109 protein-coding genes, 3 pseudogenes and 1 riboswitch (2 of these 113 cut by a window edge) are annotated in these 115,343 nt (G+C 43.9%); of the genes and pseudogenes, 24 read left to right on the top strand and 88 right to left on the bottom strand.

The window, feature by feature from the left end; all coding sequences use genetic code 11:
* From MKX36_RS13595 to MKX36_RS13610, 4 genes are all read right to left on the bottom strand, one after another.
* On the bottom strand, window positions 1–293 hold the 5' end (the start) of the coding sequence (locus MKX36_RS13595; RefSeq protein WP_180986866.1) for an HAD family hydrolase. Its footprint begins 502 nt before the window's first position; 293 of the gene's 795 nt are visible here — the first part of the coding sequence; it begins with the start codon at window positions 291–293; its stop codon lies off the left edge, out of view.
* Between the two features lie 156 nt (window positions 294–449).
* A complete protein-coding gene (locus MKX36_RS13600; RefSeq protein ID WP_013371492.1) occupies window positions 450–959 on the bottom strand; it encodes a hypothetical protein in 510 nt (169 codons plus the stop codon).
* Between the two features lie 117 nt (window positions 960–1,076).
* Complete coding sequence (locus MKX36_RS13605; protein WP_016821948.1) at window positions 1,077–1,283, bottom strand: DUF896 domain-containing protein; 207 nt, start codon at window positions 1,281–1,283, stop codon at window positions 1,077–1,079.
* A gap of 108 nt (window positions 1,284–1,391) precedes the next feature.
* On the bottom strand, window positions 1,392–1,760 hold the full coding sequence (locus tag MKX36_RS13610) for a LysM peptidoglycan-binding domain-containing protein (protein WP_025365044.1): 369 nt from the start codon (window positions 1,758–1,760) through the stop codon (window positions 1,392–1,394).
* Between the two features lie 189 nt (window positions 1,761–1,949).
* Between MKX36_RS13610 and lexA the strand changes: the two genes are divergently transcribed.
* The 3 genes from lexA to MKX36_RS13625 all read left to right on the top strand — a co-directional run bounded on the left by lexA (window position 1,950) and on the right by MKX36_RS13625 (window position 3,344).
* Window positions 1,950–2,576 (top strand): transcriptional repressor LexA, encoded by a 627-nt coding sequence (lexA, locus tag MKX36_RS13615; RefSeq protein ID WP_013310545.1) that lies wholly within the window; start codon window positions 1,950–1,952, stop codon window positions 2,574–2,576.
* Between the two features lie 421 nt (window positions 2,577–2,997).
* The gene (locus MKX36_RS13620) at window positions 2,998–3,162 is read left to right on the top strand and encodes a hypothetical protein (protein WP_016821950.1); all 165 of its coding nucleotides are present in this window, start codon (window positions 2,998–3,000) and stop codon (window positions 3,160–3,162) included.
* A 41-nt stretch (window positions 3,163–3,203) separates the two neighbouring features.
* The gene (locus MKX36_RS13625; RefSeq protein ID WP_162835279.1) at window positions 3,204–3,344 is read left to right on the top strand and encodes a hypothetical protein; all 141 of its coding nucleotides are present in this window, start codon (window positions 3,204–3,206) and stop codon (window positions 3,342–3,344) included.
* Window positions 3,345–3,530: 186 nt separating this feature from the next.
* On the opposite strand, the gene MKX36_RS13630 is transcribed toward MKX36_RS13625, so the two are convergent.
* The 3 genes from MKX36_RS13630 to MKX36_RS13640 all read right to left on the bottom strand — a co-directional run bounded on the left by MKX36_RS13630 (window position 3,531) and on the right by MKX36_RS13640 (window position 5,605).
* Entirely contained in the window at window positions 3,531–4,031 is a 501-nt protein-coding gene (locus MKX36_RS13630; protein ID WP_025365045.1) for a hypothetical protein, read from the bottom strand.
* A 456-nt stretch (window positions 4,032–4,487) separates the two neighbouring features.
* Window positions 4,488–4,970, bottom strand: a complete 483-nt coding sequence (locus MKX36_RS13635) for a hypothetical protein (RefSeq protein WP_228552592.1) — start codon at window positions 4,968–4,970, stop codon at window positions 4,488–4,490.
* Between the two features lie 161 nt (window positions 4,971–5,131).
* Window positions 5,132–5,605: a MarR family winged helix-turn-helix transcriptional regulator gene (locus MKX36_RS13640; protein ID WP_016821954.1), complete on the bottom strand. Its 474-nt coding sequence runs from the start codon at window positions 5,603–5,605 to the stop codon at window positions 5,132–5,134.
* A 155-nt stretch (window positions 5,606–5,760) separates the two neighbouring features.
* Here MKX36_RS13640 and MKX36_RS13645 point away from each other — a divergent pair, with 155 nt between their 5' ends.
* Entirely contained in the window at window positions 5,761–6,639 is an 879-nt protein-coding gene (locus MKX36_RS13645) for an SDR family NAD(P)-dependent oxidoreductase (protein WP_019687432.1), read from the top strand.
* Window positions 6,640–7,029: 390 nt separating this feature from the next.
* On the opposite strand, the gene MKX36_RS13650 is transcribed toward MKX36_RS13645, so the two are convergent.
* From MKX36_RS13650 to MKX36_RS13665, 4 genes are all read right to left on the bottom strand, one after another.
* Window positions 7,030–7,410: a hypothetical protein gene (locus tag MKX36_RS13650; protein ID WP_025365046.1), complete on the bottom strand. Its 381-nt coding sequence runs from the start codon at window positions 7,408–7,410 to the stop codon at window positions 7,030–7,032.
* 280 nt (window positions 7,411–7,690) lie between these two features.
* Window positions 7,691–9,103 carry a transcriptional regulator gene (locus MKX36_RS13655; protein WP_340864884.1) on the bottom strand — a complete coding sequence of 471 codons (1,413 nt, stop codon included), beginning with the start codon at window positions 9,101–9,103 and terminating at the stop codon, window positions 7,691–7,693.
* A 316-nt stretch (window positions 9,104–9,419) separates the two neighbouring features.
* Window positions 9,420–9,521, bottom strand: a complete 102-nt coding sequence (locus MKX36_RS13660) for a sporulation protein YjcZ (protein ID WP_107733503.1) — start codon at window positions 9,519–9,521, stop codon at window positions 9,420–9,422.
* 192 nt (window positions 9,522–9,713) lie between these two features.
* Window positions 9,714–10,595, bottom strand: a complete 882-nt coding sequence (locus tag MKX36_RS13665; protein ID WP_039276079.1) for a glycosyltransferase family 2 protein — start codon at window positions 10,593–10,595, stop codon at window positions 9,714–9,716.
* Between the two features lie 415 nt (window positions 10,596–11,010).
* Between MKX36_RS13665 and MKX36_RS13670 the strand changes: the two genes are divergently transcribed.
* The gene (locus MKX36_RS13670) at window positions 11,011–12,477 is read left to right on the top strand and encodes an FAD-binding protein (RefSeq protein ID WP_340864885.1); all 1,467 of its coding nucleotides are present in this window, start codon (window positions 11,011–11,013) and stop codon (window positions 12,475–12,477) included.
* A 193-nt stretch (window positions 12,478–12,670) separates the two neighbouring features.
* Here the strand turns inward: MKX36_RS13670 and MKX36_RS13675 are convergent, their stop codons facing one another.
* Window positions 12,671–12,778, bottom strand: a complete 108-nt coding sequence (locus MKX36_RS13675; protein WP_016821960.1) for a hypothetical protein — start codon at window positions 12,776–12,778, stop codon at window positions 12,671–12,673.
* A gap of 614 nt (window positions 12,779–13,392) precedes the next feature.
* The gene (locus MKX36_RS13680) at window positions 13,393–13,488 is read right to left on the bottom strand and encodes a hypothetical protein (protein WP_016821962.1); all 96 of its coding nucleotides are present in this window, start codon (window positions 13,486–13,488) and stop codon (window positions 13,393–13,395) included.
* A 222-nt stretch (window positions 13,489–13,710) separates the two neighbouring features.
* Window positions 13,711–13,811, top strand: a riboswitch (guanidine-I (ykkC/yxkD leader).
* A gap of 88 nt (window positions 13,812–13,899) precedes the next feature.
* On the opposite strand from MKX36_RS13680, the gene MKX36_RS13685 reads away from it, so the two are divergent.
* The 3 genes from MKX36_RS13685 (at window position 13,900) to MKX36_RS13695 (ending at window position 15,964) form a co-directional block, all read left to right on the top strand.
* Entirely contained in the window at window positions 13,900–14,238 is a 339-nt protein-coding gene (locus MKX36_RS13685) for a DMT family transporter (RefSeq protein ID WP_290403105.1), read from the top strand.
* A complete protein-coding gene (locus MKX36_RS13690) occupies window positions 14,235–14,549 on the top strand; it encodes a DMT family transporter (RefSeq protein WP_031461602.1) in 315 nt (104 codons plus the stop codon). The genes MKX36_RS13685 and MKX36_RS13690 overlap by 4 nt, the downstream gene beginning before the upstream one ends.
* A 1,094-nt stretch (window positions 14,550–15,643) precedes the next feature.
* Entirely contained in the window at window positions 15,644–15,964 is a 321-nt protein-coding gene (locus MKX36_RS13695; protein ID WP_340864886.1) for a hypothetical protein, read from the top strand.
* A gap of 138 nt (window positions 15,965–16,102) precedes the next feature.
* Here MKX36_RS13695 and MKX36_RS13700 read toward each other — a convergent pair whose 3' ends face one another.
* The 3 genes from MKX36_RS13700 to MKX36_RS13710 all read right to left on the bottom strand — a co-directional run bounded on the left by MKX36_RS13700 (window position 16,103) and on the right by MKX36_RS13710 (window position 20,365).
* Window positions 16,103–17,518 (bottom strand): helix-turn-helix domain-containing protein, encoded by a 1,416-nt coding sequence (locus MKX36_RS13700; protein WP_174820957.1) that lies wholly within the window; start codon window positions 17,516–17,518, stop codon window positions 16,103–16,105.
* 342 nt (window positions 17,519–17,860) lie between these two features.
* Complete coding sequence (locus MKX36_RS13705) at window positions 17,861–18,406, bottom strand: GNAT family N-acetyltransferase (RefSeq protein ID WP_340864887.1); 546 nt, start codon at window positions 18,404–18,406, stop codon at window positions 17,861–17,863.
* Between the two features lie 711 nt (window positions 18,407–19,117).
* Window positions 19,118–20,365 carry a Kelch repeat-containing protein gene (locus MKX36_RS13710; RefSeq protein WP_340864888.1) on the bottom strand — a complete coding sequence of 416 codons (1,248 nt, stop codon included), beginning with the start codon at window positions 20,363–20,365 and terminating at the stop codon, window positions 19,118–19,120.
* Window positions 20,366–20,658: 293 nt separating this feature from the next.
* Between MKX36_RS13710 and MKX36_RS13715 the strand changes: the two are divergent.
* A pseudogene (locus MKX36_RS13715) lies at window positions 20,659–20,898 on the top strand (ran-binding protein 10); the annotation flags it as partial.
* Between the two features lie 22 nt (window positions 20,899–20,920).
* Here the strand turns inward: MKX36_RS13715 and MKX36_RS13720 are convergent.
* The 3 genes from MKX36_RS13720 to MKX36_RS13730 form a co-directional block, all read right to left on the bottom strand.
* A complete protein-coding gene (locus tag MKX36_RS13720) occupies window positions 20,921–21,154 on the bottom strand; it encodes a hypothetical protein (RefSeq protein ID WP_290410019.1) in 234 nt (77 codons plus the stop codon).
* A gap of 93 nt (window positions 21,155–21,247) precedes the next feature.
* Window positions 21,248–21,370, bottom strand: a complete 123-nt coding sequence (locus MKX36_RS13725; protein WP_258196262.1) for a hypothetical protein — start codon at window positions 21,368–21,370, stop codon at window positions 21,248–21,250.
* Window positions 21,371–21,477: 107 nt separating this feature from the next.
* Complete coding sequence (locus tag MKX36_RS13730; protein WP_340864889.1) at window positions 21,478–22,893, bottom strand: helix-turn-helix domain-containing protein; 1,416 nt, start codon at window positions 22,891–22,893, stop codon at window positions 21,478–21,480.
* Between the two features lie 244 nt (window positions 22,894–23,137).
* Here MKX36_RS13730 and MKX36_RS13735 point away from each other — a divergent pair, with 244 nt between their 5' ends.
* Window positions 23,138–23,590 (top strand): hypothetical protein, encoded by a 453-nt coding sequence (locus tag MKX36_RS13735; protein ID WP_107733496.1) that lies wholly within the window; start codon window positions 23,138–23,140, stop codon window positions 23,588–23,590.
* A 122-nt stretch (window positions 23,591–23,712) separates the two neighbouring features.
* Here MKX36_RS13735 and MKX36_RS13740 read toward each other — a convergent pair whose 3' ends face one another.
* A complete protein-coding gene (locus MKX36_RS13740; protein WP_107733495.1) occupies window positions 23,713–24,153 on the bottom strand; it encodes a NucA/NucB deoxyribonuclease domain-containing protein in 441 nt (146 codons plus the stop codon).
* Window positions 24,154–24,340: 187 nt separating this feature from the next.
* Between MKX36_RS13740 and MKX36_RS13745 the strand changes: the two genes are divergently transcribed.
* Entirely contained in the window at window positions 24,341–25,261 is a 921-nt protein-coding gene (locus MKX36_RS13745; protein ID WP_290410020.1) for a discoidin domain-containing protein, read from the top strand.
* A gap of 22 nt (window positions 25,262–25,283) precedes the next feature.
* Here MKX36_RS13745 and MKX36_RS13750 read toward each other — a convergent pair whose 3' ends face one another.
* From MKX36_RS13750 to MKX36_RS13785, 8 genes and pseudogenes are all read right to left on the bottom strand, one after another.
* Window positions 25,284–25,517, bottom strand: a complete 234-nt coding sequence (locus tag MKX36_RS13750) for a hypothetical protein (protein ID WP_290410021.1) — start codon at window positions 25,515–25,517, stop codon at window positions 25,284–25,286.
* 671 nt (window positions 25,518–26,188) lie between these two features.
* Window positions 26,189–26,908, bottom strand: coding sequence for an acetylglutamate semialdehyde dehydrogenase (locus MKX36_RS13755; RefSeq protein WP_340864890.1), 720 nt, complete (start codon window positions 26,906–26,908; stop codon window positions 26,189–26,191).
* 260 nt (window positions 26,909–27,168) lie between these two features.
* Entirely contained in the window at window positions 27,169–28,245 is a 1,077-nt protein-coding gene (locus tag MKX36_RS13760) for a hypothetical protein (protein ID WP_340864891.1), read from the bottom strand.
* The gene (locus MKX36_RS13765) at window positions 28,223–28,363 is read right to left on the bottom strand and encodes a hypothetical protein (protein WP_340864892.1); all 141 of its coding nucleotides are present in this window, start codon (window positions 28,361–28,363) and stop codon (window positions 28,223–28,225) included. The genes MKX36_RS13760 and MKX36_RS13765 overlap by 23 nt, the downstream gene beginning before the upstream one ends.
* Before the next feature lie 183 nt (window positions 28,364–28,546).
* The gene (locus MKX36_RS13770; RefSeq protein ID WP_290410024.1) at window positions 28,547–29,101 is read right to left on the bottom strand and encodes a phage holin, LLH family; all 555 of its coding nucleotides are present in this window, start codon (window positions 29,099–29,101) and stop codon (window positions 28,547–28,549) included.
* 2 nt (window positions 29,102–29,103) lie between these two features.
* Window positions 29,104–30,053, bottom strand: a pseudogene (locus MKX36_RS13775) (GH25 family lysozyme).
* Between the two features lie 49 nt (window positions 30,054–30,102).
* Window positions 30,103–30,411: a phage holin family protein gene (locus tag MKX36_RS25415; RefSeq protein WP_445671821.1), complete on the bottom strand. Its 309-nt coding sequence runs from the start codon at window positions 30,409–30,411 to the stop codon at window positions 30,103–30,105.
* A 97-nt stretch (window positions 30,412–30,508) separates the two neighbouring features.
* Window positions 30,509–30,682, bottom strand: a complete 174-nt coding sequence (locus MKX36_RS13785; RefSeq protein ID WP_019687447.1) for a hypothetical protein — start codon at window positions 30,680–30,682, stop codon at window positions 30,509–30,511.
* Between the two features lie 331 nt (window positions 30,683–31,013).
* Here MKX36_RS13785 and abc-f point away from each other — a divergent pair, with 331 nt between their 5' ends.
* Window positions 31,014–32,501 carry a ribosomal protection-like ABC-F family protein gene (abc-f, locus tag MKX36_RS13790; RefSeq protein ID WP_340864893.1) on the top strand — a complete coding sequence of 496 codons (1,488 nt, stop codon included), beginning with the start codon at window positions 31,014–31,016 and terminating at the stop codon, window positions 32,499–32,501.
* Between the two features lie 300 nt (window positions 32,502–32,801).
* Here the strand turns inward: abc-f and MKX36_RS13795 are convergent, their stop codons facing one another.
* Window positions 32,802–33,482, bottom strand: coding sequence for an SDR family NAD(P)-dependent oxidoreductase (locus tag MKX36_RS13795; RefSeq protein ID WP_340864894.1), 681 nt, complete (start codon window positions 33,480–33,482; stop codon window positions 32,802–32,804).
* Window positions 33,483–33,626: 144 nt separating this feature from the next.
* Between MKX36_RS13795 and MKX36_RS13800 the strand changes: the two genes are divergently transcribed.
* Window positions 33,627–34,199 (top strand): TetR/AcrR family transcriptional regulator, encoded by a 573-nt coding sequence (locus tag MKX36_RS13800; RefSeq protein ID WP_228552609.1) that lies wholly within the window; start codon window positions 33,627–33,629, stop codon window positions 34,197–34,199.
* 347 nt (window positions 34,200–34,546) lie between these two features.
* On the opposite strand, the gene MKX36_RS13805 is transcribed toward MKX36_RS13800, so the two are convergent.
* The 3 genes from MKX36_RS13805 to MKX36_RS13815 all read right to left on the bottom strand — a co-directional run bounded on the left by MKX36_RS13805 (window position 34,547) and on the right by MKX36_RS13815 (window position 38,593).
* Window positions 34,547–36,214: an AraC family transcriptional regulator gene (locus MKX36_RS13805; protein ID WP_340864895.1), complete on the bottom strand. Its 1,668-nt coding sequence runs from the start codon at window positions 36,212–36,214 to the stop codon at window positions 34,547–34,549.
* 160 nt (window positions 36,215–36,374) lie between these two features.
* Window positions 36,375–37,337, bottom strand: coding sequence for an ABC transporter substrate-binding protein (locus MKX36_RS13810; RefSeq protein WP_340864896.1), 963 nt, complete (start codon window positions 37,335–37,337; stop codon window positions 36,375–36,377).
* Between the two features lie 338 nt (window positions 37,338–37,675).
* Window positions 37,676–38,593: a hypothetical protein gene (locus MKX36_RS13815; protein ID WP_340864897.1), complete on the bottom strand. Its 918-nt coding sequence runs from the start codon at window positions 38,591–38,593 to the stop codon at window positions 37,676–37,678.
* A 361-nt stretch (window positions 38,594–38,954) separates the two neighbouring features.
* Between MKX36_RS13815 and MKX36_RS13820 the strand changes: the two genes are divergently transcribed.
* On the top strand, window positions 38,955–40,163 hold the full coding sequence (locus MKX36_RS13820; RefSeq protein ID WP_340864774.1) for an IS110 family transposase: 1,209 nt from the start codon (window positions 38,955–38,957) through the stop codon (window positions 40,161–40,163).
* Between the two features lie 208 nt (window positions 40,164–40,371).
* Here the strand turns inward: MKX36_RS13820 and MKX36_RS13825 are convergent.
* Window positions 40,372–40,738: pseudogene (locus MKX36_RS13825) on the bottom strand (hypothetical protein); the annotation flags it as partial.
* Window positions 40,739–40,882: 144 nt separating this feature from the next.
* Between MKX36_RS13825 and MKX36_RS13830 the strand changes: the two are divergent.
* Window positions 40,883–41,209 (top strand): hypothetical protein, encoded by a 327-nt coding sequence (locus tag MKX36_RS13830; RefSeq protein ID WP_340864898.1) that lies wholly within the window; start codon window positions 40,883–40,885, stop codon window positions 41,207–41,209.
* A gap of 354 nt (window positions 41,210–41,563) precedes the next feature.
* On the opposite strand, the gene MKX36_RS13835 is transcribed toward MKX36_RS13830, so the two are convergent.
* Window positions 41,564–41,842 (bottom strand): hypothetical protein, encoded by a 279-nt coding sequence (locus tag MKX36_RS13835; RefSeq protein ID WP_340864899.1) that lies wholly within the window; start codon window positions 41,840–41,842, stop codon window positions 41,564–41,566.
* A gap of 268 nt (window positions 41,843–42,110) precedes the next feature.
* On the opposite strand from MKX36_RS13835, the gene MKX36_RS13840 reads away from it, so the two are divergent.
* Both MKX36_RS13840 and MKX36_RS13845 read left to right on the top strand, forming a co-directional pair.
* Entirely contained in the window at window positions 42,111–42,545 is a 435-nt protein-coding gene (locus tag MKX36_RS13840; protein ID WP_340864900.1) for a hypothetical protein, read from the top strand.
* 117 nt (window positions 42,546–42,662) lie between these two features.
* Entirely contained in the window at window positions 42,663–42,884 is a 222-nt protein-coding gene (locus MKX36_RS13845; protein ID WP_107733481.1) for a DUF6199 family natural product biosynthesis protein, read from the top strand.
* 238 nt (window positions 42,885–43,122) lie between these two features.
* Here the strand turns inward: MKX36_RS13845 and glnA are convergent, their stop codons facing one another.
* From glnA to MKX36_RS13925, 16 genes are all read right to left on the bottom strand, one after another.
* On the bottom strand, window positions 43,123–44,451 hold the full coding sequence (gene glnA / locus MKX36_RS13850) for a type I glutamate--ammonia ligase (RefSeq protein WP_016822091.1): 1,329 nt from the start codon (window positions 44,449–44,451) through the stop codon (window positions 43,123–43,125).
* Window positions 44,452–44,567: 116 nt separating this feature from the next.
* Window positions 44,568–44,981, bottom strand: coding sequence for a MerR family transcriptional regulator (locus tag MKX36_RS13855; RefSeq protein ID WP_007430683.1), 414 nt, complete (start codon window positions 44,979–44,981; stop codon window positions 44,568–44,570).
* An 83-nt stretch (window positions 44,982–45,064) separates the two neighbouring features.
* Window positions 45,065–46,318 (bottom strand): methionine gamma-lyase family protein, encoded by a 1,254-nt coding sequence (locus tag MKX36_RS13860; protein WP_031461616.1) that lies wholly within the window; start codon window positions 46,316–46,318, stop codon window positions 45,065–45,067.
* Between the two features lie 111 nt (window positions 46,319–46,429).
* Window positions 46,430–47,716, bottom strand: a complete 1,287-nt coding sequence (hflX, locus tag MKX36_RS13865) for a GTPase HflX (RefSeq protein WP_107733479.1) — start codon at window positions 47,714–47,716, stop codon at window positions 46,430–46,432.
* A gap of 112 nt (window positions 47,717–47,828) precedes the next feature.
* Window positions 47,829–48,812, bottom strand: a complete 984-nt coding sequence (locus tag MKX36_RS13870) for an AAA family ATPase (RefSeq protein WP_016822094.1) — start codon at window positions 48,810–48,812, stop codon at window positions 47,829–47,831.
* A 114-nt stretch (window positions 48,813–48,926) separates the two neighbouring features.
* Window positions 48,927–49,622, bottom strand: a complete 696-nt coding sequence (locus tag MKX36_RS13875; protein ID WP_090890257.1) for a YdcF family protein — start codon at window positions 49,620–49,622, stop codon at window positions 48,927–48,929.
* Entirely contained in the window at window positions 49,619–50,176 is a 558-nt protein-coding gene (locus MKX36_RS13880) for a DUF402 domain-containing protein (RefSeq protein WP_013371544.1), read from the bottom strand. The genes MKX36_RS13875 and MKX36_RS13880 overlap by 4 nt, the downstream gene beginning before the upstream one ends.
* 165 nt (window positions 50,177–50,341) lie before the next feature.
* Window positions 50,342–53,002, bottom strand: a complete 2,661-nt coding sequence (locus MKX36_RS13885; protein ID WP_340864901.1) for a PBP1A family penicillin-binding protein — start codon at window positions 53,000–53,002, stop codon at window positions 50,342–50,344.
* 190 nt (window positions 53,003–53,192) lie between these two features.
* On the bottom strand, window positions 53,193–53,435 hold the full coding sequence (gene hfq / locus MKX36_RS13890) for an RNA chaperone Hfq (protein ID WP_013371546.1): 243 nt from the start codon (window positions 53,433–53,435) through the stop codon (window positions 53,193–53,195).
* 20 nt (window positions 53,436–53,455) lie between these two features.
* Complete coding sequence (miaA, locus tag MKX36_RS13895; RefSeq protein WP_016822097.1) at window positions 53,456–54,436, bottom strand: tRNA (adenosine(37)-N6)-dimethylallyltransferase MiaA; 981 nt, start codon at window positions 54,434–54,436, stop codon at window positions 53,456–53,458.
* Window positions 54,420–55,271, bottom strand: a complete 852-nt coding sequence (locus MKX36_RS13900; RefSeq protein WP_340864902.1) for a class I SAM-dependent methyltransferase — start codon at window positions 55,269–55,271, stop codon at window positions 54,420–54,422. The genes miaA and MKX36_RS13900 overlap by 17 nt, the downstream gene beginning before the upstream one ends.
* 12 nt (window positions 55,272–55,283) lie before the next feature.
* Entirely contained in the window at window positions 55,284–57,452 is a 2,169-nt protein-coding gene (gene mutL / locus MKX36_RS13905; protein ID WP_340864903.1) for a DNA mismatch repair endonuclease MutL, read from the bottom strand.
* Between the two features lie 70 nt (window positions 57,453–57,522).
* Window positions 57,523–60,342: a DNA mismatch repair protein MutS gene (mutS, locus tag MKX36_RS13910; RefSeq protein ID WP_340864904.1), complete on the bottom strand. Its 2,820-nt coding sequence runs from the start codon at window positions 60,340–60,342 to the stop codon at window positions 57,523–57,525.
* A gap of 109 nt (window positions 60,343–60,451) precedes the next feature.
* Window positions 60,452–61,687, bottom strand: coding sequence for a putative amidoligase domain-containing protein (locus MKX36_RS13915; RefSeq protein ID WP_340864905.1), 1,236 nt, complete (start codon window positions 61,685–61,687; stop codon window positions 60,452–60,454).
* A gap of 125 nt (window positions 61,688–61,812) precedes the next feature.
* Entirely contained in the window at window positions 61,813–62,370 is a 558-nt protein-coding gene (locus tag MKX36_RS13920) for an outer spore coat protein CotE (RefSeq protein ID WP_013371552.1), read from the bottom strand.
* A gap of 126 nt (window positions 62,371–62,496) precedes the next feature.
* Window positions 62,497–63,393 (bottom strand): LysR family transcriptional regulator, encoded by an 897-nt coding sequence (locus MKX36_RS13925; protein ID WP_025365075.1) that lies wholly within the window; start codon window positions 63,391–63,393, stop codon window positions 62,497–62,499.
* Between the two features lie 115 nt (window positions 63,394–63,508).
* Between MKX36_RS13925 and MKX36_RS13930 the strand changes: the two genes are divergently transcribed.
* Window positions 63,509–64,825 carry an amino acid permease gene (locus MKX36_RS13930; protein ID WP_340864906.1) on the top strand — a complete coding sequence of 439 codons (1,317 nt, stop codon included), beginning with the start codon at window positions 63,509–63,511 and terminating at the stop codon, window positions 64,823–64,825.
* A 21-nt stretch (window positions 64,826–64,846) separates the two neighbouring features.
* Here the strand turns inward: MKX36_RS13930 and MKX36_RS13935 are convergent, their stop codons facing one another.
* The 5 genes from MKX36_RS13935 to MKX36_RS13955 form a co-directional block, all read right to left on the bottom strand.
* Complete coding sequence (locus MKX36_RS13935) at window positions 64,847–65,803, bottom strand: aromatic acid exporter family protein (protein ID WP_013371555.1); 957 nt, start codon at window positions 65,801–65,803, stop codon at window positions 64,847–64,849.
* A gap of 117 nt (window positions 65,804–65,920) precedes the next feature.
* A complete protein-coding gene (locus tag MKX36_RS13940) occupies window positions 65,921–66,754 on the bottom strand; it encodes an ABC transporter permease (protein WP_016822103.1) in 834 nt (277 codons plus the stop codon).
* Between the two features lie 8 nt (window positions 66,755–66,762).
* The gene (locus MKX36_RS13945; RefSeq protein WP_090890250.1) at window positions 66,763–67,575 is read right to left on the bottom strand and encodes an ABC transporter ATP-binding protein; all 813 of its coding nucleotides are present in this window, start codon (window positions 67,573–67,575) and stop codon (window positions 66,763–66,765) included.
* Window positions 67,572–68,657 carry an ABC transporter substrate-binding protein gene (locus tag MKX36_RS13950; RefSeq protein WP_340864907.1) on the bottom strand — a complete coding sequence of 362 codons (1,086 nt, stop codon included), beginning with the start codon at window positions 68,655–68,657 and terminating at the stop codon, window positions 67,572–67,574. The genes MKX36_RS13945 and MKX36_RS13950 overlap by 4 nt, the downstream gene beginning before the upstream one ends.
* 143 nt (window positions 68,658–68,800) lie before the next feature.
* A complete protein-coding gene (locus MKX36_RS13955) occupies window positions 68,801–70,318 on the bottom strand; it encodes a carboxypeptidase M32 (protein ID WP_017427606.1) in 1,518 nt (505 codons plus the stop codon).
* Between the two features lie 173 nt (window positions 70,319–70,491).
* Between MKX36_RS13955 and MKX36_RS13960 the strand changes: the two genes are divergently transcribed.
* From MKX36_RS13960 to MKX36_RS13975, 4 genes are all read left to right on the top strand, one after another.
* Window positions 70,492–71,055, top strand: a complete 564-nt coding sequence (locus MKX36_RS13960) for a beta-class carbonic anhydrase (RefSeq protein ID WP_016822107.1) — start codon at window positions 70,492–70,494, stop codon at window positions 71,053–71,055.
* A 242-nt stretch (window positions 71,056–71,297) separates the two neighbouring features.
* Window positions 71,298–71,864 carry a PadR family transcriptional regulator gene (locus tag MKX36_RS13965; protein ID WP_016822108.1) on the top strand — a complete coding sequence of 189 codons (567 nt, stop codon included), beginning with the start codon at window positions 71,298–71,300 and terminating at the stop codon, window positions 71,862–71,864.
* Between the two features lie 160 nt (window positions 71,865–72,024).
* Window positions 72,025–72,480 carry a hypothetical protein gene (locus MKX36_RS13970; RefSeq protein ID WP_016822109.1) on the top strand — a complete coding sequence of 152 codons (456 nt, stop codon included), beginning with the start codon at window positions 72,025–72,027 and terminating at the stop codon, window positions 72,478–72,480.
* 3 nt (window positions 72,481–72,483) lie between these two features.
* Window positions 72,484–72,762, top strand: coding sequence for a YxcD family protein (locus MKX36_RS13975; protein ID WP_017427605.1), 279 nt, complete (start codon window positions 72,484–72,486; stop codon window positions 72,760–72,762).
* A gap of 95 nt (window positions 72,763–72,857) precedes the next feature.
* Here the strand turns inward: MKX36_RS13975 and MKX36_RS13980 are convergent, their stop codons facing one another.
* The 10 genes from MKX36_RS13980 to MKX36_RS14025 all read right to left on the bottom strand — a co-directional run bounded on the left by MKX36_RS13980 (window position 72,858) and on the right by MKX36_RS14025 (window position 83,845).
* Window positions 72,858–73,727 (bottom strand): STM4011 family radical SAM protein, encoded by an 870-nt coding sequence (locus tag MKX36_RS13980; RefSeq protein WP_340864908.1) that lies wholly within the window; start codon window positions 73,725–73,727, stop codon window positions 72,858–72,860.
* Window positions 73,724–75,151, bottom strand: a complete 1,428-nt coding sequence (locus tag MKX36_RS13985) for an STM4012 family radical SAM protein (RefSeq protein ID WP_257125957.1) — start codon at window positions 75,149–75,151, stop codon at window positions 73,724–73,726. Before MKX36_RS13985 ends, MKX36_RS13980 begins: the two co-directional genes overlap by 4 nt.
* 69 nt (window positions 75,152–75,220) lie before the next feature.
* Entirely contained in the window at window positions 75,221–76,003 is a 783-nt protein-coding gene (locus MKX36_RS13990) for an STM4013/SEN3800 family hydrolase (RefSeq protein WP_017427603.1), read from the bottom strand.
* On the bottom strand, window positions 76,003–77,337 hold the full coding sequence (locus tag MKX36_RS13995; protein WP_340864909.1) for an STM4014 family protein: 1,335 nt from the start codon (window positions 77,335–77,337) through the stop codon (window positions 76,003–76,005). The genes MKX36_RS13990 and MKX36_RS13995 overlap by 1 nt, the downstream gene beginning before the upstream one ends.
* A 67-nt stretch (window positions 77,338–77,404) precedes the next feature.
* Complete coding sequence (locus MKX36_RS14000; RefSeq protein ID WP_107733468.1) at window positions 77,405–78,247, bottom strand: STM4015 family protein; 843 nt, start codon at window positions 78,245–78,247, stop codon at window positions 77,405–77,407.
* A 223-nt stretch (window positions 78,248–78,470) separates the two neighbouring features.
* Window positions 78,471–79,937: an efflux RND transporter periplasmic adaptor subunit gene (locus MKX36_RS14005; protein ID WP_107733467.1), complete on the bottom strand. Its 1,467-nt coding sequence runs from the start codon at window positions 79,935–79,937 to the stop codon at window positions 78,471–78,473.
* 71 nt (window positions 79,938–80,008) lie between these two features.
* A complete protein-coding gene (locus MKX36_RS14010; RefSeq protein ID WP_016822117.1) occupies window positions 80,009–81,526 on the bottom strand; it encodes a DHA2 family efflux MFS transporter permease subunit in 1,518 nt (505 codons plus the stop codon).
* 15 nt (window positions 81,527–81,541) lie between these two features.
* Complete coding sequence (locus MKX36_RS14015; RefSeq protein WP_013371571.1) at window positions 81,542–82,195, bottom strand: HlyD family secretion protein; 654 nt, start codon at window positions 82,193–82,195, stop codon at window positions 81,542–81,544.
* A 358-nt stretch (window positions 82,196–82,553) separates the two neighbouring features.
* The gene (locus tag MKX36_RS14020; protein WP_340864910.1) at window positions 82,554–83,366 is read right to left on the bottom strand and encodes a hypothetical protein; all 813 of its coding nucleotides are present in this window, start codon (window positions 83,364–83,366) and stop codon (window positions 82,554–82,556) included.
* A 20-nt stretch (window positions 83,367–83,386) separates the two neighbouring features.
* Entirely contained in the window at window positions 83,387–83,845 is a 459-nt protein-coding gene (locus MKX36_RS14025) for a flavodoxin (protein ID WP_151255612.1), read from the bottom strand.
* A 443-nt stretch (window positions 83,846–84,288) separates the two neighbouring features.
* On the opposite strand from MKX36_RS14025, the gene MKX36_RS14030 reads away from it, so the two are divergent.
* Window positions 84,289–85,152, top strand: coding sequence for a class I SAM-dependent methyltransferase (locus tag MKX36_RS14030; protein WP_013371574.1), 864 nt, complete (start codon window positions 84,289–84,291; stop codon window positions 85,150–85,152).
* Between the two features lie 8 nt (window positions 85,153–85,160).
* Window positions 85,161–85,907, top strand: coding sequence for an RluA family pseudouridine synthase (locus tag MKX36_RS14035; RefSeq protein ID WP_031461628.1), 747 nt, complete (start codon window positions 85,161–85,163; stop codon window positions 85,905–85,907).
* 94 nt (window positions 85,908–86,001) lie between these two features.
* Here MKX36_RS14035 and MKX36_RS14040 read toward each other — a convergent pair whose 3' ends face one another.
* The 23 genes from MKX36_RS14040 to leuC all read right to left on the bottom strand — a co-directional run.
* Window positions 86,002–87,504, bottom strand: coding sequence for a DHA2 family efflux MFS transporter permease subunit (locus MKX36_RS14040; protein ID WP_340866107.1), 1,503 nt, complete (start codon window positions 87,502–87,504; stop codon window positions 86,002–86,004).
* Entirely contained in the window at window positions 87,488–87,973 is a 486-nt protein-coding gene (locus tag MKX36_RS14045) for a MarR family winged helix-turn-helix transcriptional regulator (protein WP_117289604.1), read from the bottom strand. The genes MKX36_RS14040 and MKX36_RS14045 overlap by 17 nt, the downstream gene beginning before the upstream one ends.
* Window positions 87,974–88,233: 260 nt before the next feature.
* Window positions 88,234–88,704: a MarR family winged helix-turn-helix transcriptional regulator gene (locus MKX36_RS14050; protein WP_016822123.1), complete on the bottom strand. Its 471-nt coding sequence runs from the start codon at window positions 88,702–88,704 to the stop codon at window positions 88,234–88,236.
* Between the two features lie 275 nt (window positions 88,705–88,979).
* Window positions 88,980–91,442, bottom strand: a complete 2,463-nt coding sequence (gene gyrA / locus MKX36_RS14055) for a DNA gyrase subunit A (protein ID WP_090890238.1) — start codon at window positions 91,440–91,442, stop codon at window positions 88,980–88,982.
* A 22-nt stretch (window positions 91,443–91,464) separates the two neighbouring features.
* Complete coding sequence (gene parE / locus MKX36_RS14060) at window positions 91,465–93,444, bottom strand: DNA topoisomerase IV subunit B (protein ID WP_013371580.1); 1,980 nt, start codon at window positions 93,442–93,444, stop codon at window positions 91,465–91,467.
* A gap of 98 nt (window positions 93,445–93,542) precedes the next feature.
* A complete protein-coding gene (locus MKX36_RS14065; protein WP_165082424.1) occupies window positions 93,543–94,532 on the bottom strand; it encodes an ABC transporter permease in 990 nt (329 codons plus the stop codon).
* Window positions 94,525–95,601, bottom strand: a complete 1,077-nt coding sequence (locus tag MKX36_RS14070; RefSeq protein WP_340864911.1) for an ABC transporter ATP-binding protein — start codon at window positions 95,599–95,601, stop codon at window positions 94,525–94,527. The genes MKX36_RS14065 and MKX36_RS14070 overlap by 8 nt, the downstream gene beginning before the upstream one ends.
* Window positions 95,601–96,548, bottom strand: a complete 948-nt coding sequence (locus MKX36_RS14075; RefSeq protein WP_340864912.1) for a GDSL-type esterase/lipase family protein — start codon at window positions 96,546–96,548, stop codon at window positions 95,601–95,603. Before MKX36_RS14075 ends, MKX36_RS14070 begins: the two co-directional genes overlap by 1 nt.
* Window positions 96,549–96,722: 174 nt before the next feature.
* Window positions 96,723–97,403, bottom strand: coding sequence for a TIGR00266 family protein (locus MKX36_RS14080; RefSeq protein WP_016822128.1), 681 nt, complete (start codon window positions 97,401–97,403; stop codon window positions 96,723–96,725).
* 226 nt (window positions 97,404–97,629) lie between these two features.
* Window positions 97,630–98,367 carry a CAP domain-containing protein gene (locus MKX36_RS14085; protein WP_167437964.1) on the bottom strand — a complete coding sequence of 246 codons (738 nt, stop codon included), beginning with the start codon at window positions 98,365–98,367 and terminating at the stop codon, window positions 97,630–97,632.
* Between the two features lie 205 nt (window positions 98,368–98,572).
* Entirely contained in the window at window positions 98,573–99,034 is a 462-nt protein-coding gene (locus MKX36_RS14090; protein WP_016822130.1) for a GNAT family N-acetyltransferase, read from the bottom strand.
* Complete coding sequence (gene purT / locus MKX36_RS14095; protein WP_016822131.1) at window positions 99,027–100,211, bottom strand: formate-dependent phosphoribosylglycinamide formyltransferase; 1,185 nt, start codon at window positions 100,209–100,211, stop codon at window positions 99,027–99,029. The genes MKX36_RS14090 and purT overlap by 8 nt, the downstream gene beginning before the upstream one ends.
* A gap of 129 nt (window positions 100,212–100,340) precedes the next feature.
* Window positions 100,341–102,179, bottom strand: coding sequence for an ABC transporter ATP-binding protein (locus MKX36_RS14100; RefSeq protein WP_017427589.1), 1,839 nt, complete (start codon window positions 102,177–102,179; stop codon window positions 100,341–100,343).
* A complete protein-coding gene (locus MKX36_RS14105; protein ID WP_117289612.1) occupies window positions 102,176–103,951 on the bottom strand; it encodes an ABC transporter ATP-binding protein in 1,776 nt (591 codons plus the stop codon). The genes MKX36_RS14100 and MKX36_RS14105 overlap by 4 nt, the downstream gene beginning before the upstream one ends.
* A gap of 256 nt (window positions 103,952–104,207) precedes the next feature.
* The gene (locus MKX36_RS14110) at window positions 104,208–107,876 is read right to left on the bottom strand and encodes a dynamin family protein (protein WP_340864913.1); all 3,669 of its coding nucleotides are present in this window, start codon (window positions 107,874–107,876) and stop codon (window positions 104,208–104,210) included.
* A gap of 184 nt (window positions 107,877–108,060) precedes the next feature.
* The gene (locus tag MKX36_RS14115) at window positions 108,061–108,606 is read right to left on the bottom strand and encodes a glutathione peroxidase (protein ID WP_019687820.1); all 546 of its coding nucleotides are present in this window, start codon (window positions 108,604–108,606) and stop codon (window positions 108,061–108,063) included.
* A gap of 177 nt (window positions 108,607–108,783) precedes the next feature.
* Window positions 108,784–109,056, bottom strand: a complete 273-nt coding sequence (locus tag MKX36_RS14120; protein ID WP_013310628.1) for a hypothetical protein — start codon at window positions 109,054–109,056, stop codon at window positions 108,784–108,786.
* 67 nt (window positions 109,057–109,123) lie between these two features.
* Window positions 109,124–109,798 (bottom strand): endonuclease III, encoded by a 675-nt coding sequence (nth, locus tag MKX36_RS14125; protein ID WP_025365090.1) that lies wholly within the window; start codon window positions 109,796–109,798, stop codon window positions 109,124–109,126.
* Window positions 109,799–110,011: 213 nt separating this feature from the next.
* On the bottom strand, window positions 110,012–110,662 hold the full coding sequence (locus tag MKX36_RS14130; protein WP_290409598.1) for a GerMN domain-containing protein: 651 nt from the start codon (window positions 110,660–110,662) through the stop codon (window positions 110,012–110,014).
* Window positions 110,663–110,711: 49 nt separating this feature from the next.
* Window positions 110,712–112,211 carry an N-acetylmuramoyl-L-alanine amidase family protein gene (locus tag MKX36_RS14135; RefSeq protein ID WP_017427585.1) on the bottom strand — a complete coding sequence of 500 codons (1,500 nt, stop codon included), beginning with the start codon at window positions 112,209–112,211 and terminating at the stop codon, window positions 110,712–110,714.
* 294 nt (window positions 112,212–112,505) lie between these two features.
* Complete coding sequence (locus tag MKX36_RS14140) at window positions 112,506–114,080, bottom strand: N-acetylmuramoyl-L-alanine amidase (RefSeq protein ID WP_340864914.1); 1,575 nt, start codon at window positions 114,078–114,080, stop codon at window positions 112,506–112,508.
* A 232-nt stretch (window positions 114,081–114,312) separates the two neighbouring features.
* Window positions 114,313–114,915: a 3-isopropylmalate dehydratase small subunit gene (gene leuD / locus MKX36_RS14145; protein WP_019687822.1), complete on the bottom strand. Its 603-nt coding sequence runs from the start codon at window positions 114,913–114,915 to the stop codon at window positions 114,313–114,315.
* Window positions 114,916–114,936: 21 nt separating this feature from the next.
* On the bottom strand, window positions 114,937–115,343 hold the 3' end of the coding sequence (leuC, locus tag MKX36_RS14150) for a 3-isopropylmalate dehydratase large subunit (protein WP_016822141.1). The gene runs 1,018 nt beyond the window's last position; 407 of the gene's 1,425 nt are visible here — the last part of the coding sequence; the start codon falls outside the window, past its right edge; it ends in the stop codon at window positions 114,937–114,939.

The raw sequence follows: 115,343 nt of genomic DNA on the forward strand, positions 1-115,343 counted from the left end.
CGATAAACAGGAGCCAACTGTTCCAATTGACGGAATTCAGGTTGCTCACCTGCTGTAAAATTCGCCCACAGTCCTTCAAACGGATTAATGCCAATCATTTGAGTAAAACTAAAGGTTTCATAGGATTCATACAAAGCGCGCGCTTCCTTGCGTACGGCTTCTTCCAGCGTTTTCGGATCAGCGCCTGTTTCTCGGGAGCCTGTTTGACATGCTGCATCAAATGCCTCTTCTACACTACGTTCATCCCACAGAAGGGTATCATCAAGATCAAACATTATCGCCTGAATCGTCATACGAATTATCCACTCTCTTTCCACTGTATATGTAAGCTTGTCTGTTTGGTCACGAATCAGATCATTATGTGTGCCCATATTAAGCAAGTGGCCGCACCATGTTATATGAAAAATAACATCATACGGCCTTACTTACAGAGCTACAGGCTAAATCGGTTATTTCTTATCTACCTGTATCTGATTGGATAGTGCAAATTTTTCAAGGCGCTCTGCGATGGCATCTGTATCATAGCGTCCCAGTGATTTTGTGAAAATAAAATTACCGCCCTTCCCTTTTCTTTCAACGGTAACGTAACCCTTTTCAATTTTGATGGCTTTCATGTCCCCTGCCGTCATCGGCCGTTCTCTGCCACCTTTTAACATATAAAGGGTATCTTTTCCCACTTTTAAATAAGGACGGCGAATGAAGAAGATAACAGCCAGCATCAAGTACAAGCCAAATACCAGCCAATCCATTCCCCGCATGCCGGTCTTAGTCAAAAAGTAACTCATAAGCATGTACAATACAGCAAGACCAGCCAGCATGATTGGCACAGTAATATTACGGCCACGGAAAATGTCCATTGCTGAACCTGCGCCGTTAATGGTTTGAATGCCTTGTTTCTTGCGCGTTTTATTTAAATGCGCTGTGTTTTTACGTACTTTTCTTTCAAATGATCGGGCCATCTCTCAATTCCCTTCCCAATAAATATTACATTAAAACAATTGCCTTAAAGCTGATCTATATAGATACCAAGAAAGATACCTAATAACAAAAGGCAAATGATGCAGGCTTTAGCAACATTAATGCTTCAGCCCGCCATTTCCCTTCGACGTATCATCGTCCACAAATTCAATGGTTTCAAGTTGCTGCCGAAAATTACGGCGAATGTTGCCTAAATAAATTTCCCGAAGGTTGGCGCGCTCCGTGGTTTCCTCTTCCGTCAATCCTTCGGCTTTTGCTTTGCGCGCTAATTCATTAATGCGCTGTACCAAACTGTCTATATCCAAATTGTGTCCCCTCCATAAAAGCAAAGATATAATACACTTTGACATGTAGAAAAGAGCTTGTCAAGGCTCCCTCATTGCGCTCCTTGACAAGCTCTATAGTCTTATAGATCAGAAGGGTGGGAGCTTAAGTACCTGACCTGCCTGCACTCCCCGATCCTCCAAACCGTTAATACGTACAATTCCTTCAATATATACCCGTGTATCCATTCGTTCCGGTTTATGATTCACGGCAATCTTCCATAACGTATCTCCAGGTTGTACAGTCAGCTTAATCACTTCTTCATTGGAAACTGGAGGTGCTGCGAAAACCGTAAGTACACCTGCCCCTGCAACCCAAACGATAATTACTAGAATAAGAAGCTTAAGTAAAAGAGTATTGGTAAGAGCCTGTAACAAACGTACCTTACCCTCTTTTCGGGTCTCCTGTAAATTCTCTAAATTCATCGGAAAAATACTTTGATAAGTGCTATATTTCATAATTGGCCGCGTCCTCCAAACGTTTGTTCTTATGTTTTTCACAATATAACACGAACGTTTGTTTTGTTCAATAGAAAAGAGAACAAAAGTTCGTGAATATTTTTAGGGATTATTTAGAACTTATGTTTGTACGAACGGAGGTTCTATGCTATAATTTTCCCAAACGTTACTAAATGGGGTTGATACGGTATGTCTAAGATTTCGAGCCGCCAGCAGGCCATTCTTGAATTTATCCGCAATGAAGTGCGTCTAAAGGGATACCCCCCTTCTGTGCGCGAAATAGGCGAGGCAGTCGGATTGGCCTCCAGTTCTACGGTTCACGGTCATTTGGATCGTTTGGAGAAAAAAGGACTCATTCGCCGCGATCCTACGAAACCACGGGCTATTGAATTACTCGGTCAAGACGAATCGGATAACAGCAACTTGATTAATTACTCCATTAGTCGTGTTCCCGTCGTCGGCAAAGTAACCGCTGGTCTTCCTATTACGGCGACAGAAAATATTGAAGATTACTTTCCTCTTCCCCAACACTTTGTTGGTGAGGATAAAATATTCATGTTATCTGTTGTAGGCGAAAGCATGATTGAAGCTGGTATTGCTAACGGAGACTATGTAATCGTGCGTCAGCAGCAGACCGCTGATAACGGAGACATTGTAGTAGCTATGACAGATGAAGACGAGGCTACAGTTAAAACCTTTTACAAAGAAAAAGATCATATCCGGCTTCAACCTGAAAATCCAGCCTTTGAGCCACTTCGACTGACACACGTCAGCATATTGGGCAAGGTTGTTGGACTCTTCCGGGACTTCCACTGATTTATCGTGCTTTCTTCCCCGTTATACTACCACGAATATAAAACCGGCCGCCTAGGCGAGCCGGTTTTATATTGTTATTATGTTTACTATGTATGTGTCTCCAACTATTCTTTCCTTTTCAGCAACCTATATTTGTCTCTACTATTATATCCGTCCCATATCCGAGATAGTTCCACTCTGATCTCGAACTGTTTACTTTTATTAGCTAAACAAATGGAAATTTGACACATATGAACCTACGGTGGCCTTCCTCTATAACGTAAAGTTGGGAAGGCGAACGCAGGCTAGCATGAGCTTTTTTTGTTAAACATTTAGGAACATAGGTACTAGCTTCTTTTTGTCTTTAGTAGATTTATGCTGATACATTACTAGCACAATTGACATATGTATATAGCAGACCTAAAGCAAAGGAGTTATGCAGATGATCAGAAATAGAGTTAAAACGTATAAGCATCGCATCGGGAAAAACAGATATCTGGTCGTTAAAGTCTTTCAAGCCGCAGCTGCTAAAACAGGAAGCGGAAATGCACTCGCAACTAACGCATTAAATATCAAAATTTCCAAGCGTAAGCATAAACATCATTAAGATTTAACCGTACCTTCATTTCTTTGAAGGGAGGTGATATTATGAGCAGAAGACACAGCAACCGTGAATTGAGAAGAAGAAGATTAAACATCCGTTCCAACCAAAGAGCCAATGCGCGTGCAAGAGGTAACGCACTGGCTGTTAATCTGTTTAGCGTGAATGATGGACAACGCAGACGTTAATAATTATTTTCAAGCAAAAAGCAGGAAGAATTCTTCCTGCTTTTTTTGTGTTAAATAATACACCAAACTACCAATCCCGCCAGTTATAGCTTCCTCAAACTTGTATCCGATTTTCATAACTTAAACATTTCTAGCTGTAAAACCATTCATTAGCTTAACATTGCTGCAATGGATTTGCTCTATTATTTAATTTAATACTTTTTTATAAGGTCCCACTTGCCCGCTTTTCTTTATAAATTTTATAAACAAGGCTCGAACAACAGGACCCATAACCAATAATTGTAATGGATAGGCCACAACAAAGTTCTTTATAAAAATTTCTAAATAGGCTTCAAATAATGAATGATCGCCAATACCCTGACTTAGAATTGAAGTTAATAAACCGTAGGAAGACATAGAACAGGCCATTCCGAACACCATACATGTTGAAATCGTGATAATTAAAAATATTTTTTTGGATTTATCAAAAGGTAGACTTAAAGCAACTTTTTTTGCTACAGGACCCACGATATATAAATCTAAAATGAGCGCTATAATAAATCCAATTAGAAATTCAACAGCAATGGTAATCAAGCTAATTTTTCCAATCAATCCGTTAATCAAAAGATTATAGAAGGTCATAATAACGACCATTCCAAAACACATAATAACCCCAAAGTAAAAGCTTTCCTTTTTAGTTGTTGGCATTTAATTCAACCTTTCATTTTTGGATGTGATTATTTTAGCTGCAACCAAATTTTCATGTAAGTGAACTTTTTATGAACATATCGTAACAAACAAGAACAAGTAAGGAATATTCTTCACAACTAATGAACTATGTACAAAATAATTACACATTTATAACATTAAATACAAATAATAGAAAATACCTCTATTACTTTGTATGGCTCCAATGAAGATTATGCTACCGCTACACTCGATGGAAGTTTTGAAGGCCCTACCCGTTGGCTTAGTGATGGCGGTTCTCCAGATTTCGAAACACTTTTCCCTTCTTAAGAACACTACTTTCAACAATTGCTCCAAAAGGCTCTGTCAATATTTGATGAAGTCTTAATTTATATTGAAAAATCCCCACTACCTTAGCTGGTCGGCGGGGATTTCGCTTATTTACAGTATTTACTTATACTGCACATTAGGAATTTTCTAATATTTGATTATAGCTGATCCTGCTTTAACCCACTCTTTGGATTCTAGTTGAATCCATCCATATACAGGTGAGTCAGAATTGATTTTTTGTTTTATCAGTGAAAGGTTTTCATAGTTGCTGGAACTGTAAAGCGACCCTGTCTTTGGCGCAACTTTTACTGTCAGAATATTTTTTATATTTGGTTCTTCATCAGTACTAGTCCAGACTAATCGATTGTAATAATTAGTGTTAAACGGGTTTTCTAAACCACTAATCGAAAATTTCACTCTTTTCCCGACAATAGATACATCTGTATATGCTGTGTCATCTTTAAAAATTACTAATTGAGATGAAACTAATTCCTGATTTAAAGAGTTTGTATAGGTGTCATGGGTGACGCTTGCTACATCTGCCGAGGCTGATAGCGGGGACAAAACTGAAAATAAGAGAGCAATTGTGGAGAAACATAAAGTAGTTTTCCTTCCTAATTTCATACTCATTATTTTCATCCTTTCCTTCCTATTTATCTTCATCCATAAACATACGGCTTATTGATTGTCAAAGTAAGGGGAGCTTTGTCTGACATAAAAAATACACATTCGGGTAGATTTCATTATCCACTTCTACTCTATATCCAAACTCCTTACATGCGGGTCACTTCTTAAGGTTGTGTTCCGTGGCGATGGAGTCCATTAAATTGCCTAAGCATTTGGTTAAAATTATGAAGCTCAGCATCTTCCCAGTCCGAAATTCGTTCATAGAAAACGGACTCTTTCTCCTTAAGCGCATCAATTAATTTTTGCTGTCCATGCTCAGTAAGAGATAATACAATTCCTCGTCCATCACTTCGGGAGGCCTCTCTGTTCAAATACCCCAAAGACTCAAGCTGTTTGACAAGACGACTCACTGAACTTCGATCCATCGCAGTTGATTCCGCTAAAGTGGCGGCATTTGTTGGGCCATAAGAATACAGCCAACGAACAATATGGAAGGCGGCAGGTTGTAAGGAGGAGTCAAATTTCGCAGCAGCTCTGACATTCAGGGCGTGTGAAGCGCTGATAAGTGCGTTAAGCTGCTCGCCCAACTCAATCTCCAATTTCTCCCTTGGTTCATTTTTAACTTCATTATATTTCATCTTCAATCACCTTTCTCTCGTTAAAAAAACCACAAGTCGAATTTGATTGACATATATCAACCAAATTATTATAGTGGACATATGTCAACCAAATGTACTAACTCACCGAATTGGCTATTCCAATAAAATTGTAACACATGAAGGAGAAATGACGAATGTCTAAAAATACTACCGTTGTCATAACAGGTGCCACCAGTGGTCTTGGACAACTAGTCGCAGTTGAATTGGGAAAACGCGGCTGCTTTGACCTTGTTTTGACTGCCAGGAGTAGGGAACGTGCTGAAGCTACAAGAAAACAGATTGAGCTGGTTAGCCCATCAGCGAAGGTTGACTTTTTTTATGGAGATTTATCGGTACTGAAGGATGTTAAACGAATCGGGGATGAGATAGCCGCCGCATACTCTAATATTGATGTGCTGTTAAACAATGCGGGTATCCATGCTTTTGAGCAACGCGTCACTCCCGAGGGGTTTCCTGAAATGGTTGCCATAAATTATTTATCGCCGTGGCTGTTAACATATACACTAAAACCGTGCCTGCAGAACGTAGGCAAGGCCAGAGTTGTCAATGTTGCCTCCGAAGCTTCACGCCGTCATGGAGTTTTGAAGCTCCCCGAGGATTTAACGGATACAACTGCCTTTACCGCTCGTGGCTCATCGCCCATCTATGGAAAGACCAAATTATTGAATATTATGTTCACTGCTGAACTGGCAAGACGATGGTCGGATACGGGAATCAGCGTAAATGCACTAAATCCAGGATTCAATGTTACCGGATTGGGACGAGAACTTTGGTTTGCCCCTCTATTAGAACGATTGTTGAAAATCCTTCATCTTGGAGATCCGCGAAGAGGAGCAGATATCATCACCCGATTAATTGTAGATCCGGAATATCATAAAAAAACAGGTGGATACTTTAACGTCGGAACTGGGAAATCTATTCAACCAGTCTCACCTGGAGGAGATTCCAAGATGCAACAAAAACTGTGGAAGGTCACAGAGGATTTGCTGGAACAGAAGGGATTCCTTCCATAAGAAATGATTGATGAAGGGATAAGACGGCAATGAATGAAGCATTAATCATCAATAACGCAAACCCCGCACTACATACAAGCATATCTTTTGCTAAATCAATGAACGGAATGAGTCACCAAAAAGCAGCAGCGAACCCATTCAGCTTTGTGATTTCGTTCTTTATAACGTTGATAGCCCACGCGTTATCAGTCACACTGATAAGTTCGTAAATTGGTCCACATAAAAATAAGCCTCCGATTAATCTGAGGCTCAGTGTTCCATACAGTACCTATTTACACTCCAGGCGGCGTAACACGATCTTTTGGGTCACGGCCCCAGCTTCACTATGATTACGGTATGCCTTGTGTCACTCTTGTCGCTTCATACATATATTAATTTCTCTATAGTAATCTATTGTTTGTCGTCTATTCTCCCGTATGCTTCTGCAGTTTCATCACCAGTAATAACTACGTAAAAATAACCTCCACTAGGTACGTCGACATAATCAGTAAATGTTCTCCCGCTCATAAAAGTATCAAAACTATATGTACCGATTGGGCCATACCTAGATGTGCCGTCAACAGAATACATAAACATTATTGTAGCTTTACCTAGACCAGTATAACCACCACGCAATCTAACTTTTCCACCATTTGTATGAATACTGTCACTTTGGGCGTAGGTTTCGTTTTTCCATTTAGTTGTGGTTACGTAGCTGGAAGCTGAAACGCTTGTAGCAAACATTAGAAAAGCAGCAATCATGACTAGCAACATCGGTTTGAACTTCTTCATTGAGTATCCCCTCTCAGAATATTGGTATGATTAATCATTAAAAAACCTCATTTCATAGGAAGATATAATTTGTCATAACTTTGTGTCATCAAAATATTTATATGTATGCTTGAAAACTGATCACTTCAGTGACTCACTCGGCGCGTAGTGTAACAATTCCTTTAACTAAAAAACTCTGCTAACCATAAGGCTAGCAGAGTTTTGTGCTTAAGCACCTCCAATTTGTACAAGGATCTGAATATGTTGCGTCAGGACGGGACCAGTTATAAAAAATAAAAAGCTACTCGCAACGATTAACAGTGCCATTTTTTTCAACATTGTCTAACCACACCTTTTCTAATAGTTTAAAATACTCTTCTCTGGTCTCTGGAGACGCATATGCTTGGAAATGTGCAAAGAGACCTGTGCAGTTTATGAAATATGTTTCATTGTTTAGTATATGTGCTTTTACCATTGCACATAATAATTGTTTAAAACCATCACTGTACTTCTTCCTATTTAAATTATAATAGGCCATTTCATAACAAAACAATGCAATATAGTCAGGTACCACTTGTTGGGTGTACATATCAGTAGATGTCGGGAGTTGAGTAGAGGCATCAATGTCTATTTTAAATTTTGTAAGTACACCATCTATATCCAAATTGTATCGGTTAGCTACTATAATAATGTTCAACAACTTTGAGAGCTTCTCACTTTCATTGGCGGTTGTTCCTATATAATCAACAAAGTCTAGAAGCACACTAGTGTTTCCGGACATAAGTTTATTAACATAAGTATTACCTTCTGCCCAATGCTGAAACAAGCTAATCCAGTATTGGGTATCTTCGTCAGTCTCTTTGACCCAATCCAAATCTGTGTAAGCGTATGTATATTGTAAAGCTTGTTGATAGTCGCCTCGGGCTTCACAGACACTTGCACACAATAAATCGGCATAGGTAATGTACACAAACATGGGGCGAGTTAGCTTCTTAGTAGACTCAGTGCGTTCTCGGCTGCTCTGTTGATGTTTCAAAGTGTATTGGATTTCCGCTTTAGCTCTCATTTTTCTCGCTATTTCATCAACCTTATCCCATTTACGCAAAGACCTATACACATTAGCTAAGTCCTTTAATGCATCAAGTTGTTCTATTTCGTCTAGGCGCTCGACATAAGGCTCAAAAAGTATGGCTGCCCTAAGATTGCGGCTTTGATCGTCATCAATCTGAATCGTGAAAATCCGATATTGACAGATGGCCAAACGTTCAGAATGTTGATATTTCTCCACTTCTGCTACACTCTCATAGAGCAATAGTGCAGCATCATGTCGTTCCTGCGCTAATAATTCTTCTGCAATGTCAAATAGTTTGGGTGAGTAGAGTAGATTGTCCATGATAGCTCCCACCACTCGACGGATCGCATCCAGCTTGTCCAACTCTGCACAGCGATACAAAAATGGTTCGATTCTCCTCATATTGGGGGGAATGTCGATGATATAGTTTTCTACATATAAGTCGTAAAAATAGCCTTCTGGTAAACCCATAGCCTCTGTAATTCTATCAATTTGGTTAACAGACATAGAACTATTGCCTGTTACAATGCCACTAACTATTCCCCTATTAATGCCCGCAATATGCCCGAATTGCGTTAGGTTCAGACCCTCTTGTTTTAGGTATCTATCTAGTTCCGCCCGAATCGTAGGTGTATGCTTCATGTCATATCCACCCTTCACATAAAAATTCCAAAATTTTTATATTACTGTAATCTATTTTTCTCTAAAATTGACCACATGTCAATATATTATGCGAATAATGTAAGATTTCAATGTATAGTCCATGCTGTTCACTGACAGCAGAACCCAATAAGCGCAACAACCTATATGGCAGGGGTCCCCTAAGTACGCTGTAAAAACTTAGTTAACCAAAAGGAAGAGAATACTATGGCTACTGCCAAATAACCTATGCGCTATTGGGTTCAACGTTTACCATCTTAAAAAGTGAGGTGTGTTGCCTAACAATTTTTTCATAAAATTAAATCCAAAATGCTTTAGTAATTATAACCAAGAGGATATAAAGCACCAAAATTGCCGCTGTAGAAGTCCACATATTGTAGCCGCCTCCACATGCACCCATGGTTTTAACCTCCTTTGATTGTTGTACTTCTAATATATGTATAGATACGTTTTGTGACAGGGCATACAGACAAACAAAACGAAGGCTCAACCAGCTAAACCGGCAGAGCCTAATCACCTTTTTGCAAAAAATTCAAAATCTTGTGCTATTAGAGTATCTTCTTTCCAACCGGATCACTTGCTTATCTCTCTGTTAATAAGGAATATGGGATATGCACCGTGAAAACGCCATGTTTAATAGTTCCTGGTTATAAACTAAATACTTACTGTTTTGGTCCAGCACCCAGTTGGCAAAACCTAAAGCTCTGGTGTAACTATCATAATCGTAGGGATTAATTTTAAACTCAAGAATATCCAGCATAATCTGGTTCTCTTCATCTGATAGTTCCAAGCCTAACTTACTAAACTGTCTTTGACGAATTCTCCGAGCAGTAGCATCTTGTATAGCTCTATGCTGATTGGACACTTGTCCATTATGTTGACGATAATACAATACGTTTATGGGGATGTTCGCCATTTGTACTTGGAAAGCTAGTCGGTTCCACAACTCGTAATCTTCGGCATGGGGATAATTACTATCATATTGAATGCCAAGCCGACGGATCATGCTATTGCGCATGATTATAGCAGGATGGCAGATACAACAATGAAATAACAACCATGTTTTTATTTCGTCATGACTGGCCGGATTTACCTTTATTGATCCCCCACTAGATGAAGTAAAAGCAGCACCGCATACATCAATCAATGGATTTTGATCCATAAATGCGATTTGTACAGCTAGTCGATCTGGCGTAGAAATATCATCGCTATCCATACGAACGATATATTCACCATTGGCCTTTTTTAATCCTTCGTTTAAAGAAGCGATCAACCCTCGATTGGTATTATGGAAGATTTTTATCACTCTAGGGTCTGATATTTGTGAAATAAGAAAGGTAGATCCATCTGTCGAACCATCATCAATAACAATTAATTCAAAATCCGTATAAGTTTGAGCTAAAATACTGTGTATTGCCTCCAAGACAAAAGCTGCATTATTGTAAACTGGCAGTATGACCGAAGCTCGTGGCACAATATCCCCTCCATTTCATATTTTTCAAATGGAATCAGTATTAAAATCACAAAGCAGCTTCCCTATTTTTTTGATAATGGTTCCCTCTATATTCTCATGTTCTAAGATATGTTCTGAAATATATTTCGAAGCGGCTTCCCGGTAATATAATATGCTCTTTTGAAAATTTAGAAGCTTCCAGTCCTAGAAGCTAGTGCCATCAAAGATTGATTGGTTTGAATATCCCTGCTTCAAAGTCGGGCTAATTACTTCTTAGACGAAGTTGACAATATAAGTAATAAATTTGTACAATTAGGAAAAATATTTCACTTAGATTCCATTCTTCATCGGTAACAAACATATATATCTAAGTGGAAAACGGACTGTGAGATTCAGCCTAAGATAATATCTGCATCTTAAAAAGGGAGATAGAATGATGGAACGAAATGTAACATCCGTAGAACACTACACTCCAATTTTGATTGTTGGTACGGGTATCTCGGGGCTTGCTGTTGCTTATTATTTGTCAAAAAACAATATCAAGTACACGATTACAACAAAAAAGAATGCGCCCAAACAGAGCAACTCCTTTCTTGCAGCCGCAAATACACGTGTTCCATCAGAGAATGATATTAATAATATTATTAATCTTACGATTGATAAATGTGGAGCAGATCGATCGGTTATTGAAACGCTATATAGAAACTCCAACATAGTTATAAATTTTTTCGAGGAATTAGGAATCTCTTATGAGAAAACATCCTTTGGTATCATGCCTGAATGTTTGATTAAATCACAGGGAGGAAAGAAATTAATTAATTGTTTGTTACAACATATTGAACAACCGCTGTGTAATAAAATTTTGATTCATTTGGAAAAGTATAATGATGGAATTATCGCATTATTTTACGACATCCAATTAGATCAATTTATCAGGATATATACTAATTATTTGGTATTAGCTACGGGAGGATATGCGGGGCAATTTAACTACAATGATAATTCACCGGGTTCGACTGGAGAAACGCTTATCTTAGCTAAAAAAATGGGTGCAAGATTAAAGGGAATGTCTACAGTAATGTCTCATCCTTGGTCAATATACAATGGAAGACAAATTTTATTGGGCGGAGTTGTATCTTTAAGTCAAGGGAAAATAGTAGATGAGGAAGGAATTCAACTATTAAAAGATGAGTATATTTGTGATGCCATTGCTCGAGATGATTACCATGAAATGATTGACGAGATTTTACATTTTGAACTCGATTGCATCAAGCAAAAAAAGGATATGTACTTGGATATGAGCCATGCTGATGAAAATATATTGAATGAAAGATTTAAAAAATATGGGTTTAGCACTAATGTGGTTAAAAATAAAAGAATCAAAATTACACCAACAATGCACTATTCTTCAGGAGGAATCGAAATCAATGCTAATGCTGAAGTTATAAACTTGAATCGTGTTTTTGCTACTGGAGAAGCTCAATTCAATGGTGATCTTGGGATGGGAAGAATCCCTGGGCAAGCATTCGCATCGGGTATCGTCTTTGGTAAATTAATAGCTGACAAAATAGCTAATGAAGGTGCCTTCAATACTCAATACCCATTTTCATTTAAAGCCCCACCTGAAACTATGCAGTTGTACTCCATAGAAGATAATGACTTTCCAATTGAAGAGTTTCAGAAAGAGTTGTCCACTCTAATGGTAGATCTGCTCGCTCCCAATTCATCTATAGCTTCTTTAGCACTCCATAAAAGAAAAATAAAAGAAAGTCAGAACATCATATTAAGTAAAGCAAGAGGATCAGGAAAACGATATGAGGATATTTTAACGCTATTTTTTGGATATTTTGTTGCATTAGAAATTATAGAAGACCTTGAATTAAAGGTATTCGTTAAAAGTTAATAAACCTAGCAATGAGACACTTTCCCTTCTGCAAAGCCAATAAGCGCAAAACTATTATGGTAGGCATCCAGCAAACACCCATCAAAAGAAAGGCGAATACTGTGCCCATTGCCAAATAGTTTATGCGCTTATTGGGATCAATCTTTTACAATCCATGAGTGAAGTGAAATTACCCAGCAGTTCTTTTCACAAATTAAACCCAAAGTGATTTAGTGATGATAACTAAGAGAATAAAGAGCACTAGAATTGCCGCTGTAGAAGTCCATACACCGCCGCCGCCATTACCTTCATATGCACCCATGCCTTTTAACCTCCTTTATCTGTCGTCACTTTAATATATGTAAAAATACATTCTGTGATAGGGCATGCTGGTAAATAAAAAAACACCACACTAGCAGGACCAGTTAGGAGCTAGGGAAGAAAAGCATTGCTAGTTCACAGAAACATTTTTTCTTCTATTTTAAATATATCCACTCTTATTCCCGTTTTCATTGATATTGGACGCACCTCTCCGTTAGAGCAGGCACCATTGAAAATAGGTGCTTTATCCGGCTCCGTCGCTGCCTACTATAGTTCCAATCCCCATAACGATCGTACCAATTAAAATCTTGTGGACCACTTTATTTTAAGACTTAGCATTCTGTGACTAAATTTCCACATACCCAACATCATTTAACCCCTCATTTTAAAATATTAGATTGCACTATACTTTGGTAATTGTAACTAGAATATAAAGTGGATATCATAGCGCATCTGAGTTGTTAAAGCTAGTCGAGAAGATGTTCAAATAAAACAAGCTCTACTGACCTTAATCGGTCGGCAGAGCTTGTTATCTAATCTGATTTCGGGCAGATTACTAAAGAAATAAGGGCATTGAACTTGAATGATGGGGTCTATATAATTTTCTTCGCAATATTAAACCCAGCACGATTTAAGGATGATAACCAAAAGGATATAGAGCACCAAAATTGCCGCTGTAGAAGTCCACACACCACCTGCACATCCACTCATAGCTTAGCCCTCCTTTAATTGTTTTCACCTTAATATATGTATAGCTACGACTCTGTGACCGGGCATTCAGTTAAACAGAAAATATACCCAACCAGGCGAATCCAGTGAAAATGAAGTTGTAGACTAGGCATCGGCGTCAAAGTAACTGGCAAGTTAGTGGGTGAATTGTAAATTGACTCACGTTACATCGCGTGTTAGTATGATTTTAGCCAATAACTGAATAAAAACGTTTTCTAGGGTTCCGCAATCACAAGATTGGTCTGGTCCGAGAGAAAACGCACAGCCATATGGCTGTGACACGGAGGGATAAAAGCCTGGGAGATAAACGCATTGTGCGGTTTATTTCCCAGGCTTTTATCTTTTTTCTTTTATGGCCCAATTTTTGATAAAAAGTTTAAGGAGGAGTGTGTTATGAACAAAACGTGGATTTCAGTCATTGTGGCGGCTATATTCGAGGTTGCTTGGGTTAGTGGGTTAAAGCATTCGGATAGTTTTTGGGAATGGAGTGGTACAGTAGTCGCTATTTACATCAGCTTTTATTTGATGATCAAGGCGGCTCGTTCATTAGCGGTTGGAACTGTATACGCTGTATTTGTCGGACTAGGGACGGCAGGAACTGTAGTAGCTGAAATCCTATTGTTTGGCGCAGACATAAGTGTTTCGAAAGTAGCTTTGATCGGGCTGCTGCTTATTGGAGTGATTGGTCTGAAAATGCTTAGTAAGAAGAAAGAGGAGGTAAGTGGAATATGAATTGGGTGTATTTGATCTTAGCAGGGATTTTTGAAATGATCGGGGTTTTGCTTATAAACAAGTTCAATCAAGCCCGCAGTTGGAAATCGCTGACTCTTTTGATTACTGGTTTTGGCCTAAGTTTTATATTTTTGTCGTTGGCAATGCAAACACTCCCGATGGGAACAGCTTACGCTGTATGGACTGGAATTGGCGCTTCTGGAGGTGCTATCCTCGGCATGATCTTTTATAACGAGCCACGCGGATTAATGCGTATTTTGTGTATAGGGTTGGTCCTTAGCTCTGCTGTAGGGCTGAAACTAGCCAGTTAAAAATATATATTGGTGTAGCTCTAAAGGTCGTTTCCTGGGCAAACTAACGATGAATGTTAACTTTAAAAAAGCTGCGGCAGTCTTGGACTTTATTTTCTTGTCCATGGCTGCCGTTGAAATAAAATTCTACCATATTTGCTTATGCTCCCCTCTACTTTTCCATTAATTTATTGAATATCTCTCTATCTTTGGAAGTAAATTCGGAAATCCATTGCTTTTGCTCGTACGTGTTGGTACTTGAATCCAATTTAATGAAGCTATTTTCACCAACCACGTATACGATATTTTTTTTATCTTATGTGACACAATATTATCAACAGTATTTTCCAGTGGGTCCCATAATCCATTACCTTCGAGTCTTATTGACATGACATGTATGTAGCCTCCTGATGTGTTATGCGCAAGTTATATTTTGAGTACAAAAAATAAACTCTGGATCATTGGAGGTTTAATTCCGTATAATGCCTATTTTCAGACGAGGAAATGTAATGATCTTTTGGTCACCATCCCAGCCTCCCATGATTACAATATAGAGCGTATCCGTCTTCGTTGGTTGTAGCGTTCGATATCAGGTAACAAAACATTCAACCTCTTCTGTTACCCGCGTTTCTGTATACTATACAGATCAGAACAATGAACGACGAAAGCGGACACAACTATTATGCAGCAATAGCGGAATAGAGAGTTGCCAAAGTTACACTAAACTTTTGCAGAAGTTTACGATGGCGCACGATAAGCCATGGAAAGAATATGGGGGCGATATTCCTGAGCCAGTAGAATAAGACAAGAACAGCAGTAAATTTAATGTGTGTATTCCTAAAAGCCTACGTCGTCGTTGCCAAAAGAAATTACCGAAAATTCTCTCTTGAACCAGGATTACCAGTTCGATCCCCCCATTAACCCAGCCTAAACAGACGCATCGCAGTTCGCTCCAACCTCAAACGGCAGGCCATTCACCGCATTGGTGCCCAGATGCCAAAGGCTGAGAGTAGCTGCGAGTTCCCAAAAAAACAGTTATCAATAAAGCGTACAATCGCAACACGTTAGATCCATTTAAACTAATCAGGAGATTATCCAAGTAGGAGGAAATAACCATGGCATTTGAAGGTTATGGAGAAGACAAGCGAGAACATTGGTTTGACTGGCCGTTCCCCTTATCGGTATCAATACTGTATGTGGATGCGGATGTAGATGAAACAGAAACGAAATGGTATCTGATTGACGAACAAGAAAAACACTTGATCCGAATTAGGGATGAAAAGCAAATTGAACTGCTTCATCATTGCATGTATGGAGTCTTGTTAAATGACGAGAAGATCAACTGGATTATTAATAAAAATGGCGGTAGATTTACCTATCACGATAGTGTGCGAGATTTTATCAAATTCCAGAAAGACTACCTTGATACACTATAAGAGGTGTGAACAGTTAAAGCTCTACCGACCCATTAAGGTTAGCAGAGCTTTCTTTTACTTTAGAATCCACCTATTTGTACAAAGGTCTGAATAAGCTGATCATGATTGTGAGCGGGTACGGTTATAAAAAACAAAAAGCTACTCGCAACGATTAACAATGCCATTCTTTTCAACATTACTTAACCACACCTTTTCAATAAGATTGTGAAACTCCGTTTTGACTTCAGGAGTCGCATGGACTTGAAAACGCACAAACAGGCCCATACAATTTATAAAGTAAGTTTCATTATTTATTATATGTGACTTTAGCATTGCATACATCAAGTGTTTGAAGCCATCATTGTAGTTTCCTTGTTGTAAATAATAATGAGCAATTTCGTAACCAAACCACGCGAAATAGTCTGGCATTACTTGTTGAGTATACATATCATCAGATGTGGGCTGCTCAGAAAACGAATGAATCTCCGCTTCAAAACGAGAAATGACATCATTCACATCTATTCCATATCGGTTAGCCGCTATCATAACGTTCAACAGCTTTGAGAGCTTCTCATTTTCGTTATTGGTTGATGTGGCTGCTATATATTCAACATAGTCCGGTAGCACGCTAATATCTCCAGACAGAAGCATATTTACATACGTATTACCTTCCGCCCACTGACTGAACAAGTTTACCCAGTATTGAGTGTCTTCGTCAGTCTCTTTGACCCAGTCTAATTCCGCATAGGCGTATGTATATTGTAGAGCTTGTTGATAATCGCCTTGGGCTTCACAAACACTTGCACACAACAAATCGGCGTAAGCAATATATCCAAATAGTGGGCCCTTTGTCTCCTTTTCATGCTCTTGAGAATTTCGTTTTGCCTGATGTTTTATGGAATATTGAACTTCCGCTTTCCCTCTCATTTGCCGTGCCATTTCCTCAACCTTGTCCCATTTACGTAAAGACCTGTACACGTTTGCCAAATCCTTCAATGCGTCAAGCTGCTCTATTTCGTCCAGACGCTCAATATAAGGTTCAAATAGTATGGCTGCTCTTAGATTACGGTTTTGGTCCTCACCAATTTGAATCGTGAAAATACGATATTGGCAAACTGCCAAACGCTCAGAATGTTGGTATTTCTCCGCTTCAGCTACACTCTCATAGAGCAGCAGTGCAGCCGCATGTCGTCCCTGTGCCAATAATTCCTCCGCAATGTCAAAAAGTTTGGGCGAGTAGAGTAGATTGTCCATGATGGTTCCCACTACTCGACGGATCGCACCCAACTTGTCCAACTCTGCACAACGATACAAAAATGGCTCGATTCGTCTCATATTCGGGGACGTGTCGATGATGTAGTTTTCTATAAATAAGTCGTAAAAGCAGCCCGCAGTTAAACCCATAGCCTCAGTCATTAGGTCAAGCTGATTAACAGACATAGACTTATTACCTGTCACGATGGCACTTACTATTCCCCTATTTATGCCTGCGATATGCCCAAATTGCGCTATGCTCAAACCTTCTTGTTGCAGGTATCTGTCTAATTCCGCCCGAATCGTAGGTGTATGCTTCATGCCATAGCCACCCTTCACTTGAATATTCCATATTTTTTAAAAACATACTTCATTTTTCAACATAATTAACCATATGTCAATATATTATTCGACTAATATAAACATTCAATTTTTTGCATGAGATGAAATAAAAAACTCATCGCATGTCTCAAATAATAGCATTCCACCAACTATAGATAAGAATAATTAGCATATTAACAGATGGAATTAAATCAAAAGACACAATAATATCTCACTAAACGTAAAAATACCCCACTGGCTTTGGCTAGTAGGGTTTCACCGATACTTTCGGATTGCATAACGGGATTCTGTAAATACAATACATTAAATTATCATGATGCATTAGAATTTTGAATAGAAAAATACCGCATTTTCATCTTTGTATTTTGAGTTTGAATAAAGCATAGTGTCCACTGCTCCAATATCAAACCCATTTTTCAAATAAAATCGGCAAGCAAGTAAATTAACATCCTGCGTCTCAAGCGTAAATCCCTGCATTCCTTTTTGTAATGCCCACTCCCTTGCCTTGTTTAACAAGGCAGTTCCTATTCCTTTTCCTCTGCTACTTTCTAATACAATAAGTCTGTCAATAGAAGCAAATTTAGTTTCCTCTACTGTCCCCAGTCTTATATGTCCCAAGCATTTCCTTTCGGAATAGTATAAGAAAGCAATACTGTCATTGCTATTAATATATTCATCAAGATCTTCGTGTTCCGGGTATTTTGACTCATAAGGTTGTTCATAAAGTTCTTCATGATAACTCCATATGCCATTTTCTAGTTTGGGGATAAGTCTCCCTATGACCATAAAAGGTTGATCTTTGCATTCGTAATCATCCTTGTTATCAAATGTCATTTCAACAATTTCAATTCCTCTAATTTGCTCCAAAATATCTCTCCTTAATGCTGGACTTTAATACTTGATTGGATTCAATTATAGCATGTCTGTCTCGAATATAATTTCAGTTTACTTCATTCCATTCGCCTATTCAGATTCCCTCCTGCTAGACATATATGTATACTTCCCCAAACGCAAAAAACACCCACCGGCTTGAGCCATAGGGTGTCATCGATGCTGTCGGGTTTGCTCTGTATCCGTCGCGTCAAGTATAATCCGATTGGACTATTTTGTGAATAATAATAGAAGATATTCTCCAGGTCATATATACTTTTGATAAATTCACTGATTGCCTGCTAATTGAGTTTGAAGTTTTCTACAAGGAAACAGAATTACTACCTGGTCACAAAGTTCAGACAATTGATTTCGGTGATCTTGGTTTACTATTTGAAGAGGCTAAAACGAAAACCATCCAGCTTAACAAAAAAGGAGCGATGATTATGAATTTAGAAAGATTCCTAGAAATACATCGCAGGAACATACAAGACAAATTACAAGAGGAACGGCCACGAACTGATGAACAAAAGCAAATAGTGGTAGCGTTGTATATCGCCGAAGCGCTGAATCACCTTCGTAATAACCTGACAATGGAAGAAGTCTTGGGACTAACGGAGATATATAGAGATTACCGCCGAACCAGTGCAATGAAGTGATGACATTAGAAAGCTCTGCTAACCTTAATGGGTCGACAGAGCTTTTAATTTATTTAGAGTATTCACTTACTTCAAATGTGAGGATACGATCATACAGCATGTAGTCCTTACGACTGCTGAATGGGCCTCTATTATTGTCATGTTTATTGATTGCATATGAAGCCGATCCAGAACCCGCTTGTTTAGCCTCATACCACGCAATAAAGTCATTGACCTCTTTCATGCTCAAATCAAATTCCTTCTCTAAGCCAGTTGTAAGAGTAATGGTCAAGATTGCACGGTCTCCTGTTGGTCCTGGTTCCGGTGTGGGGTTGGGTTCTGTCGGTAGGCTTGTAGGTGTGAATTCTTCAACGGTCTTAGTTATAGTAGTAGGGTCAAATATAAGACCTCCAACAACATATATTTTTCCGTTCATCACCGCAGCCCCAAAGGCAGTACGGGCAACATTTAAATTAGGTGCTGGCTCCCATATATTTGTAATAGGATTGTATACTTCTACATCTCGAAGGGATTGCCCACTAGTTGCACCACCACCAATACTATATATCAACCCATTTAAAACAACTGTTCCTGATCCGTCCTTTGCATTTAACAAGTTAGCTTTATCTGTCCATTTATCAGTTTTAGGGTCATATTCACGAACATTTTTATAAGATGTTGTTCCATTGCCACCTCCGACAGCATATATTTTGTCTTTAAGGACGGTTAGTCCGACCGCATGTAGAGCAGAAGGCATGCTAGCTCTAGTGGTCCATGTATCTGTTTTAGAGTTATAAACTTCAACAGTAGCAACAGTTGCAGCGTTTGTTATGCCCCCAACAATGTATATTGTATCTTCATATGTAACTGAACTTGCCCATGCTTTCCCTGTTGACATATTTTGTCTTTTACCCCATGTATCTGTCTGAGGATCATATACATAAACGCTATTTAATAAAGATCCACCAGTCATTGTATAAGCATTTCCTGTATATCCGCCAAATAAGTAAACTTTTCCATCTACCGTAGAAGCGGTGGATGCGGTTGTAGCAAATGGCATATCATTTTTTTTGACCCATGAATCATTAATAGGATCGTATTCGTATACAGTTTTTTTATTATCTGTCAGTGAACTCGATATTCCTCCAAATACATAAATCTTCCCATTTGCCTCAGCCACTGCTGAACCTGCGAGTTGAGTAGGAAGATCATTTTTCATAATCCATTGTGACTCAACTTCATTTTCTGCATAGACTCTTATCCCAAAGCCAAAAATGATAACAAGGCATGAAATGATAGACAATAATGTTTTTTTCATATGTATATTCTCCCCCAGTAATTATTTGAAAAGTCAGAATAACAAATAATTACTGGAGTGTCTAAACAATAATGACTATTTCTGAAGGTTGTTGTCAAAAAAACACATGGAGATTTTTCTCACTAAATAACGAACCTACATCCCCATATTTTACTATCATAAATGCCAAAAGATATTCAAAATATCGTTTATATATAACAGCGGATAATGGTAGAACTGCTGGATATACTTGTATTGGTGAACTGCAGTTATTCGGTTATAAAGAACCAGTAACTCCGGATATACCCGAAATGGGGAATCGTGCGATACTTATAGTGACCATGATTACTGGTCTTGAAAAAGAATTTGATCTCTCAATGGATGAAGTATATTCCTTTATCGAATGGTATGAAGGAAAACAAGCTGGAACAGGTACAGCATCATATGCCATTGATAAGCACAATAATAACAAAGGTCCATTCAGTAACCGAAATGACTATGTTATATTCAACAAAATACTCACGTTTGAAGTAAGTGAATATTCAACTAAATAAACAACAAAGGACTCCATACTGGTTACATACCAGCGGAGTCCTTTTTCACATCTACTCTAAATTCAAACTGGTTCCGTATATAATAAGCTCTGGCAATTTTGACCGAATCAGGCGAAAACTTTTCTATAGTGCCACCATAGTCTATAACCGATATCAACTCATCGCCTAACGACTGAACAACGTACACCTTTACCTGGCTTAATGCAGCTGCAAATAGTTCGATATCGGACTTCAAAACTTTATATGTATGGTTCAAGCTGTTCACCTCAGATAGTTATTATGCTGTATGTGTGGTAATTCCTGCACTAAAGAAAGCCCTACCAACTATAAGGTTGGCAGAGCTTTAGCTTTAAAATCCTCCAATGGTAACGTTAGGCTGAATACTATGGTGGTGGTTAAAGGCTTGATCCGGCCCAGCAACAATAAACAAAAAGCTAGCCGCGATGGTCAGTAGTACAATTTTTCTCAGCATTGGTCATCCACTCCTCAAACAGGGTTCAGGCCCCACCAATTGGATCATAGTATGGAGTAACCTGGTGGCTATTCGACTGAACAGGTACAGTAACAATAAACAAAAAACTAGCTGCAATGATTAGCAGTACCATTTTTTTTAACATTGTCTAACCACACCTTTTCAATGAATTTTGAGTATTTTTCCTTTGTTTCGGGAATTGTATGAGTGCGGAAATGCTCAAACATTCCTACACAGTTTAAATAATAAGTCTCATTATTCAATGTATGATAACTTTCCAAAGAATACATCAAATATTTAAAACCATCTTCGTACGAACCTTGATGTAAATAATAGTAAGCCAGCTCATAACCCAAACGCGCATACTGCTCTGGTATAACTTGTTTCGTATACATATCCGTTGATGGCTGTTGCACAAAAGAAGCAATAATCGGTTCAAACCGTTTAATTATATCATTAACGTCTAACTTATATTGGTTAGCTGCAAACATTACGTTCAAAAGCTTTACAATCATTTCCTTATCGACTTTATCACTTGATGCAATAATATAATGAACATAATCGTTTAGCACGTTTATATCTCCAGATAAAAGCTTATATACGTACGTGTTACCTTCTGCCCAGTTTTGGAACAAACCCATCCAGTGTTGGGTGTCCTCGTCCTTCTCCAAAACCCAATCTAAACTAGCGTAGGCGTATGTATACTGGAGAGCTTGGTGGTAATCGCCTTTAGCTTCGCAAGAACCTGAACACAACAAATCAGCATAAGCAATGTACACAAACAGTGGACGACTTAGTTTCTTGGAAGACTCATCACACATTCGACTCTGCTGTTGATGTTTCATCGAATATTGGATTTCCGCCTTAGCTCTCATTTTTCGAGCTATTTCATCAACCTTGTCCCATTTACGCAATGACCTGTAAACGTTAGCTAAATCCTTCAGCGCGTCAAGCTGTTCCATTTCATCAAGACGTTCCACAAAGGGTTCAAGTAGCGTTGCTGCCTCGAGATTACGGCTTTGAGCCTCTCCAACTTGAATTTTGAATATACGATATTGGCAGATTGCCAAACGTTCAGAATGTTGATATCTCTCTGTTTCAGCCACCCCCTCATAGAGCAGCAATGCAGCCTCATGTCGTCCCTGCGACAATAATTCTTCCGCTATTTCAAATAGCTTGGGTGAGTAGAGTAGATTGTCCATGATAGCTCCCACCACTCGACGGATCGCATCCAACTTGTCCAACTCCGCACACCGAAACAAAAATGGCTCGATACGCCTCATATTCGGAGGATGGTCGATGATGAAGTTTTCTATAAACAGATCGTAAAACTCCCCTTCTGGTAAACCCATAGCCTCAGTGATTCGGTCAAGCTGGTTAACAGACATTGACTTATTCCCTGACACAATAGCACTTATTATTCCCCTATTCATGCCTGCAAGTTGTCCGAATTGCGCTAAGCTCAACCCTTTTTGTTGTATGTATCTATCTAATTCTGCTCGGATCGTAGGTGTATGCTTCATATCATATCCACCCTTCATACAGAAATTCCAAACTTTATATATTATTGCATTCTATTGTTGTTCATAATTTAACAGTTGTCAATAAGTTTTGAAATATTTGTCATGCAATATTCAAATGAAATATGTATTTTCGAATATTAATGGTTTGTTACCATTTTGTTAATAATAATGTACATTTTATTCCTTTTTATGTGGTATAATTGGTTAGTAGTACAAATTATACCATTCGAGAGGACGGTTTTTGATGAACTTTAAAAACACAGCAATTATCCTTACAAGTGCTTTGGCTCTAATGGCAGTAGCTCCAGTAGCTGCTTCTGCCGCACCAGTTACGGGGGTTACATTCTCGAAGGATCACGGAGGTATAGTTATCCAAAAAACTGGCCAAGAGGTACATGAGGTTCTTGGTGGGACAAGTCCAACGATGGAATTAACTGTTGAGAAGGGTTATGGACATGTAAGGATTAGAGTTCAGAATACAGGAACATCAAATCTCACTTGGAGCTTGCAGGGTAACGGGAAAGAATATGTCTATAAAACTGTTGGCAAACGAGACTCATTAACGTGGACTAGCGTTAATTCATTCCCTAATGGAATGCCTTCAGGGAAATATGTAATTCAATTCAGAGCGGGCGGTAACAACGTTGAAGGCGAAGCTTGGGCTACTACTGGTCAGTTCACAGGAGACATTAACTAACCGTTACTACAAGGAGGGGAGCGCCTTGGAGATAAATCCAAGGCGCTTTATGTATTCAATGTTGCCATACTTAGTGTCTAGCAAAAGCCCAGCTAACCTTAGTGGATTAGCTGGGCTTTTCATTATTTAACGATAAATTCAACTTTTGTTCCATCCTCATACTTATCTAACTGATGACTTACCCATGATCCTGCTCCCCGGTTATCACTAGGAGTTATGTATCGAATATCAGCACCTGCACCACCTTCTGTACACATTGCCATTGGCCATTCATCTCTGTCATATCCTTTTTTAGTCGGATAGCCTTTGAGCGATTCCTTCCTGTTTTCTTCCGCTCCATCACGGTCAATCGTACATACAGCAGAATGTCCGGCTGCTATTGCATCTCTAATATGCGCCCCAGTTTCAGGGTAACGTGAACTTGGGAACTCCAACGTATACCCAGTTGCTGCTTGTTGGCTGATTGCTGCTGGTTCAGCGTAAACGCCTTGTACGGAAAAAATAGCAGCTAGTAAAATACGATTAACCCTCTTACGATTCCTTTTATCATATGACACCTCCATAGTATTTAGCCTTCTTTATACTAATTGGAGAGTCATGTCGAAGTATCGCATATGTTGTCACATAATAAAAATAAAAATTAAAATTCACCATTAAACTTTATTTTGAATATATAGACATAAATGTTTAGACATTCCTTTATGATAATTGTATTCTTACTTAGCAAATAAAACAAAAAGGGGCTCTAACATGAAAAAAATATTTTTCTCTTTACTCTCTATCTTTTTTTTAGCTTCAATGTTTGCAAGTTCTTCTTTTGCTAGCTCAAGTAATGTTAACTTAATTCCAAAAATGACATGGAATAACATTCCTTCTGGAATTGCTAGTGCTAGTAGCAGTTGGAGTGATAGTCACCAACCATGGACCGTATTTGATCAATCCCTTAATGATAACGGGTGGTCTACAGCTGTAAATGGCATCCCTGGATGGATTGGTTACCAATTTGAAAAACCAGTTGTTGTGAACAAATATGTATTACAGGCTCGTGGAGGTAATAATTACAAAGCTGAATCTCCAAAAGATTGGACTTTTGAAGGCTGGGATGGAGCATCATGGGTGGTTCTCGATACACAAAAAAATCAAAGTAATTGGGATCAACCCGTAAAAAAAGAATTTACATTTAGTAACACAAAAGAATATATAAAATATCGGCTAAATGTATCAATGAATAATGGGCAAAGTATTCTGACTCTTGGAGCTTTTGAGATGTATAATACTAACCCAGTTGCTCCACCTACAACACCTGATCCATCTACAACACCTGATCCATCTACAAAGCCCGATCCGTCTACAACACCTGACCCATCAACAAAGCCTGATCCATCTACAACGCCTGGATCATCGGATACTGATGGATCATCGCAACCTACTGGAGACCGTGCTATTCTGACTATAACAATGGATAATGGATTTGATAAAGAATTCGATCTAAGTAAAAAAGAATTGAGTGCCTTCATCGCCTGGTATGACGCTAAAGATGCTGGAAGAGGTCCTTCATTCTTTGCCATTGATAAGCACAATAATAACAAAGGTCCATTCAGTAACCGAAAGGACTATGTAATATTCAATAAGATTCTTACGTTTGAAGTAAGTGAGTATTCAACTAAATAAACAACAAAGGACTCCATACTGGTTACATACCAGCGGAGTCCTTTTTCACATCTACTCTAAATTCAAATTGATTACGGATGAAATAAGTTCCGTTTATCTTAATTGACTCCGGTGTAATTTTCTCAACTGATCCACCGTAATCCACAATATCTATCAAATCCTCATCCAATGACTGCACCACGTATACTCTTACCTGACTTAATGCAGCTGCAAATAGTTCTATATCTGACTTTAACACTTTAAATGTAAGGTTCATGCTGATCACCTCAATAATTCATTCGGCACATGGTGATAAATTCCTGCAAACAAAAAGATACCCCACTAGCACTGCTAGCAGGGTCATTACACGTTTTTTAGGAGTTGTACTGAGTGAATTGAAAAAAAAGTGTGTGTGGTCCAACAGCCTTTTCTTAACAAAATTAAATCCAAAGTGATTTAGTGATAATAACCAACAAGATAAAGAGCACTAATATTGCTCCTGTAGAAGTCCACATACCACCAACTGGAGCTGGAGTTGTGTTGTTGTCACATCCACTCATAGCTTTAACCTCCTTTACTTGTTGTACACCTTAATATATGTATCAATTCGTATAGTGACAGGGTATATAGGTAAACAAAACAAAGGCTCACACCAGATAAACCGGCAGAGCCTAAAAACAACTTTTATAAAATGGTTAATGTTAAGATAACTACCAACAAAATAAACAGTGCCAGGATAACAGTTATCGACATCCAAACTTTCCTGTCAGTATTCCCTCCACCTCTTTCAGCTCCACTCACACATAACGCCTCCCTTGTTTACTCCACAGGTTATGTGAGACATTGTTTAGGGAATGGACTTCTAGGTAAACAAAAACACCCCACCAGCATATGCCAGCAGGGTATCACCGATGCTTTCGGATTTTTATGATATTCTTACAAAATAGATCAGTTCTCGGCGGGGTGCTTTGAGATAAAACTATCAACACTGGTTTGTAACAAAAGAGCATCAATTTTGGATTTTATCAAATACAGGAAATTGTGTCCTTCAGCAATCATTCTGAAATCTTCAATATTGAAATCAATAATTGATACTCGTTCATCTAATCTCTCTTTTTGAAGGAAGAGTTTCTTCGTAAGTCCTATAGCAGAATCCCATCCTCCTCTTGCAGCCATCCCATGATAAGAGAAAAGAAAACCAAATCTTGAAGAATTGGTGCAAGTCAAAGAGTATAATTTACCAACCCAAGTAACACCTATCGTCTTATTATAGTTTTTGCATTCCGATATTAGAAACCTACTGTTTTTTCGATTTACGGGTAAAAAGCTTTCAAAAAGTTTTCCTTTGAAATTGAAATCGACAAGTTGATCAATTTCATTTGTACTGTTACGAATATTTTCATGAACTTCAAAGAACCCTGATTTTTCCCAGAGAAAAGAAACCAATTTCTCTAAGGCTTTTCCTTTTTGAAGAGTGTTATTCTCTCCCTGTTCTTTTTTAGTTTTTGTCACTTCTTTTTTATTTACTTTTTCTAAATTAACTAATAATTTTTTATACTCTGAAAGATCTTCATCATTTAGTCTAGAAAGAGTATTGAAATGTTCTTCCATCTCGTCAATATCTGCAAACTTAAGATATTCATGTGGGGAAAGACCGACGTTACTCATCAAAGATCACCTTGTATACTGCTACACTATTTTGAATAGATGTTAATTCTGAATCGCAGTTTTCGCAATAATCAGACTCAGGAATTTCGCCAATTGTATTGTATATCTCACCAGTAAATCGCCCACAACGATGACAATATACTTCAAAGACAACAATAATAATCTTTAAACGCTTGATTATTTCCAACACTTGATATGCGACTGACATAGTTACATTCAATCGCCTTATCAAGACACCTGGATAAATAAGCTGCCCCTTTTTATACGTTGATAGGATCTTCAGTAGATCCATCATCTTCCGATCTGGCAATATCTTCGAGTCGGTCAAACTCGATTTTATTCTTGATAATATAGTCGGTGACATTATTCATCTTCTCCATATTGGATTGTTGTCCATAATACTGCAAAAAGCTATATTCCTGATTTAAATAATCGTGTTTAAACTTAACTGTTGTGCTTTTGCCTTTGTCAGTACCTTTCCATATTAATGCTATCCATGGCAAGTTGGCATTTGTCTCAATTTCTGCGATGAAACCATCAAGAATTTGCTTAATTTCTGGGCTTTTATCAAAAAGTTCTTCATGCGACCTGATTAGTTCTTTGAGCTCCCCAAGCAAGGGAAGTATATAGTTTTCATCAGCCCCTGTATCAAGAACTGCCTTCCCTCCATTGGGTAAACTCATGGATTGAGAGTGCACGCTTACTTCGTCTTGCTCAAGAGTCTTAATGATGTAGTCGATCACAGCGGGGAAATTGATGTTTTCGAACTGACAATTTAGGTTCCTTTTAAACCAATTTAACACAAGTTCAATTTGTTGAGTGTAAAAAAATTCATCATCTTGAAAATAAGGTTTAACTCTATCCAATCTAATTTCAAGCGCTTTAAGATGTTTGTGATAGACAGCAATAATAGGATATTTGTATTGCTTCTTGATTTCAGTATTGGGAGGAAACCCTGAAAGAAGTCGGCTAAATTTAAACATGATAATATTCCCACTTGCATATTTAGTGGGAATGACTGATTTATATAATTTTTCATCAAAAACGTAATCATTGGGACGATTATCCGAAAAATAATCAACAATCCCCCCTGATGCTAGCCCTACTTCGATAAGAGTTTCATCAATCTCAGTAACGGAAAAGACAGCTGCAAACTTATACGATTTCAAAAACTCGTCCTTTTCGACGTGTCTCACCACCGTTTGAGCTCTTGCAATTCCTTCTGAAAGTTGATTCCCTTCATCTTCAATGTCTGATAAGTCCAAAACATTTTTCCCTTCAGCAGTTTTTTTGCTCTTTTCAAGCCTCACTACTTCATTTTTTTCCATTTCTTTCAATAATTTTTTTTCTCGCATATTTCGGATAGCTTTCACTAACGGTTGAGGAGAGAATTTCCGAATAATTCGGAATAACTTGAACACCTTCTGCTGTTGGATTCATTATTTTTTCTGTCATTCATTTCACCTATTATCTGTATATTTTGATTTTTCACACCTAAAATATACCATTAGTGAACTCATATTGGAATCTTTTTTTACCATACTTTTACTTATATTTATAATTATACAGAACAAACGTTCGTATTTCAAGTAAAAAAATAACCCCGCAGCCGAAGCTAGCAGGGCACTTACTTATAGTTTATTCAGCAGTAGCAGGCGCTTGTACTGACTCTGCTGGTACCGGAACAGGCTCTGGTTCAGGGTGAACTAGAGCGTTTGGCGTTACCTCTACTATAGCCTGAGCCAAGAAATCATTAAGCTTTGCAGCCAAACCAGATACTGCTTCCTTAGCTGCGGCTTGTGCTGCCTCCTCGTTTGTCTGTGCTTCAGTAGCCAATACTGCTTTTGTTTTGGTCTTATACTCCAGATATGCTTTCTCAATCGCGGATTTTAGCTCTACTTGGGATACAACGATACCTTGACTGGAAAGTGTAAGTGAAGCATACTGCAAAGCCTCCTGAAGCTTACGTTCTCCCCCAGCTTCTTTAAATGCTGTTTGAGCAAAAGCAAAGCCCTCCCCAGCAATTTTATGGATTACTTCCCTCTGTGCCGCCGTGGTACGCGCTTCTAGCCACACGTTAACCTTAGTCTTGAGTTTGTTCAGACCTCCTAAAACAAATGCTGTAAGCACACCCGCAGCGGCTGTGACGATGGTATTTACATAAGGTTGTACAGTTTCGATAATTGTTTGCATGATTACTTTTCCCCTTTCGTTTTCAACGACGCGATTTTATTTTTTGAATCCCAGGACACTATTGCGCCGTAAGCCTCTGCAATAGGTTTGAGTTGTACGTATGCGGTACCCTGTACAAGTTGGACCATTTGCAGCTTGGCTCCGTTTAGATAAGCTTCCTTGTGTGCATTATCCCAGTGATATGACAACCCCATAGCATTAGCAAGCACCTTCAGCGGTACATATGTCCTGCCATCAAAGAGCAGCGTCTTCCCTGCCTGTTTACCATTTACGACGAACGTACCGGACGTGACTGTCTCCGGCTGCTCAGGGCGCTTTGTGAATCGTTCTCGTAGTTCGTCCGCCGTGCCATCATACTCATTCATATCCACGTTCCCTATTATCCCAGCTACCTTACCGCTATCGCTGTACTGCCAAATATCCCAGCGTTTCCACGTCACTGTATCGCTCGGTACACGCGTTTCACTGTATCGGGCTATCCATAATGGGTAACCGCCCAATGAGGCGTTAAAATTGGTTGCGAATGCATTGCCTGTATAGATAATGGGCTTGCGTCCTGTAAGTCGCTCCAGCTTGAGCAGGAAGGCCAAAGCTACAGCACTAATAAGTGTTTTGGACAAGTTGCCAGGATTGTTTTCATAGTCCACTACAGGCGGCAAGTCCAGTGATTCCCACCACCTACTTGTTCCAATACCTCTGCAAAACGCCTTGCTTCCGCTTTCGCTGCCTCAACACTGGGTGCATCTAGGAGATGGTATGCTCCCAGCAATACGCCCGTTTCCTTAGCCCCTTTGGCATTTGTAATGAATGTCGGATAAACGTAACGCTGCCCCTGACTGGCCTTGATGAAGACAAATGAAATACCATCTTCCTTGACCGCCTTTCAATCAATCTTTCCTTGATAACGGGATACGTCGATCCCTCTTACATTACGACTGTTTCGTCGTTGCATCCTCTTTCTCTCCTTCCTTACCACTTTTACTTTTCAAAACTTCTACGGTCTATCGGGCCACGAGAGGGATAGGTGCGCCGAGTCTGGCGCCATTCTCCAAAATGGACAGCAGCTCATTTGCCATATAAAAATAGGCGACCGCATCCCGGAATAGGTGCGAATCGCCTAAGACTCCATCAATCAGATGGGATACTGCTACCATTGTAAAAATAAATACCTTTCGAGCGATTCCGATAAGACCAATTTTGCTTTTTAAACCGGGTCCGGTACCCTTCTTACCTTCTGCACCAGCAGCAAATAATCCAATCACATAATCAATATGACCAGAGAAAGCACCTCCCCCAATACTCCCGACCACCCACCGTGAAAATACGCCACCGTACTACCTAAAGTGGCGCTAAATTTAAAAATCTCCCACTTATCCAGCCTTCTTCCCCCATCTCTGCTCAGGAAAATTATCCTGCCCCCTCTTCGTTTGGTTTCTTTTCCTTCAATTCCTGTGCATTTATCTCTGCTAATGCATTTCCTACCGTAATATCCAAACCTATAGGTATTTCTTTCTGGCGTGCTGGTTGCAAAGCAATGACAGCAGAAGATTGTTGAATAACAGTAATCAATCTAAATAGCATGTCGATCTACGCAAGGCTTCAGCCTAAACGGAACTAACACAGGTTGTAGTTAAATTACTATTGTGATAAACTGGATGTAATTTGATGATGGGAGTTGAACGGATACATGTAGAACTTTCTTGCCTCGAGATCACGAAGAGAACGGACGCAGCGATTGGCTGTGGTCGTTTTATTTCATCTCTGCAAGAAAGGTCTGCATTTCGTTTGCGCTCCCTCTCCGGACAGTCATACGGCCCTTTAGAATGGGGTCTTATTTCCTCGTATGGATTAGAGCCGCAAGAAAGCACCTTTCTTGCGGCTCTTTTTATTTCCAAACGAAAGGATGATTGCCATGCCCGCCATTCAGGTAACCAATCTTACTTTTGCCTATCCAGGCAGCTATGACCCTATATTCGAAAATGTTCATTTTCAAATTGATACAGACTGGAAGCTGGGCTTTACGGGGCGAAACGGTCGGGGTAAAACGACGTTCTTAAACCTGCTGCTGGGGAAGTACGAATACAACGGTACGATCTCCGCGCCAGTTGCCTTTGATTATTTTCCATTTCCCGTCGAACACCCGGAGTATTTGACCTTAGATGTCGTGGAAGAGATCGTACCAAGCTATGAGAACTGGAAGCTGATGCGTGAACTGAACCTGCTTAAGGTTTCAGAAGACGTGTTGTACCGACCATTCGAATCGCTGTCCCAAGGAGAACAGACGAAGGTATTACTAGCCGTGCTCTTCATCCAAGACAATCGATTTCTGCTCATCGACGAGCCGACCAATCATCTCGACTTGCACGCACGCAAGCTTGTTGCCGATTATCTGAATACGAAGCGTGGTTTCATTCTTGTTTCACACGACCGGGCTTTTCTCGACCGCTGTGTGGATCATATTCTAGCGATCAACAAAACGAATATCGAAATCCAAAAAGGCAACTTCTCCAGCTGGTGGACGAACAAAACTCGCCAAGATACATTCGAAATGGCACAAAACGAAAAGTTGTACAAAGACATACAGCGTTTATCAGCTTCCGCTAAACGTACTAGTAGCTGGTCTTTCGAGACCGAAAAATCGAAAAACGGCACACGAAATTCCGGTTCCAAACTTGACAAGGGGTACGTCGGGCATAAGGCAGCCAAAATGATGAAACGCTCAAAATCCATTGAACAGCGGCAACACACTGCTTTAGAGGAAAAATCAAAACTGCTCCGAAATATCGAACAGTCAGAAAGCCTTGCGATCTCTCAGCTCGTGTATCCCAAATCGGAACTGGCGATGCTGGATCACGTCACGATTTACTACGGGGAAAGAGCAGTTTGCAAGAACGTTAGTCTGACGATTGAACCAGGAGATCGGATTGCAATTTCAGGCCCAAATGGTTCAGGTAAGTCTAGCTTGCTTCACCTGCTCAACGCTGAGGAGCTGCACTATACAGGTACGTTTCAACGGGATCCGCAGCTTCGCGTTTCCTATGTATCCCAGAATACATCTCATTTGCGAGGTACGCTTTCCGATTATGCAGCAGAGCACAGAATTGACGAAAGCTTGTTTAAGGCCGTGTTGCGTAAGCTAGATTTCGCCCGCATCCAGTTTGAGAAGGATATATCGGCGTTCAGCGGCGGGCAGAAAAAGAAGGTTCTGATCGCGAGAAGCCTATGTGAGGAGGCTCATCTGCATATTTGGGACGAACCGCTCAACTTTGTCGACGTGATTTCCCGGATGCAAATTGAGGAGCTGCTGCTTGAGTACATGCCAACCATTGTATTCGTGGAGCATGATCGGGAATTTCATGACCGTGTCGCCACGAAAATGATTGAACTCGGTGGGGATTAGAATTTTACAAAGTGACTTGGAGTAAGACATAATTTTAATGGCAGAAAGCTTAGCACCATAACTTTTATAAAAAGAGAAAAGATTGAACTAAAGGCACGCAATAGTTTAATCGAACATCGGCAGTCTAGGATTTTATTTTTTCGTCCACGGCTGCCGATATTTTTATTGAAGACAGTTTAATAGTTATCTTACTAAGACTGAGAGGCTTATATTATTCTACAGCGGACTCGCTTCTTCTGCTCTACTCTCCCTGTCAATCCTATAAGATTTTTAAGACATCCACTTATCTCTTTTATTATATTAGTTTGGCAATTTGGTTGGGTTAATCTCTTGTGGGAAAGTATCTTCAAAACAATCCTTATTCTCATATAAATTGTACCAAGCCTCAGCAATAAGATCTGGATCTCCAGCCGTACCTGCTTGTATGACAGTGCCAATTGAAAGATGACCGACATATATGCCTTTTTCTTTCAACTCAAAATGCAAATTTGTAGCATAATTACGAACACCACTCATTACCATACCAACATTTCCAACAGACGGGTAGGAAACCATTGCAGATATTCCGGTGGTCAATAGAATTGCACCCGAAGCATTATTTATCATATCTGGTATTACTTCATTCACAGAAAGAACGGCAGGGAGTAAGTAACCTTTTATCTGTTCTAACACATCTTCTGCTGTTGTTTCTAACACATGCTTGAAATGCGTAGGTCCTGCATAGGGGCTGAATTCCAAAACATCAATATGACCAAAGTCTTGTTTAACAGCATCTAATGCTTGTTTTAGTGCTGGCAAATCCCTGACATCCGCTACATAAGATTTCGCTTCAATATTTAGCTTCTTTAGTTCGTTCACGATTATGGCCAATTTCTTAGGGTTACGCGAAATGACAGCAACCCTAAATCCTTTCTCCCCAAATTTTTTTGCAAGGGACAACCCCAATCCAGGTCCTGCACCGATAATTGCTATAGTCTTCATTTTATACAAACTCCTTTTTTTGTGGTATACATATAACAACACGTGTTGTTTTAACATCTTAAATTCAATACACAAAACGAACAACCAACAATATAGTTACCAATGTTGCTATAGCAACAATATTAAAGAATTATTGGGTTAGGAGTGAATCAATTGGGGACAAAAGTAAGAAATTTACGAACAACTTATACTAAGGAATCTTTAGTTAACGCTTTTTTTAATTTAGCAACTAAGAAGGATTTTGAAAAAATAACAGTGGCAGATTTAACAGAGGGAGCGCAAGTAAATCGAGCTACTTTCTACGCACATTTTAACGATAAGTACGATTTATTGAATTACATTATGGGAAATTCCGCTTCAAATGCTATTGCAAAACGGACAACAGGATCAATAAAATTGGATCAAGAAAGTATAAGCCAACTTGTTTTAGCTGTTTGTGATTTTTACCAACAACCGAGATTACAATGTCGCCAAAGTAATATAAGTTTAGTAATACCCCAATTAAAAGAAAAAATATTGAGTGAATTGAAATTGTATTTGCTTAAGAGCATCGAAAACTTATATACAGATATGGAAAAAGATCTATTCGTATCTATTTATGCGAATGTAATTCATGAGGCTGGTTTTTTATGGGCTTCCGGAAAAGTAAAATTGGACAAAGAAGAAATTGCTAAGAAAATTTCGTTATTCGTATTAGGTGGGCAGAACTCTCTTTAAAGCTAGTTTTTGCTCATTTTCTTGATATTGTTCACCCTCCCTCCCAACAATAAGAAGCAATAAAAAACACAAGCACTGCGCTTGTGTTTTTTGATGCAGCCCATATCAGATTACTCTCGAATTTTCGTAGCAATTTTCATCAATTCGTCAAAAGTGGTTTTTAAACTGTGCTCTTCATCCACTGTTGTTTTATGCGAGCTCCCTGCGCTAAAATTGAGTACATTCCTCGTTAATCGAGTTATGCTGGTTAAGCGCTGTCCGCGATCAGGCGAAAACGCCTTTGAATGGTGTGCGTAGCCTGTGACGAAAGTTGAATTAATAGTGATTAGGGTTTAAGCCTCCTCTAATCACTTAATTTTCTTATTAAATATATACGGTAGCACCTCTAGCAACCGTCCTCGTGTAATGGGATCATCATAATTCCATGTAGTATCCACAAAATGAGTGTTACCGTTACTTAAATCGGCTAAAGCCGCGATATGTGAACAGTGAGCAACCGTTTGCAATTCTTGGCGAGGAGCCAAGACGAAATTGCGATCGCCAGCATAGTGATTTATTTGATGCTGCTGAATTTCTATCCATGCTTGCCCTTGCTCGATTAGGTGCATCACATTGGCAGAAGGACGAAAGGCAAGAGATTCATACAAGGTGGCAGCCAATCCGCTTTGGCCCATAATATAAAGTTTTGTACCAAACTTGAGATAAACAGCAGCCGTCTCTCCAGCAACATAAGCATCTGCTAATTGCCTACGTAACCATCTTACTTTGTCCTCATATCTGGTAATCCATTTCTCCGCAGCGTTACTACGTTCAACTAGTTTAGCGATATACCGTAACCGTTCAAACAGTCTAAACTTACTGTTAAGTATAACAGTAGGAGCGATCGTATCTAGTTTCTGCAAATCTTGTTCAGGATGCACATAGCTAAGCAATAATAACTCCGGCTGTAGTTGTGCAATTTTATCTGGATCTGCCCAATACCCAAGATTATGAATATTTCGCAACTTATTGTGATAAATCACGTTATCTTTCATGATCGAGATGGCCGCCCCTATAGGGGGCATGGCTAAAACGAGTAATTCTCCAAGCGTAAATTTGCCATCTGTCACAATACGTGTTGTATCTTTGGGAACATGAATCTTTCTGCCAAATGAATCGATAACTGTTCTTTGCCGAGTACGAAGATGAATATTCGAATATTCACGCGGAGTGTGTCCAGTTAATTTATGAAAGCACCGGCTGAAATAATATTCATCCTTAAACCCAATTTGCCGAGATATTTTGCCCAATGTCTCGGTCGAATTACGCAGAAGTCCTTTGGCATGGTTTATGCGTAATTGGACCAAATATTCATTTGGTTTTTTGCCAGTCATTATTTTAAACTTCTGACTATATTGCCATCTGACCATTCCAGCCATGGAAGCAAGTTTTTCAACGGTTAAGTCTTCATCATAATGCTGTTCCATATAATGCACAGTTTGTTGAACCAAGTTTATCTTTTCATTGTTCTGCGACTGGGAAACTTGCTCATCGAACTGAGCCATCAACCCCAGAATGAGCTGAAGTCTACCTTGCATCATAGCCATTTCTGATGTGGATGGAGAGGAACAGCATTGGTTACTTATCCGTGCTTCTTTTCCTAATACTCGATTGACTTGAGAAATCAACAGATTATAGGGGGAACCACAAAGCAAAGGTGGATGAGCAACCGGATTCAAAGTCATTCCTTCTACTTTAAAGGTTTCAAAGGTAAAGCGTACAAGCTGTGCCTCTTTGTTGCTTGACTCCATAGTATAGCGCTGTACAGGCAAAATCAGAATGCAGCTTCCTTGTCGCAGATCGATTGCAATGTTGTCTACATACAGCCGTATGCCGTGACTGAGTGCTATCAATAATGTGCATAAATTGGTTTCATTGTCATTCATCCCCTCATTGTGGCCGTTCGCTGGAATTATCTGGTCAAATCGAAACCTATCATAGTGTTGCAGCCTAATATACAGGGGTGCTAGATTCATAAGCAACTCTCCAACAATTGAAAATGAGAATCATTATCGTTATTGTAACATATAAAGACCTGCTTTCAACTATAAACTATAGTTCAGCTTTTAATAGTTGGAGTATGTACTATTTTAGAAAACTAGCGATATAAAGAACTGAATGTGCCAAAATAATTTCTTACTGTTGGTCCATCCATTGTGGCATCTGTTTAAACAATTGCTCCAAAGCTAACAAATTATCTGTATTCCATTCACTAGGAATAACATGAACATTTCCCTTTTGAACTGCAGGCAAAGTTGCCCATATCGGTCTTTGGAGCAGTCGGTCAGCTTCTGTTTTACTTTCACCATCATCTTGTACAACTACAAACAAATGATCACCAGCAAATTCTGAAAGCACTTCTTCTGAATTATTAACGAAAGACACGCCTTCTTTATCAAGAATATTCTTCTGTACAGCTGGTGGGACGGCAAAACCGTTCTCCCCATAAATAATAGCACCCAGGCTACGATCGCCCATAACATAAAGTGTTTTACCCAACTGGTAGAAAATTGTCGCTGTCTCCCCTTCTGCTAATTGAAACTTATCAAACATTTCTTTCGACTGTTCTTTGTACTTAGCAATCAATTGAGCTGCCTCTTCCTGTTTGCCAAAGATATTTCCCATCTCCTTTACACGTTCTGTATAAGGAAGAGCAGGGTTAAAGGGGATAGTAGTAGCAATTTTCGACAATGCCTCATTATGATCTGCTTCTGCTTTGTAATAACCATTAATAATCAGATCGGGTTTTAAACTCAGAATCGTCTCTAAGTCACCCGGGTTTCCAACATCAACGATTCCTTCAAGTCTACCTTCATAGTAACTAGGAATATCTTGGGGAAGGTTATTACCAACAACCGGAATGCCCATCGCTAAGAAATCACCAATTGTCTGGCCAATATAAACAACTCGCTTGGGATCTGCAGGTATTTCAACCTGTTTACCTGTTATCGTTGTATATTGAACTGTTTTCTCACTTTCCTCTTTCTGTTCATCAGACACGCTGCTATTAGCATTAGAAGTACTGCATGCCGATATTATCAACAACAGGAGGAAACTCCCTACCCAGAGTATAATTTGCTTTCCACGTTGTTTCTTCACACTTGTTGCCCCTTTCCTTCTCTCTAATAATTGAAAATGATTATCATTTAAGGCATTATTATAGGTTGTGTGAAAAGGGGAATCAATGAAAAAAACGCAACGGTTTATTTGGAAAAATGTCAATGATCGTCCCACACAAAACATCTGTTCTTTTATTTCATTTATAACTTAACAGGTACGAATGATATATGTTTTAACAAATCCTCATGGTTTAATTTATTGAGCTACCTCAACAAAGCCTCTTCCTTTGCTTCCCGTTTTACGGTAACTTTCCCCTCTAAGCCTTCCTATCATGGTCCGTTCCTCTTCCAACATGAGATCCTTTCTAAAGGAAGTCTTTATGCATAGGTATACTCCGGTCCCAATCGTTCGATAACTCGATCCAACTGTCTGGTTAAATAAGGCGAAACGTCACCAATGCCAGCTACTGCTTCTAACAAGGGAAAGGGTTGTCCACCCCACGGGCCTTGTGGATCAAAGACTTGTCTACCGATTTGCAAGCCTCCTGTTTCCTTGAAGATGTTCAATCGTTCCAATCCTTCAATAAGCAGCCCGATCGGCAGCGTTTTGTTCCTACGTTGGGACCATTCTGCCAAGAAGGACATACCGCGTAATATATCATATTCAAAAAACCTCGGAAAGCAAGGCTTCAGCCATTCCAAATCGATGACGCTTCTATTTTGTTTAGAACATACAAGACGATGCTCAATTAAATAACGTGCTCCTTCATCTAAGAAAACGGCTTCCTGTTCAGTAAATTCACGGTCTGTATGCCATAAGATAGCTTCAAGCGGAGGAAGTGTTGAAACAATAGAGCTCTTTTTAGAATGAGTATAAGCTTCAGGGTCGCAGTTCAGCCCGCCATCAGGTAACTGATGCTTTAAGAGCCATTCGCGAATCCAAGGCAGTTCCTTGTCCAAATCACAGCCATACGCCATTAGAATCATATAGTATACGGCAAGTTCACAATGGCAGCAATCCAACTTCATCTTATCACTTTCACTTGTTGGATGGTCATCGGCGGATATGATGAAGGTCGGCCAGACCTGAGTTTCGAGTAAATATTTTGCTCCGACAATAGCAGACTCGGGAATTAGTTTCACCTCTCCCATTTCATAAAGAGCAGCCATATGCCACCAAGCTCCATCCCATTTTCGACGGCTGCACTCGCCGTGAGTCATCCCCAAATGCGAAGTAGATTCAAGGAACTGTATAGATTCTTCGATTGCTAAACGAATATTTTGATTTGTTTCCATCTGGGTATCTCCTTTTTGGTTATCTCTACTTCACGCTTCAGTTAAGCAACGCCTTACTTCGTATAACCATCCACTTTTAAAAAATTCGATATGTTATTAAACTATCCTGCCCGTTCGTATTATGAGATCAACCAGTTCTTTCTGGTTGATCCTTTTTTCATTTGCATAGAGGATTAAGGTAGCCTGGTCGAACGTACCTGCCCGTGGGACTTGATCCCGAGCGCTATAGTGTTCGCCCTACTTGTCATGACCATGATTGAGGCTGGTTGGGACGTAAGATCCCGTATAACAAGCGATGCTATGGAGCGACAAGAAGAACCTTAGGGATGCCGGGGAATCTAAACTTACAGGGAGAGATGAAATGAATCCAGTTGTCGGTCTAGATATTTCAAAAGAAGAAAGTCATGGACAAGCCTTTTTAGCGCGCGGAAAGCCCTTCAGAGGGACATTCCACTTCGAGCACACTCGTGATGGCCTAGCAAATTTACATCAAGTTTTGAAGGATGTTGAGACTGCATCCAAACTACGTCCTCTGCTTATTCTAGAAGCAACCGGCCATTACCAAAGTCCCGTTGTTCAGTTCCTAGAAGAACATCACTACATTTATATTGTCATTAATCCGCTCATCTCAAATCGGCTTAGAAAGTCTCAACTTCGTAAAGTAAAGACGGATGCTGTGGACGCTTACCTATTGGGAGAGTTGTACTACAAGGAAGAGTTTGAACCTTTTAAGAAAAGAGGTGTGCAACTTCTCAATCTGCGCTATCTTACAAGACAGTATGAATCCCTTTCAAAGATGTGTGTACAGACAAAGCTGCAATTCCAAGCCGTTTTAGATCAGGTTTTCCCAGCTTACAAAGGCGTCTTTGGAGCTATGTATTCCCGTATTTCACTACGGTTTTTAAGTGAATTTCCAACCTCATATTCAGTTTTGCAGACGGATGAAATTACACTCAAAGCTAAGATGAAAGAACTACTTTCTTCGAAACGGGGGCGTTCAGAGGGCTGGATTAACCAACGGGTTCAGCGACTGCTAGACGCGGCAAAACAAAACCCATTTCAACAAACCATGTATGCAAGCCACTTAATCAATTTGAAAGTTCTTATTACCCTTATTCTTCAGTACCAAGAGCATCTTGCTGAACTGGAACAGAACATAGATGCTCTGGCTGAAGAAATTGAAGAGTATGAATTAATTCAGTCGATTCCCGGTATTGGGCATAAAATTGCTGCAACAATTTTATCTGAAATTGGAGAGATCGACCGATTTGATCATCCTAAAAAGCTAGTGGCTTTTGCAGGCATTGACCCGAGTGTCTTTGCTTCCGGTAAATTTACAGCAACTCGAAACCGAATCACGAAACGTGGTTCCAGGCAGTTGCGTTACGCACTGGTAATGGCTGTCCAGTGTGGGCTTATACGCTCCCGAAATATGCGAATCAAAGCGTTCTATGATCGCAAGAGAGCAGAAGGAAAACCACATAAAGTAGCTCTAATCGCATGTGCAAATAAGCTCGTCCATTGGCTCTATGCAATCTTGAAAAACAAAAAGGAATTTCGTCCAATTTAAAAGATTATTATTGGCATAACCTTCCAAGGCACAACGGAAATTGGAGGGTTATTTAGCATGCTCATTTTAACTATACCACATGATTTAGAATCACTTTACTGGTAATCTTGACAAGCTATTAGCTGGTATAGCTTAATGAAGCATCGTCAGACTATTACTTTGTTTTACAGTCTAGAACTTTAGACAATACAAATATGACCGCAAAGGCTTAAGCCCTTACGGTCTTATTTACTTCTGGCATTCTTAGTCCAATTTCACCTTCCTTGTTTCGTCCCCGTCCATAGTCGGTCGTGACAAAATCTAAGGTGCAATTGATCTTCAAACTGTTTGCTATGTTCGCAATTGCTCTGCGCCGCTTATCCGCGAATGTAGTAGCTTAAATACCCGGCATGTCTTTAGCGCTGGTCTTTAACTAGAGCGGTGTTGGCTGTCACATCTGCTGTCAGTTCTTGACCAGAAACTCGTTTGACAACCAATCCTTCCGCCAAAAGTAAATCATACGCAGTCATTCGGTTTTCCAACTGTTGAAGTGAGTATTCGTAATTTTTTATTACACCAATTAAGTCAGTATACTGTCATTCATCATTTATCATTCCTTTATATAATGTGATAGTTTGGTGAAATCGTTATTTTTGGTAGATAAATGTAAATCGAAACACTATAATTACCTTACACCATAGTTTGCATACGAAGATAAACAAACTAAGGAGGCTTTACTTTTGAAAAAATCTATTATCGCTTTGGCTGCTGGCACCGTTCTTCTTGGGGCATTGTCTGTACCGTCTTTAAGTTTTGCAGAACCAGTCCCAACTTCAGCAAATATTTCTTCTGAGTCACCATATACACCGCCTCAAGGGAACAAAAAATGGGTAAGTGGCATCAGAGGTGCAACGGTTAAAGAGGATATGAAATCGACAGTTCCAATTCAAAAATTTTACATGACAGGAGGCTTTGGAGGGAATATTTCTTTATATAAATGGCAACAAAAAGGCAACAATAAAGTATGCCCATTATATCAAGGCTACATTTACAAAATGTTCCCTTAATAATAAAATTAACCCTAAAGTAAGCACTTTTTTTTCATAGGTGCTTACTTTTTTTATCGTTGTTATCTGCCATATTTAATCCTTTCCTATCTATACTGACTACACCCACATATAACAATACAGCGCATAGTATAGAGGTATAGGCTCTTATCATGGGGTGCCCTCCGCTATCTTTTGGAGTTGATTTACGTACACTTTATAAGTCTCGTCACTATAAGCAAGCACGGCAACTCTACCAACACGATGAATCTCAATATGATTAACTTTCATAAAAACGGAAACTCTGTTCTGTCATTGATGTTCCTCCTTAGAGATCAAAAACCAGAAGCTTAGGAAATTCTCTGCCATCGTTGATTAACTCACGGTATGTTTTATAGACATGGTCATCCAGCTACTCGCACTCATCGCATCCATCTTAACAGCACGATACAGTTTCGTAATCAATCTCATTTTCCAAATGCTCGTAATAGGCTTGCTCCAGATTTTCAGTAGTATTGTAATTCCGTCCAATCCTGTAGCATATTGAATGGTCGTTGCTCCCCATCTTAATTTACATGTTTTTCCACACTCATCCGCCATCTTGGCTCCATCCACTCTTTGCAGCATAAAAGAACATTTTACGGGCGTATACAATTAAAGATTCCTTTCCGCACTACTGTAAGTAGGGTGCCCGAATGCGTACCCGCCTTTTTTTCATCCGTGGAGTATTTTTAAAATCGAAATCAACATTTTCACAGAGGAAGAAACCTTTGTATCCGGCAGCATTACAACGATTGTTTCGATGAACATTGTATAAGGCTGTTTTCTCCTTCTTTACTCCCTATAGGCTAAAATATGTTTATTCTCACTGCCCTCAACAATGAATATGTTCTGCATAAACTATCAAAAAGGAGATGAGAACATGACTAGATTGTTAGATGCTCGAACATCTCAAAACGCAAGTTACGGTAATACGATCTCAATTCCCTTGCCAGCCAGTACTGCTGTTGCCATCGCGGAGCTTGGTTTAGAAGTAACGGGTGCAGGGGAAAACATGCGTGTACAATTAACAGGGATAGCCGAGCTTGCATTTCCTACCACTCCACCATTTGACTCCGTTATTTCTTTTTCCATTGTTAGAGGCGATGTCGATTCGCTCGTTGCTTACGCCCTTTACTCCGTGAGTGTCTCCGAAGTAAACCCAAACGCTGTACAAGTTGTCACCATCAATGCATCCGATTACAATATCTCTCTACCACCATCCAATGAATTGGTATATACCTTATATATATTTTGCACAGCAGATGCTACCCGAATAGGAATGGAAAGCTTTAATGCTGTTGCTTATTCAGATTAAAATACTACCGTAACATGGAGGGCAAAGCCCTCTTATTTTTGTTTCATCTGCTCTTGGGGACAATGCTTTCTATCTGTCGTTCATTTTTGGTATAATTTACTTAAAGGGGGTGATCAAATGGGGATCATGCTTATTCTTATTGCTATTATTTTTTTCTCGCTTGGTATTTTAAGTAAACAGAATCCCACTTGGGGATGGCGTGCAAACGAAGCCTGGAAGATCAAAGGTGACTCAGAACCAAGCGATGCTTACATTGATGACATGAAATTTAGGGGCTCTGTATCTATTCTCTTTGGGTTCTTCTTCTTAGCATGTGGACTTTTGGTTATCTTACTGTAAGCGCACTTCCTTAAACTTCAGAGCTCGACCAGCGAATGTAGTAGCAGTTCCATAACTGGCTTCATAGATTTCACACTTTTCTTTTTTTGTTTCTAAACACTTCTTTGCGCCCTGCTCGCGTTTGTATTCTTCCCAGTCTACTTTGTATTGTGGGGAGTACTACGTAGTCCAAGAAAATGATGCATTATCCTCATACAAAAAATCCCTCAACGCTTAGAGCGCCAAGGGATTCCTCATTTTAGTAAAGCGTCAGATATTGATCACGTTCCCATTGATGTACTTGGGTTCTGTACATATCCCATTCAATTTCCTTGAGCTCATAGAAGTAAGCCAGAGCATGATCACCCAGTGCATCAGAGATAACTTCGCTCCGAATAAGCTCAGACAAAGCTTCTTTCAGGTCTGCAGGCAGACTTGGAATGCCTTCTTCAATTCGCTCTTCCTCGGACATCACGTAGATGTTGCGATCAATTGGGGCTGGCAGAGCCATCTGACGTTTGATACCATCCAAACCTGCTCTCAGCATTACGGCCAGGGCTAGATAAGGATTCGCTGCCGGGTCAGGGTTCCGAACTTCAACGCGAGTGCTCAGGCCACGAGATGCGGGGATCCGAATCATCGGACTCCGATTGCTTGCAGACCAAGCAACATAACAAGGCGCTTCATAACCTGGTACGAGGCGTTTGTAAGAATTTACTGTTGGATTCGTGATCGCTGCCATTGCACGTGCATGTTTAAGAATACCTGCCATATAGTGGCGAGCTGTCTGGCTTAATCCGAGTTCATCCGTCTCATCATAAAATACGTTTTCATTGTCCTTAAACAACGATTGGTTGCAGTGCATACCGGAACCATTCACGCCGAACAAAGGTTTTGGCATAAAAGTGGCATGCAAACCATGTTGACGAGCAATTGTCTTAACAACAAGCTTGAACGTTTGAATCTGATCGGCAGCCTTAACTGCATCTGCATATTTAAAGTCAATCTCATGCTGACCAGGTGCAACTTCATGGTGGGATGCTTCAATTTCGAAGCCCATCTCTTCAAGCTTAAGAACAATTTCACGACGACAGTTCTCACCCAGATCCATTGGAGCCAAGTCAAAATATCCGCCTTGGTCATTCAGTTCTGTGGTCGGATCGCCTTTTTCATCGGTTTTGAACAAGAAGAATTCAGGCTCTGGTCCAACATTCATCGAAGTGTATCCCAGTTCTTCGGCTTCCTTAAGTACACGTTTCAAGATCCCCCGCGGGTCACCTGCAAATGGAGAGCCGTCTGGCTTGTAAATATCGCAGATCAAACGAGCTACACGATCTGAGGTTACCCAAGGAAATACAACCCAAGTGTCCAAATCTGGATATAAGTACATGTCAGATTCTTCGATACGTACGTAGCCTTCTATCGAAGAACCGTCAAACATCATTTTGTTATCCAATGCTTTTTCCAACTGGCTAACCGGAATTTCAACGTTCTTAATGGTGCCCAGCAAATCTGTGAACTGCAAACGAATAAAACGAACATTTTCTTCTTCCGCAATCCTAATGATATCTTCTCTGGTATAACTCACACTAACCTCTCCCTTTCTGTAACGACTATATGCAAATCGGCTGTATCATAAATGACTTAAATGATGAGACCGTTTTTTAAGTAAAACAACCTTATGCCAAAAGGTAAGTCACAGCATTATCTTTTGTTGAAAAATCGTGATAATTCGCCTTGGATCAAAGATACCTGTCCTGGTCTTTTGCCTGCAACAAGTTGTTGTTTCAACAAACGATGAAGCTGAGTATCGGACATTTCACGGCGTTTGACTTCCGTATCTGCAGTAATAACTGTAGCTTCCTCTGATTCCTTGGTAACCGGATTCATGACTTGTTTAATTCCTGCAATGTTAACACCCTTTTCGATCAACGCCTTAATTTCAAGCAGACGCTCTACGTCATTAAATGAAAAAAGACGTTGGTTACCTGATGTACGGGCAGGAACTATCAAATTATGCTGCTCATAATAACGAATCTGACGTGCTGACAAGTCCGTTAGCTTCATGACAATACCTATTGGAAATAAGGCCATATTTCTGCGAATTTCGTCGCCCATTTGTCATCAACCTTCCAGTGATCTATTATTCACCTTATTGTACATTTAGCTGATGCAAAGTGTCAATGATATGTTAGAAAAACTCACAATAATTTACGTTCTTTCATCGTTTGCAGAGCCATAAGTACTCCATATTTGACATGAGAGTAGGTTAAGCCCCCTTGCATGTAACCAATATAAGGCTCCCGAATCGGAGCATCTGCGGATAGTTCCAAGCTTCCACCTTGTATAAACGTACCTGCGGCCATAATAACCGGATGCTCATAACCCGGCATATCCCACGGCTCTGGCACCACATGGCTATCCACGGCGGCTGCGCGCTGAATGCCCTGTACAAAAGCAATTAGATGTTCTGGTCCGCTAAAAGAAATGGCCTGAATCAAATCCGTACGCTCTTCATGCCAAGCAGGTTTGGTCTCAAACCCCATTTCTTCAAAGACTGCAGCAGCGAATATGCTTCCTTTAACCGCTTGCCCCACCAATGTAGGAGCAAGGAATAGCCCCTGGTATATGCCCCGTGTAGTGCCTAGCATGGCTCCTACTTCTCCACCAATACCAGGTGCTGTTAATCGGTAGGATGCCAGCTCTACATATTGATGTTTACCGCAGATATATCCACCCGTTTCTGCAATACCTCCACCAGGATTTTTAATCAACGAACCTGCCATCAAATCGACACCGACCTGGGTAGGTTCCAGCTTCTCAGTAAATTCCCCGTAGCAATTGTCCACAAAGACAATAACATCAGGCTTTATCTTCTTCACTCGTGCCGTCATTTCTTCAATATCTGCCACACTAAAGGAAGCTCTCCAATCATAGCCGCGTGAGCGCTGGATACCGATCACTTTGGTGTTCGCATGGATTGCGGACTCCACCGCTTTCCAGTCCACCTTACCTTCTGCTGTCAGCGCTGTCTCTCCATAAGTAACACCAAAGTCCTGCAATGATCCTGTTCCATCGCCAGGCTTACCAATCACTTTGTGTAAGGTATCATAAGGTCGCCCTGTAATGTATAACAACTCATCCCCTGGACGCAGCACACCAAATAAAGCCGTAGCGATGGTATGCGTTCCCGAGGCAAAATGCGGACGCACCAACGCTGCCTCCGCACCGAACACATCTGCATAGACCTCTTCCAGCACTTCACGCCCCCGGTCATTGTAAGCATATCCCGTTGAACCTGCAAAATGAAAATCGCTCACTTGCTTACGCTGGAAGGCCTGAATGACCTTCCACTGATTTGCATCCACAATATGATCTATGTGCTGGATACGTTCTTGTATTTTAAGTTCTACTAATTCCTGAATTTGCTGAATTTCCGGACTAAAAACTACCATTTACCTTCTTGACCCTCTCTCTTCCGCAGCCTTAGGCTAATCATGTTATATTGTTATTCAATTCGAACGATGAGCATTATCATCTTATGGACCCAAAAACATCATTAGATGTTAACTTTCTGTGAACTCACTAAGCGCATGACCATACTTTTCGTATTCTCCTCTTTGAATTTCTACCTCATAAATGACATCATTGCCATCATACTCTGTCAGCAGTACATCTCCAATTCGATAAAGCACCGATGTTAAATCCCCACGTTCCGCAGGAATACGAAATCTCAGTGTGTCACCGCTCAGATGCTCCTGAACCAGTTCGCGAATGCGTAGCAAATCTGCTTCATCAAAAGCACTGATTTTCAAATAGCCTTCCCCAGAAGGGAGCATTTCCAATTGCTCAGGGGTGCAAGCATCTTTTTTGTTAAACAATACGATCTGAGGCTTGTCCGCAGCCCCAAGCTGTTGCAGGATTGACTCTACAACTTTCATTTGTTCGTCACGCATGTCTGAGGAGGCGTCCACGACATGTAAAATGAGATGAGCCTCATTGGCCTCCTCCAAAGTGGCCCGGAAAGAGGCAACCAAATCATGAGGCAGATTTTGAATAAATCCTACTGTATCTGTGAGAATAATTTCTTTGCCACTCGGCAGTTCCATTGTTCTAGAGGTAGGATCAAGCGTCGCAAATAGTTGGTTCTCAATATATACATCGGCAGCTGTCAGTTGCTTCAACAGTGTTGATTTGCCGGCATTTGTATAGCCAACGAGTGCCACCTGGACGATGCCGGCCTTTTGTCTACGCTCCCTGTGTAAATACCGATGACGCGTCACTTCCTCAAGTTGGCGTTTCAGATCACTGATTCGATCACGAATGTGACGACGGTCCGTCTCTAGCTTGCTTTCACCAGGACCACGTGTTCCGATTCCGCCACCGAGCCGCGAAAGATTTTTACCGTGTCCAGACAGTCGAGGGAGTAAGTATGACAACTGCGCCAGTTCAACCTGGATAATACCTTCCCGTGTCTTTGCACGCTGAGCAAAAATATCCAGAATTAACTGTGTCCGGTCAATTATTTTGAGATCCAGGCTCTCTTCAAGATTTCGTACTTGAGCTCCCGATAGCTCCTGATCAAAAATAGCTGTATTCGCTCCCAATTCTTCAGCAACTGCACGCAATTCATCTACTTTACCTTTGCCAATAAACCATTTTGAGTCCTTGGATTCCCTATTCTGTGTGAGGACGCTCAGCACTTCAACTCCCGCTGTTTCAGCCAGCTTCACCAGTTCTTCCAACGAATATTCCGTATTGATGCCAGATCGTTTGACTTCATCCGTAATTAGACTGACCAGAACCGCCTTATCCTGCATTTCGGTTTGTGTATCATGAGTGGAGTTCGCCATATTGTTTGCTCCTTTATTTTCATGTCAACTCTCGAACAGAAACCGACCTGATGTCAGGCCGGCCCTCGTTCGATGTCATACAATTCGATATGATTCAGATTCCTATTATCGCCTATCTTTTGTCCATTTTCAAATCCTCTGGTCGCAACGTCATCAATTCTTGCTTGCCGGGTTGCCCACTCCTGTACTGATTAAGCAGCCTGACGGCTTGGTGCCGAATCGCTTTTTCGATCACATTACGAACATAACGTGCATTACTAAATGCATGGAGACTGTCATTCCGCTCATTTAGCAAATGCTCCTTCATTTTGAGTATAGACTGAGGCATGAGAATATAATCCCGTTCCTTAGCCATCATCTCCGAAATTTGAATGAGTTGATCCACAGTGTAGTCAGGAAAATCCAGTTGGATTGGAAAACGAGAGGGAAGACCAGGATTTGTCCGTAAAAAAAAGTCCATTTCTCCCGAATACCCTGCGAGGATCAAAATAAATTGGTTTTTTTGGTCTTCCATGGCCTTTACCAGGGTATCAATCGCTTCTTTTCCGAAATCCTTTTCCCCTCCACGTGCTAAACTGTAAGCCTCATCAATGAACAACACGCCGCCAAGAGATTTCTTTACCAGGTCCCGCGTTTTTTGTGCGGTGTGGCCGATATACTCACCTACCAGATCAGCTCTCTCCACCTCAATCAGATGGCCCTTGCTCAGTACCCCCATTTTTTGCAACATTTTAGCGATAATGCGGGCTACTGTCGTTTTCCCCGTACCTGGATTTCCTTTAAAAATCATGTGATATACGTGTGCGTTGCTCAACAGACCCGCATCAGTGCGCATATGAGCGATTTGCAAAAAGGCATATACCTCAAATACCAGTTCTTTGATGTTATCCAAGCCGACGAGATGATCGAGTTCTTTCTGAATTTCCTGATAAAGACTGAGATACTGCGGTAGCGCCTGCGACTTGGTCGAAGCCACTGCTTCCGTCTCGTCCACAGTCACCGAAGCGATCGGCTCCGGGCTACGCAGCACGACATTGATTTGTCTGGAAGGTCTCTCCTCCGACCGCTTGCCCGCGGCGATTCCCCGTCCGTTCATGCATCCATCACCTCAACATTTCTTCAGGCACAGCTTACCCTATTAATGTATTCGGTCCAGCATGTCCTTATTAGCATAAAAGCAACGAGAACGCGTACAAAGCCTTCCCTCAATTCAGGCAATCCAAATTTGAGCACTGATCCACCACCGTTGTAGCGTCCATTTAGCGTAAGCCAATACTTCTCTTGATTGGTGAATTGGCATATTCAGCACTTTGGATTTGGTCAGAGCCAGCTGGGGATGATCAAAATTCAAAAATTGAGCAATCTCCAACGCGCGAGGACCGTGATAGCTATGTGTGATGATTACGGTGGAGTTCCAGCCATATTCCTTCATGATACGCTGGCTGTAGAGCAAATTTTCGTAAGTACTGGTTGCCTGGTTTTCTAACACAATATGCTGTACAGGGACTCCTTTATCTACCAAGTAGCGTTGCATCCCCTCGGCCTCCGTATACGGAAAATCAGGTTGATCCAGTCCTCCACTTACAATTAGTCGCTGCACCATCCCGTTACGATATAACCGCAAGGCTTCTTCTAATCTTTCTTTTAAACCAGGACTGGGCTCAGCTCCCCACATAGAGGCACCTAGTACGATACCAATTTGTGCATGCTGAAGCGGAGTGGTAGAGGCAGCTGTATTCATATTCCATACTCGGATACCTGCCCATACCAATCCGACCAAAATGAAAATCATCAAACCAATTATGAGACGCTTCGATACCATAAATATTTTCCCATTGCGACTTTGCCTGCTTTTTGGCTCATGGCGTTGGGGCCTAGTGCTTTTAATCCACTGCAAAAATTTCACCGTTCTCTCTTGAAATCACCGTTATGAAACCATTCTGCCCGGTGTTTCAGCGACATTTTAAAATAGGGGAACATGTGAGCATCGATCTGATGTAGCAGGTCAGCCGCTGTTCGGTTAGCCAATTCTGCTTCTTGCGTAGAAATATGCCCCCGTTGTAGCGCCTCCTCCAGTTCATCCTCATCCACCAGAAAGATTTCACCGTTTTTAAGCACGACCACATCCAAATACAAATCATCAAACCAAGGAACTCCTTGATCGGTTACTCCTTGATTTCGGCAGGTATCAATGTACCATTCGACGATTTGCTCTCGATTGTCAAACATAGCAGTCACCACATAATGCTTACCTTTTGGATAATATTGCAACCAGGAATAACCTTTATCGGCTATGCAAAACGTATGACCACCATAACTTTTCCATAATGGCTCCTTGAGACTCAAAATAGTATACAGGGTCACATATCCTGTAAACGCATCACTTTCTACATACCGGCAAGCAAACTTGCGATTGGTGATTCTTCGCCAGTTGGCCCGGTCTCCGAATTTGCGCTTCATAAATGATGTTCCTCTCCAACATTGGTAAAACCAGCTTACCATATTTAAACTATACACTCAAAAATAACCCCTGTATTACAGCAAAAAAGGTATTTTCAGACTGTAAAAACAGTCCGAAAATACCTGTGATTTAAAGCCAATATCATCTTACATAAAACATATTTGCTAATCCCGGTTATGACGTCCACGATTGGAGTTGGAATGACCGTTGGATTTGCCTTCCTGATTTCCATCCATTATAGCACCTGTGGTAGATGCATCTGTATTTTCTGGATTGGTCATAGTATTTTCATCAGTTATACCTGAATCCGGTGTAGTCGTCTGACCATTCCCCTGATTTGTATCGTTTCCGTTACCAAAATTGTCGTTACTGTTTCCTGTACCTCCAGTACCATTTCCATTGTTAACTCCAGGAGACGTTGGAACTTGTTCAGAACCAGTACCGTTATCGGTGCCTCCAGGAAGTGTATTCCCCTGGTCCGTGCCATTCTGACCGTCTATATTCTCGCCATTATCCGGTACGGTTCCATCCTGATTAGGATCGTTTCCTGGTTGCGGATCTATCGGAGTAGTTTCTGCTGGAATTTCTACGCTGATCGTGTTGGAAGCTGCGGATTCTTTACCATCCGCTCCATAAGCTACGACATAGTATTGATACGTCTTTCCAGCTACAGGAGACGTATCTTCACCACTCGTGCCTCTCATCGCCTCCATAATCGTCCGGAAGCTTCCTTCGGAAGACTCTTTACGATAAACACGGTATTGTACATTGTCTCCCTCTGCCGCATTCCAAGACAACGATACAATTTGGGTATCCTGACTATACGACCCGCTCAGTCCGCTTGGAGCAGTGGCCTGAACCGGCTCTTCTGGCTTCTCCTCAACCGGTGGTTCATATCCCTTCGGCTCGCTAAATTGCGTCACTGGGTGTCCCTTGAGTGCTTCACCCATAACCCTTCCGAAGAAGGCTGCCGACTGTCCGCTAGAGTTTCTCAACATATGCTTGCTATCTGGCTTGTCATACCCCATCCATACCGCTCCGGTATATTCCGGCGTATAACCGACAAACCAGATGTCCCGGTTACCACTGTTGCCGCTGATTCCACTTTGGGTCGTACCCGTTTTACCAGCTACAGGCCAGTCGATACGTGCTTTACGACCTGTACCGCTATTGACCACATTTTGCATCATTTTTGTCATTTCATAAGCCGTTTTCTCACTCATAACAGATTTGGATTCCTCATTATGAGTATAAACCACTTGATCATCACTATTGTTAATTCGCTTAATGGAGTAAGCTTTTTGGAATTGTCCTTTATTGGCAAAAGCGCTATAAGCCTGCGCCATTTCAAGAGTATTTGTTCCTTTGCTTAATCCCCCCAATGCGATAGCAAGCGAGTGATCATTTTTGTCCATCGGTATGCCTACGCTCTCGGCGAATTGAACCCCTTTTTCCACACCGATTTGGTTCAACAACCATACAGGTGGTATATTTTCAGACTTTGTAATGGCATCCATCATGCTGATGGTCGAAGAGTAACCATGCAAGTTTTTCGGACTGTATCCGTTAAAACTCTGCCGTTCGTTACTCAAAGGAGTATCTATCGTAAATTTACCGGATTCAAGAGCTGGCGCATAGGCTACAATCGGCTTAAAGGCCGATCCTGGCTGTCTGCGGCTCTGCGTCGCACGATTAAAGGTTCCCTTTTTGTAATCCCGTCCGGGTGCCATCGCGGCAATACCACCTGTTTGGTTGTTAATAATAACCATAGAGGCTTGGACAGGCTGATCGTCGGGACTTTTTTCGAACATATCATCATCCGCCATCGCTTGATCCAGCGCATTTTGAGCCTGAGCATCCATTGTCGTATGAATTTTATAACCGCCAATAATCAGATCATTACCGCTGACTCCTGGCAAGGCATCCTCTGCCTCATCCATGACATATTCCATAAAATTTTGATACTTTTGTACTTTTTCCGGTTGTTTGTAATCGTAATTTATAGCTTTGGCTTCTTCCATTTCCTGCTTGCCAATCATTCCCTGCTCAAACATCAGCTGGAGAACCACAGCACGCCGGGCCTTTGAGTTTTCCGGGTTACTGATCGGATTATACTTGGAGGGTCCTTTCGGAATAGCCGCCAGTGTAGCGACTTGCCACAACTTTAATTCGTTTAGGTTTGACACTCCAAAATAGCCTTCCGACGCTGCCTTTATTCCAGAATATGAGCGTCCAAACCAAATCCGATTCAGATATAGCGTAATAATTTCATCTTTAGTCAAATTCCGCTCCAGCGCCATTGCGATGGATACCTCTGTCGCTTTACGGAAAAAGGTTTTGTCACGTGTCAAAAATAAGTTTTTGGCCAACTGCTGAGTCAGCGTACTACCGCCCTCCACTGCAGAACGAGCAACGATATCCTTCACTGCCGCCCGACCGATAGACCAAATATCAACTCCCTGATGCTCCATAAAACGCTTATCCTCGGTTGCGATAAAAGCTTTTTTGAGCAACGGTGGAATTTCTTCACTTTTCACAGGATCACTTTTTTGCACAGACAGCTCACCCATGAGCACACCGTTGCGGTCATAAACCTTTGATGTCTCGTTCACAGTAATTTTGTCCTTGTTGGCTTTGTAGATTTTTTCGCCATTAACCATGACAAATAAATAACCACCAAGTGCGCAAAATATGGCTAATGCTGCTGTAATAAACAGCGTCCACCCAACTCGCTTACCTGTTATTTTCTTTTTCTTGCCCTTCGGCTTCTCTTTAGATGTGTTTCTATTGCGATTGCCGGATCTGGACAATGAATCGTTTGGCATTCCCCTGACTCCCTTTCGCGAATAATCATAATGTCGCCGAGCGTAAGCTTAAAGCTAGCTGTCGGCAGCATGAAAGTAAACGGAATGAAAAGAACAACCCTGATCAGGTTGCTCCCGGTCACATTCCTATACAGTTAGACGAGACGGACGCCTGAAAAGTTTCATTACCCGGGCGGCCGTCCAGCCGTAATCAGTTATCGCTAGCGTTATCTTGTTGTACAAGCGATACGTTGCGTTGCGGTGTGAAGGTGGAGATGGCATGCTTGTAGATCAGCTGTTGCTTCCCATCCGAATCAATAACGATTGTAAAATTGTCAAATGCTTTAATCGTTCCTCGCACCTGAAATCCATTGATGAGGTATACCGTCACAGGTATAGAATCCTTGCGCAATTGGTTCAGAAACGTATCTTGGATATTAATAGACTTGTTCATTTTAGCCGTACCCCCAATAATCATTTGGATTGTTTTGAAGTATATTCAAGGTCTGTCCGGAACTTTCCTGCTATAATTTCGTGTATTCGGGCTGCATGAGCAGAAAAATTTTCGAAATCAGTGACATCTACCCACTGGATATCCTTCATATGGCGAAACCACGAGAGCTGTCGCTTCGCAAAATGACGCGTATCCCGTTTTAGCCAAGTCACCGCCTCCTCCAAAGACACCTCTCCCCGCAGGTAGGAGGATATCTCTTTATAGCCTAGACCTTGCATGGAGATGGCATCGCTTCGCACTCCCCGTTCCATTAAGGAGGTTACCTCAGCAACAAGCCCTTGATCGAGCATCCCGTCAATTCGGTCTTCAATACGTTTATATAGCATTTGCCTATCCATTGTCAAACCTACGATGCAGAGTTGGTAGGGAGATTCCTTTTTTTGACTGGCAAGTTGAGAGCTAAGTGTTGTTCCGCTAACATGGTAAATTTCCAGCGCTCTCACGACTCGACGACGATCATTTGGGTGCAGACGAAGTGCACTTTCGGGATCAACTGCCTGTAGTCGCGCATGAAGCGCGTCGGCTCCATACTGATCGGCATAGTCAAGCTGTTCCTGACGAAAAGCTTCATCTGCCCCTACCTCAGAAAACTGGTATTCATAGCAAACCGATTCTACATACAAACCTGTCCCGCCTACGATGAAAGGTAGCTTTCCTCTAGATTGAATATCAGGTATGAGACGACGACAGTCTTCCTGAAATTGGGCTACCGAATATGGGTATTCAGGCTCATGAATATCGATTAAATGGTGCTTGATTCCTTTCATTTCCTGTTCGGAAATTTTGGCAGTTCCAATGTCCATATGACGGTATACCTGCATGGAATCCCCGGAAATAATTTCCGCGTCAAATTGTCGAGCCATTTCGATGCTTAGTTTCGTCTTGCCAACCGCAGTCGGGCCAACAAGAACAAGTAGTTTAGGCTTAGATGCCACTGTCAATATCAATCACTCCGTACACTGTTTTCGTTGTGCCCCGTTGCTCCACACGGAAGCCGAGGCGGGTAAACTCTCCGCTACCCCTTTTTTCTTTCAATACAATTGTTTTTCGTGCAACCCTTTTCGCATGAGCAATACTTTCTTCATTCAATGCATCTGGATTGGCCAATCCTCTCAATGGACCGATTGCACTGGAATCAAGCAACGGATCACGGAACATCGGGTCAAAATAAATAATATCTACACTGCGGTTCGGCAAGCTACGCAAATAGTCCAGATGATGACCAAAACGAACGTCAATGTCGGAAAAGGCCCTATCTACTGCAGCATTACCGGAACGGTAATGTCTCATCCCATCCTTGATTAATGCATAGACAGGGAAGGAACTCTCCACAGCTGTGACTTGTCCAGAACTTCCCGTTCCAATGGAAAATAGAAGAGAATCCGTACCAAGCCCTGCCGTGCAATCCAGCACGGTATCACCCGGGGCAAGTCGGGCAGCCGTCAACATCGGGTCAGCCTCGCCCTTTAATACCCTTTTGGCTCGAATGAATCCCATACTCGGATGAAAAACCATCGGTGGTTGTTCCGGACTAATCAGCCTCACCCCGCCCTGCACCAGCACCAGAGCCTGACGAACTCTGTGAGCAGCGATTAGCTTAGCTACTGATATGCCACGACGTGGGGCGTACAGCACCCCAAGCTCGGCTGCAAGCAGCTTCGCGCGCTCCACAACCTCGTCCGAGGGAGAATCTCCTGTCGTGACCAGTAATTCAGCTTGTTTCTCACGAAGCATCATCTGCTTTTCTTCTTCACGTTTTTCCCAATCCTGCAACATATTTGTACTCCCTTACATTACTCTTTTAAACAGCTTCTCCAAATCATATGTGGAAAAGGAAACAACGATGGGGCGCCCATGGGGGCAGGTATAGGGTTGTTTGCAGGCTGCCAAACGTTCTAACAGCACGACAGCCTGTCGGTCAGTCAGCTTCTGATTTGCTTTAATCGAAGCCCGGCAGGAGCACATGATTGAGGCTGCCTCCCGCAGTTTAGCTAGATCAATGGCTTTTTCCTCCAGCACCCATCCAGCCATTTCCTCAATGACATCCGCTTCTTCTCCTTTGGGGAGCCAGTACGGATATGAGCTGACACGGAAGGTTTGCCCGCCAAAATGTTCCAAATACACCCCCGCCTGTTCAAACCAATGCAACCTTGTTTTCAATTTTTCCGTTTCGGAAGGTGTAAATTCCAATGTAATTGGCAGTAACAACTCCTGTGATACTGATTCAGGATTGCCAAATTTTTCGTAATAAAATTCGTAATTGACCCGTTCATGGGCGGCATGCTGATCAATTAAATACAAGCCCTGGTCGTTCTGTGCAATCAGATAGGTTCCATGGTGCTGACCGATTAAATTCAGCTCAGGAAAAGTAGGCACCTCAGGGACTGCCCCCGACAACGCTGCTAATTGATCTGTATTCAGACGTTCCTGGTGCGGCTTCTGATCCGTGGATTTAGTAGTGTTGTCTGCAATGGGTGAAACAGAAGAACGGTAAGCAGCAGAAGCAGCCGTTTCCTGTATCCCTTCGCTGTACGAGGAAGAGACATCTGTTTCGGCATGATCTCCTGTGGATATCCGTGTAGTCGTCCCATCAGGAAGTGACACGCTCCCTCTATCATCACTCCCGTTGTTTTCTTCCACAAAATCTGCATCCAGTTCGTCATCACTGATACTTTGACGAGCGAGAGTGTTTGCCTGTCCATTGACTGAATGGCTCCTCTCCCTACTCGGATGTTGCTCACGCTCCTGGCTAATCTTCTTCTTCTCTTCATTACTGGTCATGTGATTGGATTGTGTCGATTCCTGGACCTGCGGCGAAGCCATAGAAAGAGGTAACGTTCGATTATGACCATTATCCGAAGAAGCATCTACTTCTGCACCATTTCCTTTCGAGAAATGAAACTGCTCCTGCACAAACGAGCCACTATCCTTACCGCCAATTTCGCGTTTAACTGCCTTCGGAATCAGCACTTGCTGCCCTAAAACAGCTTTTACCGAATCTTCAACCAACTGAAACAGTTCAGCTTCTTTACTGAACCTCACCTCCAGCTTGGCTGGATGGACGTTAACATCCACCAACGAAGGATGCATGTCCAGTTGGATCACAGCCAGCGGATAACGATTGATCGGCAACAAAGTATGATACGCCTTGAGCAGTGCCTGATTGAGCCCATAGCTCCGCACAAATCGTCCATTCACTACTGTCGAAATTGCATTGCGATTCGATCGGGTCCACTCCGGGCGACTGACATAGCCGCTAATTCGGTAATCAAGGCTCTCTCCTTCCACCATCAACATTGATTTTGCCGCAGAAGTTCCGTAAATAGCAGCTATCACTTGGAGCAAATCGCCATTTCCCAGCGTTTGCAGCAATGTATTGCCATTATGCCGCAATGTGAAGGCCACTTCCGGGTGCGAAAGCGCCATTCGGTACAATACATCCGAAATGTGCCCCAACTCCGTCTGGATTGTTTTCATATATTTTAGCCGTGCAGGTGTATTATAAAACAGATCGCGTACGGTAAAATCCGTCCCCTGCCTACCAGCAGCATCCTCGTGAAGTACCAGTTTACCGCCCTCAATCACCAGTTTACGGGCACGGCCGTCATCTCCTGCTGCTGTGAGCAGCTCTACTTTCGATACAGCCGCTATACTGGGCAATGCCTCTCCCCGGAAGCCGAGACTTGTGATTTGGAATAGGTCGCGGCCATGTCCGATTTTGCTTGTCGCGTGCCGATAAAATGCCGTTTCCACGTCTTCAGGCTCTATCCCACTGCCATTATCCGTCACCCGAATACTTTGCAGGCCGCCCTCTTCTACCCATACGTCCACTCGTGTACCGCCCGCATCAATCGCATTTTCCACCAGTTCCTTCACGACGGAGGCTGGACGTTCCACGACCTCACCGGCAGCAATCTGGTTCGCAATATGCTCATCTAGCACTCGAATTTTAGACATCCTTTTAACCTCCTCCTGACTTCAAAGTGTGATGAAAAATAAGCAAAATAATAATGCCTAATATTTTTAATTACAGACCATTGGCCTTATTTTTTAATTCATTTAACAATTGCATTGCCTGTAAGGGTGTCATGTTCATGACATCAGCATTTTTCACTTTCCGCAAAATTTGGCGCACGATCGGATTAGCTTCTACCGTCTCTGGGTGTGGCTTGGAGGGAGCAAGATCCTGCTCTCCGAAAATGGACAGCTGTACCACGTCAGAAGCTGATCGCTCCAACTCACCTGAATCTTCCACAATCTGTAAAGTATCTTCTTTTACCAGGGTGGCTTGCTGTGATCCAGACTGGACTTGTGGTGCTGTATCTCCGTTCGCTGACAATGTCTGGCCTACATATTTTGCGGACATTGGAGAAATCTCTTCTGTCCCTGACGCTGTACGAAGATCAGTCCCTTCCTTCGCTCCTCCTACTGCCTCCGTGCCCGCCGTTACTTGAGCTGCCGCCTGTTCAAAACCATACAGCAGACTATTCGCTCGCTCAATAATGTTATTAGGCAAACCTGCAAGCCGGGCACAATAAATACCATAGCTACTACTCGCCGCGCCTGGTATGAGCTTGCGCAGGAAATTCACCTTATCGCCGCTTTCCTGCACAGCCATGGAGTAATTTCGCAGCGAAGACAAACCTTGCTCCAAATGGGCCAGCTCATGGAAATGCGTAGATACCAGCGCCTTACAACCAATCGTATCATGCACAAATTCGATGACCGCTTGTGCAATTGCCATCCCTTCGCTGGTGGACGTTCCTCGTCCCAGTTCATCAATAATAATCAAGCTTCGCGGAGTTGCCTTGTCCGTCATGACTTGAATATCCGCCATTTCGACCATAAACGTACTCTGCCCGCCGATGAGATCATCCGCAGCGCCGATCCGTGTGAAAATGCGATCCAGCATCGGCACTTTAGCACGTGCAGCTGGAACAAAGCAGCCAATTTGAGCCATAATCGCAATGAGTGCAACCTGACGCATATACGTACTTTTCCCAGCCATATTCGGACCGGTGATGAGTAGAATATGCGCATCGGCTTCTTCCAACACTGTGTTGTTGGCGATAAAGCCACCATCTTTCATTACGGCCTCCACTACGGGGTGCCGTCCCTGTTCCACTACAAAATCAAATCCTGTTGTCAGCTCAGGTTTCACGAATCCACGTTCCGCGCTAACCGTTGCCAGCGACTGATACACGTCGATTTCAGCAACTTGCTCTGCCAGCTTTTGCAAACGGGGAATTTCAGCGTTCAGTTTACCGCGAAGCTCGGAGAAAAGCGTGTACTCCAGATCCACCATTTTATCCTCAGCTTCCAGAATCAGCGATTCCTTTTCCTTCAATTCCGGTGTGATATACCGTTCTGCATTCGCCAACGTCTGTTTGCGTTCATATCGACCTTCCGGTAATGAAGCCAAATTGGATTTGGTCACCTCGATGTAATAACCAAACACTTTGTTGTATCCGATTTTGAGCGACCGAATGCCGGTTGCTACACGTTCCTTGGTCTCCAGCTCAGCGATCCAACGCTTACCGTTCACACTCGCTTCACGCAGTTCGTCCAGACGCTGATGGTAACCTTCCTTTATAAGCCCTCCATCTCTTACGGAAATCGGGGGTTCATCGGCAACTGCTTCCTCAATTAGCGTACACAGGTCTGTACAGCTGTCCAATGTTTGTGCAATCCGTCTCAGCGTATTCGATGGAGATTCAGCGCACAGCTCGCGTAAAGACGGAATTTGAGCCAGAGACAGCTTGAGAGCGATCAAATCTCGTGCATTAGCACTACCAAAAGCGATCCGTCCTACCAAACGCTCCAGGTCGTAAATCTCTTTAAGCTGAGCACGTACATCCTCGCGGAAAATAAACTGGTGGTACAGCTTGTCTACCGCTTCTAATCGTTCCTCAATTAAATTGCTGCTCAACAGCGGTTTGTCGATCCAACGACGCAACAAACGTGCGCCCATAGATGTCTCTGTCCGATCCAACAGCCACAGCAGCGAGCCTTTCTTGGAGCGTTCACGCACCGTCTCCACCAGTTCCAGATTCCTGCGGGTAAATGGATCCAGAATCATAAAATGATTGGGCTCATAGACCGAGATTTGGGTCAGTTGACCTAACGATCTTTTTTGCGTTTCATTTAAGTAGGCAATCAGGCGCGATACGCAACGTCTGCGTTCCTCCGTAAGCCTTGCCCATGTGGCTTCACCGAATTGATCCCGTACCAGATCATCTTTGGATTTGTCCCAGGCCGTATACACAACACGCCGTCCAACAGGGGACATACGAGAGGTCACAAAATCGAGCAAATGACCATCCCCCAACATTTCGGACGGCTCATAAATGTTAATTTCATCTAATAGCCATTCTTTCGAATCAGGTACGGAAGTCACATAGAGTTCACCTGTCGACAAGTCGCATGCCGCCAGCGCCAGCATCCCGTCCGTCTCTGTGACACATACCATGTAGTTGTTGGATTTATCACCCAGCACTTTGCCCTCCATGACCGTACCCGGGGTCACCACACGGACGATATCCCGCCGCACCATTCCCTTCGTAGCTGAGGCTTCCTCCATTTGCTCACAGATGGCCACCTTATAACCCTTCTCAATAAGGCGTTGTATGTAATTTTCTGCTGAATGATAAGGCACGCCGCACATTGGAATTTTCTCCGCGACGCCACCCTCACGACCAGTCAGTGTAATTTCCAGCTCCTTGGATGCAAGAATCGCATCATCAAAAAACATCTCGTAAAAATCCCCTAGGCGGAAAAACAAAAATGCATCTTTAGCCTGCTCTTTTATAGATAAATATTGCTCGATCATCGGTGTATATTTAGACATACCGTTACCTAACCCCCACACTTTGTTCCGTTAATCTTATAATTATCTTTCATTATATCAAAAATGACAGTCGATAACATGAAACCCTCTCGGGTGTTGACACCTGATTTTACGAAAGCTTCCAGTACGGGCGCAAATCCCGTGTTTCATCCCATTGTTTTCCTTGGCGAAGGCTATCCAGCAGCGGCGCTATATAAGTTTCATATTGAGAATAGATCTCTAGTGAAACCATATCTAAAATAACTGGCTCCATATACTCTCTAAGTACAACCTGGTTTCCTTCATAAAAAGCTCTGTGAGCCTCTTCTTCTCCCAAAGGCCTACGCTGCAAACGTGAATATTGGGAAGCGATCAGAAACGCCATCCCAATCACACCTTTCGCCAGCTGTGGCGAGATTAGAAAACTAGGCAGTGTACGATATTCAAAGCCTCCGTAAGACTGACGGCGAAAATCGCCCAAAATGCCATAATGCGGTCTACGCCGAGCCGAGCGCTTATCTTCTAGCAGCGCCAGAGGCAACGCCAAATAGTTATCTAGTGCCCTAAGTAGGGCACCATTTAGCGGAACACCGCTGAAATGCAGGTGTCCGCCCAAGGGAAAACCTGGCTGCGGCATTCCGCCCGCCTGCCAGATAAGCGTGCGGTCGTCAATACGCCGAGCTGCTGTTGCAAAAGCTTGGCGCAGATGCCTCAGCAGACGAGCGGGATCTTCGCTCGGGGCAGGACGAAGCTCAGCGACCGGATACAGCGTTCGCCCTCGGCGGGTAACGGCATCGCAGCCAGCTATGCCTAGTCGACCCAAAAATCTAGAAGCCGGAACAACCCTCCCCTCTGGCATACGAACCAGCACAAATTCGGGGTCCATTCCGATTAATAGTCGCGCGCTCCCCCGTTTCGCTGAAAGTTCCTCTCCCGGAGCATCCTCTTCACGAGCAGCAACTTCGTATAGCGTGGCCAAACGTCTATCGTTCAGCCAGGGCTGTGCTAAGACTTGGCGAATCTGACAATTACGCTCTCCCAGCGGCGTCAGCACTACCTCACCACTGTCCAAACCGAGTGTATACAACGCACGTACAGCAAGCCGCTCCATCCGGACATAGAGCGGGGATTGAGAATCTAGTTCAGACAAATCATATGTGCTAACTTTGGTAGAACCTTCGAGGGCTCGTCTACGGATTTCCAGTCCCCGCAGTTGATGGATTTGCACCGCGTAGCCGATCGCAAAATCGGCTGTACTCTCATCCAGCCAACGAACCGATATACCTGAACGCTCCAGTCTGCGCATTTTTTCATCATCCGTCATCTCTCTGAAGCGTTTGAGCGCCTGTCCCGGTTGCCGCATCATACTCCCCCTTACCGTTCTACGTACGGACTTTAACGATCCAAAACGACAAAAAAGGAGGGCCTTTGCCCCCTGCGCAATATCAGCCGGCGCAAAGAGTAAAGTGGCCCTCTTTTGGGTCACTCCTGTCAGAGCTCGTCGTCAATGAGGTCGGGGTCGAGCTCCTCATAGTCCCCCTCTTCCGCTCCAAAATCAAAGTCCTTGTCAAAATCGTCACTGCTGCCATACGGGAATACTTCTACAACAATCTTCGTTTCCGCCACCAGCTCCACCGCAAATTCCCGCTCGACCCGGATCATTACGCTGCCACCTCCAGAAGACACACTGGCCTCAACGCAACTTGGCTCCTGTGTAGCTTCGGCGGATACTTCCACTGTAGACGCCCGGTGCTTCGGATCAAGATACGAGAGCGGCACATTTTCTACGTACGACACCGTTTCCTTAGCCACATCGGTCTGCGAGTTTTTATCGTATGAGTACCAAATATTGATATCATACGTCCCGATGACCTCAATGCCGTCTCCAGCCGCCACAGCTTCATACTGGTGGTTGATAATCCATGCTCCCAAAATACTGGTCGGATTATTCGGCGGAGTTACGGTATGGGTTACGGTAGAGAATCTGCGACCTTTACCACAGATCGCTTTGGTAATAATCTCTCTACGATTTTTATGACTTAATGCCATTCTTGAACCTCCTCCATACAATCAATCATTCCATACATATGTATGCAGGTTGTGGGCGAATGTTGAGTGAATAGGCGAAAAGGAAAAAATATTATTTGTATAAGCATATGCCGCCATGGCTTGAACTCATGCACGCCAATGTGTTACATGCTGCTCAACGATCTGTAAAAATTCGCTGAGAGCTGGCGATTTCCACTTTTTCGTATGATAAGCGACCTGAGTAGCCACCTGCTGTTCACTGTCATCCCAGGCTAGACGTGCCATTTTCCCTTCTCGCAACTCATTTTGTACCGTAACTAGCGGAAGCAGCGCAATACCCAGTCCAGCCATGACGCATTGCTTGATGGCTTCAATGCTCCAAAATTCCAGACTAGGGTCTGCAAAAATACCGTGTTTGTTCAAATACTGCTCAAAAAGGATTCGGTACGTACATCCAGCCTCCGTATGCAAAATGGTTTCGTCCTTCAAGTCGGCAGGCTCTACCTGTGTACAGGCAACCAGTGAATGCTTCAGTGGCGCAACCAGCGCCATCGGCTCATGAATAAGCGTGGTGATATTCAGTTCTCTATCCTCCGTCTCAGGTTGAAGCAAAAAAGCCAAATCCAGTTCACCGGAACGGATCAAATCACGTAATTCCCAGCATTCGCCGGGCTTAAGTACAATTTTAACCTTTGGGTACCGCTCTCTGTACTCACGGATCAGACTCGGCAAACGAAAAGCAGCCAGAGACTCTGGTGCTCCTATTTTTAGCGTCCCTGTTAATTCTGTTTCTGAACGAAGCGCATCCTTAGCCATAGCATGCATCTTGGAAATTTCCTGCGCATAGGGCAGCAGGCGTCGCCCGGCATCGGTCAGCATGATTTTCTTGCCGATGCGATCAAACAGCGGCGTACCCAATTCCGTCTCCAGTGTTTGAATTTGAGCAGTAATACTTGACTGCGCATAATCCAGTATACGCGCTGCTCGCGTAAAACTGCCTGCCTCCACCACATTTAAAAAGGTAAACAAATGCCGCGATTCCATAATCCGCTCCTTCAATCGATTTTTCCGATGCAAGCAATCGTAATATTCCGTTTTTCCGATAGATTGATTATCTGATAAGCTGGAGGAAATAACAAGAGAAAGAAGGCTTTTCTGCATGACGAACGAAAATAAACTTCAATCCACTATTGGTCTTCCACAGGCCATTGCGCTCTATATCGGAGCTGTGCTGGGTTCGGGGGTATTGATTGTGCCTGGCCTTGCCGCCCAAATGGCGGGCCCAGCATCGTTGCTGGCATGGGGATTCATGACCCTGCTTATTCTCCCAATGGCGCTTTCCATGGGGCTTCTATCTGCGAAATTTCCAAATGCCGGAGGGGTATCGCATTTTGTGACGTTGGCCTTTTCCCCACGTGCCGGTGCTTATATCGGGTGGTTTTTTCTCATGTCGGTTCCAATTGGGGCGCCTGTTGCCGCACTTACCGGAGCCGGCTATATGACCACAGCTATGGGCTGGGGAGAGGAAAGTCGCATACTGTTGGCCGCTGCTATGCTGGCGGTGGGCCTGATCATCAACTGGATCGGTATGAAGGTTGCCGGACGCATTCAGATTGCCGTCGTTATAGCCATCGTTGCCGTCCTGATATTCGCTATTGCCGCAGCACTCCCTCAGATGAAAACTATTCACTTTACGCCGTTTGTTCCACATGGCTGGCTTTCTATCGGCCAAGCAGCTGCGATTCTGTTCTGGTGCTTTATCGGCTGGGAGGCCGTGTCTCATATGTCAGAGGAATTTACCAATCCCGAGCGGTCTGCCGTTAGAGGTGTGATCATTGCAGCTGTCATTGTCGGTTTGCTTTATTTCCTTACTGCGCTTGCTACAGTGGGCACACAAAGTTACCTTGCAGGGGGTTCAGATGCTTCGCTCGTATGGGTGATTAGTCGGGCTATCGGTCCATGGGGTGCGATCATTGCGGGCTTGACGGGTATCTTTATTTGTACCGCTACTATTATTGCTTACGTGGGTGCCGCTTCACGAGTCGCTTATGCTTTATCCCGACAAGGACAGGCCTTTCGCTGGATGGGGATGTTATCCCAACGTTTCCATACACCCATCGGGGGCATTGCTTTTCTTAGTGTCTGCTTCGTGATCATTATGGTGTTGTACGGTAGCGGTGCAGTTTCACTCACCAACCTGATCCAATTCCCGAACGCCACCTTCATTCTGACCTATCTAGGAGGTTGTGCAGCAGGGATTAAGCTCCTACGCGGGAGTCGTTGGGGAGTGTCCATTAGTTGGATTTCCTTCATCTCCACGGCAGTTGTCTTTCCTTTTGTTGGGTGGGCTATGCTGTACCCTTGCCTGATCACAGCTGTTTTATGGATTACAGATCGAATTCGGCATAAAAGAACTTTTACTCATCCGACTTCTGCCATCACCGAACAAGAAGAGGCTACTGTCCATCATGGATAGTAGCCTCTCAAGGTCTTTACTCTAATTTTTCACTGGAGTAGGGGCCTTGTCCTTTTTAGCGATTTTCAAATACTGATGAAGCTCATGTGTAAGCTGCAATAATGCCGAACGGATCTCGAATTCCTCCCGTGTGGCAGGAAGCTCCATCGCTTTAAATTCTTCACGAACCTGCTCTAACAGCTTCTCAGTCTGCCCCGTATAATGTCCAGCCAAAACGTCGTTGCTAAGCTGGTCGAACAGCTCGGCCAAAAGCTTGGCCTGCGGCATATGCTGATACATTTGTGCGATCAACTGCATCATGTTTTGAATCGAATCCAGCTGTTCTTTGCGCATATAAAAATACACATTCCAGCCCTCTTGGGGACGAAGCATTTGATTTTCCAATGAACGACCTGCCTCAGTGACCCCTTTGGTGATCACGCTGTCCGCTTCAATAACTTCCTTGCCATCCCATATGTATGCCGGACTACGCAGCGTGTTGGCCATATTTCTGAAAATAACAGAAAATGTCCGATCCACCTCCTGCCGGATTTGTTGCATTGTATTATCAGAACGCGGCATATAAGCTAAATTGACAACCATCGCAGAACCCAGTCCAATCACCAGCAGAGCCAGCTGGGTCAGCAGCACCTCCATATCAATCACACCGCCGCTGAATACTCGGAAAACTACGACTGAACCCGTGACAATGCCTTCCTTAAAGCCTACCCGTACAATGACCGGAAACGCCGTTAAAATATATAATGCAAGTACCCAATCATGGAATCCGAATACCACAAACAAAACACAAGCAAAAAGAAGTCCCACGACGGATGCAAAAAATCTAGCCGAAATGGTACGGAGACTTCTCTTGCGTGTGACATCCACCCCCAAAATTGCTAAAAGCCCTGCCGAGGTGGCTCCGTGAATGCCTACTCCCTCCGCAATAAGTACGGCCATTAATGCGGCAATAGCCGTTTTAATCGTACGAAAGCCCATGAAAAAATTCTGTCCCCTCTAGATGAAATCTGTTTTCTCATTTTCATAAATATTAAGTATTTCATTTTCATGGTACTTTATTTTCACGTTTTACACAAATATTCAGAAATTTAATAATTACCGATGAGGGCGGCCCGAAAGCAGGCGGTGCTCCACATACACGACTGCCTGATACATCAGTGTAGCTACGACAGCAATGATCAACAAACTGGACATGACCAGCGTGAAATTGAATACCTGAAAACCATAAATAATCAAATAGCCTAAGCCGTTTTTAGCCACCAAAAATTCACCCACAATCACGCCAACCCACGCCATGCCGACATTCACTTTTAGCGTAGAGACAATTGCGGGAAAGGATGCGGGTAAAATTACCTTTTGAAACGTATCACGGCGTGAACCTCCAAACGTGCGAACCACTTTGATCAAATTGGAATCGACTTCCTGAAAGCTGTTGTACACCACTAGTGTCGTAATGATAACCGTAATGGAGAGGGTCGTCATCAGAATCGCGGTAAAACCTGCCCCAAACATGACGATAAAAATCGGGCCCAGCGCTACCTTGGGCATACTGTTAAACACGACCATATACGGGTCAAGCACCCTCGACAAAAACGGCGACCACCAAATAAGTACCGCCAGCAGTGTACCGAGCAGTGTGCCAAGCAAAAAACCTGCCATTGTTTCTCCAACAGTGACACCTACATGCCCCCATAATTCACCGCTGACCGCATCCTTGCCAATCTGCGTGAGAATTTTGCTAGGGTAGCTAAACAACAGTACATCAATCCACTTCAAACGACCTGCAATTTCCCACAATACAAATAAAAGCAGCAAAATAGCTGTCTGCACACCTGTTACTAACCACTTTTGCAAACGCCTGTTACGTAAATACGTCTGATGCAGTCCTTGAATCCATCGTTGCTCAAGCTGATCAGCTTCGTTCTTCATACGTTAACTCACTCCTTTGCTCCCGAAGCCTCCAGTTCCCCCCATAGCTCATGAAAAAGCTCATTAAAGCCCGGCTGCTCGCGTGCATAAAAAGGCTGGGCTTCCCGGATGGAATCCGGAATTTCAAAGGTACGCCGAATATGACCAGGATTTCGCCCCATCACTATAACCCGGTCGCTGACTGCAATCGCCTCGGCCAAATCGTGCGTGACTAAAATCGCCGTTTTCTCTCGCTCCCGCAAGGTTTGCACAACGAGGTCCTCCAGCTGTAGCTTGGTTTGATAATCCAGCGCGGAGAAAGGCTCATCCAGCAGCAGCAGTCCCGGATTAGTCGCCAGCGTCCGTACCAGCGCCACACGCTGGCGCATTCCTCCTGACAACTGGGATGGATGCAAATGCTCCTTTCCTCCCAGACCCATGCCTTCCAGCAATAACCGTGTCCGCTCACGCGCAGCTTCATCTACTCTGTTGCTTAGTTCCAGACCTAACAATGCGTTATCCATTATCGTCCGCCACGGGAAGAGATAATCCTGCTGCAACATGTAACCGACCTCAGGGCTCGGGCCACTTACCGGCTGACCTTGCAGCATAACTTGACCTGCCGCTGGACGCAGCAGCCCGGCGATCATAGACAGGATCGTCGTTTTGCCACAGCCGCTTGGACCGACTAAACTGACAAACTCCCCTGTATTTACGGAAAAATCGATATTCTCAACCGCAAGTGAAGCTTCCCGATCTGTTACATACACATGGGTCACTTGCTCCATTCTCACCATCGGGATCGTCACATCCGCAGTGAGACCACTCTGTTCTTCCATCATGGTGAACCTCCAGCATCGACAGCTGTACCCGTAGCAGTTGCGCTCTTTTTCACATCTGTCTCAGTATTCCCGATAGAGTTGGAGGAGATCGCCTGTTTTGCAAAGCTTGAGTTGACCAGCTTATCTAGTGCAACAGGGCTTTTCAGCTCACCTGCCGAGGCCATGACATCCTGTAAATTCTTCCATTCCTTTTCCTCAATCATCGGGTTCATAGCATAGGTACTCTGTTCCTTGTAGCGCTTGATACTACTCGTCAAAACAGCTAATTCTGTATCTTTAAAATAAGGCATAATTGCTTCGGAGATCTGTTCAGGTGAATGCGCAGCAATCCACTCTTGTGCCCGATATATGGCATTTGTAAATTTCTGAGCTGCCTCGCCATTGGTGTTTAGATAGCTTTGCTTCGCCATATATACCGTATACGGCAACTCGCCACTCTCTACGCCGATGGAGGCAACTACCCGACCCCGACCTTCCTTTTCAAAAATAGATGCCTGTGGCTCAAACAGCTGTACGTAATCCCCTGTACCTGAGCCAAAAGCAGAGGCGACATTGGCAAAATCAATATTTTGAATCAGCTTCAGATCCTTATGAGGATCAATGCCGTGTTTGCGAAGCGTAAATTCAAGTGACATTTGTGGCATTCCGCCCTTGCGTTGTCCCAGAAAATTTTGTTGTTTCAGCTTTTCCCAGTCAAAGCTATCCTGCGTTTGCCGAGCAAACAAAAAGGTTCCGTCCTTCTGTGTCAGCTGGGCGAAATTAATGATAGGGTCCTCTGCTCCTTGCTGATACACATAAATAGATGTTTCTGCGCCGATCAGCGCGATATCCGCCTGATTGGACAACAACGCCGTCATCGCCTTGTCCCCCCCAGGGATCGTAGCCAGCTGAACATCCAGTCCCTCCTGAGCAAACATCCCCTGGCTCAAGGCTACATACTGCGGCGCATAAAAGACCGTACGGGCTACCTCGCCAAGTCTGATCTCAATCGTTTGTTCCCCTTTGGGGGCACACCCACTGAGCAACAGTAATCCGAGTAGTGCCGCAGCCACCACTGCTTTGAAACGAGTGCCGTTTTTCATCCTTGTTCCCTCCCCACCTTTTTGCATCGTTGACTTCATATATTGTTATGCGGCTGTCGATATAATGGTTAATCGCATACAAAAACCCCGCATTTGCCTAAGAACGCGGGGTTTTTGTGTGTGATTATATAACAACTTCTAAATCACAGCTTGTATATGGATGTATATTTCTCTTCCAGATAGTCGGCGAGATAATCGGGATTCAGATCCTCACCTGTAATGGCTACAATCAACTCAGACGGCGTCCGACTCTTGCCGTAACGGTAAATCCGTTCAGTCAGCCATTGCTTAATCGGCTCCAGCTCACCAGCAGCAATCAGCTCATCCAGGTTCGGCAGCTCTTTGCGCAGAGTCGCCAAAATTTGCGCTGCATACATATTGCCAAGCGAGTACGAAGCAAAATAGCCAAAGTCACCACCGGACCAGTGAACGTCTTGAAGTACGCCCAGCCCATCGCTCGGGGGAAGAAGTCCCAGGTATTCTTTATATTTTGCATTCCACACCTCAGGGAGACGCTTTACATCCAGCTTTTCATTAAACAGCATTTTCTCAATTTCATAGCGGACAATAATATGTAAATTATATGTCAGCTCATCTGCTTCAATACGAATCAATGAATTTTCCACGCGGTTGACTGCCCGGTAAAATTGCTCAGCCGTGACCTTCGCCAAACGATCAGGAAAATGCTTTTGCAGATCATCGTAATACCGATCCCAGAAAGCACGACTGCGTCCGATTTTATTTTCCCACAAGCGGGACTGGGATTCATGTATCCCCATAGAGGTTCCTCCGGACAGTAGTGATCCTGCTAGCTCAGGGGCAATATTTTGTTCGTACAGTGCATGCCCTCCTTCATGCAGGGAGCTGAAAATAGCACTGGTTACATCATCTTGCAAATAATGTGTTGTTATACGCACATCACCTGGATTTAACCCTGTCGCAAATGGATGCACACTCTCATCCAAACGACCTGCGTCAAAGTCATAACCCATCTGACCTAAAATGAACAGACTGAACTTTTCCTGCTGCTTTACATCAAATACACCGTCTAAAAAGCTTTTATCCGGCTGATTGGGTGAAGCCTGAATTTTAGACAATAGGGGTACAAGGCGCTTTTTGAGACGATCAAAGACCGCATCCAGCTTTTCAACCGTCATCCCTGGCTCATATTGATCCAAAAGTGTGTCGTACTCTGTATCCTTAACCCCCCAGTAACCGATAAACTCGCGCTTCATGTCTACGATTTTAGACAAGTACGGTTCGAATCCGGCAAAGTCGCTATGTTCCTTTGCTTCCTCCCACTTGCTTTCCGCCTGAGCCGCTAAAATGCTATACTCCCGGTAGCGGTCTGCCGGAACCGAACGATTTAGGTCATAATTTTTGCGACATTCCTCTACCAGTCTGCGATCATTGTCTTCCAGTTGCTCCAGCTTGTCTTTTGCGGCAAAAAATTGCAGCAACTGCCCCATTTCATCCGAGATCATCAGCTTGAACATTTCCGTGGACAGCATGCCCAACGTCTCCGACCGGATGTCAACGCCCTTGCGTGGAGCGCCTGTCCGTAAATCCCAGTGCAGCAAGCCGACTGCTTCGCCGTAACCACTGATTTTGTGTGCAATTTCCTTTAAAGCCGTCCATTGATCCAACGTTTGTTGCTCCATAATTAGGGACACCTCTTTAACTTAAAATGGTTAAAATTTTTAGATATCTATACTTGATGATAATTATATTAAAAAGTATAATCAACACACAACATGTACGACCAGCTCCTAATACCTGGATCAAACGTTGGGCGGTACATATTAAACTTTATTAGAATCTGGAGGGAACAATCGTGGATCACATCCAAGAAATTTTAGAGTACAATCGTGTTTTCGTAGAAAACAAAGAATACGAGGCCTATAGAACAGGCAAGTTCCCTAATAAAAAAATGGTTATCATAACCTGTATGGATACGCGGCTAACGGAGTTGCTCCCCAAAGCCATGAACCTGCGTAACGGTGATGTCAAAATCATTAAAAATGCGGGTGCAATTATTTCACAGCCTTTTGGAAGTGTAATGCGTAGTGTGCTAGTCGCTCTATATGAGCTGGGAGCAGACGAAGTACTCGTTGTAGGTCATTATGAATGCGGTATGGCTGCATTGAATGCTGATCACATGGTTAATGAAATGCTTGATCGCGGAATTTCGCAGGAAGTGCTGAGTACATTGGAGAATTCAGGTATTAAGCTGAATAAATGGTTAAAAGGTTTTGACAACATTGAAGAAGGGGTACAGACTACAGTGAAGCTTATTAAAAACCATCCCCTTCTCCCTCCGAATACGCCCGTTCATGGCATGGTAATACATCCAGATACAGGAGCGTTAACACTTGTTGTTGATGGGAATAACCAGTAAACACTATATCTAGTTACCGGGGTAGTTCAGGCGCGTACATACGTGCTTAAACTACCCTGTTTCTATGAAAAAAAGCACATATACATACAGAATGCCCCCAGCTAATTTTGGCTAACCTGTGAACGACCAGTGTGAAAGTTGTCAAACCATACAGTTTCAGTGTACACTTTTTATGAAGCCGCAGATGATCTGCCGCAGAGCTGTTACAACCGTCACTAAGATGGATGAAGGAGATAAGATATATGAATTTACTATCGTATGGTCTGTTGGGGCTACTCGCCAGAGAGGAATCCTCCGGCTATGATCTGATGCTGCGTATACAGCCTTTTTGGCAGGCCAAGCACAGTCAGATCTATCCGCTACTGGCCCGTATGGAGAGCAAGGAACTGCTAGCCTCCCGATGGATTCAGCAATCCGACAAGCCTGATAAAAAAATGTATACCATTACCGACAAGGGAATCCATATGCTTCAGCAATGGTCTCAGGAAACGTTAGCTGCTCCGGTTACACGGGACGAATTAAGCCTTCGATTATTCTGTCTCTGGTTGACGGACAAAACGAGCGCCAATCGTATGCTGGAAGAACGTAAACGTTATTTTATTCAGAAAATCCAGCATCTAGAGGATATACTGAACGACATTCCCGCAGAAAATTTACACTTTGGCAGTAAGAATTTCGGTGACTATATTTTAGTGCAAAAAGGGCTTTTAAATGCTAGAGCAGGCCTGGAATGGTGCCAAATGGTGCTGCGCATGCTGCTTGCCGGTGATGTCAGAGCGGACACGAATCCGTTTTTACTTAAACCCTAAAGCTGAACGTTTTTATCAATCCGTGTATGGGATTTATGTACGTTATCGTTTAATTTTTTAAAATTTAAAATTCTTTGAAACCCTTTTCCATGCTATATCGTATTACGGGTAAGCGGTTGTTTGACCTATAACACAAATTACTAAGGGGGATTATATTTACATGAAAAAGACATTCACTTTGAAAAATATGATGATGCTGATGATGGCTTTCACCCTACTCATTGCTATGATCGCACCATCTACAGCTGATGCAAGACGTGGTGGCGGATTTAAATCCGGACCAAAATCATACCAATCTACACCAAGCAAAGCGAATGACAGCAGCGGCATCAATAAGTCTGATAGTGGAACTAAATCTAGTGCTACTACGGGCAACACAAGCAGAACCGGTGGATTCCTCGGTGGCGGTGGCGGGTTCCTCAAAGGTATGATGCTGGGCGGCTTGGCAGGTATGCTCTTTGGCGGATTGTTCGGCAACATGGGTGCATTGGGTAGCTTGCTTGGTCTGGTCGTTAACGTTCTAGCTATTTATGTTCTGATTATGGTTGGTGTAGGTATCTACCGAGCTATCAAAAATCGCCGTAGACCAGATGATTCTCGTGGAGGACGTTACTAAGTTATGATTTTAAGCATGGATGAGATTGTCAATGCCATTTGCCTGCATATGGCTGAACGCAAGGGCGTACAACCAACCGATGTGGTTGTGGAGCTAAGCTGGGATGAAGATACAGGCTATACAGCCGAAGTTCATGTCCAGGGACGCAGTCAATATCTGGTGGAAGCCAATATGATAGAAGCTATTCTGAGATATCTTCATTCCGAATACAATATTCGTGCCTATCGCGAGCAGGTCAGATTGGATCTGGATGAAGAAATTACTGCTATTGTCCAAACTTAATTAAATTGCATAGGACAATCGTACAAACTTATTTCCAAACAGAAGAACCGCTCTTTGCCTGATGGCAAGGGCGGCTCTTTTTTTCTCTTTTTTGTCTAATGGATCATCATGGTTGTATGCGGCACCCTTTCGAGCAAGCCGTTACCGTACATTTCCCGAAATGGCTGCTCTTCCATATGGATATAACCGATATAACAGCCGCATTCTTTCATCCGGCACGGACGCTGGGCGCTCAGCCCCTCCAGACCGTCTCTGTACAGGTGTCCAATCACACGGCGATCCTGATAGCAGTGTTTTACTCGTCCGTCACCTTGGACGTAAAATACATCTTCTCCCGCGCGACATGCTCCCCCCTGGCTACTATAATCCTTTAAATTCCATTGGAAATAGGGATCTATCGCAGTTAATTCGGCAACCTCGGCATCCGTATAATAATGGGGTCGGTCCTTGTAGGCGTTGACCCACATATACACTTCTTTTGGAAGTTGCGCCCGCAAAGAACGAATAGCCGGGAACGCCTGTCTCAATCCAACTGTACCGACACTATAGGAAATGCCAAGTTCAAATAGCTTCATAGCCTGCGATATAAAAGCTTGCTCTTTGGTTTCTCCAGGATGATATGTAGCCCACAGCGCAGCCGTCTCTGGATTTAGTTCTTTTGTCCAATCCAGCTTAGCCGAAAGGTTCGTCTGTACGGCCACTTTTTCCACATGCGCCATATGGGAGAACTCAATCATGGTCTTACGATACCAGGAATGAATCAAGGCTTCTCCATATGGATTTAAAAAAATGGAGAGCTGGTGCCCCAAAGCGCCCTGCTCTCGTACCCAATCAGCAAAACGTTCCAACTGCGCCCGATCCTTGTTCAACGTTTCCCGACTATCGACGTTTTTACTGAATGGGCAGTAAGGGCAAGCATAGTTGCATGAGGTCAACGAACCACGATAATATAAGGTCGCTCTCATGCGCCTACATATCCTTCCATACGCTCACGTACTGATGTGGAAATCATCCAGTCCCCAATCGCATCGGAATAGGCCATTCCTTCCTCCGTAAGTCGAAGCGTGCCCTCCTCGACCACAGCCATACCCGATTCTAGCAGCAGTGACATTCCTGTAAAATCGTCTTCCAGGGATACACCGAAGCGCTCTGCATAGGCGCATAGTTCCAATCCTTCCCGATGAAGAAGTGCCTTCAGGATAAAGCGCCGCTTACGCTCATCCGCATTTAAAATAAAGCCGTAGTCAGCCAGATCATGACGCTCCGCCGCCACATAATCCGCGATAATACTACGTGTGGCTGCTGTACTGACACCATACCGGCTGGCATAGTGTACATCGCGTGTATAAGAGCGTGCTCCGCACCCCAACCCAGCCATGCCCTCCTCCTGGCAACTATAGGGCAAAAGCTCTTTGCTGGATGTACCCTCATTTTTAGCAAAACGGCGCATGGAATATTGTACATATCCTGCCTGTTTGAGCCGTTCACGCGCTACTTCATACAAGCTAAGGCGAATATCGTGATCCAGCCCGGTATAGCCGGGCTTTAAAATCGTATTTTCACGAATATATAACGGGTAAAGAAAGATCTCTCCTGGCGAATAAGACAGAGCTTCCTCCAGAGAATACAGCCAGGTTTCCACCGTTTGACCAGGCAGACCATAGATCAGATCCACGTTGAGCAAAGGAAAATTGTATTCTACCAGCCGCTCAAGTGCTTCTCTAACAAGCTTTGGCTTCTGAGGTCGGTATATGGCGGCACTTTCTGATTCTACAAAGCTCTGGATTCCCATGCTGACACGATCTGTACCGCGGCGCTTGAGCACTTCCAGCCTATCCTCAGTTACAGTGTCTGGAGAGGTTTCAATTGAAATAGAAGCTCGCTTGGGGTCCAATCCCATAATATTTTCCGCAATGTCAAATAAACGCTCCACCAAAGGAGCCTCCAATAAGGTCGGTGTACCACCGCCAATCGCAAAACGCGAAAAAGGCCGACCCCCCATAATTGGAGCCCATTGCCGAGCTTGTCTTTCTAGCGCATCCACATACTCCTTATGCACATCCTGACGCTTGTCCGGCAAAGTGAACAGGTTACAAAATCCACAGCGAGCTGCGCAAAACGGTATATGCATATACAAAAAATAGCTTTCCAACTCTTCTTTCTCCCACAATTCCTGCAATGAGAGCGGTGTATCGAACGAACGATAGGCCGTTTTATGCGGGTAAGAATACAGATAGGAGCGATAGGGAGCTTCTCGGATCGTACGTGCCCATTCTACAGGAGTATCCGGCCACTGAAATCTAGACGTTACTAAATTAGTGTCCATTCCCGGAGAAGTCTGGGTTGCTGGGCCCATTGGATGCAGGTGATTCAGATTCATGGCTTTCATTTCTGCTCCTTCCTCGCGCTGGATTGGATTGTTGATCATTTACCAGTGCAAACTACGTTTCTTTTTGTCCTACAGTATAAATTCGCGGTAAGGCACATTCCACACTACCTCATGCGCCAGGCGATGCCCTTCGTAGCCGTCTTCCCCATAAGCTGTACCATGATCGGAAAAAGCCATGCAAAACGTCTTGCCACGCTTCCGCAAAGCATCAAACAAGCGTCCAAGTTCACCATCCACATACCGCAAAGCTGCTCGTTGAGACTCTACTGAATCTTTTGAAGAGCCCTTTACAAAATAATGATTAGGCCCATGGATGGCTGATACATTCATAAACAAAAACAAACGCTGTGCAGGGTCTGCCTTTTCCAACAGCTTCAAGGCATGATTCACCTGATGCTCTGTTGAACGAGGGTTGGTAACGCCAAAGTTCATGCGCCAGTAGCTCTCTTGAAAATATCCGGGCAGCACCTTGGCCAGCTTGTTCTTCTTCGTAAAAAAAATAACGCCGCCGATACAGATGGTCCGATAGCCCTCATTCTCCAGCCCGGACACAATGTCCGGAGCATCGAACAGCCAGGTATGTGGATGCGTACGCAGTCCCGTATCTTTTGTGTGAAACAGCCTGACATGTGAAGCCTTATCCGTATTGGCCGGAGTCGGTAAAAATCCGCCAAAAAAAGCATGGTGTGCAGCATATGTAAAGCTCCCTGGTGTATGGCGCTTTTCCCACGACCCGGAGCCGCATAAATTCGGACAGTTTTCTTCCTCCAGCTTGGCTACATCATAACGCAGGGTATCCAGCGTAATCATGACAATATCATGAGAGCCAACAATTTGATTCATATCAGTCATTATCTGTCTTTCCTTTCCAAAACTACGCACCTATTAGCAAGGTGCAACATTTCCCATTCATATGGATTCCAACCCTGATGTTCAACCCGGTACAGTAAATCACCGAACGGATTAACATCCAATACGTAGGGACGACCACCGTGAGCCGGAACAAGCACATCCAGTCCAGCAACCATCGACGCCGGAAAGACCCTCATGGCGGCTTTTGCAGTATGCTGAACCGATTCCACCGTACTTGGTGGTAGTCCGGCTTCCTCCAGCAAGAGTCGCTCATTACGCAAATGTAGATTTGTAATAGGGCTGTGGCTCAAACGTAAAACCGCATGACAAGCCTCTGATTCACACACGAGTTGACGCACATCATAAACACGTCCGTTCAAGGTCGCTTTGGGAATCCAGCGTTCCACATGTACCCCTTCCGAACATAGCCAGTTAAGGATGGCATGAATATCCTGCTTGTCTGTATAACGACGCAATCGTCCGGCATTATAGTACACTCGCTGTCCGTGTATGATCTCTGTTCCAATCGTAGTTACCGCCAGCTCTGCATGCGTTTTGGGATGTACCTGATAAGCCATGACACCAGAAGCGCCTGACCCGCAAAATATTTTCACAAATACGCGGTGAAACCCACTCTCTTTCATAGCTGCATGCAGATCAACAGCATCACGAAAAGCACCGCCTGAAGCTGTAAGCACAGGCGGGACCCTGATGTCTGCCTGGTCTAATACGGCGCTACAACGCCGTTTGTCAAACATGACGGCTACTTCCGCAGGATCGTTCATCCAGCGCGACGAAGGCCAGAGCCGATCTACTTCATGCCGCAGCCAAGCCAGCAGACGGCAATAGCCCCGGAACCATTGTGCCGGGTGCCAAATGCGACCACGCTGTTCCTGCAAACGGCGCGCTTCTGCCGCTAGTATACCTGTGCCATGTGCCCATTCCGGCCATGGCAACAGAGAATCGTCTCCCTCGGCATCCGGGGCGCCCAGAGCAATCAACTCCCGCTCTACCTCAAAGTTTTCGCCCGGTGCATCCAGACGTAGCAGCGGGCCTCTGTCCACCCGACCTTTCAGTAATTGATCAATGCTCTCTTGCAATTGGACACTGCCATTCACGCTATCTTGCGCAGCTTGTGCAGCTATCCTGACCATCAGTTCGTTCAGACTGTGTTTCTCTCGAATGGCCCCCAACACATCTGTATAGGAGACCTCCAGAGCTGACGGAAGCATTAATCTGCTTCGTGCTTCCTGCAGCCCCGTAGTTCGACGATTCCCCGAATTACCGAACAAGATAAACGGCTCGTTGACATTACTATCCCACATCTTCATCATAGAGCCGCCTCACTTTTATTCTTTTTAATTTTAAAGTCAATCCGTTTTAGAAATCCATTGGAGCAAATTACTCTGTCAGTGATGGATAGCGCCAATCATCTTCTTCATCTGCTTCTTGTTGATCTTCTACGTTCACAGATAAACCTGAGTTTTTCCAGCGCCCCATCATTTCACTAGACATATAATGATAGCTCAAATCCAGATGTTTCAGTCCTTTTATACTTTCACTACCCAGCAACGCTTCTGCTCCTTGATCAGACAAAGTACCTTGTGAGAGATCCAGCACTTCCAGTTGTCCAATCACAGGGGCATTAGCAGCAGCAATGGCAATTTCATCCTGTATCTCACTGTCTTTGAGTCCCAAGTATGTAAGTTTTGGAAAAGGATTGCTGTCCAAAAACGGTAAAATATCTTCCAGTTTACCGTCAAAACCATAATCCTCGACACCCAAATACAGCTCCAGCTTGCGCAGTTCAGGCAGTTCGGCATTACGGATTTGCTGAAGGACGCTCACAGGTAGACCGCCACAAATAATAACCAATTCTTGAAGATGATTATGGCGAAGGGGTTCCAAGCTCAGATCCTGGCTTCCTTTAATATGTAAGGATTCAAGCTTTGGAAACGCTTCTAACAGCGGGGACAGATTCGTTTGGTTAATCCATGATACCTCACACTCATCATATTCCATATCACCAATAAACAGCTTGCGCACCTTAGGAAATTGATCTTTTAGCCTCACTAACACGGGTATAAAATCATCTGGTGAATTTTCATAGGCGCCGCCCCAATCTCCAATGATCAGATCCGTAACTTGGGCACTCTCCGGCTTGGCTGCCAGTTCCTCAATAGATTTAGCCATCGTTTGGCCATTCTCATAAGCTTCATAATCTACAACCAATTTCACTTCCATCTCACAATTCCTCCGATCGCTTGTCTGAGATCTCGTAAACTATCTATTTCCAATTTAGTCTATCCTATTCTACCAATGTTCGTCAAAAAAAGTCCCAGATCGACATTAACCCTATGTAAAATGTGCAAATGAAATAAAAACAAGACAGCCCAATTGCGGGCTGCCTTGGAATGTATCCATAATAAATTTCTACTATTATAAAGAACGCAAGTTTAGAACCAAGTTATTGGGTAATTGTAATCGGTGAGTTATCGGACAGCAATGCCAGATTATTCACGATCACATTCTCTTCCTTGCTCAAGCCACTGGTAATGAGTGTTTGTGAGCCTGTCGTTTGAACAGTTTTCACTTCCTTGCGTTTCGCATGGTCGCCGCTTACTACATATACATATTCTTTACCTTGATCCTTTTGAACTGCCGCAGTAGGAACAACAATGCCTTCTTGCGCATTGGCAGCGACAAAGCTGATATCAGCCAACATGCCGGATTTCAGTTTCATGTCTGGATTGGCTACTGAGATTTTTACAGGATAACCTTTTCCGCTTGCATCCAACGGGCTTACATTTTTTACTGTACCTGTTGTTACAATGTTGGAAGCTGCAACACGAACCTGTACCTTGTCACCTGCTTTTACATTGTTGATCTGTTCCGCAGGGACATAAATCAATGTATTGACCGTACTCAGGTTAGCAATGACTAGCGCAGGAGACTGAGCGGATACCATTTCGCCCACTTCTGCATTTTTCGTACCCACAATACCGTTGATCGGTGATGTAACAACGGTGTCATCCAATGCATCCTGAGCAATGTTTACATTCAGTTGTGCCTGCTTAAGAGATTGTTGGCTAGACTGGATGCCAGCCGTATTTTGAGATACTTTAAGCTGATTCTGCGCATTGCTGTAGCCGCTGTTAGCATTACTGTAGCTATTTTTTGCTGTATCATAGCTGTTACGGGCTGTAGTTAGAGCCTTTTGAGCAGCTATCAATTGGTCTTTTGCATTAGCCTGCGCATTTTGTGCATTATTATAAGCCGCTTCCGCATTCACAACTGCGGTTTTTGCTTGTTCTAATTGTGCTTGGGTGCTCGCACCAGCATCAAACAGACTTTGTGTACGTGTTACATTCTTTTGTGCATCTGCCAAAGCTTGCTGTGTTTGTTTCACCGTATTGGCTGCCGAGGAAACACCATGTGTCGCTTGTTCTACGGCTGTAGTTGCTTGATTAATAGCCCCCTGAGCCTGATTGATTGCGCTTTGGGATTGAATCACACCGCTCTTGGACTGCACTAAGCCCGAAGTTGCTTGAACCATCGTTGATTCATGGGATGCTTGAGCGGTACTTACGCCAGCTGCTGCTGCTGCTGCTGCGGCGCGAGCTTTTGCAACATTGTTACGCATATCCTTATCGTCAAGCTTGAACAGGACCTGGCCCTTTTTAACCTCAGAACCAATATCCACAGGCAGCTCAACCACTTTACCGCCTACTTTAGGCACAATATTGACGGTTTCCGAAGGTGTTACCGTACCTGTATAAATATTTCCCTGTCCGATAATCCCCTGCTGTGCTTGACTAATTTTAACTGGAACGACCATGTCCTGAGCCGCTCCACTATTACTGGAGCAGCCTGCCAGCACTGCGCCGCCGAGGACTAAAGCCGCTAATGTACTTTCTACTCTCAATATTTTCATGATAATTCCCTTTCTTTCTGTCCGTGGAAATAATGTAAGCCATCCAGTCGATATTTTTGTATTTCTCTTTATTAAGCTTCCGGCTGTGTCTTTGCTTTCTTCCTCTGAATAAACAAAAAGATGAGTGGAATCGTGCAAAACAGCGGTATAGATGAAATGAGGAACGTATCCCCAATTCCTCTCGATGTAGCATCCAGTGTGATTAAACTACTTATGGATGACATCCATGAGCTACCCAATGTTGCTTGTAGCGTATGAGCCGAGTCCTGCGTAATGGACTCCGAAATTTGCTGGGCATGAGCAGCTGAACGGCTTTGCATAATAGCGGTCAGTACCGCAATCGCCATAGATGCAGCCACAGTACGTACAAGATTGGACGCTGTAGACGCATTGGCTACCTTGCTCGGATGAACAGCATTCATGCCGACCGTGGACAATGGCATCATGCAAATACCAATTCCCAGACCTCGTAATGCCATTACGGTTTCCAACCAGGCATGCGAAGTATCTGGCGTAAGCTGATGAAGATGATAGGTCATAAAGCTGGTTAGTGTAAGGCCTACAAGTCCCAAAGGCACAATGCCGAACTTATCAAACAGCTTCCCGGCGATAGGCATCATGGCCGCCATGGCAATGGCCTGTGGAATGAGGATAATACCAGTATCAATCGGTGACACGCGCTGAATATTTTGCAAAAACAACGGTGTAAGGAACGTTCCTCCGTACATCCCCATCATGACCAGACTGGAGGCGATAACACTAATCGTATATTTTGAATTTTTGAATAATGAAATTTCAATTACAGCATTATCCTTGCCGCTTTCTACATAGATGAGAAAGACAAGTGCCCAGAAAGAAATAAACAGCAGAGATACAATCCCAAAAGAAGTCCAGCCATCACGCTGGCCGTTTGTCAGTGCGTACAAGAGTGTTCCTGCACAGGTTGCCGCTAGTAAAAATCCTGGCAGATCAAACGGTTTCGGCGTTACCTTAGGCGGCTCCTTGATGAGAAGGATGACCATTAAAATGGCAAATAAAGCAACCGGCAGACTGACAATAAACAAGAAGCGCCAGTTAAACCATTCAATTAAGTAGCCACTCAGCGTAGGCCCTACAGCTGGTGCGGCCATTGCGGCGATCCCCCATATACCAAGGGACATCCCGATTTGTTCACGCGGCATGATTTTGTAAATAATCGTCATACTCAGCGGCATAATGACACCGCCGCCCAGACCAGCCAGTACACGCGCTGCAATCAGGGAAGAATCACTCCATGCAAAAATACATATTCCTGTTCCCAGCGAGAACACGCTGAGCGCAAGAATCAAAAACTTTTTGTACCCGATACGCTGCTCCATATATCCGGTAATCGGGACGATTACGCCAGATGCAAGCGTGTAACCTGTAATAACCCACTGAATACGTGTCGTCGTTGACCCTAAATCCGTCGTCAATCGTGGAATGGCGACGTTGATCAGACTGTTGTTCAGAATGGCGACAAAGGCGCCTAAAACGATAGCAAAAAAGGCAAGCCAGCGTTCTTTGGAAGAATCTGTCGAAGGAGCAGCAGCAGTTTCATTGGCAGCCACATGGACCCCTCCTTTTTAAGATGTATGAATTTTTACTTCCACGTTCGTCCCAGGGATAAGCTTCATGTCCTTCGGCTTGTTCACAGCAATTTCTACAGGTACACGTTGAGTCACCTTATTAAAGTTACCACTTGTGTTCACAGCAGGAACGAGCGAAAACACTGCATTGGAAGCTTCGCCCACTTTACGAACCTTACCCTGAATGACCTGATCGCCTGCTGCATCAAGCGTAATGTCAACAAGCTGTCCTGGTTTAATACGGTTAATATCGGTTTCTTCAATATTCGTGGATACATACAGGTTGTTCATATCAACCATAGTCGCTACAGCACTACCCGGTGTTCCAATTTCATGCTCTTTCGAATAAATCTTAATAACAGTTCCGTTAATCGGCGCACGCAGTACAGACTTGCTGATCATGCTTGCATCCAGTCCTGATACATCTTGCTCGGCAATCGGTTCATTGCGTTGCAGCACATCGCCTTCTTCAACATCAATGTGGCTAATCTCACCGGAGATTTGCGGCATTACCTTATACTGATCGGCTTGAATGCGCGCATCGTCACTTTTGACAAAGTGTGTTGCCTGATACCAATAATAGTAGCCAATAGCTCCACCACTCAGAATGAGCAGCACGATGAGAATCGGCAATACAGTTTTCTTACTCACTTGTTCCACCCCTGTTGTCCAAAAAATTTTTATTATTCAACGCTAATATTTTAAAATTGAAATATTAGGCCATTAAACCAAATGTAGAGCATAAATAAACACATGGCAGCAAGCCATGCACAAGACAGGACTTATTTATGTACGTAGGACAAGCTGATCCATAGTCCACAAACCGTCTTCATTATATTTAAATATTTTCATATAACTATTGTACATTGAAATATTATAGATATATTTATCTATTCAGGCAATATATATTTTCAGTTTTTTCAGAATTTTTTTTCACAAAAAAGAACCTTGTTTCCAAGGCTCTTTCATGAAAAGGGATAGTTTACATTTAAAGGTTCACACAATACTCCTAAGAGAAAAGCGTAGGTCCAACTGACCGATCCCTACAGTTTCTCGCCTCCCGCTCTTCCTTTTTGTCCTTATTCGCTCTGTTCTGCTGAGAAGCTTGCTGCCCCATACATCCCCTGCAACGACAGCGTTCTGCCGTACCATGCATATCCTCTCTGGAGTCTTTTAGTAGTCGTACGTAATCCAAAGATTGCTGTAAAGAAGCCGAACCAGGAAGAAAACGAACCTTCTTCCCTTCTAGCAGACAGTATACTTCGATAAGCTGAGGAAGAGCTCCAAATGCATAATAACAAAATACATTTGTTAAATGATGAAATGTACTAATAACGTTAGGGTTGTAGTCCACCATATACTTTTGAATCAGCAATGAATCCGCTTGTTCTGATTGTTGCCAGGCTGCCTGAATAATCAGCGAAATATCGACCTCCAACTCAGGTACCGCTGTACAAAATTGTTCATACAACATCACAGGCACCAATAAGTCATTATTTAAGGCACATATTTTTGACAACTCGCCTGACACTTTATTTTTGACATCCCAGTAATGGAACAAAGATTCAAAACTGTTCGACTGCTTAGGCCACCACTTCTCCAGCACATACTGAACAGGGACTTCTCGCCGTACCTCTACTTCCATTCCAAAGTATTCGTTCAGCGCATGCCCTATCGCATATTGAACCCTTTGCCGCCAATTCCAACCCTCACGCCCTCGTTTTCTCTGTGATTGATGGATTGACTGCGGAGTTCTCCACATCTCTTCAAGCTGATAGTCGTGCAGAAGAGGAAAGCCGCTTAAGCTATCGCTATTGCGCATACCTATCCCTCACTCTCTTCTCAGGACACTCCAATGCCAGCCTGCGCAAATTGTCTTCCGTAAGCTCGGCAATTCTCCTTCTCATCATCGAGTGGATTGAATTCAATCTTCATACTCTCCTGAATGACTGATGCGCCGCGTTCTTTGACTTTTTCCTCTACCAAGTCCACTGCGCCACAGAATTGTGTATAAGATGTATCTCCACTGCCAAATACAGCAGTCTTTTTACCAGACAGATCAAGCTCGTCTAGTTCCTCGTAAAAATCTAAAAATTCATCAGGAAGCTCACCATCTCCCCATGTATATACACCCAACAGGAATCCGTCATATGCGAGCAATTCTTGCGCGCTGCAATCATACGAAGCCTTCAACTCTGCCTCATGCCCTGCCTGACGAACACCCTCGGCGATCAATTCCGCGATTTCCTCTGTATTACCGGTCATGCTAGCATAAGCAATCATGATTTTACCCAAGTTCATCCCTCACCTTTATTTGAAATATGGGATGCTTTCACTCCCTATTAATCAAATAATATTTGATAATGATTCTCATTGTCAAATAAAAATTTTAAGCATGAAGTGTATTTTAGTAAACCTATACGCAAAAAAGTCGCATTATATGCGACTGTTCGCTATTAAAAAACTAGTTGTAAAAATATTATGTACGTACAACCAATTCTTCTTTTCATAAATAGAATGAAAATCGGGATAGTTGTACGTACAAGTGGGATTGATTTCATTTTAATATGGAAGCGCTCTAATTACAAGTGTATTCGAAAAAATATTTTCGCTCCTTCTAACTACTTACTTATTCATGGAATCATTCGATTGTTGCTAAGGTTTGTTGTACAATAGACTCCATGTGGGGATTTGCGCAGCTTGCTGCCTAAATCCCGAATTGACTGCTGAAGGATGGATTGTACATGTATGTAGCACAAGAGTGGAAAGACTATGAAGTAATGGATACAGGCGGTGGTGAAAAGCTGGAACGTTGGGGTAATATTGTCCTGCGTCGTCCCGATCCGCAAATCATATGGCCTTTGACCCAGGAAACAGCCGAATGGCGTAATGTTCATGGGCATTATCACCGCAGCTCTTCCGGGGGCGGCCAATGGGATATGAAAAAGCCTATCCCCGAGCGTTGGACGATTAGCTATGGACCGCTTAAATTCCACATTAAACCGACCAGCTTTAAGCATACTGGTCTTTTCCCAGAGCAAGCCGCCAACTGGAGCTGGATGATGGATAAAATTAAAGGCGCAGGTAGACCTATTTCCGTATTGAACCTGTTTGCATACACGGGAGGAGCCACTACTGCCGCAGCGTATGCCGGAGCCAGTGTAGTTCACGTGGATGCAGCCAAAGGTATGGTGCAGTGGGCAAAGGAAAACGTTCAATTGTCCGGTCTGGCTGACCGACCGGTACGCTTCATTACAGACGACGTGTTCAAGTTTGTGCAACGGGAACAACGTCGGGGCAACCGTTATGATGCCATTATTATGGACCCTCCTTCTTATGGACGTGGACCTAACGGAGAAACCTGGAAGCTGGAAGAAAGCTTGTATCCGTTTCTCGAATCCTGCATGAGCATCATTTCGGACCAACCCTTGTTTATGCTGATCAACTCCTACACGACAGGTATTTCACCTACTGTATTGCGTAACATGCTGAGTATGACGATGCAACAAAAGTATGGCGGACAAATTAGCGCCGGTGAAATCGGATTGCCGATCACACGCTCTGGATTGAATTTGCCTTGTGGTATTCTCGGACGCTGGGAGGCTTAATTCCTCTTATGAATCAAGATGAACTTACTCGGCAAGAGCATGCACAGCCGAATATTCCCGTCCTATATGAGGACAATCATGTCCTGGCGGTTGTAAAGCCTGTCAATGTTCCGACACAGGAGGATGCCAGCGGCGATCCCGATCTGCTGTCTTTACTCAAGGAAGATCTGAAAATCAGACACAATAAGCCTGGTAACGTCTTTTTGGGTTTAGTGCACAGGCTGGATCGACCTGTAGGTGGAGCCATGATTTTTGCTAAGACGTCCAAAGCAGCTTCTCGTTTGTCAGAATCGGTTCGAAGCCGTCATTTTCACAAGCTGTATACAGCTGTTCTGAATGGCGTTCCTGAGGCCCTCCAAGGCCGTCTAACCCATTACCTGCTTAAGGACAGCCGTACCAACACGGTCAAAACGGTTCGACCCGGCACGGCTGGTGCCAAGGAAGCCATTTTGGAATACCAGGTTGTCGGACAAGCTGCTGGACTCAGTCTTGTGAAAATTAAGCTGCATACCGGACGCTCGCACCAAATTCGTGTACAGATGCAGGCAATCGGCTGTCCCCTCTATGGGGACCAAAAATATGGCGGTAATCTGAGCCGCCTCGGTCAACAACTGGCCCTCTGGTCCTTGCTCGCTGGAGCACCGCATCCGGTCAGCAAGGAAGCAATGAGCTTCCATTCACTGCCTCCTGTCCAATTTCCTTGGAGTGAGTGGCCCTTGTCGCTTTATGATAAAATGATTACTTCGGATAATTGAGTAGACTTACCACAAAGAACCCGCACTGCATGTAAACAAACATGCAATGCGGGTTCTCTTTTTTCACAAAAATCAAATGAAAATGTATCCATGCTTATGATGAGGAAGCCATGGTCTTCCCCTTCTCGCTGTTCACCAGCTGTTGACGGGCACGAGCGTTTTGTGCATTCGTATTTTTGATAAAAAACGCCAATACCAAAGCTGTCACGCTCAATAGTGTTGCAATTATAAATGCCGAGTTAATACCGTAGATCGTAGCTTGATTGCTAGCAGCCAGCATTCCCGCTTTGTCCGTAACGTTCAGTCCCTCGGATGCAACCATCGTGGTCAAACGATTGCTGGTTTGAGTAGACATCACCGTCACTAGAATTGCTGTCCCAATCGAGCCCGAAATCATACGCAGCGTATTGCCCATCGCCGTACCATGGGCATTTAATCGTTGTGGAAGCTGATTCAGTCCGGCCGTTTGGATCGGCATCATCAGCAATGACATCCCGAACATTCGTACCGTATAATTGATTAACAATGTCATATAGGTGGTTGATTCGGTTAAACGTGTAAATTCCCAAGTCGTTACAGTCATGATCAACAACCCAATTACAGACAGCCAGCGCGCTCCAATTCGGTCAAAAATAGCCCCCGTCACAGGAGACATGACCCCCATCAGAATCGCTCCTGGTAACATTAGCATACCAGACTGGAGTGGTGTAAATCCGCGAATATTTTGCAAATAAATTGGAAGCAATATCATACCGGCGTACAGAGCCATCGTCACAATAACATTAATGATTGTCGTCAAGCTGTACACATCGTATTTAAAGATACGAAACTCCAGCATAGGCTCATCTACCTTCAGTTGTCGGACAATAAATAAAATAAGCGCAATCGTCCCGACGATGAGTGTAGACAGCACTGGAATACTCCCCCAACCCGATGTTCCAGCATCACTAAAGCCGTATAACAGCCCACCGAAACCGAGTGTAGACAAAATAACACTGAGAATGTCCAGCTTAGGCTTGGACTGCTCGGTTACATTTTTCAGAAAAATAAATCCGATCACAATCGAAATCACGGAAATCGGCAAGATGATCCAGAACAATACTCGCCAGTCATAATGCTGGACTATATAACCAGATAAGGTTGGTCCAATGGCTGGAGCAAACCCCATCGCAAGCCCCAGCGTTCCCATTGCACGGCCACGACGCTCTATTGGGTAGATGTTCAAGATAACGACCATCATTAATGGCATCATAATCCCTGCGCCCGCAGCCTGAATAAGCCGACCGATCAGCAATATACTAAAACTCGGCGCTATTGCACATAACAGCGTGCCGATTGAAAAAATAGTCATTGCACTAATAAACAATTTACGAGTAGAGAAACGGGCAATCAGGAATGCGGTCACCGGGATCAATACCCCGTTCACGAGCATAAAGCCTGTGCTAAGCCACTGAGCTATATTGGCATCTACATTCAGATCACCCATCATTTTCGGTAAAGCCACACTTATCAATGTCTGGTTTAAAATTGCAACAATTGCGCCAATCAACAGAGCGGCCACAATGGGTGCTCTGCGGACATTACCTGGTAGTGTCATTTGAGGACTGCTCAAGTTGATTCATTCCCTTCGGTGTTAATTTCATGATCATTTGTTTATGAACATCCAAGAGCAACTCTAGCTGCTCCTTCGGGATATCCAGAATTGGCAAGACGCGCTCCATCCACATGGCGTCTACCTTTTGCATTATATCTTTTCCTTCTGTCGTAAGCGTCAGTACTAAAGATCTGCGATCATGCTCATGCCGTCCGCGAGCGATATATCCCGCCTTGGTCAAGCGGTCAACCACCCCGCTCATAGAGCTGCTTCCCACATGAGCTATCTCTGCCAGCTCGGATAACCCAATATTGGGGCGTTTATTCAGAATGGCCAAAGCCATGTGCTGAATGGCCGTTAGATCCAAATGCTGCTCCTCGTTCCAGAAAGCATAAAATATCGTCTTGTTAACCTCCCTTACCGATTGAATAATCCGATACACCTCTAGTCTGTCTTCCTCTCTGTCGCTCACTAGAACCATCCTTCTTCCCCATACATATTCATTACCCATATACATAAACTAGTAACTATTTGTATACGAATTGTTATTTATTTATAACTATTATTTTATCATCTCTTATGTAAATGTCAACATTCCCCCAAACACTACCTATACTTGGGACACAAAAAAGCGCGGAAATGATACCAGGATCGGCATCTATCCGCGCATTTCTATTCCCTTAGAAAGCTAATCTGCTGTGTACAGCTACATTCCATGTATCCACTAATTAGCTATTCTGCTCGCTCTATTTGTTCCTTTATTCCCTCATCTTCACTGGCTGATACAGCCGCTTTCGTCTTCGTTGTAATTTTCCCCAACAAATAAACCAGCAAATTCTGATTGTGCTGAGATATTCGGTTAAGCGCAGAACCCAGAAAATCGTCGCGAATTTGCAATCCGCGCTCCACTTCTTCCCTGCCTTGATCTGAAATAACAATCCATACAATTCTACGGTCCTTTACGTCTCTGAACCGGGTGACCAGTCGATTCCGCTCCATCCGGTCCAATAGCATCGTAACTGCCGCAGGTGTGGTGGCGAGATATGGGATTAGTTGAGACGGCTTCATGCGTCCGTATTCGTTCAGAACCTCCAGCACCGTGAGTTGAGCCTCCGTTAGTGATGGAGCTAGTTGCTGCTCCATATGAACCTTGTAATCCTTAGCCATTCTGGACCAGATTTTTGCAAATTCGGTCGTTTGCATTTTGCCTCACTCCTTTGAATAACAGGGTCAGTAAAAGCATCAAAGTTACCATATGGGCCACCGTCCGGATTGTATTTCATCACATTAAATTTTCGCCATTTCCCCTCAGTTTCCTGCCGTTTTTGGAGCATCAAATGAAAAGGGGAAGGAAGTCTCACTTCGGATTTGGAGACAGGTCAAGGTTCGACAGCATGACGGCAAAAAGGTCCCCATTCGTGCTGGAATGGCACGTGAGGACCCCTCTTTTTCGAGCTAAAAAACGCTTGACTTTACAATTATTCTACTGTCTGCGAACTCTGAGGCTCACTACGCGGCAGCACATTTACAATTTCGTCCTTCTTCTCCACCGGAGCCAGCAGTTTGCCTGTATCCTTGCGATCGGTTAAAGGAGCTTTTTCCGAAAGGAAGGACATCGTCTGTCCTTCTGATGTGATGACAAATAATTGAACAGCTTCACGACAGTAGAAGGCAGCCACAATTCGAGTTCCGTTCGAACGCACCCGCTTGCCTTCCTTGAATTCGAAGGTGCTGATTCCTTTACCGCCTCTTCCCTGAGAAGGATAATCCAGCAGAAGCGTACGCTTACCATAACCGGATTCGGTTAGTACCAGCACCTCTCCTTCGTCTTCTTCTACCCATAGTGCTGCAACAATTTCATCGCCTTCCGCCAGTTGTATACCTTTGACCCCCGCTGAAACGCGGCCCATGGCATTAACCTCTTGCTCCTTGAAGCGTATGCTCATCCCCGCACGGGTAATCAACATAATATCTTTGCTATTGTCGCTTAATGTTACTGATAATATCTCATCGTCGCCAGCCACCTTGCAGGCTGCTACAGCACTGGAACGCTTTGTGGCATATTCTGTAAGTTCCGTTCGTTTGACTTGCCCTTTCTTTGTTACAAACACCAGGCTTTTGCCGTTTTCCTCTATATTTTTGATCGGAATAACACTTACGATACGATCTTCCTTCGATAGCGAAATGACATTGACGATTGGAGTGCCCGGCTCTTTCCACTTATACTCCGGTATCTGATGCACAGGCAGCAAAAAGTATTGTCCACGCTGGGTGAAGACGAGCAGCACATCGAGTGTATTCACGTCAAGGAACTGAGTAATGTAGTCCCCTTCTTTAACTCCGGAATTTGAACGATCCCCGCCAGAACGAGTGAACGACAGCATACTCGTACGTTTCACATAGCCATCTTTCGAGAGAGTTAGCAATACATCCTCTGCCGCAACCATGACCTCCAGATTTACCTTAATCTCTTCTACTTCACCCTGTATTTCCGAACGACGGTCAATGCCGTACTTTTCACGAATTTCCAGCAACTCTTTGCGGATCAGACTGATCAGCTTGCGGTCACTTTCCAGAATAGAACGGTATTGAGTAATTTTCTTCTGAATGTCAGCAAGTTCTTTTTCGAGGGTGGTAATTTCAAGATTCGTAAGACGGTACAATTGCAGAGTCAAAATGGAATCCGCCTGCCGTTCACTAAAGCCAAACATCCATTGCAAATTATTTTGTGCATCCTGACGATTTTTGGAAGCTTTAATAGCCGCGATGACTTCATCCAGAATGTTCAGCGCCTTGACCAAACCTTCCAGTACATGTGCGCGGTCCTCCGCCTTTTCCAGCTCAAACTTAATGCGATTTGTGACAACTTCACGCTGGTGAGCAATATACGCTTCTAAAATGGATTTTAGTCCAAGCTGGTGCGGCGCTTTGTTTACGATGGCTACCATATTGAAGTTATAAGCCACCTGGAGATCGGTTTTTTTCAGCAGATATGCCAAAATACCTTCCGCATCCGCTTCCTTCTTCAGCTCGACAACAATACGCAGGCCATTTCGTCCACTCTCGTCACGAACTTCGGCAATCCCTTCTACCTTTTTCTCCAGACGGATGTTCTCCATAGCGGTTACGAGCCTGGATTTAACAACCTGGTATGGAATCTCTGTAATAACCAGTTGCTGCTTGCCTCCACGCAAAGACTGAATTTCCGTTTTGGAACGGATATAAATGCGTCCTTTGCCTGTTCTGTATGCATCCTTGATGCCTTCGCCACCCATAATGAGTCCGCCAGTCGGAAAATCTGGGCCTTTTATAAAGGTCATAATCTCTTCCAGTTCGATCTGCGGCTTTTCCATCACTGCGATGGTGGCGTCAATCACCTCACGCAAGCTATGAGTTGGAATTTCCGTTGCAAACCCCGCTGAAATCCCGCTAGATCCGTTTACCAACAGATTAGGATAACGGGAGGGCAGCACGACGGGTTCCTTTGCCGAGTTATCAAAGTTATCCTTGAACAAAACCGTACGTTTTTCGATATCACGTAGCATTTCCATTGCAATCGGAGACAAACGTGCCTCCGTGTAACGCATAGCTGCCGCAGGATCGTCGTCCTGAGAACCCCAGTTGCCGTGGCCATCCACCAGTACGTGGCTCATTTTCCAAGGCTGCGCCATCCGTACCATCCCATCGTAAATAGATGAATCACCGTGAGGATGGTAATTACCCATAACGTCCCCAACGGTTTTGGCGGATTTGCGATACGCTTTTTCCGGGGTATTACCCGAATCGTACATCGCGTACAGAATCCGGCGTTGTACGGGCTTTAATCCATCCCGTACATCAGGTATCGCCCGATCCTGAATTATATATTTGGAATATCGGCCAAAGCGGTCACCGACCATTTCCTCCAGATAAGCTGGCAAAAATTGCTCCGATAAGCTCATGTCTACACCTCATTTAATAGCACTACTCTACGTATTCCGTGAAATCCACGTTTTCCACGATCCAGCGCTTACGCGGATCCACCTTATCACCCATCAATGTGGACACACGGCGTTCAGCTTTGGCAGCATCCTCAATCTGAACGCGCAACAGGGTGCGTGACTCGGGATTCATTGTCGTTTCCCATAACTGATCAGGGTTCATCTCCCCGAGTCCTTTATAACGTTGAAGCTCGAAATTCCGTCCAAACTCTTTTAAGTAATTATCAAGCTGCTCGTCAGTCCAGGCATAACGAACTGTTTCGAGCTTACCCGACTTGCGGGTTATTTTATACAATGGCGGCTGAGCAATAAATATGCGTCCTGCATCAATGAGTTCTTTCATATACCGATAAAAGAACGTCAACAACAGTACTTGAATGTGCGCGCCATCCGTATCTGCATCGGTCATAATGATGATTTTGGAATAATTGCTGTCTTCCAGCGTGAACTCTGTTCCTACCCCTGCGCCAATCGCTGCCGTAATAGCACGGTACTCATCATTTTTCATAATATCCGCCAACTTTGATTTTTCCGGATTCATCGGCTTGCCCTTTAGTGGCAAAATCGCCTGAATTTTGGAATCCCGTCCCTGTTTGGCCGATCCTCCTGCCGAATCGCCTTCCACGATAAATAACTCATTACGTGTAAAATCTTTAGACTGCGCAGGCGACAGTTTGCCATTCAAATTAGAACTTTCACTACGTTTCTTGCCAGAGCGCATTTCGTCCCGAGCCTTACGTGCAGCTTCACGCGCTTTGGATGCTTGAACTGCCTTTCTGATCAAGGTTTGCGCTATCTGTGGATTTTCCTCCAAAAAGCGCTGCATTTGTTCAGACACGATGGCATCCACTGTACTCCGCGCCGAAGCACTACCCAGCTGATCTTTTGTCTGACCGACAAATTCAACCTCGGCCATCTTGACACTGATTACAGCCATCATACCTTCACGTAGATCGTTGCCCTCCAGGTTTTTATCCTTTTCCTTCAACATCGCTGTTTTGCGTGCATAGTCGTTCATGATACGAGTGTAAGCGGTTTTGAAGCCTGTTTCATGCGTACCCCCGCCACGTGTCGGAATGGAGTTAACGAACGAAGCAATCGTCTCTGTGTAGCCGGCATTGTATTGGATGGCAATCTCCACTTCAATGTCTTCTTTCTCGGCATTAAAATGAATGACATCATGCAGTACATCCTTGCCCTCATTCAAAAAAGAAACAAACTGACTTGCTCCACCCTCATAAAAATATTCATCTGACTTTCCGCTGCGTTCGTCTTTAAGCTGAATACGAAGGCCGGAATTCAGAAAAGCAATTTCCTGAAGACGCTCAGCCAGCGTATCATAGTTAAAATGAATTCCTGACTGAAAAACGCGAATATCCGGTTTAAATGTAATTTTCGAACCCGTCTTGTTAGTATTGCCCAGCACTTCAAGGCCTGTGGTCGGTTCACCGACATGCTCCACGCCCTTCTTGTCCTGCCAATATTCAAACCGCTGACGGTGAATCTTGCCGTCCCGGTAGATTTCCACTTCAAGCCATTCCGAAAGAGCGTTCGTTACAGACGCACCTACCCCATGCAGACCCCCGGACTTTTTATATCCCGAACCGCCAAACTTACCTCCGGCGTGCAAAATGGTGAACACAACTTGAGGCGTAGGAATTCCCATTTTGTGCATTCCCGTAGGAATACCGCGCCCGTTGTCTGATACTGTTACAGAACCGTCCTTATGCATTGTGATATCAATGCGAGAGCAAAACTTGGCGAGATGTTCATCCACCGCGTTGTCTACAATTTCCCATACCAAATGATGCAGTCCCGAAGAACTGGTGCTCCCGATGTACATGCCCGGCCGTTTGCGAACTGCCACAAGCCCTTCGAGCACTTGAATGTCGTCCGCGCCATATTCTGAAGCTCCGTTCTGTGTACCGGAAGCTCCCGCAGACAAGTCGATTTTGTCGACCATTCATGCTCCCCCTTTGTCTAATCATAACCGTGTTTTGCCTTATTCTTGATGGTTTTCACCAAAAATGCAAACAGATGTTTTCTTTTACCTTGTCCATTTTAATTCAATATATCCCGTTTCGTAAAGACGGCGAATGAAACAATCAGCGCCGCAGCCCCCCAAATGCCCAGTACAACTAAAGAAAATGGCAGGGTCATTCCCTCAATCGGGGCAGGGCTTCCAGATAAATAATCGGTTAATCCGAGGTTAACCATAAATAAATATTTGGCGCTTTGCCATGATGAAGCCATGTTGGTCAGTATAGTGCCCGAAATGAGCGCAGCCATCATGACCACAATACTTGCTGCTGTACTACGTACCAGAACAGATACCATAAAGGCTAATGAAGCAACCACAAGACTGACAAACCAAATCAATCCGGCTTGCAGCATCAGGTAATGCCATTGTGGAATGGCATGTACAGCAGACAAATCCACCGTCGATCCAACAATTTGAAAGCCGGTAAATACCGGAACATTAAAACCACGATAACCAAAAAACAAGCCTGATATGAGATAACTTATGACAAATACGGCCAAAATGATGAGCGAAACGAACATATACAGTGTCAGCAGCTTGCTCAGCAGTATTTTCCACCGCCTGACCGGCCGAGTTAGCAACATTTTTATCGTGCCTGTTGTCCGTTCTCCTGAAACCAGGTCCGAAGCAATGGCCATGATCAACAACGGAACGAACAGATTTATGGAATTATCCATAAACTCTCTGGTAAAAGTGACGCCACTCGGCTCATTAGGATTCACGTCATTTTCCAGATAATATTGCATCTGTTGCACAAAGACGCGGCGGTAGGTCTTCCATTCCTCGGGAACCCTATCGCTGCCGAGCGAGTTTTGGTTATCAGTAATGGCCTGACGCAGTTCCAGACGCCAATCGTTACCGAATTTTTCGCGATTGTTTTCTGCCACTTTCATCTGAGCGTACGTAAAAATCGGCACAAGCACAAGCAAAACAAGTAAAATGACATAAAATCGTTTCTTCTTGATAATTTTCAGGGTTTCATTTTGTACGAGCGGTAAAATATTATTCAAGTATCTCACCTTCCGTCATTTTCAGGAATAGTTGCTCCAGTGTAGGATTGATTTTGGTTACACCTTTAACGGAAATACCGGAAGCTGTCATGTGTGCGACCAGCTCCGCAATATGCTCTTCGTCCATTTCTGTAAAAATAGCTTCGACTCCGCTACCTGCAACAATGCTGTCATCAATTAATTCATCGGCGTTCGTAATGATTTGCACATACGGAGAATTTTGCAATAGGGCAAGGCCCTGATCGCGGGGCTCCAGCTGCCAGACAGCCATGTGCGAGTGAGTCTCAACCAGTTCCCGTACCCCACCAACAGCTAGCACCTTGCCCCGACTTATAATTGCCACACGATCACATAGCAGCTGGATCTCGCTAAGCAAATGGCTGGAAACAAATACAGCCATGCCTTCGGCCGCTAACAAACGGATAAAAGCTCTCATCTCTTTGATTCCCTTGGGGTCTAGTCCGTTCGTCGGCTCATCCAAAATGAGTAGCTTCGGTCTGCCGAGCAAGGCTTGAGCTATGCCAAGACGCTGACGCATCCCCAGTGAATATGTACTTACCTTATCATGGATGCGACGATCGAGCCGAACCAACTCAACCACCTCGCGAATGCGCTGTTCATCTACACCAGGCTGCATCCGGGCAAAATGCTCTAAATTTTCCCATCCTGTCAGGTAGCTGTACACTTCTGGATTTTCCACAATAGAACCAACATGCCGTAAAGCCTGCTCAGGGTCACGATTTACATTATGACCGCATACGGTTATTGTCCCTTCAGTAGGCTTAATTAAATCGACCAGCATACGAATAGTCGTCGTTTTTCCAGCTCCATTGGGGCCGAGAAATCCGAAAATTTCACCTGCGCGAACGTCGAATGTTACATCATGAATGATCATTTTGCGTTTAATACGTTTCTTAACATGCTGAACAGAGAGCACGATTTCATTATTGCTGCTGTCTCTGTCTGCGCTACCAACCTGATTGGAGGAGTGAAGACTGGACATTGCATCTGTGGATGTCGAATCTTGGGTCACGCCAGCCTCGGTCTTGTCGGCAGATTGGATGCTCATTACTTGTTCCCTCCCTTTTTCGCTTCTGCAGGTTGGCTATTTGTAGACTGTTGTTTAGGATTTACATGATCGGTATCCTTCGTCGCGGTAACAGCAAACCCTTGTGCGATACGTTCAGCGATGGCCTGATAGCCCTGTCCGTTGGGATGAAAATGATCGGATGATAAATAGACGGGCAAATTTTGCTCGAATAAATCGAAAGTTGGAACCAGCGTCATGTTACTGTTTTGGTTGGTAATTGCCATGGCCGCCATATTCCATTCGGTTACCACAAGATTACCGGGAATTTTCATTTCCTGCAGATCACTGAATGGATTATACAATCCAACATAGACAATTTTAGCATTAGGATTGATTTTTCCTACCTTTGTCAGCACCTTTTGCAAACGTTTGGCTGCATCAGGCAGAGCTTTGCGCAAACCACTGAGTGTAGGTGGCTCTTTGCCGGTTTGAGCCGCCTGCACGCCCTGAAATAAATCATTACCGCCAATCGAAACTATAATCACATTAGCCTTCTTCAGTACATAAGACACACCAGGCTCATCCAGCTTGGTTAATAGTCCTTGAGTCGTCAGTCCATTAATCCCCAGATTATTTATGAGCTGAGCTTTATGTCCTTCCTGATTATTTAACAAAGTCACCGACCGGCGCACAAAACCACTTCCGGAGTCATCCCCCGTTCCTTTGGCTAGCGAATCGCCAATGGCAGCTACGCGCAACTCTCCCGTTTGAGCAGTAGCCGATGGTGCAGTTTGTGTCTGCGATGAACCGGATTGTACAGGTTGAGTACTTACCAATGGCTCTGGAGCCGTGATACTTCGTACTGCTGCAATAAATCCGTACAATAATAGCAGTGTGGCGGCAATGGAACCGGAACCGACAGACCGCCAAATCCATTTTGATGAATTCACTCGTGTTCCCTCCTGATAGCTTAGTGAAATAAACATAAAGCTTCTCCTGTCATTTTGCAAATAAACCGTTCTGGTTCAGGTGAAAATCGAGGTTTAGTATCCCTTATAAATTTCCATAAACATACTAAAAAAGGATGGAAAACTCCCATCCTTTTATCATACTTTTTGTGCGAATAACCCTTCTTATCATCAGCAGTCAGACGAAAGAAACTATTTGCTATCAGGGATGAAACTTCTAATCCATTGTCCAAAACTACCCGGATTTCGGCTTTGAATCAGTACCGTTCCTTCACCGCGAAAACGACATACAAGAGCTTCCCCACTCGTTACGCTGGACAACCAGCCTTTAGATGCCTTTTCAATTCTATAATCCATATAATCCGGCCATGCCACTAGATGAGCATTATCAATTATACGCTCCTCTCCTGGCGCGATATAAATGGGGTGAATGGCTCCATACGAGGATAGGAATACTGTGCCGCGGCCACTGATTTCTACAATAAAAAAACCTTCACCGGAGAATAAACCTTTCATCAGGTTTTGCATTTTGGTACTAACCTCAATCCCTTCCGTACAGGCCAAAAAACCGTCCTTCTGGACCAACAGCCTGTACGTGCCATCCAGTTCCACTGCTTGTACATCACCTATGCTTGCGGGGGCTAGCAGTACTTCAGCGGGTCCCCGGGCTGCTCTCAGCTCTTGAAAAAAGAATTTTTCTCCGCTCAGCATTCTGCCTAAACCACGTAACAGCCCACCGTCTACCGTCCCCTTTATATCTACACTGGAAGACATGGAAACCATCGCTCCCATTTCTGCTTTAATGGTTTCTCCGGGGTTCAACTGCACCTTAAGCATAGCAAAAGCACCTTCATGCACGATTTCGTAGCTCATTTGTTCACCTAGCTTTCCAAAAGTAGTCTGTTATCCATTCAGCTTACTGTCATCATACTATAAGCACGTCCCTTATGTCTTTTCTGGTATAGAGCAATGGTTTATGCCTGAAATGACATGAGCGACATAAAAAGACCCGCTGAACGTTGTCAGCGGGTCTCTAAATTACGTACGTCACTATCTTTTTATAAACAGAAATGACGTTTAGAACGTTTTCTCTATCAACTTAGTTACGTGTGAACTCTTGTACCCAATATCCATTGTAGTAAGCCACACCGATTTGTGTATATTCTGCCTTCAAAATATTTTCACGATGTCCCTGGCTGTTCATCCAGGCCTTCATCACTTCTTGTGGTGTTTTTTGTCCCATTGCAATATTCTCACCCGCATACGTATAAGTTACACCGAATTTTTTCATCATATCAAAGGGTGAACCGTAAGTCGGAGATGTATGGGAAAAGTAATTGTTCGTGCTCATGTCCTTCGCCTTCGCTAAGGCTACTTCTGTAAGCTTCGCATTAGATGTGAGGGGCTTCAGACCTTTTTGACTGCGCTCATTGTTTACAAGCTTTACAACCTCAGCTGCAAATTGAGACTTGCTGAGTTGTGCATTAGAATCTGTAGACTGACCTGCACCTGAGTTGGTGTTTTGTGTTTGGGTCTGTTGCTTGTTAACAGACTTTGAAGCCTTTTGGTTACCCTGATTCGTCGTTTGCTTGTCAGAAGAAGGATTTGCTGTTTTTGTTTTAGCCTTGTCCTTTTCAGAATAATCCTTAATGACCGTCTTTGTTATTGTCGTCGTCCCGTTGGACATATTGACTGTGTATCCGTTATTTTGAAACCACTGTTGTAATTGAGCAGATAAATCGTCAGCTGGTGAAGCTGATGCCGGAACGATGAATCCTGCGGATAAAATGGCGCTTAGGCTTCCCATCACCAGTGTTTTTTTCAACATATTCTTCATTTCGTCATCTCCTTGTTGTATAAGTGCCTTGGTGTGAACGTCTCAGGTTACAACTTTGTAATCTTTACTCTAGCAGTATATCATGTTTTATAGCATCATCAATGGTATAAAAGTTGGAAAAAAAATAGTCCTGCTCGGCAATGGCGAACAGGACGAAGTTAAAAATAGTGAGGCTTTAAGTATTAGATTGTTTGTTGCAAGCTGATTATCTAAGCTTTTTGCTGAAACGGTAGCCTTGCTTCTCAAAGCCGATTCGGTTGTAGAAAGCACGGGCCTCTACTTGTTTGATGCGGTTATTCGCTCCAGTAATGAATAAATGATAGCATCCTTGCGCACGCCCCCACTCCTCACCACAAGCAACCAACCGCTTGCCAATGCCTTCGCCGCGATACTCCCCGCTCACGACCAGCATGGTGATTTGTACAGCAGGATCAGGATAGGCCAGGCTTTGAGCCGTATGCATGCCGATTACTCCGACTACACGACCATCCATTTCTGCAACCATCATATTCGCTTGACTGTCCTCCTGCGCTGTTCCCATAACTTCTTTCATAACACCACAAGTCATCGGGTATCCGACTTCTCTGAGTAGTCCAGTTACGGCTTCACAATCGCCAAGCTCTACGGAACGAATTGTCAGTACTGGAATCATCACACTGTTAGACATGATTTACCTCCACTTTCAGCATATTGGCAGCTTCTTTGGCTGTCTTCCGTGCTGTTTCCACATCTTCTGCAGCGCTAAGCGCTACAGCCATCCGGCGTCCCGGCTTGGTTTCAGGCTTCCCGAACACTCGCACCTGTGTCCGGGGTAGCAATAGTGCATCATGCAGACCGCTTATTGCGAAATCGCGCGTAGCCACTTCTGCCTTTAAGGTAGCTGAAGCTCCTGGTGTAAGCAGCGTGACGGATGGCACCGGGAATCCGAGAATTGCCCGTACATGAAGCGCAAATTCAGACAAATCCTGCGTAATCATGGTCACCATACCTGTATCATGCGGACGCGGGGATACTTCACTGAATATGACGCTATCAGCCGTTAAAAACAGCTCTACGCCAAACAATCCGTAACCACCCAGTTCATCCGTAATCGTACGGGCAATGTCCTGCGCCTCCGAAAGCTGCTTGTCCGTCATGCCATGAGGCTGCCAGGATTCGACATAATCCCCATCTTTTTGAATGTGGCCAATCGGTGGGCAAAAAGTCGTGCCTGATTCCGATCTGACGGTCAATAAGGTGATTTCGCTCTCAAACGGGACAAAAGCTTCAACAATGACACGTGTCGTTTTGGCACGTGCGCCTTCCAGCGCCGTATTCCAGCAGGATTCTGCGTCTTCGAGTGTCCGGCATACAGACTGCCCTTTACCCGACGAACTCATTAAGGGTTTGACCACGCATGGCGTGCCCAGCTCTTGAACCGCCGACCGTAACTGCTCAAAATCATCTGCAAAACGGTAGGCAGCAGTCGGAAGCTGTAATTTCTCGGCAGCCAACCTGCGGATACCCTCCCGGTCCATCGTAAGACGAGCGGCCCGTGCCGTTGGTACTACGTGAAATCCCTCTTGCTCTAATTCTTCCAAAGCACCCGTAGCAATAGCTTCGATTTCAGGTACAATTATGTCGGGCTGTTCCTTGCGAATTAGTGCCTTCAACGCCTCAGCATCCTGCATATCCAGACAGTGAGAGCGATGGGCCACCTGCATTGCTGGAGCCAGCTCATAGCGATCTACAGCAATACATTCCACGCCAAGCCGCTGAGCTTCAATAATGACTTCTTTTCCCAATTCGCCGCTACCCAGCAGTAGCATCTTCTTAGCCTTGGCAGAAAAAGGAGCACCCCACATCTTGAACTCTTCCCCCTCTGACGATATTGCTCTGATCTCTTTTCATCTTTATTTTCAGGGTTTAGCTCCAAGAATGCAATAGTGCTCGGCATTTTAATTTACAAAAAACGCGATTTTTTGATCTTTTTTTTACAAAAATCTGAACTGTGCTTCCACCAGCCCCCGATATATTCCATGTTTTTTCATCAATTGTTCATGATTACCACTTTCTTGGATCTCCCCATGGTCCAGTACAACGATATGATCAGCATTCCGGATGGTGGACAAACGGTGAGCGACCATAAAAGAAGTTCTGCCTTCCAATAGAACCTGAAGGGCCTCCTGAATTTTCAACTCCGTTTCTGTATCAATGCTGGCTGTGGCCTCATCCAGAATAAGAATTCGCGGATTAGCCAGTAAGGCACGGGCAAAGGATAAGAGCTGGCGCTGACCCATGGACAGCATCCCCCCACGCTCCTCTACCTCTGTTTCATAGCCATCTGGCAAATGAACAATAAATTCATGAGCATTGACCGCCTTCGCAGCCGCTTCAATCTCCTCATCCGTTGCATCCAAACGGCCAAATCGGATATTATCACGTATCGTTCCCGAAAAAATAAATGTATCCTGCAGCACGATGCTAATCTGGCTGCGTAAGCTCTCCACTGTGACATCTCGCACATCATAACCGTCAATAGTAAGTCGCCCTGACGTAATGTCATAAAAACGGCTGAGCAAATTAATAATTGTACTTTTACCTGATCCAGTATGACCTACAAGCGCTATAGATTGACCTGCCTTGACAGAAAGATTAATACCTTTAAGCGCCTGACGTCCCTTTTCATATTCAAAAATGACTTTATCAAATTGAATATCACCCCGAATAGGCGGCAAGGCTTTTGCTCCTGGTTTGTTTGCAATATTCGGCTGTTCATCCATGAATTCAAAAATTCTTTCTGACGAAGCCATCGCAACCAGGAGCTGATTATACATTTGACCTAGCCGATTAATCGGCTCCCAAAAGTTCCCTACATAGTTGGCAAATGCAACCAGCAAACCCACCGTCAGCTGATCTGTCTGAATTAAATGCGCTCCAAACCAGAACAGCACAAGCGTACCTAATCCTCCGGTAATATCAATAAGTGGGCCAAAGACCTGATTCATGGCAGAAGCCTTATCCCACGATTTTTTACTGGAGCTGTTCATATCGTCGAAATAAGCCATGTTTTCCTGCTCCTGCGTATACGCTTGTGTCACACGAATTCCCTGAATAGATTCATTCAAATGAGAATTGATACGCGAGTTCTTCATGCGTACTTCTTGCCAGGCGCGACGGATGCGTACTCGTAGCTTGGTCGAAATCAAAAACATGATCGGAACAGTCACAATCACTGCCAAACCGAGCTTCCAGTTAATAAGCAGCAAAATGACAATAATTCCGAAAAGCTGTACGCAGTCAATCAGGACGTTCACTGCACCATTCGTAAATAAATCCTGTAGCGAGTTAATGTCATTCGTTACACGTACTAATACAGAACCCGCTGGTCTTTTATCAAAAAAGTTGAAGGAAAGCTTCTGAATATGCTTGAACAAATCTTCACGCAAATCGTAAATAACCCGCTGACCAATAATATTGGTGAATTTAATACGGTACGTGCTGGCTGCCCATTGGATTAAATATAACAAGAGCACGGCACCCGTGATGAGCAACAATAACTTTACGCTAGGTAGTGCAGGCGATGCAGGAGCAATGGCCTTGTCAATAGCCAGACTGATCAAATATGGAACCGTCAGCTTAGTAATCGTGCCTAGAATCATCATGACCAGAAGAATCGGCAGAATCTGACGGGCATAAGGTTTCATGTATGCTAGCAAACGTTTGAATTCCGCCCAGTTAAACGGTTTATCAATAACCTCATCATCTTGATAGACAAAGCGCTCATTGGTCGGCTTCTTTAACGGTTTGGCTTTTTCTACTGGAATATTCATGGTCTCACCTGCCCTTCGGATACACCGTCTGGAGCCTCCGCTATGTAATCGGCGTATTGAATATGATACACATCTTGGTATGGACCTGGAGTAGCAATGAGCTGTTCATGTGTTCCACGTTGGACGATTCGTCCTTCCTCAAGCACCACAATTTCATTGGCATGACGAAGCGAGGAGATTCGGTGAGCTATAATAAACGTTGTGCGTCCACGCATGACCTCTTGAAAACCGGACTGAATTTCATGCTCCGTCTCCATGTCGACCGCACTGGTAGCATCATCCAGAACCAGAATTTTTGGATTTTTGAGTAGTGCGCGTGCGATGGCAATCCGTTGTTTCTGCCCTCCGGACAGTCCCAATCCACGTTCACCGACGACAGTGTCGTAGCCAAGCGGTAATTCAGTGATGAATTCATGCGCCTGAGCCAGCTTGGAAACGCGTATGATGTCATCCATACTGACATGACTTAATCCATATGCAATATTGTTGCGTATGGAGGACGAGAACAGAAACGTCTCCTGAAACACGGAAGAAATTTGAGCACGTAAATCACGAATTTTCAAATGACGTATATCCGTCCCATCCAGCTTGATGCTGCCTGCATTCACATTGTAGGCTCGCATGAGTAGTTGAATAATAGTTGATTTCCCGGACCCTGTTCCTCCTAAAATCCCAATGACCGATCCCGGTGGCGCATCCAGATTGATGTCAACAACAGCAGGTAGTTTATTTCCGTAAGCAAAGGTAACATGTTCAAACGTCACATGTCCCTTCACCTGATCGGCGTTGAGTGTAAGTGCATTAGCTTCATCAGTTACATCTACAGACTGGTTTAGCAACTCCAAAACCCTTTCACCGGAAGCTTTGGACTGCGTATAGTTATTGATATGAAAGCCAATGCTCCAGATGGGACCGATAATATACCAAATTAAGCTAAAGAAGGCGACGAGTTGCCCCAAGGTCATTGACTTCTGTATAACCAGATATCCACCCATCCCCAGGAGAAGAACCACACTGACCGAGGCAATCAGTTCCATCGCGGGGAAAAATCGACTCCATAAGGAAGCAGCCTGAATCTGGTTGCTCTTGTACTGCTCATTACGTACGGAGAATTTTTCAACTTCATAGGATTCGCGAGCAAAAGATTTAACGGTTCGCACACCTGTAATATTTTCTTGTACCGCTGTTGTCAGGGCGCTGAGAGCAATTCGCATTTCCTGAAAGGTGGGATGAATCCGTGATTCAAATTTGAATGTGACGAAGAGTAGCAATGGCATGCTGATCATCGTAAAGAGGGTGAGCTGCCAATTAATATACAGCATCATGATAGAGCCGAATACGACCATCAGTAGCACATTGAGGAGTTGCGCAAAGCCGAACCCGATAAAGTTGCGGATCGCCTCCAAATCCCCCGTCAGACGGGACATAAGATCCCCCGTTTTGGCAGTGTCATAATATCTGAAGGACAAAAATTGCAGCTTTTCGTAACAGGCATTGCGAAGTCGATACGCCAAGTAGTTACCTAGCCGTCCACCAAAAAAACCATGTAAAAATTGCATAAACCCTTTGATGATCACGACTCCAAGTACAGTCAGAGCCAGAACCGGAACTTTCTCAAACTCACCGGGAATGATAGCGTTATCAATGAGCCGTTGGAGCAGGTTCGGATACACCAGTCCCAAGGCCGTCGCTATCGCAAGGCATAGAATGGAAAGAAATAGATAATGTCTCCTCTCTCGAAAAAAAACTTGCAGTTGCCTGAGCACTTCCATGTCAAGTCCCTCCATTAGTTGCACGACGTTGTTATATGGCTTAGTGAAGTTTACCATCCGTGTTCCAAGGCGGCAAAGAGGATAACGGGCCGTTTTCAGGCAGGTTCGCAATTGGTAGGTGATTAGACAAATTAAATCGCTTTCTTATCATTGAATATGGCTTTTTCCTCAGTTTTCCTTTCTTTTTGAAGTATGCTTAAAACACCGGATTGTCCCACAACCCGGTGTCTTGACCTTAAAGCAATCGTGAACATATTTATATGGACTCTAAATTCGCAAGCTGATCAGCAAGCTCTTCCCAAACCTGTGGCTTCTCACCGCCCTTAAGTGCGTGCTCCATGCCACGAATTGTCTCCAGCATTTGCTCTCGTAGCTGTGCTTTCTGCCACGTTTGTTCCTCTTGCATCATAGCAATGTAAAAAGAAGACAATCGTTCTCGCTGCTGATCCACAGCTTCCCCGATTAGCTGGCGTAATATGGGCTCCAGTCTAGTTTGTAAATTCGCACGACCCGTCCCTTCGAAAAATAGCTTTGGATTTTTAAAGCTATTCCAATAATCCTTCCACTGAATGGACTCCTGCAAGGAAATACCCATCAGCTCGGGAACAGCCCATTCTCTGAATTCAGGAACTGTACAATCTAATCCATTCAGCTGATGGTTCATGTGATCTACGCACTGTTGTATAGCCTTACGCACTAAAGCTTGCCCGGTTTTTTCCAGTCTGAGTGTGGTTGCTAGCAATTCCTGAGACAGCTCCAGTTCGATCAATCGCAGCAGTTCACGACCACAAGATGCAAAAGCCGAACGAAGATCACCTACTCCTTCACGCAGAACAGATGGATGAAACGCTTCTGCCATAAATTCACCCGTTCGGTAGGCTAACCTTTGACGTACATGATACAGCAGTTCATCGGTTTCGTCCGACAACACAGATCCACCATTGCTACCAGTCGAACCAAGGAGCACCTCCTCCAGCTCCCTACGGATTCGATTTAATTGCTCTATTCGGATCTCTCGCTCTTCAGCGCTGTACCGAGCATCAGCAGCATGTTGTTCTATTCGGTTCCGCAGCCGTCCCAGCTCCTGCATAGCAGCTGCAATGGACAAACCTGCCAGCTCTTCGGCTGCAAATGCCGAAAAATCATCTTCAAACGCATCAAACCGTGAAACTGAACGCAGCGAAACCTCTCCCCGCTCGGCTGCTTCCAACGCCAGCATGCTGGAAAGCGGATAAATACGCGGCTTGCGGATTCCGTTCGCTTGAAGTTGTTCCTGTACATGCTGAGTCACAGAATGTAATTCTTCTTCAGAAGAAGCCAAATCAGATGCGTTGACAATAAAAAATGTCTGATCCAGCGCCAATGTCTCTTTGACTCGGCCCAATTGATTCAAGAACTGTCGGTCCCCTTGTGTAAACGCATGATTATAATATGTCACAAATACAAGGGCGTCTGCATGCTTCATATAATTGAAGGTCACGCCTGTGTGCCGTGCATTCACAGAATCGGCACCTGGCGTATCTACTAGCACGATGCCCTGACGAGTCAAAGCGCAATCATAATAAAGGTCGATATGCTCGACGAAGCATGACTTGCGCTCGGATGCAACAAAATCTCGATATTGCTCTAGATTCACCTCAAGCTCTTTTCCCAGCAAGCTTTCAGCTTCTTCCCATCCAGCTGCTGCAGCCTTCAAAAAACTGTAATGAGGCCTTCCCGCAGGATGAATGCCTTCCGGTGATAACGCATTTACGGCTTCTTGCCAGCCCACGGACGCTGGCTCTCCCAATCCTAATAACCGAAAAGAGTATTTAAGATCTTCCCGTAATGCGTCCACTGATTTCATGTAGACGTCAGCCGTGGCATGGCGCTCATGACTTGTAGGCGCCATAATGCGGTTAATCGCCGCTGTCGTCGGATGCGGCGATACGGGCAACACCGCTTCGCCCAACAAAGCGTTGGCAAAGCTGGACTTCCCGGCGCTGAACGCTCCGAATAGCGCCAATGTAAAGCGCCCGCCCTCCAGTGCAGCGGCACGCGCATGTAAATCCCGAACAGCCGCTTGCATGGCAGGGTACGGGCTTATTAATGCAGCGGCGGCCTTCAATCGTGTCGCTGCTGCATCCAGCCGCGTACGGCGGCCCCCGGCGGCAGACCGCGCTGTCGTCGTGCTTGCTTGTGACTGCACCGATCCGTTGCGCGAGCCAGCAATGTCTGGACGCACGGCACCTGTTGATGCCGTATCTGTCGGGGCAGCAGCGGCGGTCTCAGCCGCAGGAGCAGGCGTGCCCACCCGGGGCAACCCGCCAGGCGCGGAAGCCTGCGGCAGCAAGCTACGCAGCAGGTTGGCGTGCGAAGCTGAGGCTTGCACGCGAGTGCTGTAGCGGCTCGCCGCGTCCGCCTGCGCCAGCAACGCTGTGCGCGCATCCGCGAGAGCCTCGCGGTGGGAGTTGACCCGAGCCGCAAGCTGGGCCAGCAGGCGGTCTACCAGCGCCAACGCCTTACGGCGGCAATCAGCGGTCACCGCAGCGCGTAGGTCCTTGCAATAGTTCAACGTGTACTCAGGAGACAAAGCATTTTCCTTTACTGTCTGCTCTACCAGTTGCCGATCCATTACAGGGCGGATGTCATCCAGCTCCTGCTCCATCGCAGCGGTCCACAAACCTTGACCTTCTCCCCATGACCTCAGTAACTCACGCACATGAGGCAGCAGCTGTCCCTCCACCTGATCAGCCAGCATCTCTGCCAGCCGATCCAAACGGCGCTCCTTTTCTCGCTCTGTCTTGCCTCCGGCAAACCATAACCCTGTTTTAAAGCCCGGCTTACGGCTCTCTAAATATTCGCCAGCCGCTTCACGTAGCTCCGCAGGCGTGAGGTGAGCGTGTTCTAATAGATGATCCAGCTCTTGACGCAGCCGTTTATGCTCCTGTTCTGGAAGCATCCTCCAGTGTTCATCTTCTTGCTGCAAGGTTTTCTGCTCTATGTCCAGGCGCAAAATGGCTTCTTCTCCACCTGCTTCTTTGAGCAGTACGTTCAGTTCCTCGTCTTCAGCAGCCTGCACTGTCTCCACATGCTGATCTACCAAATGGTGCATAGACGACACTAAACTATAAGCCAAAAGCTCAGCTTTGCGCTCCAGCAGTTTCGGAATTAAGCACGTCAACTGTTCCCACTGGTTCCAGGGGTGATTTTGCTCCTTCAAGGAAGTAAACAGGATGTCCGTGTAATGTACCTGCCAGGCATGAAAGCTGCTTTCCACCTCATTACGATAACGTGAAAATGATAGCTCCCGCTCTCGGTGCTTATCGATTTGATTGATGATCAAATATAACGGCTTGCCCCAATCCGACAAACTTTTGGCAAAGGACAAATTATTTTCAGATTGGACATGATTGTAGTCCATCACATAAAAAACAATATCAGCCCAATGTAAAGCTGAATGCGTCGCCATCGCGTGTCCGTGGTCTGTGGAATCTACGCCGGGGGTATCCAGCAGCACTCCTCCGCCAGATAATATCGGGATATCCTCCCATACTTCAACGGATTCATAGGCCCCACCATTTTTACAATACTCAGCAAGCTCAGATAGGGAAGCTTCCACGATTTCCGGCTTCGGGTTTTCTGCCGATCGGGCTGGATGAATATGCGCTCTCGAACGTCCATGACGGATGGACACTACATTAGCACTCGTAGGTACCGGTCCAGATGGCAGCACGGTTTTACCGCACAGGCTGTTAATCAAGCTCGATTTACCTGCTGAAAAGTGTCCGCAAAAGGCAATGGTCAGCTCTTGTGCATGCGCTTTTTCCAGCAAATCCCCTACTGCCTTCGCTCCCGCTTCATCCCCCGCTTTACGAAAGGTATTCTGTATCTGTTCTATCGTATTCAACCACTTTTCTGCGTCTCCTGTAATCGTTTGCATCATAAGCTACGGTTTCACTCCTTGTCTTATCTGCACCAAATAGCTATATTGTAGCATTCCTAAGCCACTGTGAGAATCATCACATTAAAAAAACTAAAAAAGCGCTCCCTGCCTGTACCTGGCTTTCGGGAACGCTGTTCTTGTAAATGGAAACCATAAGTTTATTAATAATATCCAAAACAGATCATTACAGTAATGCTTCAATATATTCTTCCATATCCAGAGGGTCAGTCGTTGCTTCAAATCGTTTGATCACTTTCCCGTTCCGATCAATCAGGAATTTCGTGAAATTCCATTTGATCGAATCTCCTGGTAAGTACTCAGGATGACGCTCATGAATTAAAGGAATAAGTATTTTGGCAACCGAATGCGTTTCATCAAAGCCCTCAAAGGGCAACGACGAAGCAAGATATGTAAACAACGGGTGAGCCTGCTCATCACGTACATTCACCTTTTGAAACATAGGGAACGCGACACCATAATTCAGAGTACAAAATGTTTGCACACTTTCATTGGAATCCGGCTCTTGATCGGCAAATTGATTGCATGGAAAACCGAGAATCACCAAGCCTCTATCCTTAAATTGATCATATAGACGCTGCAAATCCTGATATTGAAATGTAAATCCGCACTGGCTGGCCGTATTTACAATCAACACTACTTTATCTTTATAATCACTAAGGACAATCTCCTTACCGTTCATCGCAATGGCTGAATAATCATAAATGCTCATTTAAGAAACTCCTCTGAAAATGTAATTGAAGATTTCATATTTAAACATGTGAAATCGTCCATATCCAGCGTTTTATGACGTTCTTCAAGGTTTGTGTTAATATGCGCCTACAGGCTGGTTAGACCAGCCGAGCCGCCTACACCGGAACATGCAACGCATGTCGTCCGCAAATTGCACTTAATTAGCTGCAGTCTCAAGCACTGGCAGCAAAATTTCAAATACTTGACCATGCTGTAAAATCGTAATCCCACGGGATTTATCCTTCATTACAACCACTTCTGGTTTTTGTGACATACGCTCCAAGTAATGCTCGGGTACATCACCAGAATGACTAACTGTGATTCCCTCTAGCTCGCGCTCTTCGTTTTCAGCAAACTCTGTTGTTACAATTTGCTCAAAAATATCGGAGAACGCCTCAAAATTGTCTGTATATACCGAAATGCACTTCATTACTCTTCATCCTTTTCTACACATAAATGGTTAAACCCTCTATTACCTTTATAGGTCATTCGGGTCTTTAAGCTCTACGTTTCTTATCTTTTCTGATAAGAGACGTTTTCATACGTTTCTTGCCTTCCCTGCACACATCAAGCAATGGACATACCTGACATTGAGGGTTTTGAGCTTTGCAATGGTAGCGTCCGAAAAAAATGAGTCGGTGATGGGTCACAGACCATTCATCCCTAGGTACCCTTTTCATCAGCTTTTTTTCCACCTCAAGCACTGAATCATCCCACCCTGCAAAGCCGAGCCGTTTGGAAACGCGCTCTACATGCGTATCTACCGCAATAGCTGGTACATCAAAGGCAGTAGATACTACGACATTAGCCGTCTTGCGGCCAACACCAGGTAGCTTGACCAGCTGATCATGCTCCGAAGGTATCTCTCCCCCGTACTGGTCTATCAAAATCCGGCAGAGGTTATGAATATGCTTGGCCTTGTTTCGGTACAAGCCGATTCTACGAATATCCTGCTCCAGTTCCTCAAGAGGAACTGCCAAATAATCCTCAGGTGACTTGTATTTTTGAAACAGGTCTGCCGTTACTTTATTGACCATCTGATCGGAGCATTGAGCAGACAATAACACGGCAATCGTTAATTCAAAAGCATTGTCATGGTTCAGCTCACAATGGGCATCCGGAAACATCGTACCGATGGTGTCCAATATATGACGTGCGGTTGCTGCATTCACGGAAATCCTACCTCCTAGCAAAAAAAACGTCTTGATACGGGATAGCCCGCATCAAGACGGTCACTCTAAATAATCATCCGGAAAGAAACGAATACTATTTGTGCATGACTGCCTGCATAGGCGAGAAATACACTCCTATATTATCATTATCTGTCACAGATTGCACGTGAAAAGTGTGTAAATTCCCAAGAAATTTTCATACAGTCTGATCGATTAGCGACTCATAGGATGCTCCAAATCTACATGTCCCATTAAGGACTCTAGAGATTGACCATCTACAAGCAAATCCAGCGTTTTGACTTCCTTGAATTGGAACATCGTTTGCTTCAAGGCATCGATAGCCAATTCCTCACCGCCAGCTCCCAATCGAGCCTCATCCGGCAGGGAAATATCAAAGGTCAATGCACCGTTATCCAATTTGATCTTATGCACGGTAATTTTCTCGGACCACAACGGAACCAGAGCAGAATCACCGCTCTTTTGTAGAGCTTCAAACGATTTTTGGAATTTTTCCAGCTCGCTTGGATAGGTAATTTCCTTTTTCTGTTCTTTTAAGCCGTTCTCTTGTGTATCCGTGTAGTACACCGTGATCTGCTGTGTTTGACGATCTCCTGACTTTTCCGTGTCTGTCTTGGTCTTTGTAGGCTCCGTCGACGGAGATGCAGGTGTTTGACTCGCTCCATTATTTTCAGCAGACTGAGCTGATGGATCAGGGGTCGTCTGTTCGGGTGTACTATTTTGTGCAGCTGAAGTTTGTGTTTCCTGAGATGGAGTCGCAGGAGCCGATGTTTGCTTAGAGGCACACCCTGCACCTGCAATGGCAAACAGTGCCAGCAGACCTGCAATTACGATTTTTTTGTTCATATGTCTGTCCCCCTCCTTACTTGACGTTGGCAAGCGATTTGTTGAAGATTTATTTTACGTCGAGATACTCTGTGATTCCATCTGCAATCCCTTGAGCTACCCGGTTTTGAAAATCTTCATCAAACAGTGTTGCTTCCTCTTTTGCATTACTCAGATATCCTACTTCAAGCAAAACAGCTGGCATCGTCGTTTCCCGAATTACATGGAAATTCCCATAACGAATGCCCCGGTCTGTCAGACCCGTCGCAGGAGCAAAGTACTTATGCATAACGTTGGCGAACGCTTTGCTTGCACTACGCTGGTAATACGTCTCTGTGCCGTTGGAAGCTGAGCTACCGCTACTGTTAGCATGAATGGACACAAACACGTTGGCTTTAAGATTTTCAGCCACTTTTACGCGCTGTTTAAGCTCCAAAAATGTATCATCGCTACGTGTTAACACAACCTCAAGTTTGGGGTTTTGTTTTAATATGCTTTCTACTTTCAGGGCCATCGCCAGGTTGAAGGTCTTTTCATAATTTTTTCTCGAAATACCAACTGCCCCGGAATCTTTTGCTCCATGTCCAGCATCAATAACAACGACCTTTTTACCATTGCTGTTAACCGGGGATGTCTGTGTGTCATCAGGCTGTGACCCATCCGGTAACGTTGCATCTGGCGTTGTATTCACTGAATCCTTGGAAGCCAGATCGACGATAACACGATTCGATCCATCATTATATGCGGTATAATTCATGGCATGTTTCAAATCAATAACAACGCGCACCGTTGATGGTTCCTTTTGGAATAAAGCATATCGGATACCGGACACATCCGCTTCATTCTCAATGTCCAACGAACCATTTAAGTTGCTATCCAGCTTCTGCTGATCTCCGAAATTGTCTGCAAACGCAGTTGCTGGCAAATCCACCACTACTCGATCGGGGCCTGTCATCGTAAACGCTTTCGGCTTGACGGCACTCGCTGTTGTGATCGTTAAGCGGTTTTGGCTGAAACTGACTCCCTGCACCTGTGTCACACCTGAACTCGCATTATTGGTTGGCGCAGTTACACTTCCTGTACCTGTACTGTTATTTCCGGACTTGGGAGGTGTAAATTCCCCGTTTCCAGACCCACTACTGCGGGTATATAATTTTACGGACTTGGAGCTGCTGTCCCATTTTACGTCCAGTCCCATTTGCTCGCCGATAAAACGAAGCGGTACAAGGGCATAATTGGAACGCAGCAGAGGCGAAGCATCCAGACTAATGTCGCTTCCATTGACAGTCGCCGTCTTACTTCCGATTATCATTCGGATCGAGGTACTGTCCTTCTCAATCGTTATGGTTCGCGCCTGCTGCTTCCATGTCACGTCATATCCCAAATTTTCAGAAATTACGCGCAGCGGAACCATCGTACTTCCGCCAATTACTTGCGCCTTAGCACCACTAGGGACACTTAACTGTTGATCGTCGAGATAGATTTGTGTTCCACTCGAAGCCGCATGTCCATAACCCGGAACCGCCCACATGAAGACAAATAATAACAACAAAAAACCAAATTTCTTCATTCGTCACCCTTCCATTCATAATTTTTTTGCCACATGCTCCGGTGCGGCGACCTGATATACGCGCTTATGTAATATCAGACAACCTTATAGACGTTATCTCACACCAAAAGTTGCGAATATATTCCATCATAACAGAAATATACGTGCCAAAGAACTATTTTTGTCGAATTTTGACTAAAAATATGGACCATTCGCTTCCCGTCAAAAGTCACGGTCCGTAAAATAAAAAAAGCTACTTTTCACCCTCATGAATTTCCATCAAAAGGTGAAAAAATAGCTTTTATTGCACGGTTCTTAGTTGAATGTTTCAGTTATTCCTGTGCCTGTTCCAAGGTACTCCTTCAGGCCATCGACAATACCTTCGGCAATCTTCTGCTGTGTTTCTTCTGTGAACATGGCCGCTTCATTAGACGGATTACTAAGGTAGCCACATTCCAACAGTACAGCAGGCATTTGTGATTTTCTTGTCACCACATGGTTTGCCACCTTAATGCCGTTATCCTTAAACTCAGTTGCTGCTACAAGATGCTTATGCATGATCGTGGCCAGGCTTAAACTTTCCTGACGTGCATAATAGGTTTCAGACCCATTGGCTTTTCCGTTATTGGAGGTCGGCATACTGTTACCATGAATGGAAACAAACACGCTGGCCTGTTGATTATTAGCGAGCTGTGGGCGCTCATCCAGTGTAGGATACGTATCTCCATTGCGAGTCAATACAATTTGAATGTCAGGATCATTTTGGGCAAGCTGCTGGACCTTTAACGCTACAGCCAATGTAAATTCCTTCTCATGTCGTCCAGTCACGCTGCCTGCTCCAGGGTCCTTACCACCATGTCCTGGATCTATTACGACGATTCGCCGTCCTTCGACATTCGTTGGTGCTACCATCTCTGCATTCGTACTACGTTCACGCAACTGAAGGATGATATCGCCTACGCCATTAGTCGAAAGATCGTAATCACGTGTCTGATTCAAAGCAATGACAATACGTGCTCCTCCTTTTGTTCCATCTGCAGGAGCAAATCTGATTTCCTGTACATCCTCACTGTCACTAATTGTCAACGCCCGCGTGCCATCCTTGCGAACCGGGAACGAATGGAGAAGATCTGCCGACAGTGAAGCCTCTGCTAAATCTACAACTATACGGTCAGGTCCCGTCATTTTGGATACTTTAGGAGTTAGATCTTTGTTCAGAGAAATCTTTAGCGTTTCACTCTCAAAAGAAATGTTTTGTACAAGCACCGCATTTGCAGTGGTCTGTTCTACATTTTGCTCCTTGGATGTTGATGGTACGACTTCCGTATGCTTGTCTGCTTCAATTGGAGTTATTGTCGTCGCTGTGGCTGTAGACGTTTTATTTGTGCTTTTTGGACTCTGTGTTGACGTTTGCGACGGTTGTTGGGATTGAGACTGTTTATTCGCTTGTTGAGTTGCAGTCTTCTGACTGAGATTTACGGATTTATTTTCATTATTCCAATCCACCTTTAACCCCATTTGCTCCCCAACAAAACGCAATGGAACCATGGTCGAGCTGCCTCGCAGCACAGGTGGTGCATCCAAACTAACTGTTTTTCCGTTCACATCAGCCGATGTACGGCCTACATACATAGACATATCGGTACTGTTTTTTTGTATTGAAATTTTATAGGCTTGAGGTTCCCACTTAAACTGATATCCAAGCTGCTCCCCAACCACCCTGAGCGGTACCATGACTTTACCATTGACCATTTCAGGCTTGGCATCTGCAGGCGCTTCCACCCTTTTGCCATCCAAAAACAATTCTGCTCCAGCCGCATTCACATGAGGGGAGGACGGCCACAACCAAATCAAAATAGCCGCTAGTATCACCCAACCATATTTCTTCATCCTCATTCCCCTAACTTATATATGTATTTTTTGTGCTACTTACAGACATAGTCCTTCAACCATTTTACATTTACAATACCATGATGAGTTGAACCGTCAACCCCTTATTTACCAATTTATTTTCTAAACATGATAAAAGCCCGCAGGCAAAAGAGTTGCCAGTACGGGCTGTCTGTCTATCAAATAAATCAACTATATTTCTTCATATTGGAGCTAGGCTGGAAATGAACATTTATGCGCCTTGTTTCGCAGCACGTTTTTGCTCATAAGCCAGAATTTCAGACTCATGCTGGAGGGTCAAGCCAATATCATCCAAGCCTTGCAGCAGGAATTGACGGCGATGTTCATCCAGATCAAATTCAATACTCAGGCCGTAATCGTCAGTGATCGTTTTTTCATTCAGGTCTACGTTTAGTTGGTAGTTATCATGCTTCGCCGTGCGCTGGAACAATTCCTCTACTTGCTCTTCAGACAGTTTGATCGGCAAAATACCGTTTTTAAAACAGTTATTATAGAAGATATCTGCAAAAGACGGTGCGATTACACAACGAAACCCATAGTCCATGATTGCCCACGGCGCATGCTCACGGGAGGAGCCGCAACCAAAGTTGGCGCGAGAGATCAGAACAGATGCCCCTGCATAACGAGGCTTGTTCGGTTCAAATTCAGGATTAATATTGCCCGCTTCATCAAACCGCCACTCGTAGAACAAAAACTGCCCAAAGCCTGTGCGCTCGATTCGTTTCAAAAATTGCTTAGGAATAATAGCATCCGTATCCACGTTCACCCGATCCACAGGCGCTACAATTCCTTTTAAAGTTGTGAAAGCTTCCATCGTTAATTCCTCCTCCGTATCCTAGCGGACAACTTCTTCCTGCTTGAATTTCCAATCCCGTACATCGACAAAATGTCCATGAATCGCCGCAGCGGCTGCCATTGCTGGAGATACAAGGTGAGTACGTCCTCCGCGTCCCTGACGACCTTCAAAGTTGCGATTAGAAGTTGACGCACAACGCTGTCCCGGTTGAAGCACATCTGGATTCATCGCAAGACACATGCTGCAACCCGCTTCGCGCCATTCAAATCCTGCTTCTTGAAAAATGACGTCCAGTCCTTCTTCTTCAGCCTGAATCTTCACACGACCCGAACCTGGTACGACGATTGCCGTGACTTTGTCAGAAACCTTGTAGCCTTTAGCTACCTCGGCCGCAGCGCGCAAATCTTCAATCCGGCCGTTGGTACAGGAGCCGATAAACACGTAGT

It is taken from the genome of Paenibacillus sp. FSL W8-0439 (assembly GCF_038008995.1).
Classification (GTDB): domain Bacteria; phylum Bacillota; class Bacilli; order Paenibacillales; family Paenibacillaceae; genus Paenibacillus; species Paenibacillus polymyxa.

Coding starts and splice junctions, on each gene's coding strand:
- MKX36_RS13600 (WP_013371492.1), bottom strand. CDS start 959: ATGGCCCGATCATTTGAAAGAAAAGTACGTAAAAACACAGCGCATTTA.
- MKX36_RS13610 (WP_025365044.1), bottom strand. CDS start 1,760: ATGAAATATAGCACTTATCAAAGTATTTTTCCGATGAATTTAGAGAAT.
- lexA (WP_013310545.1), top strand. CDS start 1,950: ATGTCTAAGATTTCGAGCCGCCAGCAGGCCATTCTTGAATTTATCCGC.
- MKX36_RS13620 (WP_016821950.1), top strand. CDS start 2,998: ATGATCAGAAATAGAGTTAAAACGTATAAGCATCGCATCGGGAAAAAC.
- MKX36_RS13625 (WP_162835279.1), top strand. CDS start 3,204: ATGAGCAGAAGACACAGCAACCGTGAATTGAGAAGAAGAAGATTAAAC.
- MKX36_RS13630 (WP_025365045.1), bottom strand. CDS start 4,031: ATGCCAACAACTAAAAAGGAAAGCTTTTACTTTGGGGTTATTATGTGT.
- MKX36_RS13635 (WP_228552592.1), bottom strand. CDS start 4,970: ATGAGTATGAAATTAGGAAGGAAAACTACTTTATGTTTCTCCACAATT.
- MKX36_RS13640 (WP_016821954.1), bottom strand. CDS start 5,605: ATGAAATATAATGAAGTTAAAAATGAACCAAGGGAGAAATTGGAGATT.
- MKX36_RS13645 (WP_019687432.1), top strand. CDS start 5,761: ATGTCTAAAAATACTACCGTTGTCATAACAGGTGCCACCAGTGGTCTT.
- MKX36_RS13650 (WP_025365046.1), bottom strand. CDS start 7,410: ATGAAGAAGTTCAAACCGATGTTGCTAGTCATGATTGCTGCTTTTCTA.
- MKX36_RS13655 (WP_340864884.1), bottom strand. CDS start 9,103: ATGAAGCATACACCTACGATTCGGGCGGAACTAGATAGATACCTAAAA.
- MKX36_RS13660 (WP_107733503.1), bottom strand. CDS start 9,521: ATGGGTGCATGTGGAGGCGGCTACAATATGTGGACTTCTACAGCGGCA.
- MKX36_RS13670 (WP_340864885.1), top strand. CDS start 11,011: ATGGAACGAAATGTAACATCCGTAGAACACTACACTCCAATTTTGATT.
- MKX36_RS13675 (WP_016821960.1), bottom strand. CDS start 12,778: ATGGGTGCATATGAAGGTAATGGCGGCGGCGGTGTATGGACTTCTACA.
- MKX36_RS13680 (WP_016821962.1), bottom strand. CDS start 13,488: ATGAGTGGATGTGCAGGTGGTGTGTGGACTTCTACAGCGGCAATTTTG.
- MKX36_RS13685 (WP_290403105.1), top strand. CDS start 13,900: ATGAACAAAACGTGGATTTCAGTCATTGTGGCGGCTATATTCGAGGTT.
- MKX36_RS13690 (WP_031461602.1), top strand. CDS start 14,235: ATGAATTGGGTGTATTTGATCTTAGCAGGGATTTTTGAAATGATCGGG.
- MKX36_RS13695 (WP_340864886.1), top strand. CDS start 15,644: ATGGCATTTGAAGGTTATGGAGAAGACAAGCGAGAACATTGGTTTGAC.
- MKX36_RS13700 (WP_174820957.1), bottom strand. CDS start 17,518: ATGAAGCATACACCTACGATTCGGGCGGAATTAGACAGATACCTGCAA.
- MKX36_RS13710 (WP_340864888.1), bottom strand. CDS start 20,365: ATGAAAAAAACATTATTGTCTATCATTTCATGCCTTGTTATCATTTTT.
- MKX36_RS13725 (WP_258196262.1), bottom strand. CDS start 21,370: ATGCTGAGAAAAATTGTACTACTGACCATCGCGGCTAGCTTTTTGTTT.
- MKX36_RS13730 (WP_340864889.1), bottom strand. CDS start 22,893: ATGAAGCATACACCTACGATCCGAGCAGAATTAGATAGATACATACAA.
- MKX36_RS13735 (WP_107733496.1), top strand. CDS start 23,138: ATGAACTTTAAAAACACAGCAATTATCCTTACAAGTGCTTTGGCTCTA.
- MKX36_RS13740 (WP_107733495.1), bottom strand. CDS start 24,153: ATGGAGGTGTCATATGATAAAAGGAATCGTAAGAGGGTTAATCGTATT.
- MKX36_RS13745 (WP_290410020.1), top strand. CDS start 24,341: ATGAAAAAAATATTTTTCTCTTTACTCTCTATCTTTTTTTTAGCTTCA.
- MKX36_RS13750 (WP_290410021.1), bottom strand. CDS start 25,517: ATGAACCTTACATTTAAAGTGTTAAAGTCAGATATAGAACTATTTGCA.
- MKX36_RS13755 (WP_340864890.1), bottom strand. CDS start 26,908: ATGAGTAACGTCGGTCTTTCCCCACATGAATATCTTAAGTTTGCAGAT.
- MKX36_RS13765 (WP_340864892.1), bottom strand. CDS start 28,363: ATGACAGAAAAAATAATGAATCCAACAGCAGAAGGTGTTCAAGTTATT.
- MKX36_RS13770 (WP_290410024.1), bottom strand. CDS start 29,101: ATGCAAACAATTATCGAAACTGTACAACCTTATGTAAATACCATCGTC.
- MKX36_RS13785 (WP_019687447.1), bottom strand. CDS start 30,682: ATGCTATTTAGATTGATTACTGTTATTCAACAATCTTCTGCTGTCATT.
- abc-f (WP_340864893.1), top strand. CDS start 31,014: ATGCCCGCCATTCAGGTAACCAATCTTACTTTTGCCTATCCAGGCAGC.
- MKX36_RS13795 (WP_340864894.1), bottom strand. CDS start 33,482: ATGAAGACTATAGCAATTATCGGTGCAGGACCTGGATTGGGGTTGTCC.
- MKX36_RS13805 (WP_340864895.1), bottom strand. CDS start 36,214: ATGAATCTAGCACCCCTGTATATTAGGCTGCAACACTATGATAGGTTT.
- MKX36_RS13815 (WP_340864897.1), bottom strand. CDS start 38,593: ATGGAAACAAATCAAAATATTCGTTTAGCAATCGAAGAATCTATACAG.
- MKX36_RS13820 (WP_340864774.1), top strand. CDS start 38,955: ATGAATCCAGTTGTCGGTCTAGATATTTCAAAAGAAGAAAGTCATGGA.
- MKX36_RS13840 (WP_340864900.1), top strand. CDS start 42,111: ATGACTAGATTGTTAGATGCTCGAACATCTCAAAACGCAAGTTACGGT.
- MKX36_RS13845 (WP_107733481.1), top strand. CDS start 42,663: ATGGGGATCATGCTTATTCTTATTGCTATTATTTTTTTCTCGCTTGGT.
- MKX36_RS13855 (WP_007430683.1), bottom strand. CDS start 44,981: ATGGGCGACGAAATTCGCAGAAATATGGCCTTATTTCCAATAGGTATT.
- MKX36_RS13860 (WP_031461616.1), bottom strand. CDS start 46,318: ATGGTAGTTTTTAGTCCGGAAATTCAGCAAATTCAGGAATTAGTAGAA.
- hflX (WP_107733479.1), bottom strand. CDS start 47,716: ATGGCGAACTCCACTCATGATACACAAACCGAAATGCAGGATAAGGCG.
- MKX36_RS13870 (WP_016822094.1), bottom strand. CDS start 48,812: ATGAACGGACGGGGAATCGCCGCGGGCAAGCGGTCGGAGGAGAGACCT.
- MKX36_RS13880 (WP_013371544.1), bottom strand. CDS start 50,176: ATGAAGCGCAAATTCGGAGACCGGGCCAACTGGCGAAGAATCACCAAT.
- MKX36_RS13885 (WP_340864901.1), bottom strand. CDS start 53,002: ATGCCAAACGATTCATTGTCCAGATCCGGCAATCGCAATAGAAACACA.
- hfq (WP_013371546.1), bottom strand. CDS start 53,435: ATGAACAAGTCTATTAATATCCAAGATACGTTTCTGAACCAATTGCGC.
- MKX36_RS13900 (WP_340864902.1), bottom strand. CDS start 55,271: ATGTTGCAGGATTGGGAAAAACGTGAAGAAGAAAAGCAGATGATGCTT.
- mutL (WP_340864903.1), bottom strand. CDS start 57,452: ATGTCTAAAATTCGAGTGCTAGATGAGCATATTGCGAACCAGATTGCT.
- mutS (WP_340864904.1), bottom strand. CDS start 60,342: ATGTCTAAATATACACCGATGATCGAGCAATATTTATCTATAAAAGAG.
- MKX36_RS13915 (WP_340864905.1), bottom strand. CDS start 61,687: ATGATGCGGCAACCGGGACAGGCGCTCAAACGCTTCAGAGAGATGACG.
- MKX36_RS13920 (WP_013371552.1), bottom strand. CDS start 62,370: ATGGCATTAAGTCATAAAAATCGTAGAGAGATTATTACCAAAGCGATC.
- MKX36_RS13925 (WP_025365075.1), bottom strand. CDS start 63,393: ATGGAATCGCGGCATTTGTTTACCTTTTTAAATGTGGTGGAGGCAGGC.
- MKX36_RS13930 (WP_340864906.1), top strand. CDS start 63,509: ATGACGAACGAAAATAAACTTCAATCCACTATTGGTCTTCCACAGGCC.
- MKX36_RS13935 (WP_013371555.1), bottom strand. CDS start 65,803: ATGGGCTTTCGTACGATTAAAACGGCTATTGCCGCATTAATGGCCGTA.
- MKX36_RS13940 (WP_016822103.1), bottom strand. CDS start 66,754: ATGAAGAACGAAGCTGATCAGCTTGAGCAACGATGGATTCAAGGACTG.
- MKX36_RS13945 (WP_090890250.1), bottom strand. CDS start 67,575: ATGATGGAAGAACAGAGTGGTCTCACTGCGGATGTGACGATCCCGATG.
- MKX36_RS13950 (WP_340864907.1), bottom strand. CDS start 68,657: ATGAAAAACGGCACTCGTTTCAAAGCAGTGGTGGCTGCGGCACTACTC.
- MKX36_RS13955 (WP_017427606.1), bottom strand. CDS start 70,318: ATGGAGCAACAAACGTTGGATCAATGGACGGCTTTAAAGGAAATTGCA.
- MKX36_RS13965 (WP_016822108.1), top strand. CDS start 71,298: ATGAATTTACTATCGTATGGTCTGTTGGGGCTACTCGCCAGAGAGGAA.
- MKX36_RS13970 (WP_016822109.1), top strand. CDS start 72,025: ATGAAAAAGACATTCACTTTGAAAAATATGATGATGCTGATGATGGCT.
- MKX36_RS13975 (WP_017427605.1), top strand. CDS start 72,484: ATGATTTTAAGCATGGATGAGATTGTCAATGCCATTTGCCTGCATATG.
- MKX36_RS13980 (WP_340864908.1), bottom strand. CDS start 73,727: ATGAGAGCGACCTTATATTATCGTGGTTCGTTGACCTCATGCAACTAT.
- MKX36_RS13985 (WP_257125957.1), bottom strand. CDS start 75,151: ATGAAAGCCATGAATCTGAATCACCTGCATCCAATGGGCCCAGCAACC.
- MKX36_RS13990 (WP_017427603.1), bottom strand. CDS start 76,003: ATGACTGATATGAATCAAATTGTTGGCTCTCATGATATTGTCATGATT.
- MKX36_RS13995 (WP_340864909.1), bottom strand. CDS start 77,337: ATGATGAAGATGTGGGATAGTAATGTCAACGAGCCGTTTATCTTGTTC.
- MKX36_RS14000 (WP_107733468.1), bottom strand. CDS start 78,247: ATGGAAGTGAAATTGGTTGTAGATTATGAAGCTTATGAGAATGGCCAA.
- MKX36_RS14005 (WP_107733467.1), bottom strand. CDS start 79,937: ATGAAAATATTGAGAGTAGAAAGTACATTAGCGGCTTTAGTCCTCGGC.
- MKX36_RS14020 (WP_340864910.1), bottom strand. CDS start 83,366: ATGCGCAATAGCGATAGCTTAAGCGGCTTTCCTCTTCTGCACGACTAT.
- MKX36_RS14025 (WP_151255612.1), bottom strand. CDS start 83,845: ATGAACTTGGGTAAAATCATGATTGCTTATGCTAGCATGACCGGTAAT.
- MKX36_RS14030 (WP_013371574.1), top strand. CDS start 84,289: ATGTATGTAGCACAAGAGTGGAAAGACTATGAAGTAATGGATACAGGC.
- MKX36_RS14035 (WP_031461628.1), top strand. CDS start 85,161: ATGAATCAAGATGAACTTACTCGGCAAGAGCATGCACAGCCGAATATT.
- MKX36_RS14040 (WP_340866107.1), bottom strand. CDS start 87,504: ATGACACTACCAGGTAATGTCCGCAGAGCACCCATTGTGGCCGCTCTG.
- MKX36_RS14050 (WP_016822123.1), bottom strand. CDS start 88,704: ATGCAAACGACCGAATTTGCAAAAATCTGGTCCAGAATGGCTAAGGAT.
- gyrA (WP_090890238.1), bottom strand. CDS start 91,442: ATGAGCTTATCGGAGCAATTTTTGCCAGCTTATCTGGAGGAAATGGTC.
- parE (WP_013371580.1), bottom strand. CDS start 93,444: ATGGTCGACAAAATCGACTTGTCTGCGGGAGCTTCCGGTACACAGAAC.
- MKX36_RS14070 (WP_340864911.1), bottom strand. CDS start 95,601: ATGAGCATCCAATCTGCCGACAAGACCGAGGCTGGCGTGACCCAAGAT.
- MKX36_RS14075 (WP_340864912.1), bottom strand. CDS start 96,548: ATGTTTATTTCACTAAGCTATCAGGAGGGAACACGAGTGAATTCATCA.
- MKX36_RS14080 (WP_016822128.1), bottom strand. CDS start 97,403: ATGAGCTACGAAATCGTGCATGAAGGTGCTTTTGCTATGCTTAAGGTG.
- MKX36_RS14085 (WP_167437964.1), bottom strand. CDS start 98,367: ATGAAGAATATGTTGAAAAAAACACTGGTGATGGGAAGCCTAAGCGCC.
- MKX36_RS14090 (WP_016822130.1), bottom strand. CDS start 99,034: ATGTCTAACAGTGTGATGATTCCAGTACTGACAATTCGTTCCGTAGAG.
- purT (WP_016822131.1), bottom strand. CDS start 100,211: ATGTGGGGTGCTCCTTTTTCTGCCAAGGCTAAGAAGATGCTACTGCTG.
- MKX36_RS14100 (WP_017427589.1), bottom strand. CDS start 102,179: ATGAATATTCCAGTAGAAAAAGCCAAACCGTTAAAGAAGCCGACCAAT.
- MKX36_RS14105 (WP_117289612.1), bottom strand. CDS start 103,951: ATGGAAGTGCTCAGGCAACTGCAAGTTTTTTTTCGAGAGAGGAGACAT.
- MKX36_RS14110 (WP_340864913.1), bottom strand. CDS start 107,876: ATGATGCAAACGATTACAGGAGACGCAGAAAAGTGGTTGAATACGATA.
- MKX36_RS14115 (WP_019687820.1), bottom strand. CDS start 108,606: ATGAGCATTTATGATTATTCAGCCATTGCGATGAACGGTAAGGAGATT.
- MKX36_RS14120 (WP_013310628.1), bottom strand. CDS start 109,056: ATGAAGTGCATTTCGGTATATACAGACAATTTTGAGGCGTTCTCCGAT.
- MKX36_RS14130 (WP_290409598.1), bottom strand. CDS start 110,662: ATGAACAAAAAAATCGTAATTGCAGGTCTGCTGGCACTGTTTGCCATT.
- MKX36_RS14135 (WP_017427585.1), bottom strand. CDS start 112,211: ATGAAGAAATTTGGTTTTTTGTTGTTATTATTTGTCTTCATGTGGGCG.
- MKX36_RS14140 (WP_340864914.1), bottom strand. CDS start 114,080: ATGAAGAAATATGGTTGGGTGATACTAGCGGCTATTTTGATTTGGTTG.
- leuD (WP_019687822.1), bottom strand. CDS start 114,915: ATGGAAGCTTTCACAACTTTAAAAGGAATTGTAGCGCCTGTGGATCGG.